Origin of the sequence: Streptomyces sp. NBC_00057 (genome assembly GCF_045041165.1) — a bacterium.
Classification (GTDB): Bacteria; Actinomycetota; Actinomycetes; order Streptomycetales; family Streptomycetaceae; genus Streptomyces.
In genome coordinates this window covers 5,491,116-5,606,458 of record NZ_CP108256.1, presented here as the reverse complement: position 1 = coordinate 5,606,458, position 115,343 = coordinate 5,491,116, and the positions used below count along the sequence as shown (strand labels likewise).

Below are 115,343 nucleotides of genomic sequence, written 5' to 3'. Positions count from 1 at the left end.
TCCTCAACCCGCACACCGGCGATTACGAACTGCGACTGAATAATTCCGGAGCGGATTCGGCCGGCGCTTCCCAGGCGTCGGGCCCGCGCATCCCCCGTCGCAGAGAACCGGTCCGCGACGGTGGCGGCGAGCGCAGAGCCACGACTCGTGACGGCGGTGGTGAGCGCCGGGGTCCGGCCCGTGACAGGCACGGGTCCGCTCCGCGCCGCGAGGTGCCGGGGCAGCGAAGCCGCCGTTCGGCCAATGGCCCGCGCGGCCAGGAGGGTTCGGGCCCCGGCGAGAGCACGGGCCGCCGCAGCCGCAAGGCCCCCAAGGCGCGCCGCAAGAAGGCGCTGTTGTGGACGGTCGGCACGATGGCCTTCGTGCTCGTCGGCCTGTCGGTGGGCGGGTACTCGCTCTACCAGCACTTCAACGGCAATCTGGGCACCGTCGACATCGGCGGCGCCGGCAACAAGAACGTCGTCGATGCCGATGCCCCGGTCGACATATTGATCATCGGGACCGACAAGCGCACCGGTAAGGGCAACGAGGGATACGGCGACAAGGGCAGCGTGGGCCACGCCGACACCAACATCCTCTTCCATGTCTCCAAGGACCGCACCAACGCGACGGCGCTCAGCATCCCCCGCGACATGATCACCGACATCCCGGACTGCACCGCCAAGCAGCCGGACGGCTCGGAGAAGGTCATTCCGGGGACACAGAACGTCCGCTTCAACCAAAGCCTCGGCCAGGACGGCCGCAACCCGGGCTGCACCATGCGCACGGTCGAGGAGATCACCGGCCTGAAGCCCGACCACGTCATGATGGTCGACTTCAACGCGGTGAAGGAACTGTCCACCGCGGTCGGCGGCGTCAAGGTCTGTCTGGCCAAGCCGGTCAAGGACCCGGACTCGCATCTGGACCTGCCGGAGGGTGAGCACCGGATCCAGGGCGAGGAAGCTCTGGCGTTCGTACGGACCCGGCACAGCTTCGGCAACGAGAGCGACCTGGACCGGATCAAGGTCCAGCAGCAGTTCCTCGCCTCGATGATGCGGGAGATGCAGTCGAACGACACCCTGACCAGCCCGACCAAGCTGTACAGCCTGGCGGACGCGGCGACCAAGGCGCTCACCGTGGACCCCGGCATCGGCTCGGTGACGAAGCTGGCCACGCTGGCCCAGGAACTCGGCAAGGTCGACACCAAGAACATCACCTTCACGACGGTGCCGGTCATGGACAACCCGGCCGAGAAGGTGAAGGCCACGGTCGTGCTGGACACGGCCAAGGCCGAACCGCTGTTCGCCATGATGCGTGAGGACACCTCGCTGACCGAGGTGAAGGCGCAGAAGAAGGCCGCGAAGAGCAAGCAGGACGCGCTCCTCAAGGGTCCCAAGGCCGCCGCGGCCGAGATACGTGTCGATGTGTTCAACGGCGGCAAGGTCGCCGGTGCCGCGCAGACGACCGTGGCCTGGCTGCAGAACAACCAGGGCGTGCTCAAGTCCACGAACAAGGCCAACGCCCCGGCGAAGATCGACAAGACGACGCTGGAGTACGCGCCGAACCAGGCGGACCAGGCCCGTGCGCTGGCCGCCATGATGGGCCTGCCCGGCTCCGCCATGAAGAAGGGCACCACGGACGCCGAGGGGCTCCAGGCGATGGTGCTGACGCTGGGCGCCGACTTCAAGGGCGCGGGCATTCCCATCACGGGACCGGCGAAGGTGCCGGACGGTATTCAGCAGGCAAACGCCGACAAGGCAGAGTGCGCCAAGTGACACCGGGTCACTGCGCCAATCCACGAGTCTGAGCAGCAGGGGGGTCCTGGTGGGACGGAGCAGTACACCCGGGGAGGGGACGCGACCACGCGTCCGGCACACCGGCCAACTCGGCCGGGACGACGGGGTCTACGAGGACGCCCCGGAGAAGGGTCCGGACTCCGGCGGACGGTCCGCCCCGGCGGACAGCGGCCATCGGCGCGGCGGCCCCAAGCGGCACGGCAAGAAGGGCAAGCGCCGGGCGCTGCGCTGGGGCGCTGCGGTTCTCGCGCTGCTCATAGTCGGCGGCGCGGGCGCCGGATATCTCTATTACGAGCACCTCAACGGGAACCTCAAGAAGGAGGACCTGACGCTCGGCGACAAGAAGATGGCCGACCACAAGGCCAATGCCGCCGGTCAGACCCCGATGAACATCCTGCTCATCGGCTCGGACGCGCGGAACTCCAAGGAGAACCAGAAGCTCGGCGGGGGCAAGAACACCTTCGGGGCGCCGCCGCTGGCCGATGTGCAGATGCTGCTCCATCTCTCCGCCGACCGCAGCAACATGTCGGTGATCAGCATGCCGCGCGACACGCTGCTGAAGATCCCGAAGTGCACCGACCCGAAGACGAAGCACGTCTACCCCGCGACCACGGGCCTGGCGATGACCAACGAGACGCTCGGCCGCGGCGGTCCCGGATGCACCGTGGCCACCTGGTACGAGCTCACCGGCATCACCATCGACCACTTCATGATGATCGACTTCGCCGGTGTGGTCTCGATGGCCGACGCGATCGGCGGTGTCCCGGTCTGTGTCAAGGGCAACGTCTACTCCCACACGAGCACCGGCAAGGGCTCCGGGCTGAAGCTGGAGGAGGGCACCACCAAGGTCAAGGGCAAGCAGGCCCTCCAGTGGCTGCGGACCCGCTACGGCTTCGAGGACGGCACCGACCTCGGCCGCACCCACGCCCAGCACATGTACATGAACTCGATGGTCCGTGAGCTGCGCAAGGGCACCAAGCTCACCGACCCGGGCAAGCTGATGGGCCTCGCCGAGGCGGCGACCGACGCGCTGACGGTCGACAAGGGCGACAAGGGCCTCGGCAGCGTCACGAAGCTGTACGACCTCGCGGGCGAGCTCAAGAAGGTGCCCACCAAGCGCATCACGATGACGACGATGCCGAACGTCCTCGGAACGGGTCCGAACGAGGGCCGGGTGCTCCCCACCGCCGAGGCCGATCAGCTGTTCCAGATGGTCCGCGACGACATCCCGCTCGACGGCAAGGCGTCCAAGCGCAAGGCCCCGGCCGCCAAGGAGGCCACGGCGCCCATCGCCGAGATCCCGGTCAGCGTCCGTAACGGAACCCGCACCGACACCGAGTACCCGGTCAAGGGCCGGGCCTCGGCGGTCCAGGAGCTGCTGAACGGGAAGGGCTTCACCCAGGCCACGGTCGACGCACAGAACACCGATGCGACGGCGCACACCGGGGTGCTCTTCCCCAGCGTGGACATGGAGGGCAATGCCCAGGCCGTCGCCAAGGCGCTCGGCATCCCGCTCACGGCGGTGAAGAAGTCGACCGACGTCTCGGGCATCACGCTGACCGTGGGGGGCGACTGGCGCGAGAGCGGGGACTATCCCGCGTCCAAGGCCAAGGAGAAGACCCCGGAGAGCGCGCGCGCCCTGAACGGCGACGACGAAACGGCCTGCATGAAAATCCAGCCGGGCTTCGGCTGGTAGCTCCGGACCGGGCACAACGCACTGTGGGGGCCTTCCGGCACATCGGAAGGCCCCCACACCGCGTCGGCGGCTGCCCCTACACCGTGACAGCCGGGCGACGGCTGGCGATGACCTTCTTCGCCAGCGAGCGCGGGCTGGTCAGGAAGCCGTACCCCCACGACATGTGCATGGTCGCGAGGGCCACCGGGATCTGTGCCCGCGCCTTCAGCGACAGGCCCTTGCCGGCCGGGACGGACCCGGCGACGATCGCCGCGACGTACCCGGCGGGGACAACGAAGGCCCACGGGGTGACGGCCGCACCGACCACGATGCCCGCCGCGATCGCGCAGACGGCGGTGGGCGGCGCCAGGTAGCGCAGATTGATCGAGCCGGAGTGGTAGCGGGCGACGACGTGCCGCCAGCGGCCGTAGTCCTTGTACTGCTTGGCGAGCGCCTTGATGGAGGGCCGCGGCCGGTACTGCACCTTCAGCTCGGGCGAGAACCAGATCAGACCGCCCGCCTCGCGGATGCGGAAGTTCAGCTCCCAGTCCTGGGCGCGGATGAACTCCACGTTGTAGCCGTCCGCCTTCTCCAGGGCCTCACGGCGGAACACTCCAAGATATACGGTCTCCGCAGGGCCTGCCTGGCCGCCGGTGTGGAAGGCCGCGTTGCCGACGCCGATCTTCGACGTCATGGCCGCGGCCACGGCGTCCTCCCAGGCGTTCTCGCCCTCGGCGTGCATGATGCCGCCGACGTTCTGCGCACCGGTCTCCTCCAGGAGGCGGACGGCGGTCGCGATGTAGTTCGGCGAGAGCATGCCGTGACCGTCGACCCGCACGACTATGGGGTGGCGGGAGGCCTTGATCGCGGCGTTGAGGGCGGCGGGAGTGCGGCCGGTCGGGTTCGGGACGGTGTGGACCCGGGGGTCCTCGCGTACCAGCTCCGCGGCGATCTCGTCCGTACGGTCCGTGGAGGGGCCCAGCGCGATCACCACCTCCATCTCACCTGCGTACTCCTGCTCCAGGATGTGCCGGACGGAGTTCCTGAGATGGCGTTCCTCGTTGAGCACCGGCATGATCACGGAGACGGCGGGATGCTGCGCGGCAGACATGGTGGTCCTCGGGTGGTCCTCGGGGGCGCCGGGGGTTCGCACCCCACCAGGCGGCGTTATTCGGCCGCCACGTTACCGCGAATGGGGGACACCGGCGCGCGCCACCGGGTTGCTTCGCGGGCTGCAGATCGTATGGGCCTACTGTGCGAACGGTCCCCCTTGCACCGCGGAGGTTCCCCCCGTGCCCACGCCGCACCCCTCCCCCCGTTCGCCGCGCTCCCGCCCGGTTCCGCCGCAGCGCAGGTCCAGAAAGCAGGGCGGACGGCCGCGCTGGGGCATGCGGGTGGTGACCGGCATTTCCGTGCTGGTGCTCGGGGCCGGCGGCATCGGCCATGCGGTGGTGACCAGCCTGGAGACCGGGATCGACCGGATCGACCCGTTCAAGGACATGAAGAACCGGCCCCGGGCCGGCTATGGCACGAATCTGCTGCTCGTGGGCACCGACGGCCGCGACAGGATCACCCGGGAGGAGAAGGAGAAATACCGGCTGGGCGGTGTGCCCTGCAACTGCACCGACACGGTCATGCTGGTGCATCTGTCGGCGGACAAGGAGCGCGCGAGTGTCGTCTCGCTGCCGCGGGACAGCTATGCCGTGATCCCCGAGCACAAGGACCGGAGCACCGGCCGGATCCGCGCCGCCCACCCGGTGAAGCTGAACGCCGCCTACGCCGAGGGCGGGCCCGGTCTGACCGTGCGGACCGTCGAGCACATGACCGGCATCAAGATCGACCACTACCTGGAGGTCGACTTCACCAGCTTCATGAAGACGGTGGACACCCTGGGCGGGGTGCAGATCTGTACGGCCCTGCCGCTGAAGGACTCGTACACCGGTCTCGTTCTCCCCGCGGGCACCCATGATCTGGACGGCGGACAGGCGCTCCAGTACGTGCGCTCCCGGCATATCGACGGGGCCTCCGACCTGGGCCGGATGCAGCGCCAGCAGAAGTTCCTCGCCTCGCTGATCAAGCAGGCGACCCGCAGCGGTGTGCTGCTGAATCCGGTGAAGTTCCGGGACGTCGCCTCGACGATGCTGAGGTCGGTCCGGGCCGACAAGGGGTTCGGTACGGAGCAGATGCTGGAACTCGGCCAGGCGATGCGCGGCTTCTCCCCCGCCTCGTCCGAGTTCGCCTCCGTACCGATGGGGAACGTCGCCTACCCGGTCAAGGGCATCGGCACCACGGTCAAGTGGGACGAGCGGAAGTCGAAGAAGCTCTTCCAGGCACTGCGCGACGACCGGCCGCTCGCCCCGGTGCGGCCCGAGGAGCCGAAGGACGTGACGAAGGTCGGTGTCGCCCCGCGGCAGATCCGGGTCCAGGTCTACAACGGGACCTCGAAGGACGGGCTCGGCAAGACGGTCGACGACGCACTGCACGCCACCGGCTTCAACACCACGCGGGCCCCGCTGAACGGGGAGCCGCAGGATCTCAAGCGCACCCTGATCACCTACGACCCGCGCTGGGACCTGTCCGCGAAGTCCCTGGCCGTGGCATTGCCCGGGGCCGAGCTACGGGCGGTGCGGGGGCAGGGCCCCACGATGAAGGTGACGGCGGGCCCGGACTTCGAGAAGGTGCGGCGGGTGCGGGCCGAGGAGACGAACCGGGGCAAGTTCGGTACGGTCACGGGCGACCAGGTGGTCTGCCCATGACCGCGGGTACGTCGGGGCTCAGTCCTCGATGCCGTCCGCCACGCGCTTCTCGCGCAGTTCCTTGATCGCGCGGCGACGGGCGAGGCGGTGGGTGCGCCGGATCTGCGCCTCCTGGTAGCGCCGCTTGTCGCGCTCCGTCTCCGGTATCACGTGCGGTACGGGGCGGGGCTTGCCGTCCGCGTCGACCGCGGCGAACACCAGATACGCGCTGCCGACCTGCTGGGCGGGGGTGGATTCGTTCCACCGCTCGGCCATGACCCGGACGCCGACCTCCATCGAGGAGCGGCCCGTCCAGTTCACCTGGGCTCGGACGTGAACAAGGTCACCCACGCGGACCGGCTCCAGGAAGACCATCTCGTCCATCGAGGCCGTTACCGCGGGTCCGCCGGAGTGCCGGCCGGCCACGGCGCCCGCCGCGTCGTCGACCAGTTTCATGATCACGCCACCGTGCACCGTACCCAGCAGGTTGGTGTCGTTGCCGGTCATGATGTGGCTGAGGGTGGTCCGGGAAGCGGCGGTCGGCTTGCCCGGAATATCGCACTTGGGACGCGGGGCCTGATCTGTCATACCGTCCACCTTATGCGGGGGCTTCCGCCCGGCAGCAATGCATCAGCTTCGCAACAGCCCCGATGCGATTTCCCGCACCCCCTGTAATAGCAGGGCGCGCGGCCTGCACACTGGATCGCATGAACGATTGGCCCGAGGGCTGGACCGACGACAACCGCAGCGGCAACCGCTACGGACAGGGCAGCGACAGCGACCGGCCCGAGGGCGCCCGTGTGATGCGGCATGTCCAGCGGCGTCCCGCGCCGCCGCAGCAGCGCCCCGCACCGCCCCGGCAGCGGCAGCCGGAGCAGCAGCAGTACTCCGGCGGCTACGACGGCAACGCAGGGTACGACAGCGGTTACAACACGGGCCAGGTCTACGGCGGCGGTGGCAACGGCGGCGGCCGGGGCAACGGTCACGGCGGCGACGGCCGGGGCAACGGCGGTTACGCCCAGGGGCGCCCGGCGGCCGACTGGGGCCGCCGGATAAAGATAGGCGCGCTGTCCCTGGTCGTCGTGGTGCTCACGGTCTCCATCGGCACGTACTTCTGGGCCGACTCCAAGCTCAAGCGCGAGGTGGACCTCTCCAAGGTCATCGAGCGGCCGGAAAGCGGCGACGGCACCAACTACCTGATCGTCGGTTCCGACAGCCGCGCGGGCATGACCGCCGAGGACAAGAAGAAGCTCCACACCGGCTCCGCCGAGGGCAAGCGGACCGACTCCATGATGATCCTGCACGACGGATCGAACGGGCCGACGCTGATCTCCCTGCCGCGTGACTCGAACGTCGAGATCCCCTCGTTCAAGGGCTCCGACTCCGGCAAGCTCTACCCGGCCCGCGGCCAGCACACCAAGCTGAACGCCGCGTACGCCATGGACGGGCCCGAACTCCTCGTCCGTACCGTCGAGTTCAACACCGGACTCCACATCGACCACTACGTCGAGATCGGCTTCGGCGGCTTCGCCAAGATCGTGGACGCGATCGGCGGGGTGGAACTGGACATCCCCAAGGCGTTCAAGGACAAGAAGTCCGGCGCCGACTTCGAGGCGGGCAAGCAGACGCTGAACGGCGAGCAGTCCCTCGCCTTCGTGCGGACCCGGTACGCCTTCGCGGGCAGCGACCTGGACCGTACGAAGAACCAGCAGAAGTTCCTCGCGGCGCTGGCGAGCCAGACGGCGACGGCGTCCACGATCCTCAACCCGTTCAAGCTGTACCCGACGATGAGCGCCGGCCTGGACACCCTGATCGTGGACAAGGACATGTCGCTCTGGTCCCTGGGGCAGATGTTCTTCGCCATGAAGGGCGTCACCGGCGGTGACGGCACGTCGATGAACATGCCGATCTCGGGCTCCACCGGTGGCAATCTGGTCTGGGACAAGGCCAAGGTCAAGCAGCTGGTGGAACAGCTCAACAACGACGAGAAGGTCACCGTCTCCGACAACTGACGACAGACGGACGCAGGGCCCGGACGGTTCGCCGTCCGGGCCCTGCTCCATGCCGGGCGCGGGCCGGGGGATCCGGCCCGGCCGCGCCATCACCCTCCCGGCCTGCTCCCCCGGGCCAGCAACGCCACATGCGGGAGCGCCAACCGGCCGTCGTCCGCCGCGAATTCGGTGCACAGCGCGTCGTACTCCCGCTTGGCCGCGGCCACCCCCGCCGGCCCCCGGCTGTTGACCAGCTGCCCGATCGCGGCCACACCGGCGGCCGGCCCGGCCCACCAGTCCTCCGCCCCGACGCGGTGGTCCCAGGCCAGCGACTCACTCCGTACGTCCCCGAGGCCGACCGTCTCCAGCAGCGTGCCCAGCCCCTCCCGGGTGCGCGGAAAGTTGTGCTCGGGATCGACGGTGGCCATCCACTGGGGCCGGGTCAGCCCCGCCGCCTCTACGGCCCGCCCGATCAGCGCCTGACCGGGGGCGCCCGGCGCCCGCCAGATGGTGACGGAGACCCGGCCGCCGGGACGCGTGATCCGGCGCATCTCGGCCAGGGCGTCCAGCGGTCGGCCGACATGATTGAGCACGAAGTTCGCCACGACGGCATCGAACTCGCCGTCTTCATAAGGGAGTTGCGGAAGCGACCCACACCGGACATCGACCCCTGGCGCGGTACGCCGGGTCATCTCCACCATTCCGGGTTCGGCGTCCACGGCCCGTACGAGCGCACCGCGCCCGACGGCCGCCGCCGTCACGATGCCGCTACCGCACCCCACATCGAGCATCCGCGTGCCCGGCCCGACCGCGGCAGCATCCAGCAGTGCGGGCACCGCATGGGCGCACAGCCGCGCGAAGGTCCGGGCGTAGCTCTCGGCCCGCCCGTCCCAGATCCGCCGCTCGCTCACGTCGAACGCGGTCATCGCAGGCCTCCCGCGGGCCCCTGCGGCTCGACCTCGTCCAGGTCCTCGTACAGCGCGTCCAGAATCCGTCCTGTGGGCTCGCCCTGTGGTGTCAGCTCGGCCAGGCACCAGCCGGGCAGCTGCTGCTCCACCTCGGGCGGAAGGTCGCCGTCGGCCGGGTCAGCCAGTCCGTAAAGAAGGCCGAACGCGGTCTCCTTCGCCACCTCGCGGGCTATCTCCCCCAGGTCGCCGGGGGTCAGACCGAGAGCCAGCGCCCGCTCGACGGCGCCGCCCGCGAGTCCGTCCTTCCGGTAGGCCTCGACCCAGTCGGGGGCCGCCGAACTCCAGCCGTCGATGTCTTGCCAGACCATGCGCAGGAACCGGTAGCGGGCGAGCTGCGGAATGTTCTCCTCGGCCTCGGAGTCGGCCCAGCCCTCGGCGTCGTCGGCACCGGGCGCGGTGAACAGGCCGGTGAGTGCGGTGATGTCGGTCATGGAAGGGGAAGGTACGCCATGGCGCCCGCCACATCGATCAGATGCGGGCCCCCGTCCCGCCGCTGCGCGCTGTGGCTGACGGTGCCTCACCCGTCCGTCGCGGGGCGGTCTTCGTGGGCTCGCGCCCCCGGTCTGGCAACAACCGGGCTCGGGGCACGAATGCGTGTGGGATCAGTGCCCGGCGGCGTACGAGACGAAGTCCGCCCATGCACCGGGCGCGAAGGCGACGCGAGGGCCCTGAGCGTTCTTTGAGTCGCGGACATGGACCGTGCCGGGGGCACTCGCCACCTCAACGCACTCGCTACTGTTACTGCTGTCGCTGTAACTGCTCTTGAACCACTCCAGCGTGGAATCGCCCTCAGCAGATGCCTTGCGGATCATGTTTCTCCCAGCACTTGCTCGATGAAGGCCAGCGACTCCCTTGGCGTGAGAGCCTGGGCCCGGATCATGCCATACCGCAGCTCAAGGATTCGGAGCTGTTTCGGATCGGAGATCGCGCGGCCTGCGAACGCCCCCTCCGAGCGTCCCACCGCCGTTCCGTCCCCGAACTTCAGCACCTGCGTCTCCCCCTGCATTCCGGCGTGCTCCTCGCGTGCGGTCGGCATGACCTGGATCGCGACGTTACGCAACTGCCCAACCTCCAAGAGACGTTCGAGCTGTCGCCGAAGCACCATTCTGCCTCCGAGTGGGCGGCGTAGTGTTACCTCTTCCTGCACAAAGCTCATCGCCGGGGCGGGCACCCGCTCAAAGATGGACCGCCTGGCCCCACGGGCCGCAACCGCCCGTTCGATCTCATCCTGCTCATACGCAGGCTGGCGCATCTCGAAGAGCGCCCGCGCGTAGTCGTCCGTCTGCAACAGCCCATGCAGGTTGTGGTCGCCATACGCCAGCAGTTCGACCGCCCGCTCCTCCATCTTCGCCAGTTCCCGAACCTTCTTCGGGTACCGGACCTCCGCCACATCCCGTTTCATCGCAGCGAGCTTCCCGCCCGCGCCGAGCACTTCGTCCGCCCGGTCCAGGAACTCGGGCCGGGGGATGCGGCGCCCGCTCTCCACCTTGTAGACCAGGTCCTCCCCGTACCCGATCGCAGCCCCGAACTCGCCGGCCCGCAGCCCCGCCGACTCCCGCCACGCCTTGATCTGGCGGCCCACCGCAGCGACCACCGCAACCCCCGACTCGTCGTCGGGATCGACGTCCCAGCCGGGCTCGTCCGCTCCGCCGTCCCCGCACTCCGTACCGGTCCCATCCACGCTCATCCGTGCCCCACTTCCGACGTGCATGCCGTTCTTGCTCAACCCCTGGTGTCCCCAGCACGTCACCCCGGACAGCCGGGACAGCACTGGACAAGCACGGGACAATCGCCGTACATACGGGGCTCGTCGCTATTCACGGTACGCAGGCACGGCCACGCTGAGTGACGTGAACCAACAAATCACCCGAACCGAACGTTCCGCTCCCACCCGGCAGTTCACCGTGCCGCTCTCCCCCACCCGCCGGGGTGCGCGGCTCGCCCGTCTGCTCACCACCGCGTGTCCGTCCCCGCCGACGACGCGGAAACACGGCGCGGCCTGCTGATCGTCGAGGCACTCGCCGACCGCTGGGGCATCGACGTCGGGCCCATCCCTCGCAAGACGATCTGGGCCGAACTCAGCCTCGTACCGTGACCGTCTCCACCGGGTCGCGGAGAACCACGACCCGGTAAGCCACGTTGCCGCGTCCCACGACACATAAAGCTTTGAAGAACCTGGGGAAATCACCCTCCCCACCCAAACCCGACCCCACCCCGGCCCCCGTCACCCGCGCGGGTGACATAGGGCAACTGAGCTGGATTTCACACGGGTTGGCAGGCATATGCTCGCCGCGACAACTGCAGACATGCGACGGCCCCCGACGAGACGCCAATCTCGACCGAGGGCCTGACCACCGAGGAAGTTCGGAGCTTCCCGATGGATACCCAGCAGATTACCGCGCCCCCGTGCGCCCCGTCCCCCGCATCCGGGGGCGACACACCGTCATCCGGTGTCATCCACATCAACTTCCGGCATGCCGCAGGCTTCACGGTCATCGGCAACCACCTCGCCCAGCACCGCGGACTCTCCCTCGTCGCAATCGGCCTTGCCGTGCACATCCAGTCGCTTCCCGCCGGAGCCAAGATCGGCATCAAACACCTCGCCGACCGCTTCCCCGAGAGCGAGACCCGCATCGCTGCCGCCCTGCGCGAACTCGAAGCCACCGGCTACCTCCACCGCAGCCGCGTACGCCTCCCCAACGGCCGCATCGTCACCCGCACCATCTCCTACAACCAGCCCGGCACCGACCCGGCCGCCATCACCACACCTCAGCCACGAACCAGGCCCAGCACACCGGCAGCCCCGCTGCCCCCACCACCGCCACGCGAGCCCACGCCCGAACCGGAGCCCACCCAGGCACCACAACCGCCCGCACCACAACCGGCAGCCGCACCACGACCCGTACCCACACCACGACCCGTGCCCACACCGCAGCCGACACCCGCCCCCGTCCTCGTACCAGCCCCCACCGCACGCAAGGCACCACCCCCGCCGCTTCCCCAGCCGCATTCACCCACCCCGGAACTCCACCGCACCGCAGCCGCACTCCTCGCCGACCTGCGCCGCCACACACCCCAACTCACCCTCTCCGAGGACGACATCCACACCCTCACCCCCGGTGTCGCCACCTGGCTCGAACGCGACGCCCACCCCGACACCATCCGCCACGCCCTCACCACCGACCTCCCGGCTCCCCTCAAACAACCGGCCAAGCTCCTCCGCCACCGGATCACGACACTCCTGCCGCCCCCGCTGCCCGGAGCCCAGGACCTCGCACCCGCACACCGCAGCGTCGTCGCCATCCCCCTCCAGAACTGCGACCACTGCGACCGCGCCTTCCGCTCCCGCCACCCCGGCCACTGCCGCGACTGCCGCACCGAACTGCACACAGCCGCCTGACCGAAACGCCACCCAACCCGAACGGACGTACATGGTCAGCTCGCCCCACGAGGCAATGCACCGCATCTTCCAGGAGTACCCCGGCCTCTTCTCCCGCGTCTCCGAAGTACTCGGAGTCGACATCCCGCCACCCTCCTCAGCGACCGCCCTGCCCACCGACCTCACCGAAACCCGGCCCCTCGAACGCCGGGTAGACACCCTCCTGCGCATCGAAACAGAGCACGACGGGCCCTTCCTCCTCGCCATCGAAGCCCAGGGCAAGAAGGACCCACGCAAAACCGCCAGCTGGCCGTATTACGTCGCCTACCTCAACAACAGATACAGGCTGCCCATCCTGCTGCTGGTCGTCTGCCAGGACCGAGCCACAGCCGAATGGGCCGCACGCCCCATCTCCATCGGCCTCCGCCAATGGCAGACACTCGCGCTGAACCCCCTCGTCGCCGGCCCGCACAACATGCCCGTCATCACCGATGTGGCCGAGGCCCGCAAAGACCTCGCACTCGCCACCCTGGCCGCCATCACACACGCCGACAATCCGGACGTCGGTGCCATACTGAAAACACTGTCCGCCGCACTGCGGGACACACCGGAAACCATCGCCGACCCCATCGTCGAACTCATCGCACAGGGCCTGGGCGACCGCCCGGCCGCACAACAGTGGAGGAACCTGGTGGCCGTGGACCTTTCTTTCTACAAGTCGCCCCTCTCGGAAGAAATCCGGGACGAAGGCCGCGCAGAAGGCCGAGCCCAAGGCCGAGCCGAAGGACTCCTACTCATCCTCGACGTGCGCGGTATCGCCATCACCGACGAGACCCGCGAGAAGATCACCAGCTGCGACGACCCTCAGCTCCTGCACCAGTGGCTCAACCGCGCCGCCACCGCCGCTACCGCCGAGGAACTCTTCGCCGAGGAGTAGCCCCGCCCCGGTGGCTCACGGTGGCTTCGCCCCTCCTGCCCGCAGGCCCGCATACCGTTCACGGCTCCCCGCACGTCCGAGGGCCGGAGCAGGACGCGGGCCGGCACCGACTCCAACCGCTGCCAGGCCACCGAAGCAGAAACGTCAGGCCAGGACATCTGAGCGATAGCAAAGCCAATCACGCAGGGCGAACTGACCTGCCCGCCCTGACCGGCGCCCACTGGTGGTGGCTTCCGAGCAGAGCCCACTCAATACACGATCGCGTCCCACCGATACCGTGTTGCGTTTGAAGTGCAGGGGTGACAGCGCCTGCACTCGATCGAAGGGGTGGGAGCCATGAGGGACATGTGGACTGGTGGGAAGCTACGTCTGCGGGGTGTCGAGCCGGAAGACTGGGAAGGCTTTCGAGACCTGGCCCAGAATACGGTCGATGTCCGCAACACCGACCTGGTTGAGCCTCCACGTTCTGACGAGAGTTTTCGTTCCTGGACTGCAGAGCGTGCTGGGCGTCCGCCGGGCGGTGAAGCATTCCGCCTGGTCATCGAGGGGCTGGCTGATCGTGTGTTCGCGGGTTCTGTGACCGTCGCAGAGACCGACAGCCGTGCAGGACGGTTCAGGATGGGCATCGTGATCACCCGCGATCACCGCCGCAAGGGATACGCGGCCGAGGCCACTGAACTGGTCCTCACCTACATGTTCGCCGAGCAGCGCTACAACAAGTGCGAAGTGGAGGTCCACGCATTCAACGACGCCTCCCTCGCCCTCTACCGCAAGCTGGGCTTCGTCGAGGAGGGGCGGCTCCGCCAGCACGAATTCTTCGCCGGTAGCCACCACGACGTCGTGCTGCTCGGCATCACCGCCGGCGAATACTGGGCCAGTCACCAGCAGCCATCGGTGCGGTAAGGCCTTGGGCGTCCTGCTTCTCCTCGCTCAGACCGGCCTCCACGTACCCGACGAGGCCCGCGACCGCATCACGGACTGCGACGACATGGACATCTGACCCGCTGGCTCCTCCATGCCCCCACTGCCTCATGCGTCGATGAGCTCTTCGAGGAGCAACGCTCGACGCTGTAACTCCGCTCCGGGTTTGTGCCCGTCCGGAAGCCCCGGGCCCAGGTAAAGAGACCCGGCAGCCACTGATCGCTCAGCTCGTCAAAGTGCCCTGGTGGAAGTACATGCGCCAGCCCGCTTCCGTCAGACGCCACACGGAGCTCCGCCATGCTCGGCGCCCGCTGTGGTCGGCGAAGTACGTCAGATGAACGATGCCGGGAGCGAGTACGGCCCCCGACATATCGCTGACCTTGACCGGAGCTTCCGGGGCCACCGAACCGTCACTCGTCACCGTGAGAATCGACGTCGCGTCCCAGCGCCGCCCCGACGCTCCGATCTCGAGGAACTCCGGGTCCAGGAGCTCCGAGACCAGGGCCGACGAAGCACGCACGTCAGGGTCGAGAAGCCGCATCTCTGCCTCAATGGCCGCTTGAACGGCCCGCTCACTCTCGTCTGCCATGCACGAACCCTACGGACGTTCCTCGTCACGTCACAGCGAATAGTTCACGCAACGCAAGCAGCGACACCGGCGATGACGTCGTCTCCCGTCAACATTTATGGCTGGGTTGAGCGCGACACAAGGACAGTCGGCCGGCTGGTCGACCACCTGCACTGGCTCACGGGCCCGGAAGCCCGCTGTCTGCGGCCCGGCTGACTCATCTCGCGCGGTCTCTTGGCTGCCTGCACACGTCTGGCCCCCGGTGTGCCACCGGGGGCCAGAACGTGTGCAGGCAATAACCGTTACGGCAGGTTCCGCGCCATGACGATGCGCTGGACCTGGTTCGTGCCCTCGTAGATCTGCGTGATCTTCGCGTCGCGCATCATCCGCTCCACCGGGTAGTCCCGCGTGTAGCCGTAGCCGCCGAGCAGCTGGACCGCGTCCGTGGTGATCTCCATCGCGGCGTCGGAGGCGAAGCACTTGGCCGCGGCGCCGAAGAAGGTGAGGTCGCCGTCGAGGCGCTCGGACTTGGCCGCGGCCGAGTAGGTGAGCTGGCGGGCCGCCTCCAGCTTCATGGCCATGTCGGCGAGCATGAACTGGACGCCCTGGAAGTCGCCGATCGGCTTGCCGAACTGCTTGCGCTCCTGGACGTAGCCCTTGGCGTAGTCGAGGGCGCCCTGGGCGATACCGAGGGCCTGGGCCGCGATCGTGATGCGGGTGTGGTCCAGGGTCTTCATCGCGGTGGCGAAGCCGGTGCCCTCCTCGCCGATGATGCGGTCGGCGGGGATACGGACGTTGTCGAAGTAGACCTCGCGGGTCGGGGAGCCCTTGATGCCGAGCTTCTTCTCCGGGGCGCCGAAGGAGACACCCTCGTCCGACTTCTCGACGACGAAGGCGGAGATGCCCTTGGAGCGCTTGGTCGGGTCGGTGACGGCCATGACCGTGTAGTACTCGGAGACGCCCGCGTTGGTGATCCAGCGCTTCACACCGTTGAGCACCCAGAAGTCGCCGTCGCGCACGGCCCTGGTCTTCATGCCTGCCGCGTCGGAACCCGCGTCGGGCTCGGAGAGGCAGTACGAGAACATGCCGTCGCCCTTGGCGAGCGGGCCCAGGTACTTCTTCTTCAGGTCCTCGGAGCCGGAGAGGACGACGGGGAGCGAGCCGAGCTTGTTCACGGCAGGGATCAGGGAGGAGGAGGCGCAGACGCGGGCCACCTCCTCGATCACAATGACCGTGGCGAGGGCGTCGGCGCCCGCGCCGCCGTACTCCTCGGGTACGTGCACCGCGTGCAGGTCCGCGGCAGTCAGGGCGTCCAGCGCCTCCTGCGGGAAGCGCGCCTCCTCGTCGACCGCTGCCGCGTACGGGGCGATCTTCGCCTCGGCGAGCGCGCGCACCGTCTCGCGGAGCATCTCGTGCTCCTCGGCCGGACGGTACAGGTCGAAATCGGTGGAACCCGCCAAGACGCTCACTCCCCAAAGACGCTAACTACCGTTAAGTAACCCGATTTTAGAGCTCCGCTCCCGCGATGGCCTATGCAATGCGTGCGTGAGCTTCGCGACAGGGGTGGGAGAAGCTGCGCAGGCAGCCTCAAACCGGGCCTCCACAGGCACGACTATGCTCGTTCACCGCACGTCCGTCCGCATCTCCCAGGAGCACTACATGGCCCTCAGGATCACTGTGATCGGCACCGGCTATCTCGGCGCCACCCACGCCGCGGCCATGGCGGAACTGGGCTTCGAAGTGCTCGGCCTCGATGTCGTGCCCGAGAAGATCGAGATGCTGAGCGCCGGCAAGGTCCCGATGTACGAGCCGGGCCTCGAAGAACTGCTCCGCAAGCATGTGGAGGGCATCGAGGGAGCCACCGGACGGCTGCGGTTCACCACCTCGTGGGAAGAGGTGGCGGCCTTCGGCGATGTGCACTTCGTCTGCGTGAACACTCCGCAGAAGCACGGCGAGTACGCCTGCGACATGAGCTACGTCGACAGCGCCTTCGAGTCACTGGCACCGCATCTGACCCGGCCCGCCCTGGTCGTCGGGAAGTCGACCGTGCCGGTGGGTTCGGCGGCCCGGCTCGCGGCGAGGCTGGCGGAGCTGGCGCCGGTGGGTGCGGAAGCGGAGCTTGCCTGGAACCCGGAGTTCCTGCGCGAGGGCTTCGCCGTGAAGGACACCCTGCACCCGGACCGGATCGTCGTCGGCGTGGCGAGCGAGCGGGCCGAGAAGCTGCTGCGCGAGGTGTACGCGGTGCCGGTCGCCGAGGGGTCGCCGTTCGTGGTGACGGACTTCCCGACCGCCGAGCTGGTGAAGACCGCGGCCAATTCCTTCCTGGCCACGAAGATCTCGTTCATCAACGCCATGGCCGAGGTCTGCGAGGCCGCCGACGGCGATGTGAAGAAGCTGGCCGAGGCGATCGGGCACGACGAGCGGATCGGGTCCAAGTTCCTGCGGGCCGGGATCGGCTTCGGCGGCGGCTGTCTGCCGAAGGACATCCGGGCCTTCATGGCGCGCGCCGGTGAGCTGGGCGCGGACCAGGCGCTGACCTTCCTCCGCGAGGTCGACTCGATCAACATGCGGCGCCGCGGCCACATGGTGGAGCTGGCCCGGGAGGCCGTGGGCGGCGATTCGTTCCTCGGCAAGCGGGTGGCGGTCCTGGGTGCGACGTTCAAGCCGGACTCGGACGACGTACGGGACTCGCCGGCGCTGAACGTGGCCGGGCAGATACATCTGCAGGGCGGCCAGGTCACGGTCTTCGACCCGAAGGGCATGGACAACGCCCGGCGACTCTTCCCGACCCTCGGTTACGCGGACTCGGCGCTGGACGCGGTGCGCGGCGCGGATGTGGTGCTGCATCTGACGGAGTGGCGCGAGTTCCGTGAGCTGGACCCGGCGGCGCTCGGCGAGGTCGCGTCCCGCCGGATCATCCTGGACGGCCGCAACGCGCTCGACAGCGAACTGTGGCGCGAGGCCGGCTGGACGTACCGGGCGATGGGGCGCCCGAAGGCCTGACGTATCCGGTCTTCGGACCGGTCTCAGCCGCGCTTCGCGCGGTAGGTGCGCATTTTGGCGCGGGCGCCGCACACCGACATGGAGCACCAGCGGCGGCGTCCCGCCGGGCTGCGGGGCACCCGTTCTGTCTGTGCGCGGGTTAGAAAACGTGCGGGGCACCCCTGGGGGTGCCCCGCACGCGACAGCTCCGGCTCAGCCGGCCCGGTCGTCCAGCTGCCCGATCGTGGCGTGGGACGGGGCCCGGTGCGTGCTCAGCTCGCGTGCGACGTCCTCGGCGTCGCGCAGCACCCGTACCGCGTTCTGCCAGGTGAGCTTGGCGAGATCGGCGGTGGACCAGCTCCGGCCGAGCAGCTCCGCGATCAGGTTCGGGTAGCCCGCGACGTCCCTGAGGCCCTCCGGGAGGAAGGCGGTGCCGTCGTAGTCGCCGCCGATGCCGATGTGGTCGATCCCGGCGACCTCGCGCATGTGGTCGAGGTGGTCGGCGATCGTCGCCACGGTGGCCATCGGGCGCGGGTTGGCCGCTTCGAAGGCTGCGTGGATCTTCATGGCCTGCGCGGTGGTGTCGAGGTGGTGCAGGCCGTGGGCGCGCATGTTCTCGTCCGCGGCATGGGTCCAGGCGACGGCTGCCGGGAGGACGAACTTCGGCACGAAGGTCGCCATGGCGATGCCGCCGTTGGCCGGGAGCCGGCCGAGGACGTCGTCGGGGATGTTGCGCGGGTGGTCGCAGATCGCGCGCGACGAGGAGTGCGAGAAGATCACCGGCGCGGTGGAGGTGTCGAGCGCGTCGCGCATCGTGGTGGCCGCCACGTGGGAGAGGTCGACCAGCATGCCGGTGCGGTTCATCTCCCGTACGACCTCGTGGCCGAAGGGCGAGAGACCACCGACGCCCGGCTCGTCGGTCGCCGAGTCCGCCCACGCGATGTTGTCGTTGTGGGTGAGCGTCATGTAGCGGACGCCCAGGGCGTGCAGCGCGCGCAGGGTGCCCAGCGAGTTGTTGATGGAGTGGCCGCCCTCGGCGCCCATCAGGGAGGCGATACGGCCCTCGGCGCGGGCCGTCTCCATGTCGTCGGCGGTCAGGGCGCGCCGCAGGTCCGCGGGGTGGCGCTCCAGCAGCTCGGTGACCACGTCGATCTGTTCGAGGGTGGCGCTGACGGCTTCGTCGCCCGCCATGTCGGACCGTACGTAGACGGACCAGAACTGGGCGCCGACGCCGCCCGCGCGCAGCCGCGGGATGTCGGTGTGCAGATGGGCCGACTGGTCGGTGGCGATGTCGCGGGCGTCCAGGTCGTAGCCGACCTGTTCGCGCAGCGCCCACGGCAGATCGTTGTGACCGTCGACGACGGGGTACTCGGCGAGGAGTTCCGCGGCCCGCTTCAGCTGGTCCACGGGGCCTACTTCCCGAAGCCGAAGGAGTCGCTGCCCTCGACCTTGCTGCGCAGCCGCTTGCCCTTCTCCGTCGCCTGGTCGTTCAGCTCCTGCAGGAACTCGGCCATGCGGGCCTGCAGCTCACTGTCGTGGGCGGCGAGGATACGCGCGGCGAGCAGGCCCGCGTTGCGTGCGCCGCCGACCGAGACGGTGGCGACGGGGACACCGGCGGGCATCTGCACGATGGAGAGCAGGCTGTCCATGCCGTCCAGGTACTTCAGCGGGACCGGGACGCCGATGACGGGCAGGGGGGTGACGGAGGCGAGCATGCCGGGCAGGTGGGCGGCGCCGCCCGCGCCCGCGATGATCGCCTTGAGGCCGCGGTCCGCCGCCTGCTCGCCGTACGCGATCATTTCGCGCGGCATGCGGTGGGCGGAGACGACGTCGACCTCGTAGGGGATCTCGAACTCGTCGAGGGCCTTGGCCGCTGCTTCCATGACGGGCCAGTCGGAGTCCGAGCCCATGACGATGCCGACGACCGGCGCGGCGGAGGCGGGGGAAGTCATTCGGTGATCGTTCCTCTGAGGTAGTCAGCTGCATGACGGGCTCGGTCTCGCACGTCCGCCAGGTCGTCGCCGTAGGTGTTGACGTGTCCGACCTTGCGGCCGGGCTTCACGTCCTTGCCGTACATGTGGATCTTGAGCTGCGGGTCGCGGGCCATGCAGTGCAGATACGCCTGGTACATGTCCGGGTAGTCGCCGCCGAGCACATTGGACATGACCGTCCAGGTGGCGCGTGGGCGCGGGTCGCCGAGCGGGAGGTCGAGGACGGCCCGGACGTGGTTGGCGAACTGCGAGGTGATCGCGCCGTCCTGGGTCCAGTGCCCGGAGTTGTGCGGGCGCATCGCGAGCTCGTTGACCAGGATGCCGGGCTTCCCGTCGGGTCCACGGGTCTCGAAGAGTTCGACGGCGAGATGGCCGACGACGCCGAGCTCGGAGGCGATACGGAGAGCGAGCTGCTGAGCCTCGCCCGCGAGCCGCTCGTCCAGCTCCGGGGCCGGGGCTATGACCGTGTCGCAGACCCCGTCGACCTGGATCGACTCGACGACCGGGTACGCGACGGCCTGGCCGTGCGGCGAGCGGACGATATTGGCCGCCAGCTCCCGTACGAAGTCGACCTTTTCCTCGGCGAGGACCGCGACACCGGCCCGGAAGGGGTCGGCCGCGTCCGCCTCGGAGCGGACCACCCAGACGCCCTTGCCGTCGTAGCCGCCGCGGACCGTCTTGAGGATGACGGGGAAGCCCCCGACCTCTTCCGCGAACGCCGCGACGTCGGCCGGGTCCTTCACGATGCGGTGGCGGGGGCAGGGTGCGCCGACCTCGGTGAGCTTCGCGCGCATCACCCCCTTGTCCTGGGCGTGCACCAGCGCATCGGGTCCGGGGCGTACGGGAATGCCGTCCGCCTCCAGGGCCCGCAGGTGTTCGGTCGGTACATGCTCGTGATCGAAGGTGATCACGTCACAGCCGCGCGCGAAGGCACGCAGCGTGTCCAGGTCGCGATAGTCGCCGACGACGACTTCGCTCACCACCTGGGCCGCCGAGTCCTGGGGGGTGTCACTGAGGAGCTTGAACTTGATGCCGAGGGGGATACCCGCCTCGTGGGTCATACGGGCGAGCTGACCGCCGCCGACCATACCGACTACCGGGAACGTCACTCCTCCAGGGTATCCGCCGCTCCGGGGGCCGCCCGACGATGCCCTCCGCCCGCCCCGCCGGGTCGGGCACGTCACAGCATCGCCACGCCTGACAGGACATCCACAGGCAACTCATAGACGGGCTGGATAGCATGACTGGGTTGACGTATCCGACAGACGGGCTGAGCGATCACGATGAGCGAACGGGGCGCACTGCGAACCCGGCTGGATCTGCTGGCCCGGGAAGTCGCCAAGTTCGGCGCGGTCGGCGCACTCGGCCTGGTCGTCAATATCGCGGTATCCAACGTCCTCTGGCGCACCACGGACCTTCAGGTGGTGCGGGCAGGTCTGCTGGGCACGTTCGTCGCCGTCCTCTTCAACTACGTCGGCTTCCGCTACTGGACGTACCGGGACCGTGACAAGACCGGGCGGACCCGGGAGCTGACGCTGTTCCTGCTGTTCAGCGCGGTGGGTGCGGTCATCGAGACCGGTGTGCTGTACGTGGCGACGTACGGGTTCGGGTGGAACAGCCCGTTCCAGAGCAATGTCTTCAAGATCCTCGGGATCGGCATCGCGACGATGTTCCGTTTCTGGTCCTACCGGACGTGGGTATTCAAGGCGCTGCCCGCGAAGGAGACCGTGCTGAGCGCGGAGGGGTTCCTGAAGCAGGGACGTACGGAGCAGATGCCGCAGGTCGAGGCGGATTCGGTGCGGCGGTAGCCACCCACCGCACACGCTCACCGCACCGGGCGTTCCGGTTCCTGTCTGTTCAGGGCCACCCGGCTGAGGAACAGGGCGAAGACCGGTGGCTGCTGCTGGAGCAGTTCGAGGCGGCCGCCGTCCGCCTCCGCGAGGTCCCTGGCGACCGCGAGGCCGATGCCGGTGGAGTTGCGGCCGCTGATCGTCCGCTCGAAGATCCTGGCGCCGAGGTCGGGCGGCACGCCCGGGCCCTCGTCCGTGACCTCGATCACCGCCTGATTGCCGGTGACCCGGGTGCGCAGCGCGACCGTACCGCCGCCGTGCATCAGTGAGTTCTCGATCAGTGCAGCCAGCACCTGGGCGACCGCGCCCGGCGTACCGACGGCCCGCAGCCCCTGCTTCCCGGAGCAGACGATGGCGCGGCCCTCGCCCCGGTAGGCCGGGCGCCACTCCTCGATCTGCTGCTTGACGACCTCGTCGAGATCGAAGACGACGGCGGAGCCGGTACGCGGATCGCGGGCGTTGGTCAGCAGCCGCTCCACCACATCGGTGAGCCGCTCGACCTGGGTGAGGGCGATGTTCGCCTCCTCCTTCACCGTGTCCGGGTCGTCGGTGACCGAGATCTCCTCGATCCGCATGGAGAGCGCGGTCAGCGGCGTACGGAGCTGGTGCGAGGCGTCGGCGGCCAGCCGGCGTTCCGCGGTCAGCATCCGGGCGATCCGCTCGGCGGAGGAGTCCAGGACGTCGGCGACCCGGTCCAGCTCCGGCACTCCGTACCGCTTGTGGCGCGGGCGCGGATCGCCGGAGCCCAGGCGTTCGGCGGTCTCGGCGAGGTCCGTCAGCGGCGAGGCAAGTTTGTTGGCCTGGCGTACGGCGAGGAGCACGGCCGAGACGATGGCCAGCAGCGCCACCGCGCCGATGATCATCAGGGTGTGGCCGACCTCACTGGTGACGGCGGAGCTGGACTCCTCGACGGTGACGCGCTCACCGTGCTCCCCCTCGGCCGTGCCGCTGATCACCCTGCCGGTGGGGCGCGTACCGACTTCGAGGGGGGCGCGTCCGGGGATCTCGACCAGTGCGTAGCGCTTGGTGGAGATCTGTTCGGCCAGCAGCGCGGGATTGATCCGCTCCGCCTCCAGGAGCCTGCTCTCGACGACGCTGATCAGCCGCAGCGCCTCGGAGTCGACGCTCTCCTGGGCGCTGTTGCTGATGGTGCGGCTCTCGACGATGACGAGGGAGACGCCGAAGACGGCGATCACCACGAGCACCACGGCGAGCGTGGAGTTGATCAGTCTGCGGCGCATGAGTGCTTCTGTACGTCAGCTCTTCTCGAAGCGGAAGCCGACGCCCCGTACGGTCGCGATGTAGCGGGGGTTGGCCGCGTCGTCCCCGAGCTTCTTGCGGAGCCAGGAGATGTGCATGTCGAGGGTCTTGGTCGACGACCACCAGGTGGTGTCCCAGACCTCGCGCATCAGCTGGTCACGGGTGACGACCCGGCCGGCGTCGCGGACCAGGACCCGCAGCAGGTCGAACTCCTTGGCGGTGAGCTGGAGTTCCTCGTCGCCCATCCAGGCCCGGTGCGACTCGACGTCGATCCTGACGCCGTGGGTGGCGGGCTGCGGGGCGGGCTCGGTGGCGCCGCGGCGCAGCAGGGCCCGGACGCGGGCGAGCAGTTCGGCCAGGCGGAAGGGCTTGGTGACGTAGTCGTCGGCGCCCGCGTCCAGGCCGACGACCGTGTCCACCTCGTCGGCGCGGGCGGTCAGCACCAGGATCGGCGCGGTGTGGCCTTCGGCACGGAGCCTGCGGGCAACTTCGAGGCCGTCCATCCCGGGCAGGCCCAGGTCGAGTACGACCAGGTCGATTCCGCCCTGGAGGCCGGCGTCGAGAGCGGTCGGACCGTCTTCGCGGACCTCGACCTCGTAACCCTCCCGACGCAGGGCGCGGGCCAGCGGCTCCGAGATGGATGCGTCGTCCTCGGCGAGCAGTACACGGGTCATGGAGTGATGGTAGTCCGCGCGGAGCGGATGCTGTGAGGTGATCAAAAAGCCCTGCGGGTCCACGAGGAAAGCGGAGAGGGGCCTTCGAATATGGGAGTGCGGCTCCACCGCGACCTGTGATCCATCTCTCAAGTCCATTCATATCCGGCAGTGTCGTGTCGTATGGTTGCTCGACGCCTGTTGCACTACTCAAGGACCCTTGGGCAGCTTTTAGCGCCGAGGGTCTTTTTGTTCTGCCGGCTGGTGCCCGCCAGTCGTGAATTCAGTGAATGACCTGTGGCCGGGCCCGGAGCGCTGAGGATGCGCACCGGGCGTGGATCCCGATGCGGTCGGTCCCCGTCTTCTTCGGTCGGCTCCTCGATGAGTCCGGCGGTCAGGACGAATCCCCTGTGAGGCGTTGGGGTGGGGCATGGCCGTGCCGGTGCCGGCCTCCCCCCACCGGGCGCGAAACGCTCACGAGGCGTCGCGTCCCGAGCAAGCAAGGATCGACCATGGCGTCCAGCCTGACGAAGGACCCGGCCAGTACTTCTGGATCCGAGAAGACCTTCTTCGGCCACCCCCGCGGCCTGGCCACTCTCTTCATGACCGAGATGTGGGAGCGTTTCAGCTACTACGGCATGAGGGCTCTGCTCCCCCTCTACTTGATAGCCCCCAACGGGCTTCACATGAATCCGGCCACGGCCACGGCGATCTACTCGGTCTACGTGTCGCTGGTCTACCTGCTCGCCATGCCCGGCGGCTGGTTCGGCGACCGTGTCTGGGGTCCCCGCAAGACCGTCGCCATCGCCGGTGCGGTCATCATGACCGGCCACCTGGCGCTGGCACTGCCCTCACAGGGCACCTTCTTCGCCGGTCTCGGGCTGGTGGCCATCGGCTCCGGTCTGCTGAAGTCCAACATCTCGACGATGGTCGGCCACCTCTACGACGGCCCGGACGACCCGCGCCGCGACGGTGGCTTCACGGTCTTCTACATGGGCATCAACGTGGGTGCCTTCGCGGCGCCGCTGATCATCGGCACCATCGGTGAGAGCGTCAACTGGCACCTGGGCTTCGCGCTCGCCGCGGTCGGCATGGGGCTGGGCCTCGCCCAGTTCCTGATGGGCACCCGCCACCTGAACGAGCGCAGCCTCGTCGTCCCGAAGCCGCTGTCCGCCGCCGAGCGGGCGAGCACGCTGCGCAAGGGCCTGATCTGGCTGGCCGTCGCGGCCGTCTTCTACACCATCACGGTCGTCACCGGCGTCTACACGCTCAAGTGGATCCTGGTCCCCATCACCATCGCGGGCCTGGCCATCCCGGTCGTCGTCCTGGCGCGCATCAAGCGCGACAAGGAGCTCAGCGCCACCGAGCAGTCGAAGATGTCCGGCTACATCTGGTTCTTCGTCGCCGCCGCCGTCTTCTGGATGATCTACGACCAGGGCGGTTCGACGGTCGCGATCTTCGCCAAGACCTCGGCCGACAACAGTGTCTTCGGCTGGGACTTCCCGGTCTCCTGGTACCAGTCGGTCAACCCGGTCCTGATCATGGCGCTGGCCCCGCTCTTCGCCGCCTTCTGGCTGGCGCTGAACCGCCGCGGCAAGGAGCCCAGCACCATCGTGAAGTTCAGCTCCGGCCTGGTGCTGGTCGGCGCGTCGTTCTTCCTCTTCCTGATGCCGCTGACGATCGCGACCGACGGCCACAAGGCTGCCGCGATGTGGCTGGTCGCGATCTACTTCGTCCAGACGGTCGCCGAGCTGACCCTGTCCCCGGTGGGTCTCTCCGTCACCACGAAGATGGCTCCGGCCAAGTACGCCAGCCAGATGATGGGTGTCTGGTTCCTGGCCGTCACTGCCGGTGACTGCGTCACGGGTCTGCTCTCCATCGCGGGTGTGGAGCTCAACGGCACCGGCGTGGTCACACTTGAGGCCGTCCTCGCCGTTGCCGCGGGTGCCGCGGTCTTCATGTACCGCGGCAAGGTCAAGCAGCTCATGGGCGACGTGCGCTGACGCACCCAACCCGGCTGTACGAAGGGCGGCTGCACCGACACGTCGGTGCAGCCGCCCTTCGCGTGCATCCGTACGGAACTCAGCTCACCTGGTGCCGCGCAGCCTGCGCCACGGGGTGAAGGTGAACACGGCGCCGCCCAGCAGGATCGCAGTCCCCGCGACCAGGCCGAGTGCGCGCAGGGTGCCGTTGTCCTCGGCCCCGGTGGCGGCCAGTCCGCCGCCGGAGTCCGTGCCGCCTGCCGTGGAGCCCGTGGAGCCCGTGGAGCCCTTGGTGGTTCCTCCGGAGGCGCCGCCCTGCTGGGCTGTGGTGTCGAGTTCGAGCGACGGGGTCACCGAACCCTTGACCTTGCAGGGGATGTTGATCTTCGAGGAGCCCAGGGTGACATCGATCGTCAGGGCGCCGGGGCTGAGCGTGGATTTCCCGGACGCGCCCGGCTTGTAGGTGCCGGTCATGTCGGACAGATCGACCGGCTTGCCCTGCTCCAGCGGTTCGGCGTTGGCGGGTCCGGTGACCTTCACCGAGCCCTTGTCGGCGCCGCCGATGACGACGTCCATGGACGGCTTGAGCGCACCGGCGGGCAGCGCGGCGGGGCTGTCCATCACGCCCTTGGCCGTCTTGACCGTGAGCGCGTAACTCCCGCCGCTCTTCTTCGCGTTGATCGTCACCTTGGAGGCGATGCCGGGCGGTCCCGGGGACGTACAGGCGAAGTTGACCGAGACCTCCTTGCCGGGGAAGTCGGTCTGGCCGCCGCCGGAGCCCGAGGTGGTGCCGCCCGTGGTCGTCGTGCCGCCCGCGGTGGTGGAACCGGTGGTCGTACCGCCCGTGGTCGTCGTGCCACCCGCGGTCGTGGAACCGGTGGTCGTACCGCCCGCGGTCGTCGTACCGCCCGCGGTGGTCGAACCGGTGGTCGTGCCGGTGGTCGTGCCGCCCGCGGTCGTGGATCCGCCGCCGTCCGTGACCTTGATGGTCGCGCCCGGCTGCACCGTCTCCTTCGGGGTGCACTTGGTGTCCGTGGAGATCGGCTTGGAGACGTTGATGTTGTAGGCGTCCGGTGTCAGCGTGATCTCACCGGCCTTCTCCAGCTTCAGTGTGCCCTTCATGTCGGGCAGCACCATGGCGCTGTTCTTGGGGATCGGCGGGTTCTGCCGCGGCCCTTCCATCTGCAGGGTGCCCGTGGCCGCGCCGCCCACCTTGATGGTGCCGGTCGGCTTGACCGTGTCCTTCTCCAGGTCGAGGACGTCGGGGTTCTTGGAAGCGGCCTCGACCGTCTTCCACACCACCTCGACGGTGTCCCCGACCTTCGCCTCGGCCGGCGCGGTCAGCTGCGCCTTGGTGGTGCCCTGCACGGGCGGCAGCCCGGAGATGGGCGGGGGAATGCACTCCGTCTTGTACGAGATGTCGGCGGCCTGGGCCGGGCTCGCGGCCAGCAGCATGCCCGCGCCGCCGAGCATCATCGCGACTCCCGCCGCGACCGTCCTGCGTTGCGTACTCACGAATGTCCCTTCGTCGTCGGTCTGTTCTCTGACGGTGCGGAATCGGGTGTGAACCATGGCAGCGCTGCCGTGGTGGTGGGCGCTGCCGCGGGGCTCTCAGCGGGCGCCGGTGCGCGGCGCAGCTTCGGGAGCCTGGCGGTCACATCGGCCAGTTGTGGATGGTGGTGGCGCCCGGCGCGGACCGGGGTGCGCGAGGTGCGAGGACGCACTTTGTCGACGATCGCCATGCCGATCCGGAACACGGCGGCCGGTACGACGACGCACAGCAGGATCCAGAAGAGCGTGACTCCCCAGGGGCGTCCGACCCCCCACGGCTGCTCGGCCAGCACCTTGCTGCCGTACTTCAGCGAGACCTGGTAGTCACCGTGGGCGCCCGCCGTCAGTTCGACCGGCAGCTTGATCTGCGCCTTGCGGCCGGACTCGATGGTGCCGCGCCACTGCCGCTCCTCCCACTGCGGGGCGAAGACGCCGTGCGAGGTGCCGATCCGGAAGACCGGGTCCTTGACGGGAGCGGAGCCGAGGTTGCCCACGGTGAAGACCAGTTGCCGGGAGGGCGGGGCGCCGAACCAGGTGAGGATTCCGCTGTCGCCCTCGAGCCGGGTGGTGGCCAGCACCGCGAGCCTGCCCCCCTCGCTCTCCTTCGGCAGCGCGGCGACCGGGTGGCCGGCGACGACGAACACGGCGTCGGCGGTGGCCTGTTCCCCGGTGACGGTGGCGACATGCACCACGCAGGGGCAGGGTGCGGGCGGCTCGGCGATCGGCATCTTCTTGCTGAAGTCGCCCTCGGTTCCGGTGGTGACGGCACGGCCCTCTGCATTGGCGCAGGAGTTGGTGCCGCCGATCACGCCCCGGTCCGGCGTGGACTGTCCGCAGATCAGCATCATCAGCAGCGTGTTCGGGCGCCAGCCGCTGCCCTTGACGGTGATGTCACCCCCCTTGCCCGCCTGCTGCTTGGAGAGGGTGACCACGGGCTTCGCGTCCGCGGCCCTCGCACCCGCCGCGTCGGCGCCGGTCGCGGAGAGCATCAGCAGGGCGGGCAGCAGGGCGCCGAGCAGCGCGGCCGCCCACCGGTGGCTGCCGCTCCGGAGTGATGCCGGTCCGGCCTGTCCAGTCACGATTCCGCTCCCGCCTTCACCAAGTGCCTTCTCTCCGCATGCCGTTGATCGCCCGAGGACTGTCCGGGCCTGTCGTCGTCCGGTGGCCGTCTGCGTGAGCGCCGGACCCGGTACGCGTACGCGCCCGCGGCAACGGCGGCCAGGAACAGCAGTGCGCCGCCGGTCACCGACGCCCACGGGACGAAGGCCGCACGGGCCGTCGCCTCGCTGTGCGCGCCGCCCGCCGCCGTGACGCGCAGCCGTACGGTCACCGAGTCGAGGGCCGGGGCATCCCGCCACGGTTCGCTGAGCCTGACGCGCTGTCCGGGCAGCAGCTCCACCGGCAGCGTGCGCGCCTCGCGCCGCAGCAGTGTCCCGAACACTCCGTCGGCGCCGACGGCGATCCGCGGGGCCAGCGCCGTATTGCCGCGGTTGACCAGCGTGTAGTGGATGGTCTGCCCGGACACGGTGACGTCCTCGACGGTGAGCGCGGCCAGCGTCGGCCCGCCGACCCGCAGTTGGACCCGTACGCCCACCGAGCGGTCGCCGCTCTGCACGACGATCGCACCGGGGTGGTCGCCGGGCGTCGCGCCCGTCGGCACCGTGACGGAGAACGGCACATCGGCGCGGGTTCGGGCCGGCACGGTCACCTCGGCGGCGGTCCGCAGCCAGGCGCCGGTCCCGGTGAAGCCCTTGCCACCGCGTACCGCGAAGTCGCCGTCCTCGGCGTTGTACGCGTCGGCGCCGCGCAGCCGCACGGTGACCGGGGCCGTACTGGAGTTGGTGACGGAGAGCCGGTCCTGGAGAACGGTGCCGGGCGGGCCCTCCAGATAGAAGTACGGTCTGCCGCCGGCTGTGCCGGGACCGCTCACCGCGGGCTGCGCCGTCCATGACGCGGTGCTCGCGGGCGTCGGCGTCCGGACCGCGGCGCCGGCCACCGGAGTCATGGCGAAGGTGAACAGCAGTACGGCGAGGGCGAGTCGGGCGGCGTGACCGGTCGGCGACGGCATGGGCAGCTCCCTGGTGCGTGACGGCGGCGGGATCGTGGGGCCGGGGCCTTCCTTCCGGATCCGGCCCGATCCGGAGGAAACGCCCTATCGGCGCACGGCCCCCTGCCCGCGCCTGGTCAGCCAGAGCACCCCGGCCGCACCGGTCAGCAGCACCGTGCCGCCGAGCGTGCCGAGCGCCACGGCCGAGTCGAGCGGACCGGTCTTCGGCAGCTGCCCGCCGTTGTCCGGGGTGCTCTGCGCGTTGCCCGCGGCCGTCACATCGAGCTGGAGCGCCGGCCCCGGATTGTTGGAGGGGGTGCAGGTCGTGGTCGTACCCAGCGCCTTGATGGTCAGCACACCGGCGGTGAAGTCGACCTTGCCGCTCTTCTTCGGGGTGTACGTACCCGACAAGTCACTGATCTTGATGGGGGTGTTGGCGGGGATGGCGGCGGAGTTCGGCGCACCGGAGACCTGGACCTGGCCCGAGTCCGCGCCCCCCACCTTGATGACCGCGCTGGGGCTCATCGCACCCTTGCCCAGCTCGACGGGGCTGGACGAGACGCCCTTCTGGAAGGACATCGTGAGCTTGTAGCCGCCGCCGCTCTTGACGCTCTTGATGTCGATGGGAGACACGGCGCTCTTGTCCCCGATCGGGGTCTTGCACTGGTAGTCGACGTCCACGACCGTTGCGTGGGCGGCGGGCGCGGCCATCAGCACCACCGTGCCCGCCAGCGCGGACGCCAGCGCGAGAGCTGTTCGCTTCTGGTAGGACACCTCGAGTTCCCCTCATGCCGGAAGTCGCCGCGCGCCGTCTCTCACCGACGCAAGTTACTGACGACACATCAGATCGGCGCTCAAGGTACGCCCGGGGCCTTGTGGAGGGAAGACAAAGAGCGCGCCGATCCGGCGCGCTCCTCAAAGGTGCAAATGCGGGGCCATGCGCCCCCATGTCCCGAACCAGCAACTACGCGGGGGCGGCCAGCTCCGCCCAGACGGTTTTGCCTGCTCTGCCCGCCACTCGCAGGACACCCCAGTCCAGGCAGAGCCGCTGCACGATGAACATGCCGTGCCCGCCGGGCCGGCCGGCCCGGTGCGGGGTGCGCGGCGCGGGCTGTCCCGCACCCCCGTCGACGACCTCCACCCGCAGCACCTTCGCCGTGCAGGCGATACGCAGTTCCTCGGGACCGTCCGCGTGCAGACAGGCGTTGGTGACCAACTCGGAGACGACCAGCAGGACGTCCTCGGCGGCGGCCCGTCCGTCGGCGCTCGTCGCAGGGAGCCAGCCCCAGTCGTGAAGCGCCTGGCGGGCGAAGTCGCGGGCCGTCGGCACGATGCCGCCGACTCCCCGCAGCGACAACGTGCGCCACTGCCGCTCGACCGTCTCGGGGGAGGCCGCGCCGGCGCCCGCGTCCGCGCGTGCGCCCACGCCGGCGTCCTCCGGCTCGCGGCCGAGGTCGCCCGGCGGATGCTGCCGGGTGGTGCTCATCAGCGCTTCACCTCACCGATTCACCATGTCGCCATTGAACAGTTACAAGTACAGATACAGAGTGCGCGGGCCGCCCACGACTCCACCGGATGTCTCCTGCCCGGCCGAATCGTGACAACACCCGCTTCGTCTACGCGGATCGCGTGACACGGGCAACACATGAGGTACCCGGGGCCGCGAAACGCGCCACGATCATGCGTCCAGGGCCGCTTCCAGGGAGTCGTGGACGGTGAAGACCGCCTCGGCCCCGGTGATCTCGAAGACCCGCGCCACCACCGGCAGCATTCCGGCCAAATGGACCCCTCCCCCGGCCGCCTCCGCCTTGAGGCGGGCACCGAGCAGCACATTGAGCCCGGTGGAATCACAGAATTCGAGCCGCGAGCAGTCGACCACCAGGCGTACTCGCCCTTGCTCGACCGCGCTCTCCAGGGGTTCCCGCAGCAGATCCGCCGTGTGGTGATCCAGCTCACCCACCGGCGTCACGACCTCGCTGCGCCCCTCGGTACGGGCCTCGACCTGAAGCCGACCCCGGTTCGCACTGCCGACCGTCCCGCGGTCCATGCCCGTCCCTCTTCGTCGTCGTCACTGCCTGCGTCTCAGCGTGCGCAGATTCGTTGTAGCCGTCGCTGACGTTCTTGAAACAGTACGCGTTCCGTACGCCACGTGGTACCCGAAGACCCCAACGAACCGGACATATGCGCCTATTTAGAGCTTGTAAGTGCCCGTCCGAACCGGGTAAGGGTAGGGGGACACCCAAAACACGGCCGGCTTTGGAGGCGCCGCTTCACCGCAGGAAACACGTATGGGCATCGGCAGCCATATGCCGAGAACGATGGAGGCGATCATGTCACCCCGGCTCGACGGACCGCGTACCCACGACGCGACGTCAGCATGTCCTCAGGGACCGACCCACTCGGACTCCCCTGCCGCGAACGCCGGAGACGGCACGCACAGCAACACCAGCAGCACCGCCGTCGACAGCGTCGACAACTACGGCGTCACCGACGGTCTCGAAGGACTTCCCGAGATCCCGCCCTACGACGAAGTGGGGCCGCTGGACGCCAGGGCCCTGTCGAAGACGCTCTTTGCGCGGCTCGAATCCCTCGAAGAGGGCACCCACCAGTACTCGTACGTCCGCAATACGCTCGTCGAACTGAACCTGGCCCTGGTCAAGTTCGCCGCCTCCCGGTTCCGCTCCCGCAGCGAACCGATGGAGGACATCATCCAGGTCGGCACCATCGGCCTGATCAAGGCGATCGACCGCTTCGAGCTCAGCCGGGGCGTGGAGTTCCCGACGTTCGCGATGCCGACCATCGTCGGCGAGATCAAGCGCTTCTTCCGCGACACCAGTTGGTCCGTGCGCGTACCGCGCCGACTGCAGGAGCTGCGGCTCGACCTGGCCAAGGCGGGCGACGAGCTCGCCCAGAAGCTGGATCGTTCACCCACTGTGGGCGAGCTCGCCGACCGCCTCGGCATCACCAACGACGAGGTCGTCGAGGGCATGGCCGCGAGCAACGCGTACACCGCGAGTTCGCTGGACGCCAAGCCCGAGGAGGACGAGCACGAAAGCGCGCTGGCGGACCGTATCGGTTACGAGGACCACGGACTCGAAGGCATCGAGTACGTCGAGTCCCTGAAGCCTCTGATCGCCTCGCTGCCGGGCCGCGACCGCACCATCCTCTCGCTCCGGTTCGTCGCCAATATGACGCAGTCGGAGATCGGTGAGGAACTGGGCATCTCCCAGATGCATGTGTCGCGACTGCTCTCCCGCACGCTGGTCAAGCTCCGCAAGGGCCTGACGCTGGAGGAGTGAGCGGGCATATCGCGCGCCCGCGGAACACCCGCACGGCGCACCGCGAGCCCCTTGCGGAAGGACCTGCCCGGCAAAGGGCGGGTCCTTCCGCATATTTGACGCCATGTCATGGACGTCTTGCCGCAGACGCCGTGCTGTGTCGGCCGGCGCTCAGACGACGCGCTCGCCGTGCTGCCAGACCGCGTGGACCAGCGGGACGCCCGGCCGGTAGGCGAGGTGGACATGGCTGGGTGCGTCGAGGAGGACCAGGTCGGCGCGGGCGCCGGGGGTGATGCGGCCGATGTCCGTACGGCGCAGGGCCGCCGCGCCGCCCGCGGTGGCGGACCAGAGGGCTTCGTCCGGGGTCATGCCCATGTCGCGTACGGCGAGGGCGATGCAGAAGGGCATGGAGGACGTGAACGACGAGCCCGGGTTGCAGTCGGTGGAGAGCGCGACAGTGGCGCCCGCGTCGAGGATGCGGCGGGCGTCCGGCCACTTGGCGCGGGTGGAGAACTCGGCACCGGGAAGCAGGGTGGCGACGGTGTTGCCCTGCGCCAGGGCGTCGACGTCCGCATCGGTGAGGTGGGTGCAGTGGTCGGCGGACGCGGCGTCGAGTTCGACGGCGAGCTGGACCCCGGGGCCGTGGCCCAGCTGGTTGGCGTGGACACGGGGGTGCAGGCCCTTGGCGCGGCCGGCGGTGAGGATGGCGCGGGCCTGGTCGCCGTCGAAGGCGCCCTTCTCGCAGAAGACGTCGACCCAACGCGCGTACGGGGCACAGGCGTCGAGCATCGCTCCGGTGACCAGGTCGACGTAGCCGGCCGGGTCGTCGGCGTAGTCCGGGGAGACGATGTGGGCACCGAGGTAGGTGACCTCTTCGGTGTGCTGAGCCGCGATGCGCAGGGCGCGGGCCTCGTCCTCGACGGTGAGGCCGTAGCCGGACTTGGTCTCGAAGGTGGTGGTGCCCTGGCGCAGCGCCTCGGCGAGGTAGCGGGCGACGTTGGCGGAGAGTTCGTCGTCGGTGGCGGCGCGGGTGGCGGCGACCGTGGTCCTGATACCGCCCGCGCTGTAGGGGCGGCCGGACATCCGGGCGTTGAACTCCTCGGTGCGGTCGCCCGCGAACAGGAGGTGGGAGTGGGAGTCGACGAAGCCGGGGATCGCCGCCCGGCCGCCCGCGTCGACGGCGTTGTCAGTGGCGGGTGCTTTGCTTGACTCACCGGTCCAGACGACCCGGTCGCCCTCGATGACGACGGCCGCGTCCCGGATCAGACCCAGGGGGGAATCCACGCGGAGGGAGGGGTCGTTGGTGACCAGACTGGCGATGTTGGTGATGGCGGTCGTCGTCATCGGGAGACTGCTCTCCTTGTGTATCGGTTTGCGGGGCGGCCCGTCGGTGGGCCTGCGGGGCGCCGGTCAGCGCGCCCCGCACGGCGGTCTCCGGATCGACGGTATCCGGGGCGGTGCGCTCAGCGGTGCAGTGCGCCGATGGCCGAGGCGAGCGCCGCGGGGACGTCCTCGACCAGCGTGTGCTGCCCGTCACGGACGATGTGCCGGCCTGCCACAACCGTGTGCCGCACATCAGCTGCGGAGGCGGCGAATACGGCTGCTTCGGCAGCAAGCCGGGGCACCGGCCCCGCAGTTCTGACGGAGTCCAGGGCAACGGTCGCCAGATCGGCGGGGGCACCGGGTTCGATGATGCCCGCCCGGGGCCGGCCGAGCGCGGCATGTCCGTCGACGGTCGCGGCGCGCAGCAGGGCGGCCGCCGTCCAGTGGCCGCGCGCCCGGGTGCGCAGCCGCTCGTTGAGCTCCATCGCCCGGGCCTCTTCGAACAGGTCGATCACGGCATGGCTGTCGCTGCCGAGGGAGAGCGGAGAGCCGGCGCGCTGGAGGGCGGCGGCCGGACCGATTCCGTCGGCGAGGTCGCGTTCCGTGGTGGGGCACATGCAGGTGCCGGTCGCCGAGGAGCCGAGGAGCGTGATGTCCTCGCCGGTGAGGTGGGTGTTGTGGATGCCGGTGGTGCGCGGGCCGAGGACCCCGTGGTCGGCGAGGAGCCGGGTGGGCGTGCAGCCGTGGGCGGCGAGGCAGGCGTCGTTCTCCGCGGTCTGTTCGGAGAGGTGGACATGGAGCGGTGCCTGCCGCGCCTCGGCCCAGGCGGCCACGGTGGCGAGCTGCGCGGCGGGGACGGCGCGTACGGAGTGGATGGCCGCGCCGATCAGTGCGTGGTCACTGCCCTTGAGGAGGGAGGCGCGTTCGGCCCAGGCGTCCGCGGTGGTGTCGGAGAAGCGCAGCTGGTGCTGGTCGGGCTCCTGGTACTGGGTGGGGCGCCGGCCGAATCCGGCGGAGAGATAGGCGGTGTCCAGCAGCGTGATCCGGATACCGGCCTCGCCCGCCGCCGCGATCAGTGCCTCGCCCATCGCGTTCGGGTTGTTGTACGGGGTGCCGCCCGGAGCGTGGTGCAGATAGTGGAATTCGCCGACCGCGGTGATACCGGCCAGAGCCATTTCGGCATACACGGCACGGGCGAGGTCGTAGTACGAATCGGGGGTGAGCCGGGAGGCGATCTGGTACATGGTCTCGCGCCACGTCCAGAAGGTGCCGGAGCCGACCTGGACGGTGGAGCGCAGGGCGCGGTGAAAGGCGTGCGAGTGGGTGTTGGCGAGCCCGGGAAGGGTGAGCCCGCGCAGCACGATGGCGCCCGGCGGCGGGGTGGCGACGCCGGTGCGGACGCCCGCGACGATCCCGCCGGACACGTCCAGGGCGACGCCCGGCTCGACATGGGTGCCGAGCCAGGCGTGGGACAACCAGTACGTCACGGTGACGGGCCTGCCCGTCGGTTCCGTTGTCAGCTGCACGCGAGACCTTCCAGTACATCGGCGAGAGCGATCACCCCGGCCACGCAGTCGTCCTCGGCGGCGTGCTCGGCCGGCGAGTGCGAGATCCCGGTGGGGTTCCGTACGAACAGCATGGCGGTAGGGACTGAAGCGGACAAAATACCCGCGTCGTGTCCGGCGCCGGTGCCGAGGACGGGTACGGCGCGATCGGCGTCGGCCCGGCCCGTCAGGATCTTTCCGAGCTCGTCACGCAGGGCGTGCTCGAACTCCACTACGGGCGTGAAGGACTCCCGCACGACATCGAGGTCGATCCCGGCCCGCTCGGCGTGTTCCCGGGCGGCCCGCTCGATGCCGCCGACCACGGCGTCGAGGCGGTCCTGGTCGGCGGCGCGGGAGTCGAGCCAGCCGCGGACGAGGGAGGGGATGGCGTTGACACCGTTCGGCTCGACGCTGATCTTGCCGAAGGTGGCGACGGCTCCGGCGAGCTCCGCCTCGCGGCGGGCGGCCAGCACCGTCTCGGCGTACGTGAGCATCGGGTCGCGCCGGTCGACCAGCCGGGTGGTGCCCGCGTGGTTGGCCTCGCCCCGGAAGTCGAACCTCCAGCGCCCGTGCGGCCAGATCGCGGAAGCGATGCCGACCGGGTCACCGGTGAGGTCGAGGGCGCGCCCCTGCTCGACATGGAGCTCGACGAACGCACCGATTCGGGCGAGCCGTTCGGGGTCGGGGCCGATGGCGTCGGGGTCGTATCCGGCCGCCTCCATGGCCTGCGGCAGGGTGATGCCGTCACCGTCGCGGAGCCGGTGTGCCGCCTCGACGGTCAGCTGTCCGGCGGCGAGCCGGGAGCCCACACAGGCGAGCCCGAAGCGGGCCCCCTCCTCGTCACCGAAGTTGCTGATGGCCAGCGGCCGGGTGAACTCCGCTCCCCTGCGGCGAAGTTCATCGAGTGCGGCGAAGGAGGAGACCACACCGAGCGGCCCGTCGAAGGCGCCGCCGTCCGGTACGGAGTCGAGATGCGATCCGGTGACTACGGCATCCCCCGCGAGGGGGTCACCGAGCCAGGCCCACTGATTGCCGTTCCGGTCGACCTCGTAGGTGAGCCCGCGCGCCTCGGCCTGCGCCCGGAACCAGGCACGGCAGTCGGCATCGGCCCCGGTCCAGGCGTAGCGGCGGTAGCCCCCGCTGTCCTGATGCCGGCCGACCGGCAGGAGCTCCCGCCACATGGCCTGGAACGACGGTGCGTCGCCCCCGCCCCCGTCCCTCTCCCGGGTCACTGCCCCACCGCCGTTCTCCCGGGTCACTGCCCCTCCGTCATCGGTACGCGCACGCCCTTGTCCGCGGCGACGGACTCCGCGATGTCGTACCCGGCGTCGACGTGCCGGATGACGCCCATGCCCGGGTCGTTGGTGAGCACCCGGCGGATCTTCTCGCCCGCCAGCTTCGTACCGTCGGCGACGGTCACCTGCCCGGCGTGGATGGAGCGCCCCATCCCGACGCCGCCGCCGTGGTGGATGGAGACCCAGGAGGCCCCCGACGCCACATTGACCATGGCGTTCAGCAGCGGCCAGTCGGCGATCGCGTCGGACCCGTCGAGCATGGCCTCGGTCTCCCGGTACGGGGAGGCCACGGAGCCGCAGTCCAGGTGGTCGCGCCCGATGGCCAGCGGAGCGGCCAGCTCGCCGGAGGCCACCATGTCGTTGAACCGCTCGCCGGCCCGGTCGCGCTCGCCGTAACCGAGCCAGCAGATCCGGGCGGGCAGTCCCTGGAAGTGGACGCGTTCACCGGCCATCTTGATCCAGCGGTGCAGGGACTCGTTCTCCGGGAAGAGTTCGAGCATCGCCTTGTCGGTCTTGTGGATGTCGGACGCCTCACCGGAGAGCGCCGCCCAGCGGAACGGGCCCTTGCCCTCGCAGAAGAGCGGCCTGATGTAGGCGGGAACGAAGCCCGGGAAGTCGAAGGCCCTTGCATACCCGGCGAGTTGAGCCTCGCCACGGATCGAGTTTCCGTAGTCGAAGACCTCGGCCCCGGCGTCCATGAAGCCGACCATCGCCTCGACGTGCTTGGCCATCGACTCCCGCGCGCGCTGGGTGAAGTCGGCGGGCTTCTCGGCGGCGTACGAGGCCATGTCATCGAAGTCGACACCGAGCGGAAGGTACGAGAGCGGGTCGTGCGCGCTGGTCTGGTCGGTGACGATGTCGATCGGTGCACCCTCGGCGAGCATCCGCGGCAGCAGCTCCGCCGCGTTGCCCAGCAGACCGATGGAGAGCGGCTTGCGGGCGTCCCGGGCCTCGGTGGCCAGCTGGAGCGCGTGCTCCAGGGAGTCGGCGCGCACGTCCAGGTAGCGGTGCTCGATCCGGCGCTCGATGGCGCGCGGGTCGCAGTCGATACAGATCGCGACACCGTCGTTCATGGTCACGGCGAGCGGCTGGGCGCCGCCCATGCCGCCGAGTCCGGCGGTCAGGGTGATCGTGCCGGCCAGCGTCCCGTTGAACTTCTTCGCCGCGACGGCGGCGAACGTCTCGTACGTGCCCTGCAGGATGCCCTGCGTGCCGATGTAGATCCACGATCCGGCGGTCATCTGGCCGTACATGGTGAGCCCGAGCGCCTCCAGGCGACGGAACTCCTCCCAGTTCGCCCAGTCACCCACCAGGTTGGAGTTGGCGATCAGTACGCGCGGCGCCCACTCGTGCGTCTGCATGACGCCGACCGGACGCCCGGACTGGACGAGCATCGTCTCGTCCTGCTTGAGCGTCCGCAGCGTGCGCACCATCGCGTCGAACGAGCGCCAGTCGCGGGCCGCCTTGCCGGTGCCGCCGTAGACGACGAGCTTGTCGGGGTGCTCGGCGACCTCGGGGTCGAGGTTGTTCTGCAGCATGCGCAGGGCGGCCTCCTGCTGCCATCCCAGGGCGCTCAGTTCCGTACCGCGCGGTGCCCGTACGGGGCGGGGTCCTGACATGGCGATGCCTCCTCGCAACTTGTAAATCTTCTATTCACATCCTGATGGCCTGAATACTCGCAGTCAACAGCTCCGCGCCGACGGCTGGACGAACAGCCCCCGGGGCGCCCCGCGCGCGGGGCGCCCCGGCACACCTCCAGCACACGCTTTGAAGATCCCTTACGCATGTACCCATGGAAAATGCCAGAACCCCCACCTGGGTCGAGCACGTTGCGTAGCCTCTGGGTCACAGCCGTACGCCACGTCGGGAGGGGAGTGCGCGTGCCCGGAATCGACGAGTGCCTGCTCGAAGTCATGAGGCTGCCCGGCGCCCGCGGCGCCGCGGTGGTCGACTGGACGAGCGGCCTCGCCCTCGGCACCATCGGCGAATCGCCCAACGGCGATCACGAGGCCACCGCTGCGGAGACGGCCGAGGTCGCGAGGATGGCGGCCGAGCAGCCGGCCTTCGCACTGGAGGCCACGGGACCGTCAACCGCGTTACCGGAAAAGGCCGTTGCGGGAGCGCCGCCGCCGGTGGAGGACGTCATCGTCACCACCCGCGCCGGGTACCACATCCTCCGTTTCGTCGAGACGGCCTTCGACAGCAGCGTCTTCGTCCATCTGTGGCTCGACCGCGCGGAGGGCAATCTGGCCCTCGCCCGGATACGGCTGGGCGAGACGGCCGAGCGGCTGGTCCTTGCATGAGAACCGCCCCCGCCCCGGTCACGGCCCTCTCCCCCATGCTGCAGCGCCTCGCCGACGAACGCGCCACCGGCGCCCTGATGCGCGACCGCGGCACCCTCTATCTCGCCGAGGGCCAGGTGGTGCACGCCGAGAGCCCGGCGACGCCCGGTATAGACGTCCTGCTCACCGCCGGCGGCGCCCTGCACCGCGACGGCTGGTGGGAGGCGGTCGCCAGGGCGGGCGCCGGGCAGCGGGTCGGCCGCTACCTGGTGGACAGCGGGCGGGTGCCGGGCGGGGCGCTGGAGCTGTGCCACCTCGGCGCGCTGTACGACGCGGCGTTCTTCGCGCTCGCCCCCACCCGGACCCCGGCCCGCTTCCGCTACGGGGTCTCCCATTGGATCGGCCCCGTCCGCCCCGTCCCCGTCGATGCCGTGCAGCGCGAGACGCTCCGGCGCCGGGAGTTGCTGGAGCGGATCTGGCCCGACGCGGCGGGCGACAGCGCGCCGCTCGTACGGACGGCCCGTCCCGTCGACGCACCCGTTCCGCCGGGCCGGCGCCGCGTGCTCGATCTCGTGGACGGGGTGCGTACCGCATCGGACATCGCCCAGGAGCTGGGCAGGCCGGCGTTCCACGTACTGGTCGATCTGCGGCGCCTGGCCGCGGCCGGACTGGTCGAAGCGGTACGGGAGCTGCAGGCCGCGACCGCCCCCGGCCGGGTCGCGCTTCCCGGGGTCACGGCCGACCCCGACGTCGCCCTGCTGCGCCGGCTCCGAGACGCATTGGAGGCCCTGTGATACGCGCGCTCAGACAGCGTGCCGGGAGGAGACAGCTGATGGTGCCGGAGGCCGAAGTACAGGACGTCCTGGCCGAGCTCCAGCGGTTACGGGCCCGGGTCCCGCTCCTCTCCGGCGCCCTGGCGGCCAGCACCGACGGTCTCGTCCTGGCCCATGACACCCCGGGCGTGGAGGCGGAGGGCGTCGCCGCACTGACCGCGGCCGCGCTCGGCGTCGCGATCCGGATGGCGGACGCGACCGGCCGGGGCGGCTTCCGTGAACTTCTCGTACGGGGCGAGACCGGCTACATCGCGACGTACGCCGCAGGCTCCTCGGCCGTCCTCACACTGCTGGCCGAGGACCGGATCAACGTCGGCAGGCTCCATCTGGAGGGCCGCCGGGCAGGCACCCGCATCGGCGAACTGGTCGACACCGCGCTGGAACGCGCCGCACAGCCGACGCACCCGGCCCACGCCCCCGAGCAGCGCCCCGTACAGCCCGGACCGCTGCCTCACCGCACGTAACACCACATACCCCGGAAACAACCCACGGATCCGGTCGTCCCGGCCGGCCAGGAAAGGAAACGAGCACTCATGGCGAACACCGAAGCGTCACTGAAGGAAGCGATGACGTCCATCGAGGGCACCCTCGGTGTCGCCCTCGTCGACTACACCAGCGGAATGGCGCTGGGCACCCTCGGCGGCGGCAAGGACTTCAACCTGGAGGTCGCGGCCGCGGGCAACACCGATGTCGTACGCGCCAAGCTCCGCACGATGGAGCACCTGGGCCTCCAGGACGAGATCGAGGACATCCTGATCACACTCGGCGGGCAGTACCACCTGATCCGGCTGCTCCAGGCCCGCGGCAGCAACGGCCTTTTCCTGTACCTGGTGCTGGACAAGGGCCGCGCCAACCTGGCGATGGCCCGCCACCAGCTGAAGCGGATCGAGGCCGAGCTGGAGGTCTGACCCGGCGGCCTCAGCGCCGACGCCGCGCCCCGCCGGGCGCGGCGTCACCCGCCATCGGCCCGGTCGTCCGATACCCCTTCACCCGCTTGCCCGCGGGCCGTCCGCGCTCCACCCAGTCGGTCCGCACCCAATACAGGGTGTCGTCCCGGCGCTCACGCTGCCCGATCCTGACGGCCTTGATCCAGAGCCCGGCCCCCGCGCCCGCGAGCACCATCCCGCCGGCCGCGGGCATCAGGAACGCGCTCGCCACCGCCGTGCAGAACGCCCCGAGCAGCCACCACCGGTGCCCGCGTCGCCAGTTGCGTACGGTCACGGCCCGGTCCTGGAGAAAGTCGGACCGCCCGGCGCGGGTGGCGCCCCTGGCCAGTTCCGCGTACCGCCGACCGCGTACGAGCGCCACCGAGGCCGCGGTGACCAGGAACAGCGCCGCTCCGGCCAGCAGCCCGATCCGGCGTCCGGTGAGCCCGGGCACCAGTGCGCCGATCGCTGCGGCAAGCAGCCCCGGCCACCACAGCAGTGCGGCTCCGGCCCGTACGATCACGGCCACCCTCGCCAACGACTGCGCTCCGCGCCCCACGTCCGTACCCCTCTCCGCAGCTCTTTCTGATCCTTCTTGGCCCGGAGATTAATAGCCGTAAATGAGCGATACCTGAGAATCGTCGAGGTCGGTGGGGCCGCGCTCAGTACGTGATCCCCATCAGGCAGTCGCCGCGACCCGTCACTCGACGAACAGCCCCCGCGCCACCGCCCGCGCGTCGAACTCCTCCAACCGCGCCTGCGCATCGGGCAGGTCGTCGCACATCGCCTCCAGCAGCACCCGGCCCAGCAGCATGGGTGCACACGCCGTGTCGAAGGCGAGCCCGGTGCCGACGGCGGCCGGGATCAGCAGGTCACTGTGCTTGGCCACCGGAGCGAACGCCGAATCGGCGACCGACACCACGGTCAGCCCCTGTTCCTGCGCATACGCGAGGGCGTCCACGACCTCCTTCGGATGCCGGGGCAGCGCGAAACAGATCAGCGCTGTGGCACCCGCCCGCCGCGCGGCGTCGATCCGGTCGTGCAGCATGCTGCCGCCCTCGTCGAGCACCCGGACATCGGGATGGACCTTGGCTGCGAAGTACCCGAACCCGCGAGCCTGAGAGGAAGCGGCCCGCAGTCCGAGCACGGGGAGCGGCCGGGAGGCGGCGAGCAGCCGCCCCGCCCGCTCGACGGGGCCGGGGTCGGCGAGCAGCTCGGCGAGGTGCTGCAGATTCTCGATCTCGCCGAGGACAGCCTGCTGGTATTCGTTGTACGCACGTTCACCCGCCCCCCCACCCGGCTCGGCGGGCCCCGGCGCGACATCCCGCAGATACCTCCGCAGCGCCGGATAGCCGTCGAATCCGAGAGCGACGGCGAACCGGGTGACGGACGGCTGACTGACCCCGGCCAGCTCGGCCAGCTCGACGCTCGACAGGAACGGCACCTCGGCGGCCCTGCGCACCATGGAGTGCGCGATGCGCCGTTGCGTCGGTGTCAGCCGGTGCCCCTCGAAGAGCTGCTGCAGTCGTGCGGCAGGGCTGCTCTCGCTCATACCGTCCCCCTCCAAAGTTCTGTGTACTGGTCGAGCAGCTCCCCGGCCGCGACCTCTACATCATCGGTGAGCGGCCGGTCCGCGAGGTCGTCGTTGAGCAGAGAATCGGCGAGCACGAAGGCACGGCCCACCGGAAAATCCGGATCGGGGCGCAGATCCCGCCGGCGCAACGCCCTTACGGCGGCGCTCCAGGAGCGGTCGACGCGCTTCATCGCTTCGTCGGCGGGGACGGGGCGTGCGGTGCCGTGGGCGAGCCGGACGGCATCGGAGACCGGCAGGGTCTGGCCGTCGAGCACGACGACGCCGACGGAGCCGGGAGCTCCGGAAGAGCCGACGGTCCCGGACACGGAGTCCTCGGAGTGCACCAAGTGGGACGACATCATGCGCAAACTCCTCCTGTCCGGACACCTCGTCTCGCCCTTCGGGCCTCTGTAACCAGTGTTTTACCCCGAGACATTGACAACCTATTCAGTAACAGAGAACCCTGCATGACTATATGCAGCCGGGGCAAGGGACGACTGTTGATCAAATTCGACGCAGCGAACAAGCGCCTCCCGAACGGCACGACGGCAGTTCACGACCTCAGCCTCGGCTCGGCTCTCGCCTCCCGGTGGTCCATGGTCTTCGGCGTGCTGGTCGCGGCCGCCGCCGGGGACACCTTCCTGGCGGGCCGGGTCGGCTATGTCGTCGCCCTGGGCGGGACCGGCCTGATCGCCTCGTTCCTGTACTTCGCGATCCTCCCCGCCCAGGTACCAGCAGGCGAGTACGGCGGGGCCGGCACCACACGGCGGAGCCCGCACGCCGCAGCGGCTGCGAGGAAGCCCGCGACGGGCCGTCGTGGCCCACCACCATCGGATCCACCGCGTCCGGCGGAAGAGGGGGGTTAGCCCCACTGCCCGGGGCGCTCCCGATTCGTACCGTAAAGGACATGGAAACCCGTGACCCTGAGCTCAAGAGCGAGCTCGATGCCACCCTGCATGCCCGTAGTGAGCTGGGTTCGGATTACGAGTCCGCGCTCGTCGAATCGTTCCTGGAGAAGGTCGAGCAGCGTCTCGACACCACGCTCGACCGCCGTGTCCGGCGCCATCTCGCCGAGCAGCAGGTGAGCGTCGCCAGGGGTGCGCGCCCGCCGCAGCCCATGGGGAACTTCGGCGAGCGCTACGGCTTCGGGATCATCTCGCTGATCCTGGCCATCCCGCTGTCGGCGATCGGCGCCGCGGCCGCCCATACCGGGGGGCTGGTCGTCGCCTGGCTCGGCATCGTCGCCGTCAATGCCGTGCACGCCGCCCGCAGCCGGCCCTGGATCCGGCACCGTTCCGGGCGCACGGGGTCCGACTGGGAGGACTGAGGGCCGCGGGCCGGACCCGCGGACACGGGGCGCTACGCCTGGCGTAGCTGCGGTCGTCGGCTACTCGCGGATGCCCCCGGCAGAGCTGAACATCCCGCGCCAGGTCTTCCTCGCCCCGGCGACGCGCGAGCTCCATCCGGAGTGGGCCGCGGTGGCGGCGGAGACGGTCGCACATCTGCGACTGGACACGGGACCGCACCCCGATGACAAGCAACTGGCGGGGACCGCCGCACCCCCGGTTTCCCAAGGGGCGGGACGACGGCGGTCCCCGCGAGGGACACGGTCCGGGTCAGGGCCGGTCACCGCGTCCTGGCGACGGTGGAGATCCGGGAGCCGCTCCGTAGTCCGTGTCGCCGTATCGGGTGTCGGCGGGTTTCCCTGCCGACACCCATCAATGTGCCGGACTCGTGTTAAGCCGGTGCTGCGCGTACGTGTCGCGCTCGTACCGTTTTCGCGAAGCCCGGCCTCCCGGCCGGCTACGGCTTGCCGGTCGCCGCGTCCTTGGCGAGGAACGCCAGCAGGTCCTGCCTGCTGACGACGCCCTTCGGCTTGCCCTCCACCAGCACGATCGCCGCGTCCGCCGCGTTCGTGCCGCCGAGCACCGCCATCAGGTCCTCGACCGGTTCGCCGGAGCCGACCTGCGGCAGCGGCGGCGACATGTGCTTCTCCAGCGGGTCGGAGAGCGAGGCGCGCTGAGCGAACAGGGCGTTCAGCAGCTCCCGCTCCACCACCGAACCGATGACCTCGGCGGCCATCACGTCCGGGTGGCCCGCGCCCGGCTTCACGATCGGCATCTGCGAGACGCCGTACTCGCGCAGGACGTCGATCGCCTCGCCGACGGTCTCCTCGGGGTGCATGTGGACGAGCGTCGGGATCGGGCCGTCCTTGTGGTCGAGCACGTCCCCGACGCGTGCGGACGGGCCGGTGCCCTCCAGGAAGCCGTAGTCGGCCATCCACTCGTCGTTGAAGATCTTGCTCAGGTAGCCGCGGCCGCTGTCGGGCAGCAGGACGACGACCACGTCGTCCGGGCCCAGTCGCTTCGCGACCTCCAGGGCGGCGACGACCGCCATGCCGCAGGAGCCGCCCACCAGCAGGCCCTCCTCCTTGGCGAGGCGGCGGGTCATCTGGAAGGAGTCCTTGTCGGACACGGCGACGATCTCGTCCGTGACGGTCCGGTCGTACGCGGTCGGCCAGAAGTCCTCGCCGACGCCCTCGACGAGGTACGGGCGTCCGGAGCCGCCGGAGTAGACCGAGCCCTCCGGGTCCGCGCCGACGATCTCGACCGAGCCGCCGCTGATCTCCTTCAGATAGCGGCCGGTGCCGCTGATCGTGCCGCCGGTGCCGACACCCGCGACGAAATGGGTGATCTTCCCGTCCGTCTGCTCCCACAGCTCCGGACCGGTGGTCTCGTAGTGCGAGCGCGGGTTGTTCGGGTTGGAGTACTGGTCGGGCTTCCAGGCACCCGGCGTTTCCCTGACCAGCCGGTCCGAGACGTTGTAGTAGGAGTCCGGGTGCTCGGGGTCAACGGCCGTCGGGCAGACGACGACCTCCGCACCGTAGGCCCGCAGCACATTGATCTTGTCCGTGGACACCTTGTCCGGGCAGACGAAGATGCACTTGTAGCCCTTCTGCTGCGCGACGATCGCCAGGCCGACGCCGGTGTTGCCGCTCGTCGGCTCGACGATCGTGCCGCCGGGCTGCAGCTCGCCGCTCTGTTCGGCGGCCTCGATCATGCGCAGGGCGATGCGGTCCTTGACCGAACCGCCGGGATTGAAGTACTCGACCTTGGCCAGCACCGTCGCCTGGATGCCGGCCGTGACACTGCGCAGCCTCACCAGCGGGGTATTGCCAACGAGACTGATCATCGAATCGTGAAATTGCACCGTGTACTCCGGGGTCTCCGAGATGGTGCGGCAAGCGTATGCGTACGGGCACGGGATTGGGCGAAGCGATTGAGCGACGGTCGCTGCGGGGCAGTTAGCTGTATGTACGGCGGTACGGCAACGAGGAGGTGGACCGGACTGTGTCGAGGGCAAGGGTGGCACGGCGGATCGCAGCAGGCGCGGCCTACGGCGGCGGCAGCATCGGGCTGCTCGGCGCGGCGGCGGTAGGCGTACTGCTGGCGGAGGTCCAGCTGGCGAAACGACAGGTGGGCGGCGGTATCGCACCGGTTCCGCCGAGCGCGGACGGGCGGTACGGGGTAGCGTTCACCGGCCCTGCGGACCCGTTGCGGCTGGGGTTGCTCGGTGATTCGACGGCGGCCGGGCAGGGGGTGCGCCGGGCCGGGCAGACACCGGGGGCGCTGCTCGCATCGGGGCTCGCGGCGGTGTCCGAGCGGCCGGTGGATCTGCGCACTGTGGCGCAGCCGGGCGCCCGGTCGGACGATCTGGAGCGGCAGGTATCGCTGCTGCTCGCCGACCCGTGCAGTACGCCCGACGTGTGCGTGATCATGATCGGGGCGAACGATGTGACGCATCGGATGCCCGCCACCCAGTCGGTGCGCTGTCTGACCACCGCCGTGCGCAGGCTGCGTACGACGGGTGCGGAGGTGGTGGTCGGCACGTGCCCGGATCTCGGCACGATCGAGCCGGTCTACCAGCCGCTGCGCTGGCTGGCCCGGCGGGTGAGCCGGCAGCTGGCGGCGGCCCAGACGATCGGTTCGGTGGAGCAGGGCGGGCGGACGGTGTCGCTGGGCGACCTGCTGGGGCCGGAGTTCGAGGCGAATCCGCGGGAGCTGTTCGGTCCGGACAACTACCACCCGTCGGCGGAGGGGTACGCCACGGCGGCGATGGCGGTCCTGCCCACGCTCTGTGCGGTGCTCGGGCTGTGGCCGGAGTCCGACCGTCTGGACGGGGCCCGGCGCGAGGACATGCTGCCGGTGGCCAAGGCGGCCTCCCAGGCGGCCAGGGAGGCCGGTACGGAGGTCACGGGGGCCCGGGCACCCTGGGCACTCCTCAAGCACCGCAGGCGGCGGCGTCTGCCCGCGGCCACGGAGCCCCATCCGCACCCGGAGACGCAGGGCGAGGCGCCCCCGGAGACGCTTGGGGAGCCGCACCTGGAGACGCGCGGGGAACCACAGGGGGACTCGCACGAGGAGGCATACAAGGACACACCCAAGGAGCCTTATGGAGAGTCGCACGGGGAGTCGCACAACCTGCCCGCCAATTGATCGACTGAGCGGTCGCTTAGAAAAGAGGTCGGCGTCACATGCGCTGCCCGGTGACCCAGCACCTACGTACAGGTAACTTCCAAGTCAGCACCTGCCAGAACCCGCCTTCCAGCCCTCATGGAGCCGCGTGATGCCCGAAGCCGTGATCGTCTCTGCTGCCCGTTCCCCCATCGGCCGGGCCTTCAAGGGTTCGCTGAAGGACCTGCGCGCGGACGACCTGACCGCCACGATCATCCAGACCGCGCTGGCCAAGGTGCCCGAGCTGGACCCGAAGGACATCGACGACCTGATGCTCGGCTGCGGCCTCCCCGGCGGCGAGCAGGGCAACAACCTGGGCCGCATCATCGCCGTACAGATGGGGATGGACCACCTTCCCGGCTGTACGGTCACCCGCTACTGCTCGTCCTCCCTCCAGACCAGCCGGATGGCGCTGCACGCCATCAAGGCCGGCGAGGGCGACGTCTTCGTCTCGGCCGGTGTCGAGATGGTGTCCCGCTTCGTGAAGGGCAACTCCGACAGCCTCCCGGACACGCACAACCCGCTGTTCGCCGACGCCGAGGCCCGCACCGCGGCCCGCGCCGAGCGGGGCGGCGACGACTGGCACGACCCGCGCGAGGACGGCCTGGCCCCGGACGCGTACATCGCGATGGGGCAGACCGCGGAGAACCTGGCCCGGCTCAAGGGCGTCACCCGCCAGGACATGGACGAGTTCGGCGTCCGCTCGCAGAACCTCGCCGAGGAAGCCATCAAGAACGGCTTCTGGGAGCGCGAGATCACCCCGGTCACCACCCCGGACGGCACGGTCGTCTCGAAGGACGACGGCCCGCGCGCGGGCGTCACCCTGGAGGGCGTGCAGGGCCTGAAGCCGGTCTTCCGCCCCGACGGCCTGGTCACCGCGGGCAACTGCTGCCCGCTCAACGACGGCGCCGCAGCGCTCGTGATCATGTCCGACACCAAGGCGCGCGAGCTGGGCCTGACCCCGCTGGCCCGGATCGTCTCGACCGGTGTCTCCGGCCTCTCCCCCGAGATCATGGGATACGGACCGGTGGAGGCCAGCAAGCAGGCGCTGAGGCGCGCCGGGCTGACCATCGAGGACATCGACCTGGCCGAGATCAACGAGGCGTTCGCCGCCCAGGTGATCCCCTCCTATCGCGACCTCGGCCTGCCGCTGGAGAAGGTCAACGTCAACGGCGGCGCCATCGCCGTCGGCCACCCCTTCGGCATGACCGGCGCCCGGATCACCGGCACGCTGATCAACAGCCTGCAGTTCCACGACAAGCAGTTCGGTCTGGAGACCATGTGCGTGGGCGGCGGCCAGGGCATGGCGATGGTCATCGAGCGGCTGAGCTGAGCTGCAGCGGAGGGTAGGGACCGCCTGAGGTACGAAGGCGGTCCCTACCCGCAGCGGAAGCGAAGCGAACGCGACCACAAGGCCGAGCGGCTGAGCTGAGCTGCAGCGGAGGGTAGGGACCGCCTGAGGTACGAAGGCGGCACCTGCCCGCAGCGGAAGCGAAGCGAACGCGACCACAAGGCCGGCGGCTGAGCCGACCCCGGCATAGCCGCCGACCGGTTCCCGACCGAGGGCATGGCCGGTTCCGAGCCCCGACCGTGACCGAATCTCCCCCAGGATGTGACCTATCTCCTGGGGGAGAGTCATTCCCGCAGGTCACACCCGTAGCAGGGTTAAACCCCAGACTCAAAGACATGTCCAATTCGTGACGTAATGCACTGACACCGGGCGCAGGTAGGGGACAAGCTGAGGTAGGAAGTCGGGGGATCGATTGAAACCGGGAGTATGTCAGTGAGCGCCATGTCTCTTGCCCTGTTGCTGACCACCGCCGCTGCCACGGCCGTCGGCGCCGCTGCTCTGCACGCTGCTCACGGGCTGCGCAAGCAGATCACGGCCCTTCGTACGGAGCTGGCCGTGGCCCGCGTCCACGGTGCCGCCGTGCCCGCGCAGGGCCGCAACGACGTGTCCCTCCCAGCCGCCGAGATACGCGCGGCCGTGGCCGAGGCGCTCGCCGAGGAGCGGGAGCGCGAGCTCGCCGAGGCCCGCGCCTTCTGGGCCACCCAGGAAGCGCGCGATGCCGCCGACGCCCCGTCCCTGCTGGGCGGACTCGCCGGGATCGGCGAGGACGCGCCGTTCTTCATGCCTCGCCAGGCCGACTTCGCGGGCCTTGAGGCGATGGACCTCGACGCCGCCGAGGCGCTCGAAGAGCTGACGGAGCTGGCCGAGCTGGCGGACATGACCGAGCTGCCCGAGACGGCGGAGTTCGCCGAGGACTCCCCCGAGCTGGCCGCGGCCCGGCGCCGTCACCCCTCACACCCCGACTTCATTCCGGTGCAGCCCCCGGTCGTCACCGACCACGAGCGCACCGTGAACCGCCTCGAAGAGCTCGCCGACAGCCGTACGGAACTCGCCGATGTGCGCCCCGGCCCGCTCGGCACCCTCGACGTCTATGTCTTCGCCGACGGCACCACGCTCTGTCTGACCCCCGGCCACCGCGAGACGGCCGAGCGCCTCGCCGAGTCTCTGCTCGCGGGTGAGCACCCGGTACTGCTGGGTGGCTCCGGCGTCTCCGGCGCGTACGCCCTGACCTTCTCCTGCGGCAAGGAGAACGTCTACATCCTCGCCGACCGCGTCATCGCCTCGTCCTAGCCCCCGGCACATCCGGGCAGAGCGGCTCTCGGGGCCCCTGCCCCCGGGCCACCGCCCGCCCGCCGCTACGCGAACGCCCGCGCAGCGGCCTCCGCCGCGAATTGCACGGCCTCGTCCAGCTCAGCCGACGGGGCCGTTTCCAGCGCCACCGCCAAGTCACGCCCCGCTACGGCAAGTTGGTCGCCGATCGCGAAGATCCCGGCGTCCGGCATGATCCGCGGTTCCCGGTCCGGCGCCTCGATGCGCTGGGCCCGCAGAGCCAATTCCCTGGCCGTGGCCAGCCCTTCTGCAGCCGCGCCGCGCTGCAGACGGCTCTGCGGCGCGGCGCGCAGCCGGTCGGCGAATCGGTCCACGGCGGTGATCAGCGGGGTCGTATCGAGCACTCCGCGACCCTACGCGCCCTCCCGGGATGGTTGCCAACGGGCCGTTGCTCGGGCACGGTGTCGGGAAGGACCAGCAACGCGCAATGCGTCAAAGGCGCCGATGTCCCAAGTCTTCTCCGAAGAGACCCATCGCAATCTGCTCTCCCGAATCCCCCGCTGCACCGGTCGTGAAGTCTCCGACTGGCTCCGCACCGTAGAGGAAGGCCCCGCTCTCCGCTTCGAGGAGAAGGTCAGCTGGCTGCGGAGCGAACACGACCTCGCCTACGGACACGCGAAGGCCCTCATCCACGAGTACGACCTGAGAAGGGCCGCGCGCAAGCTGCTCTAGGCACACGTGAGAAAGGGGAACGGCCCGCAGGCAGTGCCTGCGGGCCGTTCCGTTCCCGTTGCGGGGCGGTGCGTCAGTCGTCGCCGCTGAGGATGGAGAACAGACGCAGCATCTCCAGGTAGATCCACACCAGGGTCATGGTGAGGCCGAAGGCCGCCAGCCAGGACTCCTCGCGCGGGGCGCCGAACGCGATGCCGTCCTCGACCTGCTTGAAGTCCAGGGCCAGGAAGCACGCACCGAGGATGATCCCGATGACGCCGAAGAGGATGCCGAGGCCGCCGCTGCGGAGGCCCAGGCCGTCGCCGCCGCCGAAGACGGCGAACAGCATGTTGACCACCATCAGGAGCATGAAGCCCATGGCGGCGGCCATCACGAAGCCGTAGAAGCGGCGGGTGACGCGGATCCAGCGCATCTTGTACGCGAGAAGCACACCGGCGAAGACACACATGGTGCCCATCACCGCCTGCATCACGACGCCCGGCGCGATGTACGTGCTGACCGCGCTGGAGATCACTCCGAGGAAGACACCCTCGAAGGCCGCGTACGCGACGATCAGCGCCGGGACCGGCTTGCGCTTGAAGGACTGGACGAGCGACAGGACGAACGCCACCAGGGCGGCGCCGATCGCGATGCCGTAGGACTTGCCGAGGTTGGCCTCGTCGACCGGCAGCAGGGCCCAGGCGAACACGGCGCCGAGCACCACGGTGCCGAGCGTGAGCGCCGTGCGCGTGACGACGTCGTCGATCGTCATCGCACCGGAACGCGCCGGTGCCTGCGGGACGCCGTACTGGGTGTCCTGCTGGGCGTAGGGGTTAGTGGCGTACGGGTTGGCGGCGGTGCCCTGCGCGTACGGGTTGGCGCCCGCTGCGGGGGCCCCGGCCTGCGGCGCCGCGTTGAAGCCCGCGTATCCGTTGTCGCGGCTGAAGCCCCGTCGCGAGAAGACCGGGTTGCTGCTCCTCATCTCACTCCTCCATGGCCACCCTGCGTGGCCTTCCCACAAGAGTAATGGGTAGGCAAAAGAAACAGGCTCGTGCTTGGGGAGGATCTTTATGGAAGCCGGCGGCCGAGGCGCCGCCCGACCTGCACCCCCACAGGCGACCCGAACGAACCGCCCTGCAGGATCCCACCGGAGCCGGTGGCACACGGCCTGCCCGGGGCTGCGGACCGGCCGGGTGAGGGTGCCCGGTCCCGAAGCGGCTGCATGACGAGGTCCGTTTCAAGCGCCTGACCGTACGGGACCTCGAGGACCGCGTCCGGCACGCGACCGTCACGCCCTCCCGCCCGCTCAGCCTCATGCGCGAAGTGGTGCCCGGAACCGGACTCGAACCGGTACGCCCCCGAGGGGCAGCGAGGTTTAAGCTCGCCGTGTCTGCATTCCACCATCCGGGCCTGGCGCGCGGCTCCGCGTTGGCACATGACCCTATCCGGGGGCTTCCTCCGATCAGCGGGTCAGGGCGCGATGTTGTCTTATTTTATTGACTGTTTGAGGGGTCGTCAGCACTCGCGAGAGGGCATCGTCACATGCCTGGGCGGGGTAGCGGGCACGGCGACCGGTAATCCGGATTGACGTAAAGTCGCCGCACCCGGACGGCGCATTCGCCAGGCGCGGGCCAGTGATCGCCATGGGCATGCCACCCGGCCGGAACGGGGAGGGCCGTGCCGATGTCCTCAGGGTCGATGTCATACCGAAGGAGGACACCGGGGGCCCTCGGTGCGACTCAAGACGGCCACTGAAACGGGCAAAGGGTCTGACGACCTGCGGCAACACGGCCGTGACGATGGAGGAGTTCCGAACACACCCCCGGACGAAGCCCTCGGCCGGAGCCCCGAATCAGGAGATTCCCGTGACCACCACTTCCACCGCACACCGCGTCACCACGGTGGCTGCCCGCGCCACGGATCTGTCGAAGGTCTACGGAGAGGGCGAGACCAGGGTCACGGCCCTGGACCGGGTCTCCGTGGACTTCCCGCGGGGCGAGTTCACCGCGATCATGGGCCCGTCCGGCTCCGGCAAGTCCACGCTGATGCACTGCGTGGCCGGCCTCGACAGCTTCAGCAGCGGTTCGGTACGGATCGGTGAGACGGAGCTGGGCTCCCTGAAGGACAAGCAGCTCACCCAGCTCCGCCGGGACAAGATCGGCTTCATCTTCCAGGCGTTCAACCTGCTGCCGACCCTGACTGCGCAGGAGAACATCACGCTTCCCATGGACATCGCGGGCCGCAAGCCCGACGCCGAATGGATGCGCAAGGTCATCGACATGGTGGGCCTCTCCGACCGGCTGACCCACCGGCCGACCGAACTCTCCGGCGGCCAGCAGCAGCGCGTCGCGGTGGCCCGCGCCCTGGCCTCGCAGCCGGAGATCATCTTCGGTGACGAGCCGACCGGGAACCTGGACTCCCGCTCCGGCGCCGAGGTCCTCGGCTTCCTGCGCAACTCGGTGCGCGAGCTGGGGCAGACCGTGGTGATGGTCACCCACGACCCGGCGGCGGCCTCCTACGCGGACCGGGTCGTCTTCCTCGCGGACGGCCGGATCGTCGACCAGATGATGCACCCCACCGCGGACGGGGTCCTCGACCGGATGAAGGCGTTCGACGCCAAGGGCCGCACCAGCTGAGCCCGCCCGGCCGCCTCCGATCCCGCTTCCGGAACCCATCCCAGGACTGACAGACATGTTCCGTACCGCCCTGCGCAATGTGCTCGCGCACAAGGCCAGACTCCTGATGACCGTGCTCGCCGTCGTACTCGGCGTGGCCTTCGTCTCCGGCACCCTGGTCTTCACCGACACCCTCGGCAACGCCTTCCGCAACCAGTCGGCGAAGAGCTACGACGACGTCGCCGTCGCCGTCACCACCTACGCCGACCAGCGCGACGAGAAGACGCCCGCCATCACCGCCGCCACCCTGAAGAAGATCCAGGGCCTGGACGGCGTGGACACCGCCACCGGCCGGGTCTCCGGCTTCGCCGGGGTCGCCGACCCGGACGGCAAGCTGATCGGCAACGGCTGGTCCAACACCGGAGGGAACTACTCCCCCGGCAAGAACGGCAAGGACTCCGCGTACACCTTCGTCGACGGCAAGGGCCCGGACGCGGCCGACCGGATCGCACTCGACGAGCAGACCGCGAAAAAGGGCGAGTACCAGGTCGGTGACCGGGTGCGGGTCGCCACGAACGGACCGGTGAAGGAGTACACCCTCTCCGGTGTCTTCACCACCGAGGACGGCGCGGTCAACGCGGGCGGCAGCCTGGTCCTCTTCGACACCCCGGTCGCCCAGAAGCTCTACCTCAGGGCCGGTGAGTTCCAGGACGTCACCATCGCCGCAGCGGCCGGCGCCTCGGACCAGAAGCTGCTCGCCGAGGTGAAGCCGCTGCTACCCAAGGACGCCGAGGCCAGGACCGGCAAGGCCCTCGCCGATGAGCAGGCCAAGCAGATCGAGAGCGGTCTGAGCAACCTCAACGGGATGCTGCTCGCCTTCGCGGCGATCGCCCTCTTCGTCGGCATCTTCCTGATCGCCAACACCTTCACCATGCTGGTCGCCCAGCGCACCAAGGAGCTGGCCCTGATGCGCGCCGTCGGCGCCTCCCGTCGCCAGGTCAAGCGCTCCGTGCTCCTGGAGGCGGCGGTGGTCGGCGCGATCGCGTCGGTCGTCGGGTTCGTGCTCGGCCTCGGTCTCGCCACCGGACTGCGCTCCGCGATGAGCCTGTTCGGCGGGAACATCCCGGCCGGACCGCTGGTCATCTCGCCCACCCCGGTCGTTGCCGCGTTCGGCGTCGGCGTCCTGATCACCGTGCTGGCCGCCTGGCTGCCCGCCCGCCGGGCCGCGAAGATCCCGCCGGTAGCCGCGATGAGCAGCGTCCACGCGGTGGCGACCGTCAAGTCCCTGGTGCTGCGCAACTCGATCGGTGCGGTGCTCACCCTGCTCGGCGGCGTGGCGATCGTCGCAGGCGCGGCCAAGGCCGGATCGACCGGCCGGTACGTCGTCGGCTTCGGCGCGTTCCTCGCGCTGGTCGGTGTCATCGTGCTCATCCCGCTGCTGTCGCGGCCGGTGATCGCACTGGTCCGCCCGCTGCTGCAGCGTCTGTTCGGAGTCTCCGGCAAGCTGGCTGCGCAGAACGCGGTCCGTAACCCGCGGCGTACCGGAGCCACCGCCTCGGCGCTGGCGATCGGCCTCACCCTGGTCACCGGTATCTCGGTGCTGGGTGTCACCCTCGGCCAGGCGATCGACCGGGCCACGACGGACAACATCAAGGCCGACTACATGGTCTCGATGGCGAGCGGCAGGCCGCTCGACGAGTCGGCACTCACCGCCCTGGAAAAGGCCGACGGCGTCGTCGCGGTCTCGCCCCAGCAGGCCGCCTCCATAACGGTCAAGGACACGTATCACTCGGCCTCCGGAGTCACGCCGGGCGATGTCCAGAAGGTCTTCTCCGTGAAGACGGTCTCCGGTTCGCTGGACTCGCTGGGCAACGGCGAGATCGCCGTCGACGACAAGACCGCGAAGTCGAACGGCTGGAAGACCGGCGACACTCTGCCGGTGACGTACGAGGACGACAAGAAGGGCACCCTGAAGGTCGGCGCAATCTACGAGGAGAGCGAATTCCTCGCGTCGATCCTGATGCCCAAGAACATCGTGAACGCGCACCAGAGCTACCCGGAGATCCGCGAGATCTGGCTGAAGATGGACGGCGGCGCGTCGAAGGCCAATGAGCAGGCCGTGGTCGACGCCCTGGGAGACAACCCGGCGATGTCCGTCATGGACCAAAAGGACATCAGGAACACGTTCGGCGGCTTCATCAACCAGGCCCTGAACATCATGTACGGACTGCTGGCGATGGCCCTGATCATCGCGGTGCTCGGGGTCGTCAACACCCTGGCCATGTCGGTCTTCGAGCGTCAGCAGGAGATCGGCATGCTGCGGGCGATCGGCCTGGACCGGCGCAGGGTGAAGCGCATGATCCGGCTGGAGGCCGTGGTCATCTCGCTCTTCGGTGCGCTGGTCGGTGTCGGGCTCGGCATGTTCCTCGGCTGGGCGGTCGGCGAGACCATCGCGTCGTCGATCCCGGACTACACGCTGGTCATCCCGTGGGACCGGATCGCGCTCTTCCTGGCGCTGGCAGGACTGGTGGGTGTGCTGGCCGCGCTCTGGCCGGCCCGCAGCGCCGCGAAGCTGAACATGCTGACGGCGATCAAGACCGAGTAGCGGTCGGCACCGGGACACAACGGCAGAGGGCCGGTACGCGCAGTCTGGAGCTGCGGGTACCGGCCCTCGGTCCGTCCCGGTGTCAGCCGGTCGCCGATGCCTTCCAGTCGCGCGCCCGCAGCGGCATGCGGGCGGCCCCGCCCTGTGCCGGGCGCACCACGAGGATCTGGTTGACGCCGATCTTGTTGTGTTCGAAGGAGAGGGCGGAGGCGGCCATGTAGAGGCGCCAGACCCTGGCCCGTCCCGGCGAGGTCATCCGGACCGCCCGGTCCCAGTTCTTCTCCAGGTTGGTGACCCAACTGCGCAGGGTCAGTGCGTAGTGTTCGCGGATCGACTCGACGTCACGTGCCTCGAAGCCGGCTTCCTCGAGGGTGGCCACGGTCCGTCCCACCGGGGCCAGTTCGCCGTCCGGGAAGACATAGGCGTCGATGAACTCGTCCACGTGGTATGCGGACTCGTCCTTCTCGGGGCGGCGGGCGATCTGGTGGTTGAGCAGCCGGCCGCCGGGCTTGAGGAGTGCGTAGAGGTCGTCGGCGTATTCGCGGAAGCGGACCGAGCCGACATGTTCCGCCATGCCGATGGACGAGATGGCGTCGTACGGGCCGTCCCTGACGTCCCGGTAGTCCTGGACCCGGATCTCGATCCGGTCGGTCAGGCCCTCTTCCGCGATGCGCTTCCTGGCGTAGGCGGCCTGTGCGACGGAGAGGGTCACTCCGGTGACCCGGGCACCGTACTCGCGGGCCGCGTGGATGGCCATGGAGCCCCAGCCGCAGCCGACGTCGAGAAGGCGGTCGCCCTCCTTCAGCGCGAGCTTGCGGCAGACCAGGTCGAGCTTGTCGCACTGGGCGTCCTCGAGATTCCCGTCGTCCTCCCAGTAGGCGCAGGAGTAGACCATGGACGGGCCGAGGACCAGTTCGTAGAAGTCATTGCCCACGTCGTAGTGGTGGCTGATGGCCTCCTTGTCGCGGCGCTTGGTGTGGAGGGTGCCGGTGCGGCGGCGTACCTCCTCGGGTGGCGGGGTCGGCGGGAGCCAGGGGCCGGCGAGCTGCAACAGCCCTTTGGCGAAGGCCCGCACCTTCGGGTCGCGGACCGGGTGGACGCTGTCCTTGGCCTCCACGCCCCGGTCCCAGATCAGCGAGGCCATCAGATCCAGGGCCTCGTACAGATCACCTTCGATGTCGAGTTCGCCCGCCACCCAGGCGCGGGCCAGGCCCAGCTCACCCGGTTTCCAGAGCAGTCGGCGCAGCGCGCGGCGGCTGTGGACGACGAGGACGGGGGCACCGGGCGGTCCGGATTCGCTGCCGTCCCAGGCCCGGATACGGACCGACAGCTTTTCTCCTAGCAACTCCTCGGCGAGAGCGGTCAGCCGCAATGCGGCGTCTGCCATGGCGCACACCTCCGTGATGGTGTTCCCAATGTGCCCAAACATGTCCAAACATGCCTGCAACCACGCCGAGCACCCGCGGCGCCACGGCGAGGTACTACACCGTCAACAGTCTGCGGAGCGCACACCATCCCGCTACAGCGCAACGGAACGACAAAATATCTGCACGACACACGTATCTGTTGATGCGCCGTCATCGGCGCCCCGTCACGCGGCGGCCGGACACGCCGAAGGGGCCGCCCGCACCACGGATGGCGGACGGCCCCTTCGGGCGTTGTGCACGTACTGCGCGGGCGAGTGGACCCGCGGGCGGACTAGGAGGCCTTGGCCTTCTCGCCCTCGGCCTTGGCGGCGGCCGGTGCCGGGGCCGGCTTGGCGGCCTCGTAGAACTCCTCGCGCGGCGTCTCCATGGCGCCGAGAGAGACGACCTCGCGCTTGAGGAACATCGCAAGGGTCCAGTCGGCGAAGATCCGGATCTTACGGTTCCAGGTCGGCATCGCCAGACCGTGGTAGCCACGGTGCATGTACCAGGCGAGACGGCCCTTGAGCTTGATCTTCATCTTGCCCATGACGATCATCGCAACGCCCTTGTGCAGCCCCAGACCGGCGACCGCACCCTTGTTGGCGTGGCTGTATTCCTTCTGCGGGAAGCCGCGCATCCCGGAGATGACGTTGTCACCGAGGACCTTGGCCTGACGCAGCGCGTGCTGGGCGTTCGGCGGGCACCAGGCGTTCGGGTTGCCGGCCCTGCGGCCGACCATGTCCGGGACCTGGGCGTTGTCGCCCGCGGCCCAGATGTAGTCGGTGCCCTGCACCTGGAGCTTCTCGGAGGTGTCCACGTGACCGCGCGGACCGAGCGGCAGACCGAAGCGGGCCAGCGCCGGGTTCGGCTTCACGCCGGCCGTCCACACGATCGTGTTGGAGTCGACCTCGAGGCCGTTCTTCAGCACGACATGACCGTCGACGCAGGAGTCCATGGAGGTCGAGAGGAAGACCTCGACGCCCCGGGACTCCAGGTGCTCCCGGCCCCAGGTGCCCAACTTCGGGCCGACCTCGGGAAGGATCTTGTCGGCGGCGTCGACGAGGATGAAGCGCATGTCCTCGCGCTTCACGTTCGTGTAGTACTTCGCCGCGTCGCGGGCCATGTCCTCGACCTCGCCGATGGTCTCCGCACCGGCGAACCCGCCGCCCACGAAGACGAACGTCAACGCCCGGCGACGGACGTCCTCATCGGTCGTCGAGTCGGCCTTGTCCAACTGCTCGAGGACGTGGTTGCGCAGGCCGATGGCCTCCTCGATGCCCTTCATACCGATGCCCTGTTCGGCGAGGCCGGGGATCGGGAAGGTGCGGGAGACCGCGCCCATCGCGATGACCAGGTAGTCGAAGGGCAGCTCGTAGGCCTCGCCGACGAGCGGCGCGACCGTGGCGACCTTGCGGTCCTGATCGATGGTCGTGACGCGGCCGGTGAGAACCTCGGCCTTCGGCAGTACGCGTCGCAGCGGGACGACGACATGCCGAGGCGAGATGCTGCCGGCGGCGGCTTCGGGGAGGAAGGGCTGGTAGGTCATGTACGACCGGGGGTCGACGACCGTGACGGTCGCCTCGCCGTAGCGCATCTTCTTGAGAATGCGCCGAGCTGCGTACAGGCCTACGTACCCACCGCCTACTACGAGGATCCTGGGACGCTCCGTGGTGCTCATGCCATCGAGTATCCACCCCCCTCCGAGGGCATGCTCGTGAGCCCCTTCACAAGGTTTGGCCCACCCTCTGCTACACTTCGCCGCCCGCGTGACCGAGGTCATGACACCGGAGGGGAACCACGGTGTGGCGGCGAACGTTACTCACCGCCTGTGAGCTGGCCCTTGGGCCTCCGAGCCGGGTGAACCACCGCTCCGATTCACACGCCGGCAACGCATCCGGAACAGTCCCGTATCGACGCGGAACGCCCCCGCGAGCGACCCTGGATGCCCATACGGACCAGAACTGCCCCCCGCGGGGCCGAATTCCTTGTGAAGAAGTTCACGAACTTCGTTGCGACGTGTCCCTCGAGGCACCCCCCGAGTGGCCCACGAAGGCTCAAAAGTGCAGGCCGGAGTGCGCATGAGCACCGTTCTCGCACCCTGGGGGAGGCCCCCTGCGCGCCTCCTCCGCACGAGCGGACCTACGCGATCGACCAGCCGATTCCGTCGAGGATGTCGTGCTCGCTGACGACGATCTCCTGGGCCCCGGTCCGCTTCATCACGGCGAGCAGGATCAGCGCTCCCGAGGTGATCACATCGACCCGTCCCGGATGCATCGCACCGATCGCGGCACGCTCGGCGTGGGTGGAGGTGAGGAGCCGTCCGGTGATCTCCTGGACCTGGTCGAGGGAGATCCGGGAGTGGTGGATCGCCTCGGAGTCGTACACGTCCAGCCCCAGGGCGATCGCGGCGACCGTGGTGACCGTCCCGGCGAGGCCGACGAGGGTGGCGGCCCCGGTGAGCGGGACGCTCTCCTCGGCGAGATCGAGGGCGGCGTCGATGTCGGCGCGGATCGCGGTGATCTGACCGGGGGTCGGCGGATCGCTCACGACACCGTCGTGCACGAGATGCCGCTCGGTCATCCGTACGCAGCCGATGTCCACGGACCGCGCGGCCCGCACATGGTCGTCGCCGACGACGAACTCGGTGGAGCCGCCGCCGATGTCCACGACGAGATACGGCTTCGCGAGGTGATCTCGGCCCGCGAGCTCCTTGGTGGCGCCGGTGAAGGAGAACTCCGCCTCCTGGTCGCCGCTGATCACCTCGGGCTCGACGCCCAGGATGTCCAGCACGCCGCGGACGAACTCGTCCCTGTTCTCCGCGTCGCGGGAGGCGGAGGTGGCGACGAAGCGTATCTTCTGCGCCCCGTGCTCCTTGATCACCTCCGCGTACTGGCGGCATGCGGCGAACGTCCGCTCCAGGGCCTCGGGCGCGAGCCGGCCGGTGCGGTCGACGCCCTGGCCGAGGCGGACGATCTCCATCCGGCGGTCGAGCTCGACGAGCTCACCGGTGGACGGGTCCGCGTCGGCGACGAGCAGACGGATGGAGTTGGTACCGCAGTCGATGGCGGCCACGCGAGTCATGAATGCTCCTGTGGAATCAAGCCCCTCCGGCGATCGAGGAGCGGGGTCCGGGGACGGAGCCCCCGGGAACGGTCAGGCCTCGTCGCCCGCGTCCTCGGACTGGCAGGGCGTCACGCACGGCCCCTTGCGCCACCACTCCGGCAGCATCGCGATCGCCTCGTCGCCGAGCGGGTTCACCCCGGGCCCCGCGGCCAGCGAGTGCCCGACCAGCACGTGCAGGCACTTCACCCGGTCCGGCATGCCCCCCGCACTCGGGAAGCCCTCAAGGACCTCGATGGCATCGCGCCGGGCGATGTAGTCCTCGTGCGCGGCCCGGTACGCGGCGGCCAGCTCGGGGTCCGTACCGAGGCGCTCGGTCATCTCCTTCATGACGCCGTTCGCCTCCAGCGTGCCGATCGCGGACGCGGCACGCGGGCACGTCAGGTAGTACGTCGTCGGGAACGGCGTACCGTCCTCCAGCCGGGGCTGCGTCTCGACCACGTCCGGGTTGCCGCACGGGCAGCGGTGCGCGATCGCGCGCAGCCCGCGCGGCGGGCGGCCCAGCTGCTGCTGGAACGCGGCGATGTCCGCCTCGGTGGGCGCGGTGGACTCGGTCTGCGGAGGGGGGGTTTCCATGCCTGCCTAGGTTCTGATCGGGCTGCTCGAACTGCGGTTCTGCAGATGGATGAAGAGAGTCAGTCGCGGTCGGCGCTGTCGACGCCGTCCCAGAGGTTGGAGTGCCACGGCCGGCCGGACTCGTCCGTCTCGCCGTTGCGCTCCTTGACCGCGTCGGGGTCGATCACCGTGTAACCGGTCTCCCCGGGGAGAAGGTAGTGCAGGTGCGTGCGGGCCAGCTGCCTGATGTACGCATCGTCCTGGAGGCGCGCCTTCTCGTCGCGCAGCTCCTCGGTGCGGGCCGCGGCCTCCTGCGCCATACGCTCCTGGTCGGCGATCTCGTCCCGCTGCGACACGTACTGCCGCATCGGGTACGCCAGCGCGACCACCAGGGAGCAGACGACGAGGGCGAGGAAGGCCGCCCGGCCGGTGAGCCGGGAGCGGCGGGCCTGACGCCGGTTCTGCGACCGGTAGACGCGGGCGGCGGTCTGCTCGCCGAGCAGCCGCAGCCGGGTCGCGGTGGAGAACCGGTCCCGGTCCTTCGCGGCCATGTCTCCGCCTCCCCATTACGCACGTCCGTCCCCGCACACGGTACGGGACCGAGTGCGGGGACGGACGGAGGCCGGGGCCTTCGGCCCTCGAAGGGCCGGTGCTCAGCCCTTGAAACGCGGGAACGCCGAGCGGCCCGCGTACACCGCGGCGTCGTCGAGGATCTCCTCGATGCGCAGCAGCTGGTTGTACTTGGCGACGCGGTCCGAGCGGGCCGGGGCGCCGGTCTTGATCTGACCGCAGTTCACCGCGACGGCGAGGTCGGCGATGGTGACGTCCTCGGTCTCGCCGGAGCGGTGGGACATCATGCACTTGAAGCCGTTGCGCTGGGCCAGCTCGACGGCGTCCAGGGTCTCGGTCAGCGAACCGATCTGGTTGACCTTGACGAGCAGGGCGTTGGCGGAGCCCTCCTCGATGCCGCGGGCCAGACGCTCCGGGTTGGTGACGAACAGGTCGTCGCCGACGATCTGCACCTTGGCGCCGAGCTTCTGGGTGATGACGTTCCAGCCGGCCCAGTCGTCCTCGTACAGCGGGTCCTCGATGGAGACCAGCGGGTACGCGGAGACGAGCTCCTCGTAGTACTCGGTCATCTCGGCGGCCGAGCGGGACTTGCCCTCGAACTCGTACTTGCCGTCCTTGTAGAACTCGGACGCGGCGACGTCGAGCGCGAGCGCGATGTCCTTGCCCGGGGCGTAGCCGGCTTCCTTGATGGCCTCGAGGATGAGGTCGAGGGCGGCGCGGTTCGACTCCAGGTTCGGCGCGAAGCCGCCCTCGTCGCCGAGACCGGTCGAAAGACCCTTGGTCTTCAGGACCTTCTTCAGCGTGTGGTAGACCTCGGCGCCCCAGCGCAGGGCCTCGGAGAAGGACTCCGCGCCGATCGGGGCGATCATGAACTCCTGGATGTCCACGTTGGAGTCGGCGTGCGACCCACCGTTGAGGATGTTCATCATCGGGACGGGCAGCAGGTGCGCGTTCGGGCCACCGAGGTAGCGGAACAGCGGCAGGTCCGAGGCCTCGGAGGCGGCGTGGGCGACGGCCAGCGAGACGCCGAGGATGGCGTTGGCGCCGAGCGAACCCTTGTTCTCGGTGGCGTCCAGGTCGAACATCGCCTGGTCGATCAGTCGCTGCTCCGTCGCGTCGTAGCCGACGAGCTCCGGGCCGATCTGCTCGATCACGGCGAGGACGGCCTTCTCGACGCCCTTGCCCTGGTAACGGTTGGGGTCACCGTCGCGAAGCTCAATGGCCTCGAACGCACCGGTGGAGGCGCCGGACGGCACGGCAGCACGACCCGTGCTGCCGTCGTCGAGGCCAACCTCGACCTCGACCGTGGGGTTCCCCCGGGAGTCGAGGATTTCCCGGGCTACGACGACGTCGATGGACGGCACGAGGCATCTCCTTCTGGGATATGACACTGGTTGTGCAGGGTCACTTTGGCCTTGCGACAAGAGCCTAACCGGCCCGGCCCGCTCAGTCGGACGACCGCCCGCCCCCTGGGACGAAAAAGGGCCCAAGAGCGCGCATCGCCGGGCAAACGGTCAGAATTTTACTGGCCAGTAACTACAACAGTTGAACGATCACCCATAGTCGGCACTCCCAGTGCGACAGACGGCGCTCCCCCTATATAGGGATGACGCACATATAGGGGCGACGCACCACACATGGAGGTGGCGCGTCGCACAGAGGTGAACGCGTCACGCAGAAACCCCAGCCCGGCGCGTATGGGGGATTGCGCGCCGGGCCGGGGGGCTCGGGGAGGAGAGACCCTGGACTACTTCGTCAGGTGGAGCTGCTGACCCGGGTAGATCAGGTCGGCGTCCTCGACGATGTCCTTGTTCAGCTCGAACAGCTGCTGCCAGCCGCCCTTGACCTTGTGGTCGGCGGCGATCTTGCTCAGGGAGTCGCCGGAGGCGACCTTGTACTCGCCGTCGCCCTTCTTGACCTTCTCGCCGGTCGGGGTGGTGACGGTCTTCTTCGACTCGGCCTGCGGGGCGGCGGAGCGGTCCGAGCGGGAGGCGGCCGGGGCCTCGGTGCGCTCGGCCTTCTCCGACTGGGCCTGCTGCTTCGGCGCGACCGGGGTGCTCTTCTGCTCGGTTGCGTTGGAGCTGGAGGTGGAGTTCGAGGAGGAGCCGGTGTCGACGCCCGGGTCGACACCGTCATTGGTCAGGTTGCCGGCGCCGGCACAGCCCCAGGCACCCGGACCCTGCATGTCGAGGAGCTTCTCGGCGGCGGCGATCTGCTGAGCCTTGGTGGCCAGGTCGGCACGCGGGGCGTACTGCGTACCACCGGCGGCGGCCCAGCTGGACTGCGAGAACTGCAGACCGCCGTAGTAGCCGTTACCGGTGTTGATGGACCAGTTGCCACCGGACTCGCACTGGGCGACTGCGTCCCAGGTGGCGACGGAGGCGGCGGAGGCGCTGGTCGCGCCCATCAGCGGTACGGCGACAGCGGTACCGGCAACACCGGCGAGCGTGGCGATGCGGACGGCCTTGGACGGGCGGCGGTGCTTGCCCTTGCTGGAAAACAGCATGGAACTTCTCCTCACCGACGCCTACGAGGTGAGCTGTCGGGTTCGGGCCAAGTGAGTTGCCCGGTCGCACGTCCTAGCACGCGACTTCACCCCAAGCCGGTCCTGATGCGTCTTTCGACGATCGGGCCCGGCGGCTTACCTGGGTCCCCCGCTCCTGCCAACGGCGCTTTACGCGTCTGTTTCCCTTCGACCGACGGCAGGATTCGGCGTGACGGTCGACGGGGCCCGCGGTGCGAGCGGCTCCGACCGTAAACATACGCAACCCCCACATTCAAAGACGGACACATCGGACAATCTTCCTCTACTTGCATCTGAGGAACCGTCGTTTTCGCAGGTGGGGGCGGTGCAGAAGGGTTACCCGGGCGCGACACGCCAGTTGACGCAAAGAGACCCATGTCTCACTTACACATAAGCGGACATAGGTCTCTGAACTACCCCAGTTTTTGAGGCACTTTTAACCGATTTTCAGACTGCCCTCACTCGGCCTTCACGTCGAGATCGAGGCTCCGGCCGGGGAGGATGAGGTCCGGGTCGGAGCCGACGGCCTCCTTGTTGGCCTCATAGAGTGCGGGCCAGCCACCGGAAACCTTCTGTGCGTCAGCAATCGCCCAGAGGCTGTCGCCGGGGTGCACGGTGTACGTACCGTCGGCGACCGAAGCGCCCGCGTCGCGCGCGTCGGCGTCACCGCGGGAGGCATGGCGGCCCGACTCACGGTCACCGCCGTTCGCGCCCCGACTCCCTTCGGGGGCCGGCGCACCGCGGTGCTTGCCACCGACATCGCCGGACGAATCGGATGAGCCGGGCGAGCCGGATGAATCGGGCGCCCCGGAGGACGGATTGGCCGACGCGGTGGCCGAAGGCTTCGCGGACGTCTTGGCCTTGTCGGCCGACTTGTCGGCACCGCTCGAGCCCTTCGAGCCGCCCGTAACGTCCGAGGCCCTGTCCGACGGCGTGGCGTCATCGGACGGGGCCGCCGACGCACCGCCAGCCGGCTCCGCGCCCCGCGTCGGCTCGGAGGAGGGCGCGGACCCCGGGTCGACACCCGGCAGCGTCCCGTCCACCGCGAGGCCGGAGATGACCGCACAACTGGGCCACGCCTTCGGGCCCTTGTCGTCCAGGACCTTCTGGGCCACGGCTATCTGCTGCGCGCGGCTGGCGAGGTCGGCACGCGGGGCGTACGTCTCGCCGCCGTACGCCTTCCAGGTCTCCTGCGAGAACTGCAGACCGCCGTAGAAGCCGTTGCCGAGGTCGGCGCTCCACATGCCGCCGCTCTCGCACTCGGCCACCCGGTCCCAGGTCGTGGCGTCGGCCGCGTGCGCACCGGTCGCGCCGAGCAGCGGGATGGCGATGGCCGATCCGGTCACGCCCGCGGCGACGACGATGGCGGGTGCCTGACGAGGGCGGCGGTGCTTGCCGTTCGCGGAGCCCATGGGGTTGCCTTCCGTGTGACTGACGAGTGACTGGTGAGTCGAACGGTGAACCTAGCGGGACTCGAACGTGTGTCACAAGTCGATGCAGCACAGATCACGTGAAAGTCACGGAGTTGACGGAGCGTCACCTTGCGCCGTGACGGCCCCCGGTGCGAACTCCACGGGCAGAGTGCGCAGTCCACGCATGATGAGCCCGCCACGCCACCGCAAATCAGTAGGTTCTACCGCAAGTCGCAGATCCGGAAGGCGACTCAGAAGCGTCGCGAGCGCGGTCTGTCCCTCCAGTCGGGCGAGCGGTGCTCCCAGGCAGTAGTGGATGCCGTGCCCGTATCCGAGGTGCTGATTGTCACGCCGTGCGAGGTCGAGCGTGTCGGGGTCCTCGAAGCGCTCCGGGTCGCGGTCGGCTGCGGCGAGTACGACGAGTACAGGGTCGCCGGCCGCGATGTCCTGTCCGCCGAGCGTCAGCGGCTCGGTGGCGAACCGCCAGGTCGCCAGCTCCACCGGGCCGTCGTACCGCAGCAGTTCCTCGATCCCGGTCTCCAGCAGATCGCTCTCCCCCGCGTCGAGGGAGCGCTGCAGCCGCTCGCGCTGCGCGGGGTCGCGCAGCAGTGCGTACACCCCGTTGCCGATGAGGTTGACCGTCGTCTCGAACCCGGCGAAGAGAAGGATGAAGGCCATGGCCGCGGCCTCGTTCTCGGTGAGGTGCTCGCCGTGGTCGCTGGCCCGGATCAGCCCCGAGATCAGGTCGTCCCCCGGGTTCTCCCGCTTGCGGTGGATCAGTTCGGCGAGATAGCCGCGCATCTTCTTCACCGACCTGGCCACCCCGCCGCGCGGGCCGCCGCCGTGGCGGATCATCATGCCCGCCCAGTCCCGGAAGTCGTCCTGGTCCTCGCGCGGGACGCCGAGCAGATCGCAGATCGCGTAGATGGGCAGCGGGAACGCGAAGTCGTGGATGAGGTCCGCCTTCCCCTCCGCGATGAAGCGGTCGATGAGGCGGTCCGTCAGTTCCTGCACCCGCGGCGCGAACTCGGCAACTCGGCGCGGAGTGAACGCCTTGGAGACGAGGCGGCGCAGCCGGGTGTGGTCGGGCGGGTCGATGTTCAGCAGATGCGTCATCAGCTCCGCCTTGCGCTCGCCCGGGATGCCCGTCTTCCCCTTGGCGTGCGCCGGCTCGGCGTGGTGCGCCGGGTTCTTGGAGAGCCGGGTGTCGGCGAGCGCCTGCCGGGCGTCGGCGTACCGGGTCACGAGCCAGGCCTCGACACCGCTGGGCAGCGCGGTCCGGTGCACGGGACTGTGCTCGCGCAGCCAGGCGTAGGCCGGGTACGGGTCGGTGGCGAACTCCCAGGTGAAGAGTTCGGGGGCGCCTGCGGGGCAGGCGGCGGGATGATCGGCTGGGCGGTCGGCGGGGCTGTGGTTCACCCCCCGACGTTACCCGTTGCCCTCCGCCGCCCTGATGGCGTCCCGGTAGGCGCGGCCCGCGGCCCGCAGTGCGGCTTCGGGGTCGACGCCGTCCTGTTCGGCGCGTACGGCGAGGGCGAGGAGCTCGTAACCGATGCCATCGCCCGTGGGGAGCGCCACATCGAGTCCTGCGGTTCGGACCCGGCCGGCCAGCTTCGCCGCGAGCGCCAGTCCGGGCTGGCCGAGCGGGACTCCGTCGGTGACCGAGTCGCGCTGCTTCTCGATGGCCTTGGTCCGCAGCCAGTGGGCGTGCACGTCCTCCGGGGTCTCGGCACTCTCGTCGCCGAAGACGTGCGGGTGGCGGTGGATCAGCTTCTCGACGAGGGTCGCGGCCACGTCGTCGACGGAGAACGGCTCTGCTCCGTCCTCGGGGCGGCCCTCCTCGGCGATCCGGGCGTGGAAGACGACCTGGAGGAGTACGTCCCCGAGCTCCTCGCGCAGCTCGTCGCGGTCGCCGTCCTCGATCGCCTCGACGAGTTCGTACGCCTCCTCGATGGCGTACTTGGCGAGGCCCTTGTGGGTCTTCTGTGAGGTCCAGGGGCATTCGACCCGGATCCGGTCCATGACCTGGACCAGATCGAGGAGCCGGGCGCCCGGCAGATCGTACGAACCGGGCAGCAGCTCCAGGTCCGGCATCTGTACCCGGCCCGAACCGGCGAGCCGGGCCAGCCCGTCGGTCAGCGGCTGGCTGCCCTCGCCGCCCGTGAGAACGACGACGCTCCGGCCGCCCGCGCAGGCGTCGACGAGCTCCTGCGCGGTGGGCGCGGAATGCTCGACGCTGACGCCCGCCTCGCGCAGATACGGCAGCTGCGGGTGGTCCTGCTCGGCGCAGAGCACCCGGTCGGCGGCGTGCAGCGTCTGCCAGGCGGGCCAGGACAGAAGTCCGGGCGCGACGCGGTGGCTGGCGGTGAGCAGGACGATACGGCCGGGGTCTTCAGCGTTCACCGTTCGAATCTACCGCGGTCGGTCCGGTCGCCGTTTTCCACGGTCTTCTAGGCGCCGGCCCCGTCGCCCGTCCCTGCGGGCTTGGTGACCTGGGTGATCCAGGGGGCCTTGTAGTTGGCGAGCTGGGTCTGCTTGTCGTCCCAGGCGCCGTAACGCGGATTGACGTCGACCTTCAGTGCTTTCGACGCCTTGCTGAGGGCATCGCCGACGGCCTTCTGCCCCTCGGGCTGCTGCAGGTCGGCGCCGAGCGCCTGGGCCAGCTTCGTCAGCTGGACCTGCTCACGCAGGACGGCATCGATCTGGTCGGGGGCGACCCAGCTCTGCTGGAGCATCGCCGTCCGCAGCTGCGTCTCTCCGCCGGACTGGGCGGCCGCCGCCTTCCGCATCTGCTGGATCTCGTTGCGGCTGACGGTCACGCCCGCGTCCTGCGCGGCCCGGTCCAGGACCCGGTCGAAGATCATGCCGTGCAGCTTGGCCCGGCTGAGCTGCCCGGACTTGTCGATGAGCTGGGACGCGTCCTTCGAATCACGCTGGGCCTCGCGTACGGCCGCCACCTGGCCCTGCAGCGTGGACACCTCGATCCGGTCCCCGCCGACGAGGGCCGCGGCGCCCGGGTGGGCCTGGCCGCCGCAGGCGGTCAGGAGTGGGGCGCCGGCGAGCAGGGCGGCGGAGACGGTGAGCGCGGTGCGACGGCGGCGGTGCAAAGGAACCTCCCGGGGAGAGTTTGTGCATCAGTGCACAAGACCTTGCGTTGATCGATGTTAGGCAGTGGATGTGGTTGGGGCCACTGGTTCGACCAACGATTCGGAAGGAGTTGGGGATGTGGGCCCGCTCGGGGGTGCCCGGCGGCGCTCAGGACAGGCGTTCGGCTGCCGGAACCTTGCTGTCCGGGCGCAGCATGATCGTGCGCGACACGACGAATGTGATCGGGATGGCCGCCGCGGCCGCGACCAGCGGCGCGTACCGGCTGCTGAAACCGGCGAGATCGACCAGCAGATAGACACCGCCCGTCGTGATGACGAAGTTGGCGGCGTTGGTGAGCGGGAAGAGCAGGAACTTCCGCCAGGTCGGACGGGTCCGGTAGGTGAAGTAGGAGTTCAGGAAGAAGGAGCCGGTCATGCTCAGCGCGAAGGCGACCACATGGGCGGCGATGTACGGCAGCCAGGTCAGCAGGACGAGGTAGCAGCCGTAGTACGTGCCGGTGTTCACGACTCCCACGAGGGCGAATCGGGCCATCTGTGCCTTGACCGTCATCGGCGTACGAACTCCCGGGGCTCCCGTATCGGCTGCGGCGCCGCTTGGGTGTTCGTGGCCTTCACCAGGAAGTGCGGGCGCCGCTTCACCTCGTAGTAAATACGGCCGACGTACTCGCCGACCACCCCGACCATCACCATCTGGACCCCGGCAAGGGCGGTGACCACGACGAGCAGGGTGACATAGCCGGGGGTGTCGACCCCTCTCACCAGCGCGACGCCGACGATCCACGCCGCATAGGCGAAGGCGACGGACAGCAGCAGCATGCCCAGATAGAGCGCGGCTCGCAGCGGTTTGTTGTTGAAGGAGAGAAGTCCGTCGAGACCGTAATTGAGTAGTTTTCCGAAGGTCCAGGCGGAACGGCCCTGCTCGCGGACGGCATTCTCGTAACTGAAGGTCGTGGTACGGAATCCCACCCAGGCGAAAAGGCCTTTGGAGAACCGGTTGTATTCGGTGAGTTCCAGTACGGCGTCGACCGTGCGGCGGGACAGCAGCCTGAAGTCACCGACGCCGTCGACCAGTTCCACGTCCACCAGGCGGTTGATCAGCCAGTAGTAGGCGCGGGCGCTGACGGTGCGGGTGACGCGGTCACCCTTGCGGGTGCGGCGGGCGATCACCTGGTCGTAGCCGTCCGCGTGCTCCTGGAGCATCCGGCCCACGAGCTCCGGCGGGTGCTGGAGATCGGCGTCCATGATGACGACCGCGTCGCCCTCGGCGTGCTGGAGGCCGGCCAGCATGGCGGCCTCCTTGCCGAAGTTCCGGCTGAAGGAGACATAGCGGGCCCGCGGGTCGGCGGCGGCCAGCTTCTGGAGGATCACCAGGGTCCGGTCCGCGCTGCCGTCGTCGACGTACACCAGCTGGAATTCATGTCCCAGCCTGGTCATTTCGTCCGTGACGCGTTCATGGAAGCGTTCGAGGATCTCTTCCTCGTTGAAACAAGGCACCACCAGCGAGATCAGCACGGATGTACATCACCCCGTCCACGTGTCGGAATCCGATGCTTCATATGACCGATGGGCGTCCATCACGTGAACTGACCCATTTCGACAGGGGTTTATGCGTTCGAGGCTGGCATATTCCTGCGCATGCCGACTTTCCGTCCCCGCCTGCGTGCGGGCTCGCTCGCCGCGCTGCTCACCGTCGCCGCCGTCTGTGCGGGTGATGCCTGGGCGCGCAGCTTTCCGTTCGGGCCGCACACCCGGAGTGTCAACGACCTGGGCAATCAGTTCGTGCCGTTCCACGCCCGGCTGTGGGACCTGCTGCACGGGAGCGCCGACGGCGGAGTACTGCTCAACTGGTCGTCCGGGTACGGGACAAGCTTTCTGCCGGATCTCGGCACCTATCTGACCAGCCCGTTCGCCCTGCTCGTCGGGGTCTTCCCACGTGACCGGATGGATCTCGCGGTCTATGTGGTGACGGTGCTGAAAATGGCGTCGGCCGCGGCGCTCATGGCCCTGTTGCTACTGACGCTGCGCGGCGGTCGCTGGTGGGTGGCGGGCGTGCTCGGTGGTTCGTACGCGCTGTGCGGCTGGTCGGTCGTCGAGGCGTCGTACAACCCGATGTGGCTGGACGGTCTGGTCGCCCTGCCGCTGCTCTGCCTGGCCGCCGAGTGGGCCCGGACGGGACGGCACCGCATCGCCGCGCCGTTGCTCGTCGCGGTGGTGTGGGCGGCCAACTTCTACACGGCCTACATGGCGACGCTCGGGGCCGCTCTGGTCCTTGTGGTCCGGCTCTTCACGGAGCGGGAGGACCGGCGGGCGGCGGTCCGGGGGCTGGTGCGGGCGGTCTGCACGGTCGGGGTGGGTGTCGGTCTCGCGGCGCCCGTCCTGATTCCCGTCTACTTGGGGACGAAGCATGCCTACCCGGGCTGGGACCGGACGTTCGCGCCCGCCGCCTGGCCCGATGTGCTCGCCCGGCTGCTGCCCAACACGTACAGCTTCTTCACCCCGGCTCTCTTCCTCGGCACGGGCACCCTGCTCCTGGCCTGTGCGCTGGCCTTCCAGCGGTCCGTGCCGCGGCGCGAGCGGTGGGCGTGGGCGGGGCTGGTGGCGGGGGTCGCGCTGTCGTTGCAGTGGGGGCCGACGCATCTGCTCTGGCATGCGTTCGCCACACCCAACGGCAGTCCGTACCGGCAGACGTTCGTGCTGGCCGGGCTGGTGGTGATCGCCGCCTGGATCTCGGTCTCGTACGACTGGCCACAGTGGCGGGCAGTGCTCGGCGGCGGCGCGGTGCTGGTGCTGATCGCGGTCGGGGCCGGCTTCAGCGGTCTGGTCACGCGGTGGACGTATCCGCTGTTCGCGGCCGGTCTGGTGGCTGCGGTGGGCGCTCTGCTGCTGGTCGGGCGCGGCCGGAGGTTCGCGGTGCTCGCCGCCGTGCTGCTGATCGGCGCGCAGGCGGGGCAGGCCGCCGCGACCACCGCGTTCGCCGACCGGCAGAAGCTGAACCGGCTGGACCACTACGCGCCCTGGGGCGAGCGGCAACGGATACAGGCGGCGGCGGTCGCGGGCGCCGACGGCTGGCCGCGCTATCGCACCGACCCCGGCCGGGAGCAGACCACCGCGAACGATCCGCTGCTGGTGGGCGGGCAGGGCGCCGCGTACTACAGCAGCCATACGCCCGCCGTGCTGACCCGCACGCTGCGTGCGCTGGGCGGCGGGTGGACGTCGAACGGCCGGGCCGTGCAGAGCCTCGACAACCCGGTCACGGACGCGATCTTCTCGGTCGGTGCGCGGGTGCGGGGGCCGCGCGACCCGTATCAGGTGTGGAACGCCCCGGACGACCGGCCGGTGACGGTGAGCCGTGAGGAGGCGCCGCCGCTGGTGACGGTACGGCCGCCGGGCGGCCCCGTGCCGTACGGCCGGTCGCCGTACCGCAACCAGGAGGAACTGCTGGGTTCGCGGGTCTATACGGTGCCGACGACGGTGCTGCGCGCGCGGGACGGTGGCGCGGTGGCGGACCGGGGTGCGTACGACTACCGGGTGGGACGCGGTACGTACACGCTGACCGCCCACTGTCCGGCCGCCTCGGAGGCGTATCTGTGGACGCCCGACCTGTTCGGCTCCGCGCGGCTCGGCAAGGGCCCGGAGGTCGAACTCAAGGGGCAGCTCCCGGCCCGCCGCGCCCCGATGGAGCGCCTGGGAACGGCGGGCGGGAGTGCGCCGGTGGTGGTCACGCTGACCTCCGTACGCGAGGGGACCGTGCCGCACGAGGCGATCGGCTGCCTGGACCGGTCCCGGCTGGCCTCGGCGGTCGCCGGTCTGAAGCGCACAGGTGCGACCGCCGTCCATGTCACCGCCAACGGCATACGGGCCGAACTGCCGCCCGGCAGCACCGGAACGGTCGTGATCGCAGCGCCCCGCATCGCGGGCTGGAGCTGCCAGGGCCGGCCCGCCGACAGCTATCTGGGCCTGGTCGCCACCCCGGCCCCCGCCCACGGCACCGCCGTCGACTGCACCTTCCGCCCGCCGGGCCTGCGGGCGGGTGCGGCGGTGGGCGGGGGCGCGGTGCTCGCCCTGCTGGTGGCGGGGGTGTGGGGGGCGCGGCGACGACGGCGGGACCCCGCCTCCGGGAACTAGCCCACGATCGCGACCGGGGCGTCCCAGGCGTTCCGGTCGATCGTGAGCGTGCCGCCGGTGTGCGTCACCTTCTTGTTGACGGCGTACTGGTGACCGCGGCGGTGCCCGGTGTACAGCGTCGAGGCGTACGGGAAGCCCGTGGTGGTGGAGTACACATCGTCGTAACGGGCGTACCAGAGGATCTCCGGCAGGTCCGTACGGTTCGTGGCGTTGGCCACGACGGCGGCGCTGGAGTTGCTGAAGCCGTAGAAGCCGGACCAGTACCCCTTGGCCTTGACCGTCTTGTCGAACGACCGGATGTAGGTGAGCACCGTGTTCACGCAGGAGGTGTTCTTCGGGTCGAAGTACTCCATGTCGAGGTAGACGGGGCTGCCCGGCTTCATACCGAGCGCGGCCTCCTTCGCCACGGCGTCGTTGGCGTCGGTGACGGCCAGTGAGGCGGCGTTGGCGGCGGTCATCTTCTCCGGGTTGGCGCTCGTCTGGCACGGCGGCTGCGCACCGACGTACAGCGGGACCAGCTTCCAGCCGATGGCGCTGACGGACTTCACCCAGGAGGCGGTGAGGTTGGGCTGAGCGCAGCCGCGGTTCTTCCCGCCGACGTACACGGCGGCACCGTGGTAGACGGAGGAGCTGTACCAGCCCTTCATGGTGGTCAGCGACGGTGCGGTGCAGGTGTCGAAGACATGCCCGGTGTAGATCTTCGGCGCGGGCCTGGAGACGGTGGTGGCGATGGCGGCCTCGGCGGCGAACGCGCCACCGGCGAGTACGGCCACGCCTGCCACGGCCAGGGAGATGCGGCGACGCTTCTTGGATATGCGGTGAGAAGGCACAGAGACCTCGACAGTGCTCGAAAGAAGTGTGAGGCCGACGGGGCAGGCGAGTCGTCAGCCGCCCCGGCGGCAGATCACGGTCTCACGCCGGAGTCGGCCTTTGCCCCCGGCTGCGGTCTCCGTGACAATCCATTGCGGAAGCTTGGTGTGTCCATTACTCGCCCTCGTCGGGACCGTCACCGGCTCCGCCGCCCTGTCAGCCGCCGTGCACCTCCACCTGGCGGTCGAGGCGGCGGCGCAGCTCCACCGGCAGCGGATGGTGCGGCCCGTACGCCCGCTCCGTGTCGTACAGCAGCCCCTGCAGCTGTACGCGCGCCGCCACATGGTCGCCGACCGCGAGCAGCAGGTGCCCGATGCGGTTGCGGATCTCGAAGGAGCGGGCCGGGTCGTTGCCCATGGCGTGGTGGTTCTCGTAGTACGGGAGAACCGCGCGGTACTCCGCGAGCGCGGCGGCCGGTTCGCCGAGCTGCTCCAGGCACTGGGCCGCGTCGTAGCGGAACTGGAGGGTCTGGGCGTCGGCCGGGCCGGCCTGCGCCGCGCGGTCGTCGGCGAGGCGGCGCAGTTCGGGCAGGGCGCGGCGGTACTGGCCGTCGTCCATCAGCGTCGCCGCGTACTGCTTGCGCAGGATGCGGACCACGGCGGAGTCCTCACCGTGCTGTTCGGCCGCGACCGGGAGGATGGAGCCGAGGATGTCCACGGCCTGGGTGATGCGGCCTTCGCCGAGCAGCTTCTTGACGTCATCGACGGCGGCGGCGACATCGGGCCGGGCTGCGGCCGGGGCGGGCGGGGCCGGAGACGGGGGCGGGGTGGTCGCGCGGTCGGGCCACGGGGCGTGCGGGCGCAGGAAGGGGCGGGTCGGGTCGAGCGGCCCTGTCGGGTGACCGGTGCCCCGGGTGGGGAGCAGCGGGGCAAGGTGTTCGTACACCTCCTGAGCGCCGGACGGGCGGTGCTGCGGGTCCTTGGCCAGCAGCCGCAGCACCAGCGCTTCGAGCGGTTCGGGGATGTCGGGCCGGATCCGGCGGACCGGGAGCGGTGGCTCGTAGAGGTGGCGGTGCAGCACACCGAGGGCGGTCGACCCCGCGAACGGCACGTCGCCACTGAGCAGTTCATGAAGGAGCACACCGAGTGCGTACAGATCGGTATACGGGCCGACAGCACCACCCATCGCCTGCTCGGGAGCCATGTATGCCGGGGAGCCGATCGGTGAACCGGTGTGGGTGAGACGGGTGGTGTCGGTGTCCAGGACGGAGGCGACGCCCAGGTCGAGGACGGTGACGGTGCCGTCCGGACGCACCATCACATTGCGGGGCTTGAGGTCGCGGTGGACGATCGGCACCGCGTGCACGGCACAGAGGACGGCGCAGAGCTGGGCGGCGACCGCGACGGACCACTGCCAGGGGTACGGGTCGTGCTCGGCGAGATGGTCGGCGAGGTCGGCGCCCTCTACGTACTGCATGACGAGGTACAGGTCGTCGCCGTCGCTGCCCGCGTCGTGGACGGTGACCAGGCCCGGGTGGTCGACCTGGGCGGTGACCCGGCACTCGCGGACGAAGCGGCGGCGCAGCTCGCCCGCGGCCTCGCTGCCGATGGGGCCGGTGACCCGGTCGGGGCGGAGCAGCTTCACCGCGACCCGGCGGTCCAGTCGCTGGTCGTAGGCCGTCCAGACCTGGCCCATGCCGCCCTGGCCGAGGATGGTCGCCAGCTGGTACCGCCCGCCGATGAGGCGTCCGCTCACCGTCCCTCCTCCTTGCGGAGGTAGTCGCTCAGCTCGTCGAGCTCGGCACGGACCTGGTCGATGCGCTGGGGCTGGGGGTGCGGTTGAGGGTGCGGCCGGGGGCTCGGTTGAGGGGGAGCCGAAGGGTGAGGCTGGGGCTGCTGGTACTGCTGCGGTGGTGCGGCGGGCGGCTGCATCGGCTGCCCTGCCTGCATCGGCTGACGCAGCGGCGGCTGTTGTACGGGCATGGGCGCGGGGGCGGGCACACGCATCGGCACCGTGGGCGCGTATCCGTACCCCGGCGCCGAGGGCGCGTAACCGCCCATGAGGTTCCGCTTCGTGAGCTGTTCGTAGTGGCGGATGTCCCCGACCAGGTAGTAGGCGGAAGCGGCCGCCATCGCCAGCAACAGCAGCGGTATGAGGACGTTGTCGATGCCTGTGGGCTCGTCATTGCCGTCCCTGCCGAGGATCGGCAGGAGCACACAGACGAACACGAACCCGGCCCCGGTCAGCCACCAGTCGGACGTCCGGCGGCGCACGATCGCGAGGCGGAGCAGCGGGCTCCACAGCAGCAGTCCGAGCGAGCACACCGAGAGCACGACGAACAGCACACGCATCGAGACGATCCAGGCCCGGCTGGGAACCCGGCGCGGCGGCGTCGGCGGATGACCCGGGGCGTACATGGCTGCTCCTGGAGACCTGGTCGTTGAACGTCCACGCACACGCTCGATGCACGCAGATCAGAGCGTAAAGGGCGACACCGACAACCGGCCCCGGGTTGTACGGAACCGTTGTGGTTCACCTCACTTCGGCGCGACCGTGCCGTCCGTCAGTCCGTCGTACATCCCCTGGACCAGTTGTCCGCCGAGCCGGCCGGCCAGCCGGAGCGCGTCCTCGAAATCGGCCAGGGCGCGGAACCGTTCCCCGTACCTCTGCTGCTCCGCGAGCGGCAGCCGGGGCAGTTGGAGGCGGCGGGCGTCCAGCCGGGTGGCGGTGGAGGCGTAACTGCTGGCCTGGCGGTTGTTGGCGGTGCCGCGCAGGAAACCGGCGAGGAACCAGGGGTCGAGGGCGGCCGGATCGGGGCGCAGCAACTGGAGGTTGCGGCCCAGTGCGGCGCCCGCGGTGGCGTCGTCGATGACACGGGCGACGGAGCCGCCGCCGAGCACGGGGACGACGACATCGCCCGGTTCGACGAGGACCGGCTCCTCGGGGGGCCCGTCGACGGGGAGACTTCCCGAAGGGGCGGTGGAGCCGAGGACGTCGTGTTCCGTGAGGACGGGGACCGGGCCGGTGCCGGGGCCGCCGGTGCGGAGCTGGAGGGCGCCGGCGCGGGCGAGTTCACCGACGGTGGTGAGCGGCCAGTGGGCCGGGTCGGAGAGGGTCACGGCCGGGGGGGTGAGGGTGCCGGTGAGACCGAGCGTCTCGGTGAGCCGTTCCCGTACGCGAATCAGTTCGGCCGGTCCGCCCGCGGCTGCCGGGGGCGGCAGATGGCGGGCGGGGGCCAGGTCCACGTCGTCGTCGAGGAGTTCGATGACGGGGACGGCGCGGCTGACGCCCGGGCGGGTCCCGAGCGGGTGGCAGGGACCGGTCCGGTCCGCCCGGCCGGGCCTGCCCGTGCCTGCGCCCTCGACCTCGCCCTCGCCCTCGCCCTCGAACGACTGCCAGGCGTCGAGTACGGCGCTGCGCACCGCCTGCCAGTCGAGCCGGTCGCGTCCGCCTGACGGGGCGGCGGCTGCCGGGCCCGCCGAGGGGGATTCGGCGGGTTCGGCGGTGTCGACGAGCAGCAGTTCGGGCGAGGGATGCAGGCCGCTGCCCGGCTTGCGCAGCACCCAGAGATGGAGCGGGATGCCGTACGGGGGTGCGGCGCCGGCGGGGAGTGCGATGACGGCGCGCAGGGCGCCGCGGCGCAGCAGATCGGCGCGGATCCGGCGGCCGGAACGGCGCGACGCGGCGGCCGGGGGCATCAGGAGTACGGCGGTGCCGCCCTCGCGCAGATGGGCCAGGGCGTGCTGGACCCAGGCGAGTTCGGACTCGGTGCGGGCCGGGAAGCCGTACTCCCAGCGCGGGTCGTAGGCGAGCTCGTCGTGGCCCCAGTTGCGTTCGTTGAACGGCGGGTGGCAGAGCACGGCGTCGGCGGCGAGGTGCGGGAAGGCGTCGGCGCGCAGGGTGTCGCCGGTCCGTACCGCAAGGGCGCAGCTGTTGTCGGGGTCGGTGAGCAGGGCGAGCCTCAGTGCGGTGAGCGCGGCGAGGTCGGGGTCGGTCTCCTGCGCGTACAGGGCGGTCGGGCGGCCGACGGCGCGCAGCAGGGCGCCGGTGCCCGCGGCGGGGTCGAGGACCGTGCGGGCGGGCTGTTTCCCGGTCTCCACCAGGGCGGCCATCAGTTCGGCGAGTCCGGTCGGGGTGAGTGTGTACTGGCGCGGGTTGGCGTCCAGTTGGCGGCCGAGCAGGAACTCGAAGGTCTGCCGGGCCCCGGTCTCGGCAGCGAGTTCCGCGGCGCCGCGGAGCAGCGGAATGGACGGCAGCAGTTCCGCGCGGCTGGGGGTGTGAACAGCCCGTCCGGCTTCCGCGGCCGGTCCGAAGCGGGCGGCGAGCACGTCGTTGAGGGCGAGGGACAGCACACCGGCCATCCGCTCGTCCGACACGGCGGTGATCTCGGGCCAGACGGTGGGGCTGTTCCGCAGGAGCAGCAGGGCGCAGCCCGCGTGGACCAGGGCGGGGACCGCGCCGGCCGGGTGTCCCGCGAGTTGCTGCCAGACCCGTTCACGGAGTGGGACCTCGGCGAGTTTCCCCTGGTCGCGCAGCCACTGCTCGACCTCGGGCAGCGCGAAGGACGGGCTCGTCTCAGTGCCGCCGACGGGCTTGGGGAAGTCGGCATGGCGACGGCGCCAGTTGCTGACGGCGGCGCGCCCCACACCCGCGAGCCGGGCGATCCCGGCCGCGGTCACCTCTGTCGAGTTCTCCGGCACTGACTGTCTCCCTGGTCCTGATCCTGGCGGTCCTGGCGGTCCTGGCGGTCCTGGCGGTCCTGGCGGTCCTGGCGGTCCTGGCGCTCGTCCCCGTACTGGTTTGTCGGCGAGCATACCGACCGCGTTCACGCGACATTGATTCACGGCGTGCATCAACCCATCAAGCGTGAACAGTGTTGACTCGGTTCACAAGCTCTGCTGTTATTGACCCGTCGCTACACGAAAGCGATGCACGGAACCGCTCACCACCCATCTCTGCATTTGCCGGAGGGCACAGCCATGTCCCAGTTCACGCAGCCGCCGCAGTCCCCGCAGCCCCAGCAGCCGTACGCCCCCGCCCAGACGCCGGGCGTGCGCCCGGCCCGTAACGGACTGGGCATCGCCGCTCTCGTCCTGGGTGTCATCGGCGCCGTCTCGGGCCTGATCCCGTTCCTGTTCTGGCTGGCGGGCATCCTCGGCGTCATCGCCCTGATCCTGGGCCTGGCGGGCCGGGGCCGGGCCAAGCGCGGCGAGGCCACCAACAAGGGAATGACGACCTTCGGCGCCGTCCTCGGCCTCATCTCGCTGATCCTCGCGGTGGTGGGTGCGGTGATCACGTTCAAGGCCGTGGACGATGCGGTGAACGACCTCAACAAGGCGGTGTCCGACACCACGGCCTCCGCGAAGCCGAAGCCCGGCAGCGACTCCGCGAAGGACGGGGACGCGGCGAAGAAGAAGGACACCGGCAAGGCGCTGGAGGCCGGGGACTCGGCCGTGTACGACGACGATCTGACGGTCACGGTCGGCGACGCCACCTCGTACACCCCGGACACGTACGCCGCCGGGCACACCAAGGGCAACAAGGCCTATCGGGTCGCCGTCGTCATCGAGAACGCGGGCAAGGAGAAGTTCGACTCCGCGCTCGTCAGCGTCACGGCCCGCGCCGGCCAGGACGGTGTGGACGCCGATCAGATCTTCGACGGCAAGGTCGGCGAGGGCTTCAGCGGCACGGTACTGCCGGGCAAGAAGGTCACGGTCCAGTTCGCCTTCGACGCCCCCTCGGACGCCAAGAACCTGACCGTCGAGGTCAACCCCGGGTTTACGTACGACGCCACCCAGTGGGACCTGAAGCTCTGACCTTCCCCCTCGACCGGAGCCGACCACCATGCGCCCACTCGCCCGCACCGCGGCAGCCGCTCTCTGCACCGTGACAGCCCTCGGCCCCACGGCGGCCTGTGACACGCTCTTCGACGATGCACGAAGCGCCGCTCCCTATGCACGGCTGACCGGCCCCGAGATCGTCAACAAGGCCCTCGCGGCGACCCGGGGCGCCAAGTCGGTACGTATGACGGTGGAGACGACCTCCCCCGAGGGCCCGGTCGAGGCGTTCGTCGCCACGGACGTCAGGGGCGAGTGCATGGTCACGCTGTCCATGGGCGCGGCGGGCACGATGGAGCTGGTGCGGACGGGCGGCACGGTCTACACCCTGTCCGACGCCGCGATGCTGCGAGCGGCCGCCGCCGCCGACATCAAGAAGCTCACGGGCCGCTGGGTGAAGCCTTCCACCGGCGACCGGCACGCAGAACTCGCCGAGCGCCTCTGCGACCGGGAGTCGTTCCTCGGCCTCCTCGCAGCGAAGAGCGCAACGGCCCGCAAGGGAAGAACGGCGACGGTCGGCTCCTACGTACCCACCCTGACCGTCACCGGTACGACGGACGGCGGAAAGTGGACAGCGAACGTCGCGACCGAAGGCAGGCCCTGTCTGATGAAGCTGCACTTCCCGCACAGCGGAACAGGACACGCCGCCGGCCCCATAACGGTCGAGTTCTCCGAGTTCGACAAGCCGTTCACGGCGAAGAGACCGAAGACCTGACGCACCCGGACCGCCTGACCGGACAACGGAACCCGCCCCACCCCGGGGCGGGTTCCGTCCGCGCGTTCACTGCACACGGCGCAGAATCAGCCGCCGCACTGCTCGGATCACCTCAACGAGTTATTCAGCACGCCGGACGGGCTCTACGTTCCCTTGGCGACGGCGACTCCGTACGACGCAGTCCCGGACACAGATGACGACGCGGAGACCACCGCCCTCCCCTGGGCTTTCGACACCCGGCAGTTCCGGCGGACCCTCGTACTACAGGTCCCCTGTCGCAAGGGTCATCAGCTCGCCTGACGCCCGGCGTCCCGAAACAGACGAACTCAGGCAGGAGATCACTTCGCTGAAGCAGTCCGAGGCCCAGCTCCGCCGGGAGAAGGCAGCCGAAATTCGGGAGCTGTGCGCGACTGTGGCGGCGTACGCGAATCGGATTCAAGTACTGGCTCTCAGGAACGCCGAGTTGGAAGCGGACGTCCGCCGACTGCACACCCAGCTCGACGGGCGGCAAGGAGGAGTGATCAAGCAGCTCAAACGCTCGGGGACAGCGGGTGTGAGTAGTTGAGGTGCAGCAAATCCCGGTGAGATTGTGCTTGATGTTCGGTCCGGCCGTGTTGGGCCCGTTGTCAACGCATCGAAGTGCGATCCGGATCACTCTGTTGCCTTCTTGCATGCTGAAGACGGTAGAGAGGTGGTTGTCGTTGGGCGAGAGGACGAGAAGACGTGGATGTATATGAAGCCGTGGACAGTCGCCGGGCCGTGCGAGCGTTCAGCGATGAGCCGGTACCCAAAGAGGTACTCGAACGAGTGCTGGCCGCAGCGACGCGGGCTCCGTCGAGTGGGAACCTCCAGCCGTGGCATGTGTATGTCGTGACCGGCGAACCCTTGGCCGAACTGAAGAAGCGCGCGACGGCCAGGGCACTGGCGGGAGACCCTGGTGATGAGCGGGAATATCCGATGTACCCGGCCGAACTGACCTCGCCGTATCTGGACCGCTTTTCCGCCGCGGCCGCCCAGCGGTACAAAGCGCTGGGGATCGAGCGCGACGACCTCGACAGACCCACAAAGATCGCCGCCTTGAACTCGGAGGCCTTCGGGGCGCCGGTCGTGCTGTTCTGCTACCTCGACCGGACGATGGGGCCTGGGCAGTGGGGGGACGCAGGGATGTACTTGCAGACGGTCATGCTGTTACTGAGGGCGGAAGGCCTGCACAGCTGCCCCCAGGTGATGTGGACGATGTATCGCAAGACCGTCAGCCAGATAGTCGGGGCTGATGACGGGCTCGTGCTGTTCTGTGGTGTCGCGGCGGGATTCGAGAGGGAAGGCGCCCCACGGCTGCGTACCGGGCGGGCGGACATGACAGAAACAGTGAGTTTCATCGGGGTGTGACAGCTTGGCGGTCAGGATCCACAGGAGACCCCAGCCAAGCAGTCGGTGACCCATACGGTCACCATCCCATCGAAGGCTGGCACAGGTCGCGGAACTGGGCGGCGTGGCCTGACAACAGGCAGCAGGGCGAAGGGCCGAAGGCAACAGAGCGGTGGATGTGCCGGGGCGGCCACCCTCGCTACGACCAGGACCACCACGCCCGCACCCGGGCCGAAGCCCGCCGCGCCGCGCCGCGCTCGAAGCCGCAGGCCGGATGACGTTCGAGCCGTAACACCTGCGGCTCAAGCACCGCACTGGCGAAGCATCATGCTCTTGTCCGCCGCCGTCACAGGAAGCTCGTACTTCTCCGCCACCTGCGCGAACCGCACCGAGTACGAGCACCGAATCGCCCTACTCGGCGGCAGCCAAGACGCGGGTCCTGAGTCCCCCTTGGCCGAATTCGTGGAGCCCGACACCGGCAGCAGATTGAGGACGTCATTCGCCAGTCGCTGCCGCTTCTGCTTGTCCCAGCGTGCGGCACCCATCTGCCAGGCGTACGACAACGGCACCACGTGGTCTATCTGTACCTCCGTGGCCTTCGCTTTCTTCCAGGAGATGTCCTTGCCCGTGTACGGGTCGTACAGGTTCATCGACACGACCACGCAGTCCGAACCGGAGCGGAACTTCACGTCCTTGCCGTCCCTGGCGAGGAGATCGTTACGGGTGTCGCAGCCGTTCCTCGCGAGCGGTATCCCGTCGACCGAGTCCTTCCACGCGTAGCCGAACTTGTCGCGCGCGTACCCGGTCTTCGGCCCCCGCCCCTTCGTCGCCACCTTTTCGATGATCTTCCGGCCGGCTGCCCTGTCCGCCTCGGACGTGAGCGGCGCGAGCCCCGGCTTCGTACCGTCGGCATTGTCGAGCGGACTGGCCCCGAATCCGGTGACGGCCTGACCGCCGCCCTGCCGCCCGGCCCCGGAGGACGTCTGCTCGGGGTCACAGCCGACCAGAGCCAGCACCGCCGCCGCGCTGAGGGCGGGCAGCATCACTCGGTACGTGCGGGGAGGTATCACTCGAAGCCGTCCTGACGGGGAGAAAGCCGAACCCGGGAATCCTACGGAGGCCTATCCCTGGGAGGCATGCACATGGCTACGGTTCGGGCCGGATGCGGCCTGAATCACACTCCCGTCGAACCACCGAACCACGGCAGGTTCACCACCGGGGGCTACAGCCTGTTCACCGATACCCGCGATCACAGCTCCGGTTAACATGCATCTATGTATGTTTCCTCGACGTATGATTCATCCATGCATGTTTCGCCGAGGTCCGGGAGGTAGACGCATGGGCTTCTACGGCCGTCAACGCACACTCGCCGATCTGGAACGCCGCATGCTGCGCATCCGGGAGTCCGGAACCGGGCAGCTGCTCGCCGTGCGCGGGCGTCGGCAGGTGGGAAAATCCCGGCTCTTCACACGCTTCGTCGAGCAGTCGGGGCTGCCCTACCTCTACTTCTCCGCCGTGAAGAACGCACCGCCCGCCCTCCAGCTCCAGACCCTCACAGCCGAGCTGCACACCTCGACGACCCCGCTCGCCGATGCCGGTTCGCTCTTCTCCGCTCCTCCCGGCGACTGGCGGGACGCACTGGGCCGGATCGCCGTCGCCTGCCGCAGCACCCCCTCCGTCGTCGTCATCGACGAGTTCCCGTGGGCTGCCGCGGCGGATCCGACCCTGGAGGGACAGCTCCAGAACGCCTGGGACCGACAGCTGGAGAACACTCCCGTTCTCTTCGTACTGATCGGCTCCGACGTCGGGATGATGGAGCGGCTGACCGAACACGACGGGCCGCTCTACGGCCGGGCCAGGAGCAGCACTGTCGCTCCCTTCGATCCCGCCGAGTGCGCCGAGGCCCTGGGCGGCGGCGGGAACCCTCTGGCCGCTTTCGATACCGCACTCATCACCGGGGGCTACCCACGCCTGGTGCTGGACCGAGCACGCGCGCGCAGCACTCGGGCGTTCGTGCACGAACAGCTCGGTGACGAGAACAGCGATCTGGCGGTCATGGGACAGCGGTCTCTCGACGCCGAATTCCCCGACGCGCAGCAGGCGCGGCGCGTCCTGTCCGCGATGGGGGGTGCCGATATCGGAGTCAGCACGTTCACCCAGGTCGTCGGAAGGCTTCCCGAGGAAGGAAGCACCGCGCACACAGCGGTCACCAGGGCCATAAAGGTGCTCGCCGGCAAGGGAGCGGTCAGCGTCGACGTACCGGTGGGCGCGCCCGCGAACAGCAGGCTGCGGCGCTACCGCATCGACGACCCGTACCTGCGCTTCTGGTTCCGCTTCGTCGAGGAACAGCAGGCCCACATCGCCCGCGGCCGGGCGGACATCGCCCGCGGCGCCTTCGACCGGGGCTGGCCGAGCTGGCGGGGCCGCGCCATCGAGCCACTCGTCCAGGAGGCGGTGTACCGGCTCGCCCCGGAGCTACCGGGGCTGGAGGACACCGGACAGGTGGGGAGCTGGTGGAACCGTGACAACAGCCAGGAGTACGACATCGTCGTCCCCGCCGCCTCGGGGAAGCGCACGCTCCTCCTCGGCTCGGTCAAGTGGCGCGAGACCAAGCGCTTCAGCGACCGTGAGCTCTCCCGCCTCACCGAGGCCCGGTCCGCCGTACCGGGCGCGTCGGCGGCCCCTCTGCTTGCGGTGTGCCCGGCGGGGGTTGAGGACGGCGTACACCCGGATCTGACACTCACCCCTGCGGATCTGCTGGCCGCCTGGCGCGCGTGAAAAGCCCTTCCCCCGAGGTGGCGCAGTCACGTTCCGCACACTCGTGGACTGCCGTGGGTAGCCGTCCCTCTGGCGCGGCAGACCACAGCATCGATCTCAATCCGGAAACGTTGCTCGGTTCCGCTCCGCACGAGTTGCCCCGCCCGAACGGCCATGCATGGAATGGAACCGAGTCAACCCCTGCCACAGAGAACGCCTTTGAAAGGGAAAATCGCTAACCACCCTTGGAATAAAAGACCTTGACCGCGCCCGCTCTGCGGGGCACGAGCGACCGCATTCGCCGCACTCCTTGGATGCATGTGCGAACCGGTAGATCCGTCGGAGCGGGATGTCAGTGCCGGGTGGAAGACTGCCGGCATGATCGAGCCGAACCCGAAAGCGGACCTTCTCCACTACCTGCAACAGGGGCGTGACGCCCTCGTATGGAAGCTCGAAGGGCTCTCCGAGTACGACGTACGCCGTCCTCTGACGCCCACGGGCACGAACCTGCTCGGTCTGCTCAAGCACCTCGCCGGTGTAGAGCTGGGCTACTTCGGCGACACGTTCGGGCGGCCGTACTTCACCGGGGAGCCGCCGTCCTGGTGGTACACGCGGGATGCGGAGCCCAATGCGGACATGTGGGCCGCCGCGGACGAGTCCCGCGAGGACATCGTCGGGCTGTACCGCCGCGCCTGGGCGCACTCCGACAGCACGATCGAGGCCCTCGACCTCGACGCCACCGGCCACGTCCCGTGGTGGCCCGAGGAGCGCCGGGAGGCGACGCTGCAGCACATCCTGCTCCGCGTGATCTCCGATACCCAGCGCCACGCCGGCCACGCCGACGTGGTGCGGGAACTCATCGACGGAGCCACCGGCTATACCCCAACCCAGGACAGCCTGCCGTCCAGCGACCTGACCTGGTGGAAGGACCACCACGCCCGCCTGGAACGGGTGGCCCGGGAGGCCGGCGACTGACCGCCCCGCCTCTTCCTGTCTCCTGGGGTGCTCACTCGGGGACGAACGCGTACTGCACCTCGTACAGATGGCCCGCCTTGACCATCACCGTCGCTTCGATGGGCCGGTCGTCATCGCTATGGACGATGCGCAAGGTGCGCAGTACGGGCAGGTCGCCGGGGAGTCGGAGCAATCGGTACTGATCCTGGGTGGCGACACGCGCGGACACTCGGTCCACGCTGATCCGAGGTGGATAGCCCAGTGACGTGAGGAGGGTAGGCGTACCACCGGCGATTCTGCGGCGTTCGGTGAGGGCGGTGCCGCGGGCGATGTCCAACGGGTAGTAGGAGGCGACGAGTTCCGCCGGTTCATCGTCGATCGACAGCACCTGGCGCCGGAGGACCGCAGTGCCACCCGACTGGAGACCCAGCGCCACAGCGACGTCTGCCGGAGGCTTCTCCTCGGCCACCTCGATCAAGGTGCTGTGGGCGCGCGCACCCGAGTTCACCGCTTCGCTCAGCCAACGGTAAGGCTCGCCGGAGGCCGCCGGGGCCATGTATGCGGCCGGACGTATCGTCCGCTGCCGGTGCTCGCGAACCGTCACCGACGCGCCCGGACGTCCGATGACCAATCGTTCGCCCTTGAGGAGTTGCAACGCCTTCTGCACGGTGGCATTCGAAGCGGAGAACCGTTCCTTGAGTTGCGCGGTGGAGGGAAGACCGGCTCCCGGGGCCAGATCCCCGGACATGATCTCGTCGCGCAGATCCGCCGCGATCCGCTCATGCAGGGAGCGGCGGTCCAATGTCTCGTCGTCCACTCTGGGCACAGTCATCCGATCCTGATCTCGTACCGCAGGTTCTGGCCTCGTGGAGACATGACCATCACATCGGCCTGGATGGGGCGGTCATCCCCGCTCAGCGTGAGCCGCGTCAGCTCGAGCACCGGCTCACCCGCCTCCAGCGACAAGGACGCCCTCTCGCCTTCGGACGGCATACGGGCCACCACATCCTCTCGCGCCCGGACACCTGCATAGCCGAGATCGGCAAGCAGCCGGATGGCCCCTCCCCGGATTTTGCCCGCTGCGGCCAGCCCGGTTCCCCGAGCGATCTCCAACGGGTAGTAGGTGTCGGTCAACTCGCACGGCTCACCATCGAGGTACATGATCCGCCGTCGCTCGACGACACGACCGCCACGCTCCACCAGGAGGAGGTCGGCCACTCTGTCCGGTGCGACCACCTCCCCCGCGCACACGATCCGCTGGGTACCTCGTCGCCCTTCGGCCGCCGACTCGGTCCCCCAGGCATCGCTTTCACCCCGGGCGGGTGGCGCCAGGTACCGAGCGGATGTACCGGCCCTCTCTTCACCCACGACCTTCTCCTTCGCAGTCGACGCCCGAGACACCCTGCCGCTGCACACGGTAGGCGAAGCATTCGATCCCCCCAAAGGATACCTTGCCGCCTTTCGCGAATAGCAGTACGGTGTGCGCGTCATGCCCCACGAGCAAGGCGGTGGACCACCGCGTCTCTGTCGCAGCAACGGCGCTTTCCCCGACGACGCACCTCTGTCGGTGCCTCACGCGACTTCGTCGTCGATGTCCTCACGGAGTGGCAGCTCACACCCTTGATCGAGGACATAAAGCTCTGCGTCTCGGAACTGGCGACCAATGCCCTCCTGCACGGCGTCCCGCCGGGAAGGGAGTTCGCCGTCGGCCTCCGCGCAACAGAGGATCTTGTGCGCCTGGAGGTGCGGGACAGCGGCGGCGGACGACCGGCGGTCCAGCACGCGGAAGATGACTGCTGCTCGGGACGCGGCTTATTCCTGGCCGGTGAACTGGCCGCGGAGTTCGGCATCGATCACCACATCGTCGGCAAGACCGTCTGGCTCACATTCAAGAGGCCTGCCGCTCCATTCGTCCCGTGAAAAGGATCGGCCCCGCCGGACATCCGACGGGGCCGAGACAGGAGGCGTTCCGGGGCTACGACCCCAGGATCGTCGTGAGGAACTCCCCCGTCCACGCCAGCAGTTCGCGGCCGACGACCGGCTTGCCGCCGATCCTGCCGGTGGTGGGGCGCGGGACCAGGACCTGGTGGACGGCCGGCTTGATGATCGTCTTCGGGTAGAGGCGCTTCAGGCGGAGCTCCTGCGATTCACGAAGCTCGACCGGGGCGAACCGGATGTTCGAGCCCTGGAGCACGATCTCGCCGACGCCGCAGGCGCGGGCCAGCATGCGCAGGCCCGCGACCAGGAGCAGGTTCTCGACCGGCTCGGGGAGCTTGCCGTAGCGGTCGGTGAGTTCCTCCCGGACCGCCCTGATGTCGTCCTCCGTGTTGGCGGAGGCGATGGCGCGGTACGCCTGGAGGCGCAGCCGCTCGCCCGGGGCGTAGTCGTGGGGGACGTGTGCGTCGACCGGGAGCTCGATCTTGACCTCCAGGGGCGGCTCCTCCTCCACGCCGCCTTCGAGGGAGGCCCGGTAGTCGGCCACCGCCTCGCCGACCATGCGTACGTACAGGTCGAAGCCGACGCCCGCGATGTGGCCGGACTGCTCGCCGCCCAGGAGGTTTCCGGCGCCCCGGATTTCGAGGTCCTTCATCGCCACGTACATGCCCGCGCCCATCTCGGTGTGCTGGGCGATCGTGGCCAGGCGCTCGTGGGCCGTCTCGGTGAGCGGCTTCTCCGGGGGGTAGAGGAAGTAGGCGTAACCGCGCTCGCGGCCACGGCCCACGCGGCCGCGCAACTGGTGGAGCTGGGAGAGGCCGAAGTTGTCTCCGCGCTCCACGATCAGGGTGTTGGCGTTGGAGATGTCGATGCCGGACTCGACGATCGTCGTGGAGACCAGGACGTCGAACTTCTTCTCCCAGAAGTCCACCACCACCTGTTCCAGGGCCTGTTCGGACATCTGGCCGTGGGCGGTCGCGATCCTGGCCTCGGGGACGATCTCGCGCAGGCGGGCGGCGGCCCGGTCGATCGACTCGACGCGGTTGTGGATGTAGAACGCCTGGCCCTCGCGGAGCAGTTCACGGCGGATCGCCGCCCCGATCTGCTTCTCCTCGTACGGGCCGACGAAGGTGAGGACCGGGTGGCGCTCCTCGGGGGGCGTGGTGATCGTCGACATCTCGCGGATGCCCGTCACGGCCATTTCGAGCGTACGGGGGATGGGCGTCGCGGACATGGTGAGGACGTCCACGTTGGCGCGGAGCTTCTTCAGCTGCTCCTTGTGCTCGACGCCGAAGCGCTGCTCCTCGTCGACGATGACCAGGCCCAGGTCCTTGAACTTCGTCTCGGAGGAGAAGAGGCGGTGGGTGCCGATGACCAGGTCGACGGAGCCCTCGCGGAGTCCTTCCAGGGTCGACTTGGACTCGGACTCGGACTGGAATCGGCTCAGTGCCCGTACGTTGACCGGGAATTGGGAGTAGCGCTCGGTGAACGTGCCGTGGTGCTGCTGGACCAGGAGGGTGGTGGGTACGAGGACGGCGACCTGCTTGCCGTCCTGGACCGCCTTGAAGGCCGCCCGTACCGCGATCTCCGTCTTGCCGTAGCCGACGTCGCCGCAGATCAGCCGGTCCATCGGGACGGACTTCTCCATGTCCTCCTTGACCTCGGCGATGGTGGTGAGCTGGTCGGGCGTCTCCGCGTACGGGAAGGCGTCCTCCAGTTCGCGCTGCCACGGGGTGTCGGGGCCGAAGACATGGCCGGGCGCCGCCATCCGCGCCGAGTACAGCTTGATCAGGTCGGCGGCGATCTCCTTGACGGCCTTCTTGGCGCGCGCCTTGGTCTTCGTCCAGTCGGCGCCGCCGAGCCGGTGCAGGGTGGGTGCCTCGCCGCCGACGTACTTGGTGACCTGTTCCAGCTGGTCGGTCGGAATGTAGAGGCGGTCGCCGGGCTGGCCACGCTTGGCGGGGGCGTACTCGACGAGGAGGTACTCGCGGGTGGCGCCCTGCACCGTACGCTGCACCATTTCGATGTAGCGGCCCACACCGTGCTGTTCGTGGACGATGTAGTCGCCCGTCTCCAGCGTCAGCGGGTCGATCGTCTTGCGGCGGCGGGCCGGCATCCGGCCCAGGTCCTTGGTGGCGGTGCGCTGGCCGGTCAGATCCGTCTCGGTCAGTACGGCGAGCTTGAGCGCCGGGTCGACGAAGCCTTGGTCGATCGCGCCGCAGGAGACGTGGACCAGCGACGGGGAGATCTCCGCCAGGTCGGGGTCCAGGCGGGCCGCGATGCCCTCGCCGCTCAGCACCTCGACGGTACGGGAGGCGAGCCCCTGGCCCTCGGTGACGTACACCGTGCGCCAGCCGTCGGCGATCCAGCCCTTGGTGTCGGCGAGCGCGCGGGCGGTGTCGCCGCGGTACGACTCCGGGGCGTGCATCGTGAGCTTGAGGGTGTCCTCGTCGAGCTCGTCGTCCGCGGCGAACGGGGAGACCGACCACCACATCATCTCCAGCTCGCGGGCCCGGTCACGGACGTCCGCGATGCCCCACAGGGAGGCCGCGCCGACATCGATCGGGGCCTCGCCGCCGCCCGCGGTGGCCGCCCAGGACGCCTGGAGGAACTCCTGGCTGGTGGCGACCAGGTCGGCCGCCCTGGTGCGGACCCGCTCCGGGTCGCAGACCAGCGCCATCGAGCCCTTGGGCAGCACGTCGAGCAGCAGCTCCATGTCGTCGACGAGGACCGGGGCGAGGGACTCCATGCCCTCCACCGCGATCCCCTCGGCGATCTTGCCGAGCAGTTCGCCCAGCTCCGGGTGGAGTTCGGCGAGGGCGGCGGCCCGCTCGCGCACCTCGTCGGTCAGCAGCAGCTCGCGGCAGGGCGGCGCCCACAGCCCGTGCTGGGCGATCTCCAGCGACCGCTGGTCGGCGATCTTGAAGTAGCGGATCTCCTCGACGTCGTCACCCCAGAACTCCACTCGAAGGGGGTGCTCCTCGGTCGGCGGGAAGACGTCCAGGATGCCGCCGCGCACGGCGAACTCGCCGCGCTTCTCGACCAGTTCGACCCTGGAGTACGCGGCTGCCGCGAGCGCGTCGACCGTCTTGCCGAGGTCGGCGCTCTGTCCGATGCGCAGCGCTACGGGTTCCAGGTCGCCGAGCCCCTTGACCTGCGGCTGGAGCACGGAGCGGACCGGCGCGACGACGACCTTGACCGGGCCGGTCTCCGGGTCGTCCTTCCTCGGGTGTGCCAGGCGCCGCAGCACGGCGAGGCGGCGGCCCACGGTGTCGGAGCGGGGCGAGAGCCGCTCGTGCGGCAGGGTCTCCCAGGACGGGAACTCGGCGATCGTGTCCGGCGGCAGCAGGGTACGCAGCGCGGCCGCCAGGTCCTCGGCCTCCCGACCGGTCGCGGTGACGGCGAGCACGGTCCGCCCGGCCTCACGGGCCAGCGCGGCCACGGCGAAGGGGCGGGCGGCGGGCGGACCGACGAGGTCGACGTGCATCCGGTGACCGTCGGTGGCGGCCTTCACCGCTTCGGAGAGTGCCGGGTCACGTACGACGACATCCAGCAGGCCGTGCAGGCTCATGAAGGGCTTCCGTCCGGGTAACGAGGGCGAGGTCTGACAGCCGGCTGCTGCCAGGGGGCAACACGAAGGACCCGACACGTCTCACGGGCCGGGGGTTCCAGCGTACGACTCCGCTGTGACAGCCGCGCCCGCAATCCGGCTCCGCAGGTCGGATCCGGCCCGGTCCGTGCGCCGGGCACACACCGGGACCGCAGCCCTGCCCCGCGCGCCCGCGGTCCGCGCCCCACGCCGTACGGACACGAATCCGGCCCCGGAGTGTTTGGAGGAACACCCGGGGCCGGATCAGTCATCCTACGTCGGTCGTCACCCTCGCTATTCCGTGGCGATCGCGTTCAGGACGTTCATCCTGCCCGCCCGGAACGCCGGGACCAGGGCCGCGAACAGGCCGACGAATGCCGAGGCGACGAAGACCGTGAGGATCGTCGGCCACGGGATCTCCAGGACGCCGAGGCCCTCCAGGGCCAGCAGCTTCTGGGCCGCCGTGCCCCAGCCCATGCCGAGGCCGAGCCCGAGCAGGGCGCCGAAGACCGCGATGACCACCGACTCCAGGCGGATCATCCGGCGCAGCTGGCGGCGGGAGAGGCCGATGGCGCGCATCAGGCCGATCTCACGGGTCCGCTCGACCACCGACAGGGCCAGGGTGTTCACCACACCGAGCACCGCGACGATGATCGCGAGCGCCAGCAGGCCGTAGACGATGTTCAGCAGCTGGCCGATCTGGTCCTTCAGCTGCTGCTTGAAGTCGGCCTGGTTCTTCACCTCGTACTGCGGGTACTTGACGAGGGCGGCCTTGAGCGCGGCGTACGCCTCCTTCTCCTTGCCGTCCTCGGCCTTCGCGAACATCATCATGTTCTTAGGCAGGCTGTCGGCGGGGACGTACCGCGCGGCGGTCGCGATGTTCGTGTACATCGCGCCCTTGTCGATGTTCACGTCGTCCGAGGTGATCGCGGCAAGCCTCAGCTTCGCGGTCTCGCCGCCCTTGAACGCGACGGTGAGCCGGTCGCCGACCTTGAGGTGGTGCTTGGTGGCGTACGTGTCGCCGACGGACATGGCGTCCTTGCCGTACGCGTCGGCCAGCTTCCCGGCGACCGTCTCGCGCCGGACGTCCTCCTGGTATGTGGGATCGACGGCGGCCAGGACCTTGCTCTCGGTGGTGCCGTCGGGGGCCGTGAGCCCGGCGCCGACGACTTTGTAGCCGGTGAGGTGCTCGATGTCCGGCACGGACTCCAGGGACTTCACCGCCTGGTCCACGAGGGGCGTCGGGTTGCCGCCGGACGGCTGGACGATGAAGTCGGCGCCGACCGACTTGTCGAGCTCCTCGGTGGCCGAGGCGACCATGGAGGAGCCGACGACCGAGAGGCAGGCGACCAGGGCGAGGCCGATCATCAGGGCGGCGCCGGTCGCTCCGGTGCGGCGCGGGTTGCGCAGGGCGTTGCGCTCCGCGAGCCGTCCCACGGGGCCGAACATCCGCAGCATGACCGCGCTCAGCACCCGGACCACGACGCCGGCCAGCAGCGGGCCGATCACGATGAAGCCGATCAGGGTGAGGACCACGCCCGCACCGAGGAAGAGCGAACCTTCGCTCGACTTGTCGGCCCGGGTCGCGGCGAGGAGCGCTGCGCCACCGGCGAGCGTGAGGACCAGGCCGATCGCGGCCCTGACCCGGCCGGCCCGGCCGTCCGCCGGGGTTCCGGCGTCGCGCAGGGCGGCCATCGGGGAGATCTTCCCGGCCCGGCGGGCCGGGATGTACGCGGCGACGACGGTCACGATGATGCCGAGCCCGAGGCCGACGACCGGGGTCGTCCAGGCGACCGTGAGGTCGTCGGTGGACAGCTCCATGCCCATGGCGCCCATGAGCTTCATCAGGCCGACGGCGAGGCCGATGCCCGCGCCGACGCCGAGGACGGAGCCGAGGATGCCGAGGAACAGTGCCTCGATGAGCACGGAACGGTTGACCTGCTTGCGGCTGGAGCCGATGGCGCGCATCAGGCCGATCTCACGGGTGCGCTGGGCGACCAGCATCGAGAAGGTGTTGACGATCAGGAAGATGCCGACGAGGAAGGCGATCCCGGCGAAGCCGAGCATCGCGTACTTCATGACGTCGAGGAAGGAACCCATCGAGTTCTTGTTGGCGTCCGCGGCCTCCTTCTGCGTCTGGAGCTTGTACGCGGAGGTGTCACCGAGCGCCGTGGCGACGTGTCGCTTCAACTGCGTGTCGCTGACGCCCTGTTCTGCGGTGACGGAGATGAGGCTGAAGACGTCCGGCTTGCCGAGCAGCTTCGTCTGCGCGGTGACGGTGTCGAAGTAGACGATCGCCGCACCGGGGTTGGTGACCTTGAAGGTGGCGATGCCGCTGATCTTCGCGTTGATGTCGCCGGTGGCGGCGATGGTGCGCAGCTCGTCACCGATCTTCAGGTCGTGCTTGTCGGCGGTGTCGGCGTCGACCATCACCTCGGTCGGGCCGCGCGGTGCGTGGCCGGAGGTGATCTCCATCGAACGCAGTTCGTTCTTCGTCCAGTTGCCCGCGATCGTCGGGGCGCCCGTCGTCGAGCCCATGTTCTTGTTGTGGCTGTCGACGACGGTGACGGACATGCTGGTGACCGCGCCCTCGGCGTCCTTGACACCGGTGGCCTTGCCGACCTGCTCGACGGCGGAGGCGGGGAGCGTGACGGGCTTGCCGTTCCCCGGGAGCCGGTCGTCGTCCTCGGGCGTCTTCGGGCTGACGGTGACATCGGCCGACGTCGCGGCGAAGAGCTTGTCGAACGTGGTGTTCATGGTGTCGGTGAAGACGAGCGTGCCGCACACGAACGCCACCGACAGCAGGACCGCGACGGCGGAGAGCGCCATGCGTCCCTTGTGCGCGAAGAAGTTGCGCCTCGATGTCTTCCAGACGGTCATGACGTCCGCCCGCGCGAGTCGAAGTCCTTCATGCGGTCGAGGACCTGGTCGGCCGTCGGGCCCAGCATCTCGTCGACGATGCGTCCGTCGGCGAGGTACAGCACCCGGTCCGCGTAGGAGGCGGCGACCGGGTCGTGGGTGACCATGACGATGGTCTGGCCCAGCTCGTCGACCGACCTGCGCAGGAAGCTCAGCACCTCGGCGCCGGCCCGCGAGTCCAGGTTCCCGGTGGGCTCGTCACCGAAGATGATCTCCGGCCGGGCGGCGAGCGCCCTGGCCACCGCGACGCGCTGCTGCTGGCCGCCGGAGAGCTCGGTGGGCCGGTGCTTCAGCCGCTCGGCGAGACCGACCGTCTCCACGACCTGCCGCAGCCAGGCCGCGTCGGGCTTGCGGCCCGCGATGTCCATCGGCAGCGTGATGTTCTCCAGGGCGTTGAGCGTCGGGAGCAGGTTGAACGCCTGGAAGATGAAGCCGATCCGGTCCCGGCGGAGCTGGGTGAGCTTCTTGTCCTTGAGCCCGGTGATCTCGGTCTCGTCGAGGTGGATCTGACCCGAGGTCACGGTGTCCAGGCCGGCCAGGCAGTGCATCAGGGTCGACTTGCCGGAGCCGGACGGTCCCATGATCGCCGTGAACTGCCCGCGGGCGATGTCCACATCGACATGGTCGAGCGCGACGACCCGGGTCTCCCCCGCCCCGTACGCCTTGACGACCTGCCGCGCTCGCGCGGCGACGGCCGTACGCCCTCCAGTGCCCCCGTGCCTGGGAATGGTTACAGCCGTTGTCACGGTTTTTCTCCTATGTCGGTCAGCGTTTGAGATGTCGCGGTGTACGCGTGAAGTCTGGTGTTCCGAGGGGGTCCGGCGCGCTGGTGCCCGGCACAGTCTTCGGGTGGGGCTTTCCCCACCCCGCCCCCTGCGGTCAGCCGCACTCGCGGTGGGAATCAGCCGCTTTCTGCGGTGTAGGAACACGCTAAGGAACGGGCCCCCGCCGTCACGTCCTCCGCCGGGAGGAACCACCCCTGGGCAGAACTGAGGAGCGTCCCCTAGGGGTCTCGGCCCGCGGGTGGAGACCCGTCTCGGGGACTGGACCCATGGGTGCACGCGCCGGGGTCCGCGGAGGTCTTCGGACACATCCCCGAGCAGCGACACTCTCCCCGCCGGGATCCGCGGGTGAGACAGTGTCACGAGAAAATACGTGCAGGGGGAAGGAATCTTGGTGAGCGGCGCGGGCGGCAATACCGAAGCGATGTCCGGGACCGGGGCCGGCCCGTCCCCCGCCCCCGCGGCGCCGCGCGGACGCGGCCCGGTGGTCGCCGCCCTGATGCTCGGCATGGCCCTGTCGGCCATCGACGGCACCATCGTCTCGACCGCCGTTCCGCAGATCGTCGGCGACCTCGGCGGCTTCTCCGTCTTCTCGTGGCTGTTCTCCGGCTACCTGCTGGCCGTGACGGTCTCCCTGCCGGTGTACGGGAAGCTCTCCGACACCTTCGGCCGCAAGCCGGTCCTGATCGCCGGCATCGCCCTCTTCCTGTTCGGTTCGGTACTCTGCGCCGCCGCCTGGAACATGGCCGCGCTGATCGCCTTCCGGGTCGTCCAGGGCCTGGGCGGCGGCGCCCTGCAAGGCACCGTGCAGACCATCGCCGCGGACCTGTATCCGCTCAAGGAACGTCCGAAGATCCAGGCCAAGCTGTCGACCGTATGGGCCACGTCGGCGGTCGCGGGGCCGGTGATCGGCGGGCTGTTCGCGGTGTACGCCGACTGGCGCTGGATCTTCCTGATCAATCTACCGGTCGGGGCCCTCGCGCTCTGGCTCGTCGTACGCCACCTCCACGAGCCGTCCCGCACCCGCCGGGCGGCCGGCACGCCCCGCCCCCGCACCGACTGGGCGGGCGCCCTCGCCGTCTTCGCCACCGGCACCCTGCTGCTGACCGCGCTCGTCCAGGGCGGGGTCGCCTGGCCCTGGCTCTCCGCCCCGTCCCTCGGACTGCTGGCCGGCAGCGTCGTGCTCGGCGCGCTGACCGTCGTCATCGAGCGGCGGGCCGCCGAGCCGATCATTCCCGGCTGGATCTGGCGGCGGCGGACCATCGCCTCGGTCAATCTGGCGCTGGGCGCGATGGGGCTGCTGATGGTCGCCCCCACGGTCTTCCTGCCGACGTACGCCCAGTCGGTGCTGGGTCTCGGCCCGATCGCCGCCGGTTTCGTACTGTCCGTGATGACCCTGAGCTGGCCGGTGTCGGCGGCCTTCTCCAACCGCGTCTACAACCGCATCGGCTTCCGCCGCACCGCGATCATCGGCATGAGCTGCGCCCTGCTGATACTGCTCGCCTTCCCGTTGCTGCCGTATCCGGGCGAGCCCTGGCAGCCCGCCCTGATCATGCTGCTGCTCGGTGCGGCGCTCGGGCTGTTCCAGCTGCCGCTGATCGTCGGGGTCCAGTCGACGGTCGGCTGGGCCGAGCGCGGCACGACGACCGCCTCCGTACTCTTCTGCCGCCAGGTCGGCCAGAGCGTCGGCGCCGCGCTCTTCGGGGCCGTCGCCAACGGGGTCCTCGCCTCCCGGCTGGCCGCCGCCCCGGTCCCCGGGCTGCCGGGCGACCTGGACGCGATCTCGCACGCCCTGGACGACCCGGGCAGGCTCTCGGCCGCGGCGACGGACTATCTGCGGCGGGCCGTCGACGCCGCCGTCGACCACGTCTACCTGGGTGCCGCCGGGGCTGCGGCGCTCGCCCTGCTGGTGCTGGTCTTCGTGGCCCCGCGCCGTTTCCCGGTCCTCACCGAGGAGTCCGGGAACGACGCCCCGGCGCCGTAGACGTCCGCATCGCGCAGCGGGGCAAAGAGACTCCGTTCCGCAAGATCTCATGCAACTGAGCCATTACCGTGGGTAGTTCAGGCCAACCACTCCCCAACCGCCATACCCACGAGTAATGTTCGCGCTTCCGACAGCACACCCGCACTCCTGCCTTGCCGTCCAGCCCAGGACCCGAGCCATGCAAGGAGCAGCACCCAGATGTCGTACGGAAGCCCGCCCCCGTCCCCGCACTCCTCCTGGCCCGGACGGCTGCCGAAGCCGTCCCGGCGGCATCAGCCCCCGCCTCCGCATGACCCCGAACACCTGCTGCCCTGGCAGAGTCCGGAGCCCTCACCACCCCCAAAACGGCCGGGCGCTCCCACCGCTCCCGTGCCCGTCCCGGGCCGTCACGGCGATCTGCGCCGGCTGCGCACCGCGTACCGGCTGCTGCGGCGCATCACGATCCTGATCGCACTCGGCTACTTCGTCGTCTTCCTGCTGCTCTCCGGATTCGCCAAGGACCTGACGGACCGCCCCCTGTTCGGCGGTCTCAACATCGGCCTGGTACTGGGGCTCTTTCAGCTCCCCGTGACACTGCTCGCCATCGTCCTGTACGAGCGGACCGCCCGGAGCACGGTCGATCCGCTCGCCGCACGGCTCCGAAGAACAGGAGCGGCCCAGTGAACGGATTCGACAATTCCGCGCAGTCGATGTCCCTGGTGGCCTTCCTCGCCGTGGCCACCGTGGCCCTGCTGCTCTGTGTGATGACCGGTCCGGACCGCGACGACCTCGACGAGTTCTACACCGGCCCCCGCTCGCTCTCGCCCCTGCAGAACGGCCTCGCACTCGCCGGCGACTATCTCTCCGCGGCCACGGTTCTCGGCACCACCGGCATCATCGCCCTCACCGGCTACGACGGGATGATCCTCGCCCTGAGCATCACCCTCTCGCTCGTCCTGCTGATGTTCCTGCTGGCCGAACCGCTGCGCAACGCGGGCGGGTTCACCATGGGCGACCTGCTCGTGCGCCGCGCCCCCGGCCGCGCGGTCCGTATCACCGCCTGCGCGGCCACCATCGCCGCGCTCGTTCCGATGATGGTTGTCCAGCTCGCGAGCAGCGGCGACCTGCTCTCCTTCATCCTGGGGTTCGACAGCTCCGGGTTCCGCACCGGCGCCATCATCGGGCTCGGGATCCTGATGATCGGTTACTCGGCGATCGGCGGCATGAAGGGCACCGCGCTGATCCAGATCGTGAAGACCGTGGTCCTCTTCGTCGCCGCGTTCACCATCTCCGTACTGATCATGAACCGCTTCGACTGGGACACCGGCGCCCTGCTCTCGGCCGCCCGGCAGGGCAGCGGCGAGGGGGCCGCGTATCTGCGCTCGGGGCTCCAGTTCGACGGCAGCGGACTCGACATGGTCAGCTCCGAACTGACCGTGGTCCTCGGCGCCGCCTGTCTGCCACACGTCACCATGCGCATGACGAGCGCCCGCTCCACGCAGGCCGTCCGCCGCTCGCTGTCCTGGGCGGTCGCCGTGGTCGCCGGGCTCTGTCTGCTGCTCGTCGTGATCGGTTTCGGCGCGGGGGCGCTCGTCGGCCACGACCGCATCACCGCCGCCGGGGCGTCCGGAAACAGCTCGATCCTGCAGATCAGCGGTGTGGTGGCGGGCGGCGGCCAGCTGGGCGCGCTGGTCGTCACGACGATGACGACGGCGATCTTCCTGACTCTGCTCGCCTCGGTCGCCGGAATGATCCTGGCCTGCGCGAACTCCCTCGCGCACGATCTCTTCGCCCACGGCCTGCACGGGGTGCGCGACCCGGACAGGAAGCCGCTGCCGGGCCTGTCCGAAATGCGTACGGCACAGGCCGCGGCGGTCGTCGTCGGGCTGCTCGCCACCACGCTCGCCGTCGTGGCCAGGCACTGGAACGTACAGGCGCTGGCGACGCTCTCGTTCTGTGTCGGCGCGTCGGCGCTGGCCCCGGCGCTCATCTACAGCATGTTCTGGCGGCGCTTCACCCGTACCGGACTGCTCAGCACCCTGATCGTCGGCACCGTCACCGTCATGGTCCTGATCACCGGCACCAATCTCGTCTCGGGCTCACCGTCTTCGGTCTTCCCAAAGTACGACTTCAACTGGTTCCCGTTCACCACGACCGGGCTCGTCTCCATCCCGGCCGGCTTCCTGGCGGGATGGCTGGGAACAGTGCTCGAGCGGCGCACGGCGGCCGAAGAACGCCGACTGTACGAGGCCGAGGAACCGCGAATCCTGGCGGGCGCACCGCAGAATACGGCGGCACGCCCCTGAGCAACCGTGTCCGAAGGCGAAGATCCCGGCAGTCGGTCTCAGTCCTCCGCCGGGGCCACCCGCCCGGTGAGCGCCGCAAGTGAGTTCCGCACATGCGCCATGTGCGCCTGGACCTCCTCGCGGCCCTCCTCGTGCTCCCTCAGGATCCGCTCCGTCTCCCGGACCACCCGCTCCTCACGGACCCTGGCCGCCGCGATCAGCTCCGCACCCTGTGCCTCGGCATCCTCCTGGCCGTGCCGTGCGGCCTCCTCGGTCTGAGCGAGCGCCCGCCGCGCCTCGGCCAGGCGGGCCTCCGCCTGCTCGGTCAGCTCGTCGTGGTACGCGGCCTGCGCGGCCTCGGCCTCCGCCAGCTCGCGTTCGGCCGTCTTCCACCGCTCGGAGTGCTCCTGCTCCTGGTGCGCGAGGACGCTCGCGGTACGGCGACACGTCTCGGCCATCGCGGACTCCGCCTGCTCCCGCACCTCCGCGGCCTCCTTGCGGGCCTCGGCGACAGTCTCCTCGGCGGTGCCCCCGGCCGTGATCAGCGTGGTGTCGGCGTACTTCTCGGCCGCTGCCCGCATCGCCTCGGAGTCCGCGCGCGCCGACTCGCGGAGCCTGCGGCCCGCCTCGTCCGCCGCGTCCCGCAGCGCCTGCGCCTCCTCCTGGGCGGCGCCCCATACGTCCCGGGCCTCGCTCTCGGCGAGCGCCAGGATCTGCCGGGCGCGCTCACCGAGCGATTCGTAGTTCTGCGGGGCGAGCTTGGCGACGGCCTCGCTCAGCCGGACCGACTCGGCCGAAAGCTCCTCCACCAGCGCGGTCAGCCGGGACACCTGCTCCCACGCCTCGTTCCGCTCGGTCGACAGCCCGGCCACGGTGCGGTCCACCTGCTCCGGACGGTAGCCACGTCCTCGTACGCCGACGAAGCCATGCGTGGACACCGGTGCAGAACTCATCCTTGAAGCCTCTTTCCGATTCTCCAACCACCAGCAATACGTCAAGGATGCGGCAATTGCCACAGAAGTCGGAATCGTTTCGCTGCTTTCCGGACGGAAGCGACGGGCATCACAGGCCGCACATGGCGCGGCGCCCGGCCCCCCTTCTCGGGGAGCCGGGCGCCGTCCGCAGAGCCTGCCGGGTCAGATCAGCCCGTCCCACATCTGCTCAAGAAGTACCGACCACCAGCTCTCCGGCGACGCCAGCGCCGCCGCGTCCAGCGCCACCAGCTGGGCCTGGAAGTCGACCGTCCAGCGGCCCGCCTGCTCCGGGTTGAGCCCGAAGCGCAGCCGCCACATCCGGCCGAGCAGCGCCATCGAGCGCTGGAACTCCGGCAGCCCGGTGTTCACGAACTGCGGCGGCACCGACTGCCCGCCAGGTCCTGCCTCGACCGGCACGGCCACGATGTTCGCCGTGCCGTACTGCACACAGATCGCCCGCCCGAAGTCGGACCCCATGACGAGGTACGACCCCGCGTCGGGGGCTGCCTGCACCTGCCGCTGTGCGGCCAGCTCGGCCAGCGTCGGCACCACCGGCTGTCCCGGCTGCGCCCAGAAGAACGGCCCGAAGTCGGCGGGCAGCCCCGCCCACACCAGCGTCCGCGCCACGGCGTCGGGCACACCCTGGCGGGACACCGCGCGCTGATCGAAGCGGAGGATGCCCTGCGGACCGAAGGTCTGCAGCAGCTCCTGGGCGATGGCCTCCGGCGGCACCGGCGGCGCGGGCGGCATCTGCGGCAGCGGAGCCCGAACCGGCGCGGGACGAGCCGGCCCGTCCGCGACCTGGTGCAGCTCCCCCTGATGGGTGAGCAGATGCTGCATGCCCTGCTGGCGACTGGCGTGATCGGTGCCGTACGGGGCAACGCTGGTGATCCGCACCTGCGGCCAGGTCTCACGGATCATCCGCGCGCAGTAGCCACCGGGCAGCTCGCACGACTCCAGCTCGGTGTGCAGCTCGATGACCTGCTGCGGCGGCACGTTCATGGCCCGCAGCTCGTGCAGCATCTGCCACTCGGGGTGCGGGGTGCCGGGCGCCGAGCGGCGGATCAGCTGCTGTTCACTGCCGTCGGGCGCGCGGTAGCGCAGCACGGCCTGGTAGCCGGGGCCGACGGCCGGCTGACCGGTCGGCGCCTGCGGATATCCGTTCGCCGGGGGCGGCGGGGTGTGCGGATTCGGCGGTACGGGGCCCGGGGCGCCGCCCTGCGGCATTCCCGGCGGACCGGGCGGACCGGGAGGCTGTGGCGCGGACGGCCCGACCCGGCCGGGGCCCGCCAGCATCGTCGCGGCATGGTGAACACCGCCACCGGGCGGCGGAGGCGTCGAACCAGGAGGAACGGGGGGCGCCGGGGGCCCGGGAGGGCCGGGCGGCTGCGGGGCGCCGGGGACTCCGGGCGGACCCGGAGGCTGCGGCACACCCGGACCGCCCATGCTCGGGTCCGCGAGCATCGTCGCGGCATGGTGAACACCGCCACCGGGCGGAGGCGTCGAACCAGGAGGAACGGGGGGCGCCGGGGGCCCGGGAGGGCCGGGCGGCTGCGGGGCGCCGGGCGGGCCCTGCTGGGGAACGAGCTGCGTCGGCAGGTACCCGCCCGCCGGAGCACCGGGCGCACCCGGTCCCGAGGGCGGTGGCACGGGCGCGCCCGGCCTGGCGCCCGGGGTGCCGGGGGCACCGGGCGGCGGCGGGGTCGTCGAACCACCCCCGCGCGCACCGCGCGGCGGCACGACGGCCTTGCTGGTGGCCGCATCCGCGATGTCACCGGCGCCGGGGCCGAGAGCACTCGGGGCACTCGGGGCAGGTGTTCCGGGTGCGGGGGGTGTGCCGATTCCCTGCTGGTCCAGGCCGGGGACGACCGCCGTCCGGGGCAGCCGGCTGCCACCGGACATCAGGGCGGTCGGCGCATCGGCCGGTACGACCGGTGGCGGGGTTCCGTCGTCGTCGGCGCCCGAGAGCGGAGGTGCGAACACCGTGGCCGGCAGGGGCACCGCACCGTCGTCGGAGCCCGCGTTGGTGTCGGTCCCGGCCCAGGGGGTCGACCCGACGGGCACGTTGGGCGGGGATGCCGGAACGCCGTCGTTGGCGGTGGGCTCGTACGCGACCGGCCCGCCCGGCGAACCCTGCGCAGCCGCGGGCGCGGGAGCAGCAGGGGCGACGGGGGGCGGAGTGGTCGAAGGGGCTGAAGGGGCTGAAGGGGCCGCGTCCCGCTCCGCCCGACGGTCCGGGATGCCCAGCTTGTCAGCCGCTTCCTGGAGCCACTCCGGGGGGCTCAACAGGAAGGACGTCTGATTCAGATCGATGCGCTGCGGCGGCTCCGGAGCGGCCGGTGCCGCATCATGTGCGCCGTACTCCTCCTCGTACCGCCGGATCACCTCGCCCACCGGCAGCCCCGGCCACAGGGTGGCCTCACCGCTGTCCCTGGCGATCACGAGCCGCTGACGACCGCCGTCCGAGACGGGACCCTCGGCACGGTCCTCGCCCCACACCACGAAGCCCAGCTCGAACTCCCGTACCCGCACCTCGCGGTGCTGGTACGCGGGCACGTCGCCGTTGATCCACTCGTCCGCGCGCTCCTGCGCCTGCGCAAAGGTCACCATCGCGCTCACCCCTCCACCGGGACGGCCCGCGCGAAGCCGCCGTCCACCATCAGGTTCGCCACGGTCTCCAGCTCCGGCGGATTGCCCGCCAGACGCTGCAGGAAGGCGTCGAAGTCACCGCCGCACGGCAGCAGCAGCCGGTCCACCCGCTCCTGCACGTTCCAGCCGTCCTGGTCCCGGGCGTCGTCGTACGCGCAGAACCAGACCGAGCCGACACCGTTGCCCTTCACCTTCACCGCGAGGATGCCGCCCTGGACGAAGCCGACGCCCAGGTAGTCCTTGGTGAGGTGGTCCCGCAGGCACTTGTTGACGTACACCAGGTCGTTCACGGCGGCCTCCTCACGCACCGTGAAGAACGGCTGGTCGACCAGGAGACCGAGCTCCGCGTCGAGCGCCGCACCGACCGGGGCCGAGCCGCCCGCCGCCTTGAGGAAGGAGCGGTAGGCACCGGGCAGCCGGTAGCCGAGGTCCTCCTCGACGCCCAGGATCTGCTGCTCGTTCACCGCGACGGCGCCCTTGGGCAACCGGAAGTGCGGGGGCCGGGTCTCCTGCAGCGGGCGGGTGCCGCGCTTGTTCTGGTCGACCGCGGTGGCGGCGAGGCCGCCGTGGTGCCTGAGCAGCGCCTTGACCTCGACCGGGATCAGCTCCATGCGCCGGCCGCCGGGTACGTGGTGCCAGGTCCAGCCGTGCGGGGTGGCGACGGCGGGAATCGTGTCCCACAGCTCATGGCCGCTCGCCGCCAGCGCCGCGTTGGCCGAGACATAGTCGGTGAGCCGCAGTTCGTCGACGCCGAAGCCCTGCGGGGGCTCGGCGATCTCGGCGGCGGCGCGCGCATACGGCGCGAAGTCCGGGCTGCCGTTCTCGTCCATGCGCACACCTCTGGGGTGGCGGGACGCCCGGACCGGGTCCGGGAAATGCACGAGCTGCCCGGCGTAGGCCGCGTTCGGTGGCGCGGCTTGCTGCCCGAGCCGACCTGTCGTCATGGCGGTTGCCCCCTGCTGCGTCTGACTGGTGAGGACCGACCTGCCCAAGGGGGCGGTCCGGGCACAGCCTATGCGGTGGCGCAAGAGCGGGTCTCGCCCCTACGCCACCCCTCTCCTCTTCCGTCACGAACCGTCACAGCGACGTGACTGACGAGCGATGCTCCTGCCGCTGCCGGGCGACACGGAGGCGCGTTTCCCCGCCCCAGCTTCCCCACCAGCCGGGACATTTGGCAGGCTGTCACCGCAACTCGGGGGCGTGCACATCGCGCAGCTACCGCTGCGGGCACGGGAGGGAAAAGCACCATGCACAGCGCACAAACAGTCACATCCGGGGATCCACGCCTCAGCTGGAGCGCCACCGGAGCCAGCCTCACACCCCGGCTGCACCACCGCCGCGACGGCATCCTGCCCGCGGTGGCCGCAGCGCTGTCCGTACGCGGTGAGACGCTCACCTGCACGGCGGGCAAGGGCGACCAGCCGCCCGTACTGCACCCGCTGGTCCAGGACTTCCTCGACACCCTCACCAGCGGCCAGCGTGAACGCTTCACCGGACGCTGCCCCGAGGCGATACTGCTCTCCCGGCAGCTCACCGCGGCCGAAGCCGGCCGTTCCAAGCGGGCCCAGCGCAAGCCGCTGACCAACGGCGAGGCCCGCCGCGCCCTGAAGCACTCGCGGCTCACCACACGGCGCATCCGTGAGGACGGCGACCCGATGCACGGCAGTTACGCGCCGCCGTGCCGCTCCTGCGAGGCGATGCTCGCCCACTTCGGCGTACGTCCCATCGACCTCACGACCACCGGGGCGGCGACCACCGCCGAGAAGGGCTGACCGCGCGCCGATGCACGACCGAACCGACCTACCCGAACAGGCGGGCCCCGCGGGCCGCGACCGCCTCGCCTCGACCCGCTTCCCCGTCGCCGTCGACGCCGCCTTGCGCGCCGCGGGCTGGCAGCCCGGCCGCTGGGACATCCGGCAGGCCGAGGCGTGGGCCGACGCACTGCGCTCGCACGCGTCGCCCGCCGGTCATCAGCACGCGGTCTTCCCGGCGGCCGTCGAGGCATGGGCGGAGTTCGGCGGACTGCACATCACGGCGTCCGCGCCGGGCCGGCAGATCGCACCGGCCTCGGTGCGCATCGATCCGCTGAGCGGACTGCATCTCGCCCGCACTCTCGGCGACCTCGGCCGGGCGCTGGAGACCGAGGTCAGCCCGCTGGGCGAGGAGGGGGACGGACAGGCTGTCCTCGCGATCGACACGCAGGGGCGCGTGTACAGCATCGATCACACCGGGGACTGGTACCTCGGCCCGGACATCGACCAGGCGCTGGCAACGCTGGTCGTCGGCATCCAGCCGGAGCGCCTCGTCCTGGGCTGAGCGGCCCGATATTCCGGCCTGTCCGGCGATCGAGGACAAGACGGCTCCCGGCCGTGCCCGGTCACGATTCCGCCCCGGCAACCCACCGTCCCGGTTCCGTCCTCAGACGCCGGACGGGCTGGAATCGCCCGCCTGGCGATCCAGGACGAAGCGAGGCCGCAGGGCGGGTCAGGCCGCCCCCCGGTCCGGCAGTACCGCCGACACCCGGAAGCCGCCCGCATCCGTCGGGCCGGAGACGAAGACGCCGCCGAGGCCCAGCACCCGCTCCCGCATGCCGACCAGCCCGTTGCCCCCGCTCGGCAGCCCCGCGTCCGCCGTGGCCGCGTCCGACGGGCCGTTCTCCACCTGCATCGCGACTTCCGAGCCCCGGTGCGCAAGCCTCACCCATGTCTTCGCCCCCGCCGCGTGCTTGTGCACGTTCGTCAGGGCCTCCTGCACCACCCGGTACGCGGTCTGCTCGACCTCGGGCGCGTACGGGCGGGCCTCGCCGTCCACCGAGAGTTCCACCGTCATGCCGGCCGCCCTGGATTCCCCGACCAGGGTCTCCACCTCGTGCAGCCGGGGCCCGTCCTCCGTGGCGGCGGCCGCCGCGGCTGCCGCCGCCCGGCCGACCGAGGCGAGGGGCGGCTTCGCGGACCGGGCCGCCGCGGGCTCCCCGCTCCGCAGCACCCCGAGCATCTCGCGGAGTTCGGTCAGCGCCTGACGGCCCATGTCGCCGACCAGGGCGGCGTTCCGCACCGCTTTCGCCGGGTCCTTCGGCGCGACGGCCTGGAGCGCGGCGGCGTGCACGACCATCAGGCTGACCCGGTGGGCGACCACGTCGTGCATCTCGCGGGCGATCCGGTGGCGCTCCTCCGTACGCGCCCACTCGGCCCGCTCCTCGGCCCGGTCGGCGAGCAGCGACAGCTCCCGCTCCAGCGAGTCCGCCCGCTCCCGAAGGCTCTCCATCAGCCGCCGCCTGGCCCCTATGTAGAGGCCGAACAGCACGGGCGGTGCGGTGAGCCCGAGCGACATGAAGAGGGACAGCAGCGGTACGTACCAGTCGTCGCGCCCGAAGTCGGTCTGCTGGGAGACGCTCTGCCGCAGCCGTACGTACGTGACGATGAACGTCCCCATGAAGGACATCCCCATCAGCACCGCGGTGATTCTGCGCGGTACGTCGGAGGCGGCCAGCGTGTAGAGGCCGACCAGGCCCATCAGGAAGCCCATCTCGGCGGGCGTCGTCGCGATCGACACCAGCACCACGGCGATCGGCCAGCGCCGCCGCACCACCAGCACGGACCCTGCGAGCAGCCCGAACACGACGCCGACCGGCACCGGCAGCCCCGTGCCCCCGGCGAACTCCACCCCTTCCAGTGCGCATTCCAGCGCCGACAGGAGCGCGAGCCCCACGTCCAGGGCGACACTGCGCCGTCGTTCCCACCACCAATAGCCGCGGGTGGTCGTACCCGCGGCTTCCCGGTATGCCCCCGTTGCGGTCATGCCGTCCACCCTACGGGCGGGCGCACCTCATTTTCGGGCGACCTGGACAGCACGCGCATCCGCCGAACAGAGACAGAACAACCACTTATCGCTTGAAATGGTGAATCGATCAGGCTTTCGCACCGGACGTCCGCATTCCGGACGACGCTCGTCGCATGACGGAAATCACGAGCAAGTACGCCGACTTCGAAGGCCTGCGCGAGCAGGCGATCGCCCTGCGCCGGGAGGGCCTCAGCCGCCGCCAGATCCGCGACCGGCTGTTCGTGGACAACAACGACATCCTGAACCGCCTCCTGGAGGGCGAGCCCGCCCCGGAGTGGACGAAGCGCCCGAACGCCAAGGACGACCTTCGCGACAAGGCGCGGGAACTGCGACTCCAGGGCATGACGTACGACCAGATCCAGGTGGAGCTGGGGTGCTCGAAGAGCTCGATCTCGCTGTGGGTGCGGGACCTGCCGAAACCGGAGCCGCGATACACGGACGAGGAACGCCGCGCACTCATGAACGCCGGCCTCTCGCGCCTGCGCGCCACCCAGGACGAAGAACGACGGGAGGCCAAGGCTCGCGCACGCGCCGCGGTCGGCCAGTTGTCGGACCGGGAACTATTCCTCGCCGGAGTAACGCTCTACTGGGCCGAAGGCGCCAAAGACAAGACGTACAGCCGCCGAGAAAGCCTCCAGTTCATCAACAGCGACCCCAACGTGATCGCGCTGTACCTGCACTGGCTCGAACTACTCGGGGTCTCACGCGAGCGCATGCACTTCCGGGTCAGCATCCACGAGTCGGGGGACGTCGCCAAGGCCGAGCGGTTCTGGGCCGAGCTAGCAGGCGTTCCCGCCTCCGTATTCCAGAGGGCGACCCTGAAAAAGCACAACCCCAAGACCATCCGCAAGAACACCACCGAGGCGTACCACGGCTGTCTGGTCATCTACGTCACCAAGAGCGCCGACCTCTACCGTCGCGTAGAAGGCGCTTGGTACGGCATAGTGTTGGGTGCTGGCCCAGCGACCTGACGCAATGTCCGGTTCGGTCCGGTTTTATCCCCCATGGTGTAATCAGGCAGCACTACGGTTTTTGGTACCGTCTGTTCAGGTTCAAATCCTGATGGGGGAGCTTTCGTCCGCGGGCCCCGACCTCACAGGTCGGGGCCCGCACGCATGTCCGCCCCATACCCCCCCGGTATCCTTCGGGTGTCCACCACCCGAAGCCGAAGGGCATTTCCGTGAGCTCCGAACGCCCGGCAGCCGTCGTCGTCCTCGCAGCGGGTGAGGGCACCCGCATGAAGTCGAAGACCCCCAAGGTTCTGCACGAGATCTCCGGGCGCTCGCTCGTCGGACATGTCGTCGCCTCCTCCCGTGAACTGGACCCAGAGCACCTCGTCGTGGTCGTCGGCCACGGGAGTGAGCAGGTCAGCGCGCATCTCACCGCCGTCGACGACCGGCTGCGGACCGCCTACCAGGCCCAGCAGAAGGGCACCGGAAACGCGGTGCGCGTCGGTCTCGACGAGCTCGGCGGGACCGTCGAGGGCACCGTGATCGTCGTCTGCGGCGACACCCCGCTGCTCTCCGGCGAGACGCTCACCGCGCTCGCCGCCACCCACACGGCCGACTCCAACGCCGTCACCGTGCTGACCGCCGAGGTCCCGGACTCCACCGGCTACGGCCGGATCGTCCGCGACCCGGCCAGCGGCGCGGTCACCGAGATCGTCGAGCACAAGGACGCGACCGACGCCCAGCGTGCGATCCGGGAGATCAACTCCGGGGTCTTCGCCTTCGACGGCCGGCTGCTCACGGACGCCCTCGGCAAGGTCCGTACCGACAACAGCCAGGGCGAGGAGTACCTCACCGATGTGCTCTCCATCCTGCGCGAGGCCGGACACCGGGTCGGCGCCTGTGTCGCCGACGACCACCGTGAGATCCTCGGCATCAACAACCGGGTCCAGCTGGCCGAGGCCCGGCGGCTGCTGAACCAGCGGCTGCTGGAGCGGGCCATGCTCGCCGGTGTGACCGTCGTGGACCCGGCGTCCACACTGATCGACGCCACCGTCACCTACGAGCGGGACGCGATCGTGCACCCGGGCACCCAGCTGCTCGGCAGCACGCATCTCGCCGAGGACGCCGAGGTCGGCCCCAACTCCCGGCTCGCGGACACCGTTGTGCACGCGGGCGCCCGCGTGGACAACACGGTCGCGGACCGGGCCGAGGTCGGCGAGGGCGCGACGGTCGGCCCGTACGCCTATCTGCGGCCCGGCACCAAGCTCGGCCCGAAGGCCAAGGCCGGCACTTATGTGGAGATGAAGAACGCCACGATCGGCGAGGGCACCAAGGTCCCGCACCTGAGCTATGTCGGCGACGCGACGATCGGCGATCACACCAACATCGGTGCCGCCAGTGTCTTCGTGAACTACGACGGTGTGGCCAAGCACCACACGACGATCGGCTCACACTGCCGTACCGGGTCGGACAATATGTTTGTGGCGCCCGTCACGGTCGGGGACGGCGTCTACACCGCGGCCGGCTCGGTCATCACCAAGGACGTACCGTCCGGTTCGCTGGCTGTCGCCCGCGGCCAGCAAAGGAATATCGAGGGCTGGGTGGCCCGCAAGCGTCCGGGAAGTGCCGCCGCGCAGGCAGCTCAGGCCGCCTCCCCGGAGCACGACGGCGAAAGCTGACCGGAAACAGGTACGCCACGTACGGCGTACCGTGATAGATGCTCACCCCATTTCGGCTGGCTCGTTGCACATCGGGACGCATGCGTGCAGCGCCAGGAACACGTCTGAGGAGACTGTGCTGTGACCGGGATCAAGACGACCGGCGAGAAGAAACTGATGCTCTTCTCCGGCCGCGCCCACCCCGAGCTGGCCGAGGAGGTTGCACACCAACTGGGTGTCGGCCTCGTGCCGACGAAGGCCTTCGATTTCGCCAACGGTGAGATCTACGTCCGCTTCCAGGAGTCCGCCCGCGGCGCCGACTGCTTCCTGATCCAGAGCCACACCGCTCCGATCAACAAGTGGATCATGGAGCAGCTCATCATGCTGGACGCGCTGAAGCGCGCCTCGGCCCGCTCCATCACGGTGATCGTGCCGTTCTACGGCTACGCCCGCCAGGACAAGAAGCACCGCGGCCGCGAGCCGATCTCGGCCCGTCTGGTCGCCGACCTGATGAAGACGGCGGGTGCGGACCGCATCCTCACCGTCGACCTGCACACCGACCAGATCCAGGGCTTCTTCGACGGCCCGGTCGACCACCTCTTCGCGCTGCCGATCCTGGCCGACTACGTCGGCGCCAAGGTCGACCGCTCGAAGCTGACGATCGTCTCGCCGGACGCCGGCCGCGTGCGCGTCGCCGACCGCTGGTGCGACCGCCTGGACGCCCCGCTGGCGATCGTCCACAAGCGCCGTGACAAGGACGTCGCCAACCAGGTGACGGTCCACGAGGTCGTCGGCAACGTCAAGGGCCGGGTCTGTGTCCTGGTCGACGACATGATCGACACCGGTGGCACGATCTGCGCCGCCGCCGACGCCCTGTTCGCGCACGGTGCCGAGGACGTCATAGTGACGGCCACGCACGGCGTGCTCTCCGGTCCGGCCGCGGACCGTCTGAAGAACTCCAAGGTCAGCGAGTTCGTCTTCACGGACACCCTGCCGACCCCGGGCGAGCTGGAGCTCGACAAGCTCACGGTGCTCTCGATCGCCCCGACGATCGCCCGCGCGGTGCGCGAGGTCTTCGAGGACGGCTCGGTAACCAGCCTCTTCGAAGAGCAGTAGGCAGCACCGCTCGGAAGATCCACTTTGGGCACGGCCTCCCCGCCGGGTAGACTCACTGAGTTGCTCGGCGAGGGAGGCCGTACTCATGTGTACGGCGGTCCGTTATCGACGCGCTCTTCGTAGCAGGCCTGTCGTGGGCCGGGTGACCGTCCAAGTTCCGTCACCCTACGAGGAGTGCAGTCATGGCTGAGGTCAAGCTCGCCGCCCAGGTCCGTACCGAGTTCGGCAAGGGCGCCGCCCGCCGCACCCGCCGCGCCAACCTGGTTCCCGCGGTCGTCTACGGCCACGGTGCCGAGCCGGTTCACATCAACCTGCCGGGCCACGACCTGATGATGGCGCTCAAGACCGCCAACGTCCTGATCGGTCTGGAGATCGACGGCAAGGACGCCCTGGTCATCCCCAAGGCCGTGCAGCGCAACGCGCTCAAGGGCAACATCGAGCACGTCGACCTGCTGACCGTCAAGCGCGGCGAGAAGGTCAACGTCGAGGTCGCCGTGCACGTCGAGGGCGAGCTGGCCCCGGGCGGCAACCTCCTGGAGTACGTGCAGAACACCCTGCTCGTCGAGGCCGAGGCCACCCACATCCCCGAGTCCGTCACGGTCTCCGTCGCGGGCCTGGACGCCGGCGACTCGATCCTCGCCAAGGACGTCCCGCTGCCCAAGGGCTCCGTGCTGGCCGGTGACGAGGACGCCATCGTGCTCCAGGTCGTCGCCGCGCAGGCCGAGGAGCCGGCCGCCGAGGCCGCCGAGGGCACCGAGGGCTGAGCCTCGCCTTCCCTGCTTCACTGACGGGGCGGCGGTTCCTTCTTCGAGGGCCCGCCGCCCCGTTTCCCTGTAACCGGGCCATCCGGAACCATCCGTACGCGAGGAGACCGAGCGCAGATGTCCGACGCCACCGAACCCTGGCTCATCGTGGGCCTCGGCAACCCCGGTCCCGAGTACGCGGCGAACCGGCACAACGTCGGTTTCATGGTCGCCGACCTCCTCGCCGAGCGGATCGGCGGGAAGTTCAAGCGTGCGCAGAAGGCCCAGGCTCAGGTCGTCGAGGGCCGCATGGGACCGCCGGGACCGGAGAACCGCCGGGTGATCCTGGCCAAGCCGATGTCGTACATGAACCTCTCCGGCGGCCCCGTCACCGTGCTGCGCGACTTCTACAAGGTGCCGACCGACCACATCGTGGCGATCCACGACGAGCTGGACATCGACTACGGGGCACTCCGGCTGAAGCTGGGCGGCGGCGACAACGGACACAACGGGCTCAAGTCGATGACCAAGTCGATGGGCGCCGACTACCACCGGGTCCGGTTCGGGATCGGCCGGCCGCCGGGCCGGATGCAGGTCGCGGACTTCGTGCTGAAGGACTTCTCGTCCACCGAGCGCAAGGAGCTCGCCTACCTCGTGGACCGGGCCGCCGACTCGGTGGAGTGCCTGCTCGCGGAGGGTCTGGAGCGCGCGCAGAGCGCATACAACTCCTGAACACCCGCAGCAACGGTCGCAGCACGCACAACTCTGACATTCCCGCCGGTACCCCGGCGAATTTCGGCCACAAGTTGACCAAGTGTGCCGCTCTGCCCAAGGATCGCTCCCCATGAAGCGGAGTTCCCCCCACCGCGCCCTGGTCCATGCCCGCAGCGCCGCCATGGGCTGTGTCGTCCTGCTGCTGCTCGTCGCGGGCGTGCTGTCCTCCTGGGACTCGGCGCACCACATCGTTCTGGCCAAGGGCCGTGAGCACGGCACGATGACCGTCACGGGCTGCGGCGCCGATGTCTGCACCGGGCCGTTCGCGCCGTCCGGTCAGGCCGCCGCGCGCCCCCGGGTGACGATCGAGAAGTCCGTCGCGGCGCGGAGGGGCGATCGCTTCCCCGTCGTCGTGAAGCCCGGCACGGACGATGTCGTACGCACCGGAACACCCGGCTTCCTGCATGCCTGGGTGCCGCTGGGCGGTGCGCTGTTGCTGGCCGCCCTGGTCATCGGCGGCGGTATGCGGCTGCCCCGGATCGCCTGGGGCACCGGGGTCGCGGGCGCGACCCTGCTGGTGGCGACGTTCTTCGCCCTCTGAGCAGGGCCGCACCCGCGTCCGGGGACTCAGCCGGTGTTGCGCAGACCCGCGGCGACACCGTTCACGGTGAGCAGCAGGGCCCTGGCGAGCAGCGGGTCCGCTTCCGCGCCGCGTGCCGCCGCCTCGCGCTGGCGGGCCAGCAGCGAGACCTGGAGATAGGAGATCGGGTCCAGGTAGGCGTCCCGGATGGAGAAGGTCTGCTGGAGCACCGGGCTGGTGCCGAGCAGTTCGGAACTGCCGGTGACCCTCAGGACCTCCTGGACCGTGAGCGCGTGCTCGGCCTCGATGTCGGCGAAGACATGCTTCAGCTCGTCCGGGACGAGTGTGTCGACATAGTGGCGGGCGATCCGCAGATCGGTCTTGGCGAGCGTCATCTCCACGTTCGAGATGAAGTTCCGGAAGAAGTGCCACTGCTCGTGCATCTCGTCCAGAACGGTGTCCAGACCGGCCTCGCGCAGCGCCTTGAGCCCGGAGCCGACGCCGTACCAGCCGGGCACGATCTGCCGTGACTGGGTCCAGCCGAAGACCCACGGGATGGCCCGCAGCCCGTCCAGACCGGCGCCGGAGTCCGGACGCCGCGACGGACGCGACCCGAGGTGCAGCTCGGCGAGCTGGTCGACCGGGGTGGAGGCGAAGAAGTACGCGGGCAGGTCCGGGTCCTCGACCAGCCTGCGGTACGCGGCGTGCGCGGCGTCGGAGACGGTGTCCATCGCCGCGTCCCAGCGGGCCAGGGCCTCGTCGGACTGGCGGGGCGCGGTGTGCAGCGCGGAGGCCTGGAGGGTGGCCGCGACGGTCAGCTCCAGGTTCTCCCTGGCGAGCGCCGGGATGAGGTACTTGTCGGAGATGACCTCGCCCTGCTCGGTCACCTTGATCTCGCCTTCGAGGGTGCCCCACGGCTGCGCGAGGATCGCGTCGTGCGAGGGGCCGCCGCCGCGGCCGACGGTGCCGCCGCGGCCGTGGAAGAGCCGCAGCCGTACGCCGTAGCGGTGCGCGACGTCACGCAGTCGGCGCTGCGCCCGGTGGATCTCCCACTGCGAGGTGGTGATGCCGCCGAACTTGGAGGAGTCGGAGTACCCGAGCATGACCTCCTGCACATCGCCGCGCAGCGAGACGAGGCGGCGGTACGACGGGTCGGCGAGCATCTCGTCGAGGATGACGTCTGCGGCGCGCAGTTCGTCGGTGGTCTCCAGGAGCGGCACGATGCCGATCTTGGCCCAGCCGCCGTGCAGGTCGAGCAGTCCGGCCTCGCGGGCCAGGACGGCGGCCGCGAAGACGTCGTCGGCGCCCTGGCACATCGAGATGATGTACGACTCGATGACCTCGGGGCCGAACCGCTCGAAGGCTTCCTTGATGGTGTGGAAGACGCCGAGGGTCTTCTCGCCCGCGGCGTCCAGCGGGGCCGGGGTCGGGGCGAGCGGGCGGCGCGAGCGCAGCTCCTTGGCGAGCAGCTTCTGCCGGTAGTCGCGCGGCATGTCGGCGTAGCGCCAGGACTCCTCGCCGAGCCGGTCGAAGAGCTGGCCGAGGGCGTGGTGGTGGGCGTCCGCGTGCTCGCGTACGTCCATGGTGGCGAGCTGCAGGCCGAACGCGGCGAGCGTGCGGATCGTGCGGTCCATCCGCCCGTCGGCGAACAGGCCGCCGCGGTGCTCGCGCAGCGAGGTCTGGATGAGTTCCAGGTCGGCGATGAGCTCGGCGGTGCCGAGGTAGTCGCAGCCGGGGCGGTGCGGGGTGCCGCCGGCGAGGCGCTCGCGGGTGTTGACGAGCTTCTGCCGGATGCAGGTGGCCTTGAGGCGGTACGGCTCCTCGGCGTTCAGCCGCTTGTAGCGCGGGCTGATCTCGGGGAGGCGCTCCAGGTCGGCCTGGAGCGAGGTCAGCAGCTCGTCGGTGGCGCCGGTGTAGCGGATGGAATTGGACAGCTGCCCGCGCAGGTGGTCGATGAGCTCCAGCGCGTCGGTGATGCCGTGCTCGTGCTGGAGGATCAGCACTTCCCGGGTGACGGCGGGCGTCACGTTGGGGTTGCCGTCGCGGTCGCCGCCGATCCACGTACCGAAGGTGAGGGGGCGGGTGCCCGCGGGCAGCTCGACGCCGACTCGCTCCAGCTCGGCCGCCAGGTCTTCGAGTACGTCCCCGACGGCGCCCGTGTGCAGCTCGTCGAGGTAGTAGATGGCGTTACGGGCCTCGTCGGCCGGCTCGGGCCGGACCACGCGCAGCTCGTCGGTCTGCCAGATGAGGTCGATGTTCTCGGCGAGCCGAAGATCCTGGCGGCGCCGGTCGGCGTCGATGACGGGCGTCTCCAGCAGCTCGGCGATGCGGCGGAGCTTGTTCAGCACGGAGCGCCGCGCGGCCTCGGTCGGGTGCGCGGTGAAGACGGGCCGTACGTTGAGGTTCTTGACGGTCTCGCGCAGGTGGACCGGGTCCGCGTCCTTCAGCCGGTCGGCGGTACGGGCGAGGAGACCGCCCTCGGCGGCGCGCCGGTCACGCATCTCGTGGGCGCGGTGCACCTGCTCGGTGACGTTGGCGAGGTGGAAGTAGGTGGAGAAGGCGCGCACGAGCTGCGCGGCGGTCTCCAGGTCCGTGTCGCCGAGGAGCTCGGCCGCGGCCTCACCGTCGGTGCGGGTCAGGGCGCGGACCCGCTCGACGAGGTCGAGGAGCTCCTGGCCCTCCTGGCGTACGAGGGTCTCGCCCAGCAGATCACCGAGGCGGCGGATGTCGGCGCGCAGCTCGGGGCTGGCGGCGGGGGTCTGGTCGGCACTGCTCACGGTGTGCGGCTCCTTGCAGTGGTTGAGCACGGGGATCTCCGGGGCCTGGTGCTGACGACACCCCGGGAAGCAGAGTGCGGACCGCGCTGTCCGACCCCACCAGGATAGGTGTCCACGCCGTCGGCACCGCTCGCGCCCCGATCGGGTTTCCCCTTCACGGGCGGCCCGTCGCGCTCTCGTACAGCGGGCCTCCGCGCTGCCATACTTACGTAGCCGTAGGTTACGGATGCGTAGCCAGAGCTGTCCGTCGTATTCCTCATCCCCAGGGGACTCCCCATGAACACCCGCCCCGCTGTGATCGACGACACCCAGCCATCGGCGGCCGACGGTCAGGTCCTTCCCTCGGCCACGCTCGGCGGGGACAACAAGCGGTCGGTCGAACAGATCGCCCTTCTGCTGTTCATCGTGGTGCCGTTCGTGGCGCTGGTCGCCGCGGTGCCGCTGGCCTGGGGCCGAGGCGTGAGCCGGCTCGATCTGGGTCTGCTCGTGGCGATGTACTTCATCGGCTGCCACGGCATCACGATCGGCTTCCACCGCTACTTCACCCATGGCTCCTTCAAGGCGAAGCGCCCGCTCCGCATCGCCCTGGCCGTCGCGGGTTCGCTGGCCGTGGAGGGCCCGCTGGTGCGCTGGGTGGCCGACCACCGCAAGCACCACCACTTCTCCGACGCCGAGGGCGATCCGCACTCGCCGTGGCGTTTCGGCGAGACCCTCCCCGCCCTGATGAAGGGCCTGTGGTGGGCGCACATCGGCTGGATGTTCGACGAGGAGCAGACCCCGCAGCAGAAGTACGCCCCCGATCTGATCAAGGACCCGGCGATCCGCGGGATCTCCCGCCACTTCCCCACCTTCACGATCGTGTCGCTGGCGTTCCCGCCGCTGGTCGGCGGTCTGGTGACGATGTCGTGGTGGGGCGCGGCGACCGCCTTCTTCTGGGGTTCTCTCGTACGGGTGGCCCTGCTGCACCACGTCACCTGGTCGATCAACTCCATCTGCCACGCGGTCGGCAAGCGCCCCTTCAAGTCCCGTGACCGGTCCGGCAACGTGTGGTGGCTCGCGGTCCTGTCCTGCGGCGAGTCCTGGCACAACCTGCACCACGCGGACCCGACGAGCGCGCGCCACGGCGTGATGAAGGGCCAGACCGATTCGAGCGCCCGGCTGATCCGCTGGTTCGAGAAACTGGGCTGGGCGCACGACGTGCGCTGGCCGGACTCCGCCCGGATCG

100 protein-coding genes, 1 tRNA gene, 2 pseudogenes and 1 riboswitch (2 of these 104 cut by a window edge) are annotated in these 115,343 nt (G+C 69.8%); of the genes and pseudogenes, 44 read left to right on the top strand and 59 right to left on the bottom strand.

Annotated features, from left to right (window positions below):
• Both OG953_RS26430 and OG953_RS26425 read left to right on the top strand, forming a co-directional pair.
• On the top strand, positions 1–1,754 hold the 3' portion of the coding sequence (locus tag OG953_RS26430; protein WP_405687342.1) for an LCP family protein. The gene continues 55 nt to the left of window position 1, outside the view; only the last 1,754 of its 1,809 coding nucleotides appear in the window; its start codon lies beyond the left edge, outside the window; its stop codon occupies positions 1,752–1,754.
• Positions 1,755–1,803: 49 nt separating this feature from the next.
• Positions 1,804–3,471, top strand: coding sequence for an LCP family protein (locus OG953_RS26425; RefSeq protein ID WP_405687341.1), 1,668 nt, complete (start codon positions 1,804–1,806; stop codon positions 3,469–3,471).
• A 76-nt stretch (positions 3,472–3,547) separates the two neighbouring features.
• Here the strand turns inward: OG953_RS26425 and OG953_RS26420 are convergent, their stop codons facing one another.
• Positions 3,548–4,561 (bottom strand): glycosyltransferase family 2 protein, encoded by a 1,014-nt coding sequence (locus tag OG953_RS26420; RefSeq protein ID WP_405687340.1) that lies wholly within the window; start codon positions 4,559–4,561, stop codon positions 3,548–3,550.
• 277 nt (positions 4,562–4,838) lie between these two features.
• Between OG953_RS26420 and OG953_RS26415 the strand changes: the two genes are divergently transcribed.
• Positions 4,839–6,206, top strand: coding sequence for an LCP family protein (locus OG953_RS26415; RefSeq protein WP_405692082.1), 1,368 nt, complete (start codon positions 4,839–4,841; stop codon positions 6,204–6,206).
• Positions 6,207–6,224: 18 nt separating this feature from the next.
• Here OG953_RS26415 and OG953_RS26410 read toward each other — a convergent pair whose 3' ends face one another.
• Positions 6,225–6,773, bottom strand: a complete 549-nt coding sequence (locus OG953_RS26410) for an acyl-CoA thioesterase (protein WP_405687338.1) — start codon at positions 6,771–6,773, stop codon at positions 6,225–6,227.
• 119 nt (positions 6,774–6,892) lie between these two features.
• Here OG953_RS26410 and OG953_RS26405 point away from each other — a divergent pair, with 119 nt between their 5' ends.
• Positions 6,893–8,197 carry an LCP family protein gene (locus OG953_RS26405; RefSeq protein WP_405687337.1) on the top strand — a complete coding sequence of 435 codons (1,305 nt, stop codon included), beginning with the start codon at positions 6,893–6,895 and terminating at the stop codon, positions 8,195–8,197.
• A gap of 89 nt (positions 8,198–8,286) precedes the next feature.
• On the opposite strand, the gene OG953_RS26400 is transcribed toward OG953_RS26405, so the two are convergent.
• The 4 genes from OG953_RS26400 to OG953_RS26385 form a co-directional block, all read right to left on the bottom strand.
• Positions 8,287–9,102: a class I SAM-dependent methyltransferase gene (locus OG953_RS26400; RefSeq protein WP_405687336.1), complete on the bottom strand. Its 816-nt coding sequence runs from the start codon at positions 9,100–9,102 to the stop codon at positions 8,287–8,289.
• On the bottom strand, positions 9,099–9,575 hold the full coding sequence (locus OG953_RS26395; protein ID WP_405687335.1) for a hypothetical protein: 477 nt from the start codon (positions 9,573–9,575) through the stop codon (positions 9,099–9,101). Before OG953_RS26395 ends, OG953_RS26400 begins: the two co-directional genes overlap by 4 nt.
• Positions 9,576–9,746: 171 nt before the next feature.
• Complete coding sequence (locus OG953_RS26390; protein WP_405687333.1) at positions 9,747–9,956, bottom strand: DUF397 domain-containing protein; 210 nt, start codon at positions 9,954–9,956, stop codon at positions 9,747–9,749.
• Positions 9,953–10,831 carry a helix-turn-helix domain-containing protein gene (locus tag OG953_RS26385; protein WP_405692078.1) on the bottom strand — a complete coding sequence of 293 codons (879 nt, stop codon included), beginning with the start codon at positions 10,829–10,831 and terminating at the stop codon, positions 9,953–9,955. Before OG953_RS26385 ends, OG953_RS26390 begins: the two co-directional genes overlap by 4 nt.
• 163 nt (positions 10,832–10,994) lie before the next feature.
• Between OG953_RS26385 and OG953_RS26380 the strand changes: the two are divergent.
• The 4 genes and pseudogenes from OG953_RS26380 (at position 10,995) to OG953_RS26365 (ending at position 14,363) form a co-directional block, all read left to right on the top strand.
• A pseudogene (locus OG953_RS26380) lies at positions 10,995–11,239 on the top strand (ATP-binding protein).
• A gap of 282 nt (positions 11,240–11,521) precedes the next feature.
• Positions 11,522–12,544: a helix-turn-helix domain-containing protein gene (locus OG953_RS26375; RefSeq protein WP_405687331.1), complete on the top strand. Its 1,023-nt coding sequence runs from the start codon at positions 11,522–11,524 to the stop codon at positions 12,542–12,544.
• Positions 12,545–12,575: 31 nt separating this feature from the next.
• On the top strand, positions 12,576–13,460 hold the full coding sequence (locus OG953_RS26370; protein ID WP_405687330.1) for a hypothetical protein: 885 nt from the start codon (positions 12,576–12,578) through the stop codon (positions 13,458–13,460).
• A gap of 336 nt (positions 13,461–13,796) precedes the next feature.
• Positions 13,797–14,363, top strand: a complete 567-nt coding sequence (locus OG953_RS26365; RefSeq protein ID WP_405687328.1) for a GNAT family N-acetyltransferase — start codon at positions 13,797–13,799, stop codon at positions 14,361–14,363.
• 241 nt (positions 14,364–14,604) lie between these two features.
• On the opposite strand, the gene OG953_RS26360 is transcribed toward OG953_RS26365, so the two are convergent.
• Positions 14,605–14,970, bottom strand: coding sequence for a DUF4440 domain-containing protein (locus tag OG953_RS26360; RefSeq protein ID WP_405687327.1), 366 nt, complete (start codon positions 14,968–14,970; stop codon positions 14,605–14,607).
• Positions 14,971–15,251: 281 nt separating this feature from the next.
• A complete protein-coding gene (locus OG953_RS26355; protein ID WP_329835172.1) occupies positions 15,252–16,409 on the bottom strand; it encodes an acyl-CoA dehydrogenase family protein in 1,158 nt (385 codons plus the stop codon).
• Between the two features lie 199 nt (positions 16,410–16,608).
• On the opposite strand from OG953_RS26355, the gene OG953_RS26350 reads away from it, so the two are divergent.
• Positions 16,609–17,952: a UDP-glucose dehydrogenase family protein gene (locus tag OG953_RS26350; RefSeq protein WP_405687325.1), complete on the top strand. Its 1,344-nt coding sequence runs from the start codon at positions 16,609–16,611 to the stop codon at positions 17,950–17,952.
• 23 nt (positions 17,953–17,975) lie between these two features.
• Here the strand turns inward: OG953_RS26350 and OG953_RS26345 are convergent.
• From OG953_RS26345 to OG953_RS26330, 4 genes and pseudogenes are all read right to left on the bottom strand, one after another.
• A pseudogene (locus OG953_RS26345) lies at positions 17,976–18,065 on the bottom strand (CGNR zinc finger domain-containing protein); the annotation flags it as partial.
• Positions 18,066–18,144: 79 nt separating this feature from the next.
• On the bottom strand, positions 18,145–19,338 hold the full coding sequence (locus OG953_RS26340; RefSeq protein WP_405687323.1) for a dipeptidase: 1,194 nt from the start codon (positions 19,336–19,338) through the stop codon (positions 18,145–18,147).
• Between the two features lie 5 nt (positions 19,339–19,343).
• Positions 19,344–19,883: a 5-(carboxyamino)imidazole ribonucleotide mutase gene (gene purE / locus OG953_RS26335; protein ID WP_405687321.1), complete on the bottom strand. Its 540-nt coding sequence runs from the start codon at positions 19,881–19,883 to the stop codon at positions 19,344–19,346.
• The gene (locus OG953_RS26330; protein WP_405687320.1) at positions 19,880–21,031 is read right to left on the bottom strand and encodes a 5-(carboxyamino)imidazole ribonucleotide synthase; all 1,152 of its coding nucleotides are present in this window, start codon (positions 21,029–21,031) and stop codon (positions 19,880–19,882) included. Before OG953_RS26330 ends, purE begins: the two co-directional genes overlap by 4 nt.
• 174 nt (positions 21,032–21,205) lie before the next feature.
• Here OG953_RS26330 and OG953_RS26325 point away from each other — a divergent pair, with 174 nt between their 5' ends.
• The gene (locus OG953_RS26325; protein ID WP_405687319.1) at positions 21,206–21,730 is read left to right on the top strand and encodes a GtrA family protein; all 525 of its coding nucleotides are present in this window, start codon (positions 21,206–21,208) and stop codon (positions 21,728–21,730) included.
• A 17-nt stretch (positions 21,731–21,747) separates the two neighbouring features.
• On the opposite strand, the gene OG953_RS26320 is transcribed toward OG953_RS26325, so the two are convergent.
• Both OG953_RS26320 and OG953_RS26315 read right to left on the bottom strand, forming a co-directional pair.
• Positions 21,748–23,013: an ATP-binding protein gene (locus OG953_RS26320; RefSeq protein ID WP_405687318.1), complete on the bottom strand. Its 1,266-nt coding sequence runs from the start codon at positions 23,011–23,013 to the stop codon at positions 21,748–21,750.
• A 15-nt stretch (positions 23,014–23,028) separates the two neighbouring features.
• Positions 23,029–23,706 carry a response regulator transcription factor gene (locus OG953_RS26315; RefSeq protein WP_114244884.1) on the bottom strand — a complete coding sequence of 226 codons (678 nt, stop codon included), beginning with the start codon at positions 23,704–23,706 and terminating at the stop codon, positions 23,029–23,031.
• A gap of 491 nt (positions 23,707–24,197) precedes the next feature.
• Here OG953_RS26315 and OG953_RS26310 point away from each other — a divergent pair, with 491 nt between their 5' ends.
• Complete coding sequence (locus OG953_RS26310; RefSeq protein WP_405687316.1) at positions 24,198–25,688, top strand: oligopeptide:H+ symporter; 1,491 nt, start codon at positions 24,198–24,200, stop codon at positions 25,686–25,688.
• Positions 25,689–25,772: 84 nt separating this feature from the next.
• On the opposite strand, the gene OG953_RS26305 is transcribed toward OG953_RS26310, so the two are convergent.
• The 6 genes from OG953_RS26305 to OG953_RS26280 form a co-directional block, all read right to left on the bottom strand.
• A complete protein-coding gene (locus OG953_RS26305; RefSeq protein ID WP_405692076.1) occupies positions 25,773–27,143 on the bottom strand; it encodes a hypothetical protein in 1,371 nt (456 codons plus the stop codon).
• 35 nt (positions 27,144–27,178) lie between these two features.
• Positions 27,179–28,297 (bottom strand): hypothetical protein, encoded by a 1,119-nt coding sequence (locus OG953_RS26300; RefSeq protein WP_405687314.1) that lies wholly within the window; start codon positions 28,295–28,297, stop codon positions 27,179–27,181.
• A complete protein-coding gene (locus OG953_RS26295; RefSeq protein ID WP_405687312.1) occupies positions 28,294–29,286 on the bottom strand; it encodes a hypothetical protein in 993 nt (330 codons plus the stop codon). Before OG953_RS26295 ends, OG953_RS26300 begins: the two co-directional genes overlap by 4 nt.
• A gap of 84 nt (positions 29,287–29,370) precedes the next feature.
• Entirely contained in the window at positions 29,371–30,039 is a 669-nt protein-coding gene (locus tag OG953_RS26290; protein ID WP_405687311.1) for a peptidase, read from the bottom strand.
• Positions 30,040–30,229: 190 nt separating this feature from the next.
• Positions 30,230–30,751: an ATP-binding protein gene (locus OG953_RS26285; protein ID WP_405687309.1), complete on the bottom strand. Its 522-nt coding sequence runs from the start codon at positions 30,749–30,751 to the stop codon at positions 30,230–30,232.
• A gap of 192 nt (positions 30,752–30,943) precedes the next feature.
• Positions 30,944–31,312 (bottom strand): STAS domain-containing protein, encoded by a 369-nt coding sequence (locus OG953_RS26280; protein WP_383969532.1) that lies wholly within the window; start codon positions 31,310–31,312, stop codon positions 30,944–30,946.
• A 283-nt stretch (positions 31,313–31,595) separates the two neighbouring features.
• Between OG953_RS26280 and OG953_RS26275 the strand changes: the two genes are divergently transcribed.
• The gene (locus OG953_RS26275; RefSeq protein WP_405692075.1) at positions 31,596–32,564 is read left to right on the top strand and encodes an RNA polymerase sigma factor SigF; all 969 of its coding nucleotides are present in this window, start codon (positions 31,596–31,598) and stop codon (positions 32,562–32,564) included.
• 150 nt (positions 32,565–32,714) lie between these two features.
• On the opposite strand, the gene hutI is transcribed toward OG953_RS26275, so the two are convergent.
• From hutI to hutU, 4 genes are all read right to left on the bottom strand, one after another.
• The gene (gene hutI, locus OG953_RS26270; protein ID WP_405687308.1) at positions 32,715–33,887 is read right to left on the bottom strand and encodes an imidazolonepropionase; all 1,173 of its coding nucleotides are present in this window, start codon (positions 33,885–33,887) and stop codon (positions 32,715–32,717) included.
• Positions 33,888–34,006: 119 nt separating this feature from the next.
• A complete protein-coding gene (locus OG953_RS26265) occupies positions 34,007–35,392 on the bottom strand; it encodes a formimidoylglutamate deiminase (protein ID WP_405687307.1) in 1,386 nt (461 codons plus the stop codon).
• Positions 35,383–36,591: an allantoate amidohydrolase gene (locus OG953_RS26260; RefSeq protein WP_405692073.1), complete on the bottom strand. Its 1,209-nt coding sequence runs from the start codon at positions 36,589–36,591 to the stop codon at positions 35,383–35,385. The genes OG953_RS26265 and OG953_RS26260 overlap by 10 nt, the downstream gene beginning before the upstream one ends.
• A 74-nt stretch (positions 36,592–36,665) precedes the next feature.
• Positions 36,666–38,324: a urocanate hydratase gene (gene hutU / locus OG953_RS26255; RefSeq protein WP_093898742.1), complete on the bottom strand. Its 1,659-nt coding sequence runs from the start codon at positions 38,322–38,324 to the stop codon at positions 36,666–36,668.
• 261 nt (positions 38,325–38,585) lie between these two features.
• Between hutU and OG953_RS26250 the strand changes: the two genes are divergently transcribed.
• From OG953_RS26250 to OG953_RS26235, 4 genes are all read left to right on the top strand, one after another.
• A complete protein-coding gene (locus tag OG953_RS26250; RefSeq protein ID WP_405687306.1) occupies positions 38,586–39,008 on the top strand; it encodes a hypothetical protein in 423 nt (140 codons plus the stop codon).
• Positions 39,005–39,781: a transcriptional regulator gene (locus OG953_RS26245; protein WP_405687305.1), complete on the top strand. Its 777-nt coding sequence runs from the start codon at positions 39,005–39,007 to the stop codon at positions 39,779–39,781. The genes OG953_RS26250 and OG953_RS26245 overlap by 4 nt, the downstream gene beginning before the upstream one ends.
• Positions 39,782–39,819: 38 nt before the next feature.
• The gene (locus OG953_RS26240; protein ID WP_405687304.1) at positions 39,820–40,284 is read left to right on the top strand and encodes a roadblock/LC7 domain-containing protein; all 465 of its coding nucleotides are present in this window, start codon (positions 39,820–39,822) and stop codon (positions 40,282–40,284) included.
• A 69-nt stretch (positions 40,285–40,353) separates the two neighbouring features.
• Positions 40,354–40,728, top strand: coding sequence for a hypothetical protein (locus OG953_RS26235; protein ID WP_405687303.1), 375 nt, complete (start codon positions 40,354–40,356; stop codon positions 40,726–40,728).
• Positions 40,729–40,738: 10 nt separating this feature from the next.
• Here the strand turns inward: OG953_RS26235 and OG953_RS26230 are convergent, their stop codons facing one another.
• The 3 genes from OG953_RS26230 to OG953_RS26220 form a co-directional block, all read right to left on the bottom strand.
• Positions 40,739–41,275, bottom strand: a complete 537-nt coding sequence (locus tag OG953_RS26230; RefSeq protein WP_405692072.1) for a hypothetical protein — start codon at positions 41,273–41,275, stop codon at positions 40,739–40,741.
• Positions 41,276–41,446: 171 nt separating this feature from the next.
• Positions 41,447–42,298, bottom strand: a complete 852-nt coding sequence (locus OG953_RS26225) for a MurR/RpiR family transcriptional regulator (RefSeq protein WP_405687302.1) — start codon at positions 42,296–42,298, stop codon at positions 41,447–41,449.
• Positions 42,295–42,681 carry a hypothetical protein gene (locus tag OG953_RS26220; RefSeq protein ID WP_405687301.1) on the bottom strand — a complete coding sequence of 129 codons (387 nt, stop codon included), beginning with the start codon at positions 42,679–42,681 and terminating at the stop codon, positions 42,295–42,297. Before OG953_RS26220 ends, OG953_RS26225 begins: the two co-directional genes overlap by 4 nt.
• 105 nt (positions 42,682–42,786) lie before the next feature.
• On the opposite strand from OG953_RS26220, the gene OG953_RS26215 reads away from it, so the two are divergent.
• The 3 genes from OG953_RS26215 to OG953_RS26205 are packed head-to-tail and all read left to right on the top strand — an operon-like array spanning position 42,787 to position 44,181.
• The gene (locus tag OG953_RS26215; protein ID WP_405687299.1) at positions 42,787–43,185 is read left to right on the top strand and encodes a hypothetical protein; all 399 of its coding nucleotides are present in this window, start codon (positions 42,787–42,789) and stop codon (positions 43,183–43,185) included.
• A gap of 41 nt (positions 43,186–43,226) precedes the next feature.
• A complete protein-coding gene (locus tag OG953_RS26210) occupies positions 43,227–43,646 on the top strand; it encodes a hypothetical protein (protein ID WP_405687298.1) in 420 nt (139 codons plus the stop codon).
• Positions 43,570–44,181: a hypothetical protein gene (locus OG953_RS26205; RefSeq protein WP_405687296.1), complete on the top strand. Its 612-nt coding sequence runs from the start codon at positions 43,570–43,572 to the stop codon at positions 44,179–44,181. Before OG953_RS26210 ends, OG953_RS26205 begins: the two co-directional genes overlap by 77 nt.
• On the opposite strand, the gene OG953_RS26200 is transcribed toward OG953_RS26205, so the two are convergent.
• The gene (locus OG953_RS26200) at positions 44,123–45,529 is read right to left on the bottom strand and encodes a cystathionine beta-synthase (protein ID WP_405687294.1); all 1,407 of its coding nucleotides are present in this window, start codon (positions 45,527–45,529) and stop codon (positions 44,123–44,125) included. The genes OG953_RS26205 and OG953_RS26200 overlap by 59 nt on opposite strands.
• Positions 45,530–45,684: 155 nt before the next feature.
• On the opposite strand from OG953_RS26200, the gene OG953_RS26195 reads away from it, so the two are divergent.
• The 3 genes from OG953_RS26195 (at position 45,685) to OG953_RS26185 (ending at position 49,474) form a co-directional block, all read left to right on the top strand.
• Positions 45,685–46,815, top strand: a complete 1,131-nt coding sequence (locus tag OG953_RS26195; protein ID WP_405692070.1) for an SGNH/GDSL hydrolase family protein — start codon at positions 45,685–45,687, stop codon at positions 46,813–46,815.
• A 130-nt stretch (positions 46,816–46,945) separates the two neighbouring features.
• A complete protein-coding gene (locus OG953_RS26190) occupies positions 46,946–48,166 on the top strand; it encodes an acetyl-CoA C-acetyltransferase (protein WP_405687292.1) in 1,221 nt (406 codons plus the stop codon).
• Between the two features lie 444 nt (positions 48,167–48,610).
• The gene (locus OG953_RS26185; protein ID WP_405687291.1) at positions 48,611–49,474 is read left to right on the top strand and encodes a hypothetical protein; all 864 of its coding nucleotides are present in this window, start codon (positions 48,611–48,613) and stop codon (positions 49,472–49,474) included.
• A 65-nt stretch (positions 49,475–49,539) separates the two neighbouring features.
• Here OG953_RS26185 and OG953_RS26180 read toward each other — a convergent pair whose 3' ends face one another.
• Positions 49,540–49,857, bottom strand: a complete 318-nt coding sequence (locus OG953_RS26180) for a hypothetical protein (protein WP_405687289.1) — start codon at positions 49,855–49,857, stop codon at positions 49,540–49,542.
• A 100-nt stretch (positions 49,858–49,957) separates the two neighbouring features.
• On the opposite strand from OG953_RS26180, the gene OG953_RS26175 reads away from it, so the two are divergent.
• The gene (locus OG953_RS26175; RefSeq protein ID WP_266361054.1) at positions 49,958–50,185 is read left to right on the top strand and encodes a DUF4287 domain-containing protein; all 228 of its coding nucleotides are present in this window, start codon (positions 49,958–49,960) and stop codon (positions 50,183–50,185) included.
• Between the two features lie 73 nt (positions 50,186–50,258).
• On the opposite strand, the gene OG953_RS26170 is transcribed toward OG953_RS26175, so the two are convergent.
• Together OG953_RS26170 and OG953_RS26165 are read right to left on the bottom strand one after the other, a co-directional pair.
• Entirely contained in the window at positions 50,259–51,146 is an 888-nt protein-coding gene (locus OG953_RS26170; RefSeq protein WP_405687287.1) for a Bax inhibitor-1/YccA family protein, read from the bottom strand.
• A gap of 342 nt (positions 51,147–51,488) precedes the next feature.
• Positions 51,489–51,574, bottom strand: a tRNA-Leu gene (locus tag OG953_RS26165).
• A 455-nt stretch (positions 51,575–52,029) separates the two neighbouring features.
• Between OG953_RS26165 and OG953_RS26160 the strand changes: the two genes are divergently transcribed.
• Both OG953_RS26160 and OG953_RS26155 read left to right on the top strand, forming a co-directional pair.
• Positions 52,030–52,800 carry an ABC transporter ATP-binding protein gene (locus OG953_RS26160; protein ID WP_405687286.1) on the top strand — a complete coding sequence of 257 codons (771 nt, stop codon included), beginning with the start codon at positions 52,030–52,032 and terminating at the stop codon, positions 52,798–52,800.
• Between the two features lie 55 nt (positions 52,801–52,855).
• On the top strand, positions 52,856–55,384 hold the full coding sequence (locus OG953_RS26155) for an ABC transporter permease (RefSeq protein WP_405687285.1): 2,529 nt from the start codon (positions 52,856–52,858) through the stop codon (positions 55,382–55,384).
• A gap of 82 nt (positions 55,385–55,466) precedes the next feature.
• Here the strand turns inward: OG953_RS26155 and OG953_RS26150 are convergent, their stop codons facing one another.
• The 13 genes from OG953_RS26150 to OG953_RS26090 form a co-directional block, all read right to left on the bottom strand.
• A complete protein-coding gene (locus tag OG953_RS26150) occupies positions 55,467–56,771 on the bottom strand; it encodes a class I SAM-dependent methyltransferase (RefSeq protein ID WP_405687283.1) in 1,305 nt (434 codons plus the stop codon).
• Between the two features lie 311 nt (positions 56,772–57,082).
• On the bottom strand, positions 57,083–58,468 hold the full coding sequence (locus tag OG953_RS26145; protein ID WP_114244909.1) for an NAD(P)/FAD-dependent oxidoreductase: 1,386 nt from the start codon (positions 58,466–58,468) through the stop codon (positions 57,083–57,085).
• A 461-nt stretch (positions 58,469–58,929) separates the two neighbouring features.
• Positions 58,930–59,871 carry a Ppx/GppA phosphatase family protein gene (locus OG953_RS26140; protein WP_266361037.1) on the bottom strand — a complete coding sequence of 314 codons (942 nt, stop codon included), beginning with the start codon at positions 59,869–59,871 and terminating at the stop codon, positions 58,930–58,932.
• A gap of 72 nt (positions 59,872–59,943) precedes the next feature.
• Positions 59,944–60,486, bottom strand: a complete 543-nt coding sequence (locus OG953_RS26135; protein WP_405687282.1) for a DUF501 domain-containing protein — start codon at positions 60,484–60,486, stop codon at positions 59,944–59,946.
• Positions 60,487–60,545: 59 nt separating this feature from the next.
• Entirely contained in the window at positions 60,546–61,016 is a 471-nt protein-coding gene (locus OG953_RS26130; protein WP_405687281.1) for a septum formation initiator family protein, read from the bottom strand.
• 102 nt (positions 61,017–61,118) lie between these two features.
• Complete coding sequence (eno, locus tag OG953_RS26125; protein WP_030926869.1) at positions 61,119–62,399, bottom strand: phosphopyruvate hydratase; 1,281 nt, start codon at positions 62,397–62,399, stop codon at positions 61,119–61,121.
• A 383-nt stretch (positions 62,400–62,782) separates the two neighbouring features.
• Positions 62,783–63,541 carry a transglycosylase family protein gene (locus tag OG953_RS26120; protein ID WP_405687279.1) on the bottom strand — a complete coding sequence of 253 codons (759 nt, stop codon included), beginning with the start codon at positions 63,539–63,541 and terminating at the stop codon, positions 62,783–62,785.
• 3 nt (positions 63,542–63,544) lie between these two features.
• Positions 63,545–63,717, bottom strand: a riboswitch (cyclic di-AMP (ydaO/yuaA leader).
• 300 nt (positions 63,718–64,017) lie between these two features.
• Positions 64,018–64,971: a transglycosylase family protein gene (locus tag OG953_RS26115; RefSeq protein ID WP_405687278.1), complete on the bottom strand. Its 954-nt coding sequence runs from the start codon at positions 64,969–64,971 to the stop codon at positions 64,018–64,020.
• Between the two features lie 105 nt (positions 64,972–65,076).
• On the bottom strand, positions 65,077–66,390 hold the full coding sequence (locus tag OG953_RS26110; protein WP_405687277.1) for a cytochrome P450: 1,314 nt from the start codon (positions 66,388–66,390) through the stop codon (positions 65,077–65,079).
• A 9-nt stretch (positions 66,391–66,399) separates the two neighbouring features.
• Positions 66,400–67,374, bottom strand: a complete 975-nt coding sequence (locus OG953_RS26105) for a nucleoside triphosphate pyrophosphohydrolase (RefSeq protein WP_405687276.1) — start codon at positions 67,372–67,374, stop codon at positions 66,400–66,402.
• A gap of 47 nt (positions 67,375–67,421) precedes the next feature.
• Positions 67,422–68,078 (bottom strand): SurA N-terminal domain-containing protein, encoded by a 657-nt coding sequence (locus OG953_RS26100; RefSeq protein ID WP_405687274.1) that lies wholly within the window; start codon positions 68,076–68,078, stop codon positions 67,422–67,424.
• A gap of 148 nt (positions 68,079–68,226) precedes the next feature.
• On the bottom strand, positions 68,227–68,628 hold the full coding sequence (locus tag OG953_RS26095) for a GtrA family protein (RefSeq protein ID WP_405687272.1): 402 nt from the start codon (positions 68,626–68,628) through the stop codon (positions 68,227–68,229).
• Entirely contained in the window at positions 68,625–69,590 is a 966-nt protein-coding gene (locus OG953_RS26090) for a glycosyltransferase family 2 protein (protein WP_405687270.1), read from the bottom strand. Before OG953_RS26090 ends, OG953_RS26095 begins: the two co-directional genes overlap by 4 nt.
• 123 nt (positions 69,591–69,713) lie before the next feature.
• Between OG953_RS26090 and OG953_RS26085 the strand changes: the two genes are divergently transcribed.
• Positions 69,714–72,203: a YfhO family protein gene (locus tag OG953_RS26085; RefSeq protein WP_405687269.1), complete on the top strand. Its 2,490-nt coding sequence runs from the start codon at positions 69,714–69,716 to the stop codon at positions 72,201–72,203.
• Here OG953_RS26085 and OG953_RS26080 read toward each other — a convergent pair.
• The 4 genes from OG953_RS26080 to OG953_RS26065 all read right to left on the bottom strand — a co-directional run bounded on the left by OG953_RS26080 (position 72,200) and on the right by OG953_RS26065 (position 77,713).
• A complete protein-coding gene (locus OG953_RS26080; RefSeq protein WP_405687268.1) occupies positions 72,200–73,033 on the bottom strand; it encodes a glycoside hydrolase domain-containing protein in 834 nt (277 codons plus the stop codon). The two genes, OG953_RS26085 and OG953_RS26080, sit on opposite strands and share 4 nt — an antisense overlap.
• A gap of 196 nt (positions 73,034–73,229) precedes the next feature.
• Positions 73,230–74,768 carry a protein kinase domain-containing protein gene (locus OG953_RS26075; protein ID WP_405687266.1) on the bottom strand — a complete coding sequence of 513 codons (1,539 nt, stop codon included), beginning with the start codon at positions 74,766–74,768 and terminating at the stop codon, positions 73,230–73,232.
• A complete protein-coding gene (locus tag OG953_RS26070; protein WP_405687264.1) occupies positions 74,765–75,430 on the bottom strand; it encodes a hypothetical protein in 666 nt (221 codons plus the stop codon). Before OG953_RS26070 ends, OG953_RS26075 begins: the two co-directional genes overlap by 4 nt.
• 120 nt (positions 75,431–75,550) lie before the next feature.
• Positions 75,551–77,713 carry an N-6 DNA methylase gene (locus OG953_RS26065; protein ID WP_405687263.1) on the bottom strand — a complete coding sequence of 721 codons (2,163 nt, stop codon included), beginning with the start codon at positions 77,711–77,713 and terminating at the stop codon, positions 75,551–75,553.
• A gap of 279 nt (positions 77,714–77,992) precedes the next feature.
• Between OG953_RS26065 and OG953_RS26060 the strand changes: the two genes are divergently transcribed.
• From OG953_RS26060 to OG953_RS26050, 3 genes are all read left to right on the top strand, one after another.
• The gene (locus tag OG953_RS26060; protein ID WP_405687262.1) at positions 77,993–78,829 is read left to right on the top strand and encodes a DUF4190 domain-containing protein; all 837 of its coding nucleotides are present in this window, start codon (positions 77,993–77,995) and stop codon (positions 78,827–78,829) included.
• 28 nt (positions 78,830–78,857) lie between these two features.
• Positions 78,858–79,565 (top strand): hypothetical protein, encoded by a 708-nt coding sequence (locus OG953_RS26055; protein ID WP_405687261.1) that lies wholly within the window; start codon positions 78,858–78,860, stop codon positions 79,563–79,565.
• Between the two features lie 723 nt (positions 79,566–80,288).
• The gene (locus OG953_RS26050; RefSeq protein WP_405687259.1) at positions 80,289–80,954 is read left to right on the top strand and encodes a nitroreductase; all 666 of its coding nucleotides are present in this window, start codon (positions 80,289–80,291) and stop codon (positions 80,952–80,954) included.
• 281 nt (positions 80,955–81,235) lie between these two features.
• Here the strand turns inward: OG953_RS26050 and OG953_RS26045 are convergent, their stop codons facing one another.
• Positions 81,236–81,976, bottom strand: a complete 741-nt coding sequence (locus OG953_RS26045) for an HNH endonuclease family protein (RefSeq protein ID WP_405687257.1) — start codon at positions 81,974–81,976, stop codon at positions 81,236–81,238.
• 295 nt (positions 81,977–82,271) lie between these two features.
• On the opposite strand from OG953_RS26045, the gene OG953_RS26040 reads away from it, so the two are divergent.
• Together OG953_RS26040 and OG953_RS26035 are read left to right on the top strand one after the other, a co-directional pair.
• On the top strand, positions 82,272–83,711 hold the full coding sequence (locus OG953_RS26040; RefSeq protein ID WP_405687255.1) for an ATP-binding protein: 1,440 nt from the start codon (positions 82,272–82,274) through the stop codon (positions 83,709–83,711).
• A 357-nt stretch (positions 83,712–84,068) separates the two neighbouring features.
• Entirely contained in the window at positions 84,069–84,665 is a 597-nt protein-coding gene (locus OG953_RS26035; RefSeq protein ID WP_405687254.1) for a DinB family protein, read from the top strand.
• A 31-nt stretch (positions 84,666–84,696) separates the two neighbouring features.
• On the opposite strand, the gene OG953_RS26030 is transcribed toward OG953_RS26035, so the two are convergent.
• Together OG953_RS26030 and OG953_RS26025 are read right to left on the bottom strand one after the other, a co-directional pair.
• The gene (locus OG953_RS26030) at positions 84,697–85,476 is read right to left on the bottom strand and encodes a GntR family transcriptional regulator (protein ID WP_405687253.1); all 780 of its coding nucleotides are present in this window, start codon (positions 85,474–85,476) and stop codon (positions 84,697–84,699) included.
• On the bottom strand, positions 85,473–86,012 hold the full coding sequence (locus OG953_RS26025; RefSeq protein WP_405687252.1) for a UTRA domain-containing protein: 540 nt from the start codon (positions 86,010–86,012) through the stop codon (positions 85,473–85,475). Before OG953_RS26025 ends, OG953_RS26030 begins: the two co-directional genes overlap by 4 nt.
• A gap of 156 nt (positions 86,013–86,168) precedes the next feature.
• Here OG953_RS26025 and OG953_RS26020 point away from each other — a divergent pair, with 156 nt between their 5' ends.
• The gene (locus OG953_RS26020; RefSeq protein ID WP_405692068.1) at positions 86,169–86,564 is read left to right on the top strand and encodes an ATP-binding protein; all 396 of its coding nucleotides are present in this window, start codon (positions 86,169–86,171) and stop codon (positions 86,562–86,564) included.
• Between the two features lie 55 nt (positions 86,565–86,619).
• On the opposite strand, the gene mfd is transcribed toward OG953_RS26020, so the two are convergent.
• The 3 genes from mfd to OG953_RS26005 form a co-directional block, all read right to left on the bottom strand.
• Complete coding sequence (gene mfd, locus OG953_RS26015) at positions 86,620–90,150, bottom strand: transcription-repair coupling factor (protein WP_405687250.1); 3,531 nt, start codon at positions 90,148–90,150, stop codon at positions 86,620–86,622.
• A gap of 312 nt (positions 90,151–90,462) precedes the next feature.
• Positions 90,463–93,048 carry an ABC transporter permease gene (locus OG953_RS26010; protein WP_405687248.1) on the bottom strand — a complete coding sequence of 862 codons (2,586 nt, stop codon included), beginning with the start codon at positions 93,046–93,048 and terminating at the stop codon, positions 90,463–90,465.
• A complete protein-coding gene (locus OG953_RS26005) occupies positions 93,045–93,833 on the bottom strand; it encodes an ABC transporter ATP-binding protein (RefSeq protein WP_266360998.1) in 789 nt (262 codons plus the stop codon). Before OG953_RS26005 ends, OG953_RS26010 begins: the two co-directional genes overlap by 4 nt.
• 460 nt (positions 93,834–94,293) lie before the next feature.
• On the opposite strand from OG953_RS26005, the gene OG953_RS26000 reads away from it, so the two are divergent.
• From OG953_RS26000 to OG953_RS25990, 3 genes are all read left to right on the top strand, one after another.
• On the top strand, positions 94,294–95,853 hold the full coding sequence (locus tag OG953_RS26000; protein WP_405692066.1) for an MFS transporter: 1,560 nt from the start codon (positions 94,294–94,296) through the stop codon (positions 95,851–95,853).
• 198 nt (positions 95,854–96,051) lie between these two features.
• Positions 96,052–96,516 carry a DUF485 domain-containing protein gene (locus OG953_RS25995; RefSeq protein ID WP_405687247.1) on the top strand — a complete coding sequence of 155 codons (465 nt, stop codon included), beginning with the start codon at positions 96,052–96,054 and terminating at the stop codon, positions 96,514–96,516.
• A 26-nt stretch (positions 96,517–96,542) separates the two neighbouring features.
• On the top strand, positions 96,543–98,138 hold the full coding sequence (locus tag OG953_RS25990) for a cation acetate symporter (protein WP_405692065.1): 1,596 nt from the start codon (positions 96,543–96,545) through the stop codon (positions 98,136–98,138).
• 38 nt (positions 98,139–98,176) lie between these two features.
• Here OG953_RS25990 and OG953_RS25985 read toward each other — a convergent pair whose 3' ends face one another.
• The 3 genes from OG953_RS25985 to OG953_RS25975 form a co-directional block, all read right to left on the bottom strand.
• Entirely contained in the window at positions 98,177–99,070 is an 894-nt protein-coding gene (locus OG953_RS25985; protein WP_405687246.1) for a cellulose-binding protein, read from the bottom strand.
• Between the two features lie 183 nt (positions 99,071–99,253).
• Positions 99,254–101,701, bottom strand: coding sequence for an SUKH-4 family immunity protein (locus OG953_RS25980; RefSeq protein WP_405687244.1), 2,448 nt, complete (start codon positions 101,699–101,701; stop codon positions 99,254–99,256).
• 5 nt (positions 101,702–101,706) lie between these two features.
• Positions 101,707–102,684, bottom strand: coding sequence for an SMI1/KNR4 family protein (locus OG953_RS25975; RefSeq protein WP_405687243.1), 978 nt, complete (start codon positions 102,682–102,684; stop codon positions 101,707–101,709).
• 303 nt (positions 102,685–102,987) lie between these two features.
• Between OG953_RS25975 and OG953_RS25970 the strand changes: the two genes are divergently transcribed.
• Positions 102,988–103,512, top strand: coding sequence for a YwqJ-related putative deaminase (locus tag OG953_RS25970; protein WP_405687242.1), 525 nt, complete (start codon positions 102,988–102,990; stop codon positions 103,510–103,512).
• Between the two features lie 10 nt (positions 103,513–103,522).
• Positions 103,523–104,056 carry an SUKH-3 domain-containing protein gene (locus OG953_RS25965; RefSeq protein ID WP_405687241.1) on the top strand — a complete coding sequence of 178 codons (534 nt, stop codon included), beginning with the start codon at positions 103,523–103,525 and terminating at the stop codon, positions 104,054–104,056.
• Positions 104,057–104,224: 168 nt separating this feature from the next.
• On the opposite strand, the gene OG953_RS25960 is transcribed toward OG953_RS25965, so the two are convergent.
• Positions 104,225–105,538 (bottom strand): sensor histidine kinase, encoded by a 1,314-nt coding sequence (locus OG953_RS25960; RefSeq protein ID WP_405687239.1) that lies wholly within the window; start codon positions 105,536–105,538, stop codon positions 104,225–104,227.
• Between the two features lie 155 nt (positions 105,539–105,693).
• On the opposite strand from OG953_RS25960, the gene OG953_RS25955 reads away from it, so the two are divergent.
• The 6 genes from OG953_RS25955 to OG953_RS25930 all read left to right on the top strand — a co-directional run bounded on the left by OG953_RS25955 (position 105,694) and on the right by OG953_RS25930 (position 111,362).
• Positions 105,694–106,551, top strand: coding sequence for a hypothetical protein (locus tag OG953_RS25955; RefSeq protein WP_405687238.1), 858 nt, complete (start codon positions 105,694–105,696; stop codon positions 106,549–106,551).
• A 209-nt stretch (positions 106,552–106,760) separates the two neighbouring features.
• On the top strand, positions 106,761–108,209 hold the full coding sequence (gene glmU / locus OG953_RS25950; protein ID WP_405687236.1) for a bifunctional UDP-N-acetylglucosamine diphosphorylase/glucosamine-1-phosphate N-acetyltransferase GlmU: 1,449 nt from the start codon (positions 106,761–106,763) through the stop codon (positions 108,207–108,209).
• 120 nt (positions 108,210–108,329) lie between these two features.
• A complete protein-coding gene (locus OG953_RS25945) occupies positions 108,330–109,304 on the top strand; it encodes a ribose-phosphate diphosphokinase (protein ID WP_405687235.1) in 975 nt (324 codons plus the stop codon).
• 182 nt (positions 109,305–109,486) lie between these two features.
• Positions 109,487–110,068, top strand: coding sequence for a 50S ribosomal protein L25/general stress protein Ctc (locus OG953_RS25940; protein WP_405687234.1), 582 nt, complete (start codon positions 109,487–109,489; stop codon positions 110,066–110,068).
• A gap of 117 nt (positions 110,069–110,185) precedes the next feature.
• Entirely contained in the window at positions 110,186–110,779 is a 594-nt protein-coding gene (gene pth / locus OG953_RS25935) for an aminoacyl-tRNA hydrolase (RefSeq protein WP_405687233.1), read from the top strand.
• 112 nt (positions 110,780–110,891) lie between these two features.
• A complete protein-coding gene (locus OG953_RS25930; protein ID WP_405687232.1) occupies positions 110,892–111,362 on the top strand; it encodes a hypothetical protein in 471 nt (156 codons plus the stop codon).
• Between the two features lie 26 nt (positions 111,363–111,388).
• Here OG953_RS25930 and ppc read toward each other — a convergent pair whose 3' ends face one another.
• The gene (gene ppc / locus OG953_RS25925) at positions 111,389–114,118 is read right to left on the bottom strand and encodes a phosphoenolpyruvate carboxylase (RefSeq protein WP_405687231.1); all 2,730 of its coding nucleotides are present in this window, start codon (positions 114,116–114,118) and stop codon (positions 111,389–111,391) included.
• A 276-nt stretch (positions 114,119–114,394) separates the two neighbouring features.
• Here ppc and OG953_RS25920 point away from each other — a divergent pair, with 276 nt between their 5' ends.
• Positions 114,395–115,343: the 5' portion of an acyl-CoA desaturase gene (locus OG953_RS25920; protein ID WP_405687230.1), read on the top strand. It continues 53 nt past the right edge of the window; only the first 949 of its 1,002 coding nucleotides appear in the window; the start codon lies at positions 114,395–114,397; its stop codon lies off the right edge, out of view.

Bases quoted from the DNA above. Each gene is read 5' to 3' on its own strand.
- OG953_RS26420 (WP_405687340.1), bottom strand. From the start codon at position 4,561: ATGTCTGCCGCGCAGCATCCCGCCGTCTCCGTGATCATGCCGGTGCTC.
- OG953_RS26415 (WP_405692082.1), top strand. From the start codon at position 4,839: ATGCGGGTGGTGACCGGCATTTCCGTGCTGGTGCTCGGGGCCGGCGGC.
- OG953_RS26410 (WP_405687338.1), bottom strand. From the start codon at position 6,773: ATGACAGATCAGGCCCCGCGTCCCAAGTGCGATATTCCGGGCAAGCCG.
- OG953_RS26405 (WP_405687337.1), top strand. From the start codon at position 6,893: ATGAACGATTGGCCCGAGGGCTGGACCGACGACAACCGCAGCGGCAAC.
- OG953_RS26400 (WP_405687336.1), bottom strand. From the start codon at position 9,102: ATGACCGCGTTCGACGTGAGCGAGCGGCGGATCTGGGACGGGCGGGCC.
- OG953_RS26395 (WP_405687335.1), bottom strand. From the start codon at position 9,575: ATGACCGACATCACCGCACTCACCGGCCTGTTCACCGCGCCCGGTGCC.
- OG953_RS26390 (WP_405687333.1), bottom strand. From the start codon at position 9,956: ATGATCCGCAAGGCATCTGCTGAGGGCGATTCCACGCTGGAGTGGTTC.
- OG953_RS26385 (WP_405692078.1), bottom strand. From the start codon at position 10,831: ATGAGCGTGGATGGGACCGGTACGGAGTGCGGGGACGGCGGAGCGGAC.
- OG953_RS26375 (WP_405687331.1), top strand. From the start codon at position 11,522: ATGGATACCCAGCAGATTACCGCGCCCCCGTGCGCCCCGTCCCCCGCA.
- OG953_RS26370 (WP_405687330.1), top strand. From the start codon at position 12,576: ATGGTCAGCTCGCCCCACGAGGCAATGCACCGCATCTTCCAGGAGTAC.
- OG953_RS26365 (WP_405687328.1), top strand. From the start codon at position 13,797: ATGAGGGACATGTGGACTGGTGGGAAGCTACGTCTGCGGGGTGTCGAG.
- OG953_RS26360 (WP_405687327.1), bottom strand. From the start codon at position 14,970: ATGGCAGACGAGAGTGAGCGGGCCGTTCAAGCGGCCATTGAGGCAGAG.
- OG953_RS26350 (WP_405687325.1), top strand. From the start codon at position 16,609: ATGGCCCTCAGGATCACTGTGATCGGCACCGGCTATCTCGGCGCCACC.
- purE (WP_405687321.1), bottom strand. From the start codon at position 19,883: ATGACTTCCCCCGCCTCCGCCGCGCCGGTCGTCGGCATCGTCATGGGC.
- OG953_RS26325 (WP_405687319.1), top strand. From the start codon at position 21,206: ATGAGCGAACGGGGCGCACTGCGAACCCGGCTGGATCTGCTGGCCCGG.
- OG953_RS26320 (WP_405687318.1), bottom strand. From the start codon at position 23,013: ATGCGCCGCAGACTGATCAACTCCACGCTCGCCGTGGTGCTCGTGGTG.
- OG953_RS26315 (WP_114244884.1), bottom strand. From the start codon at position 23,706: ATGACCCGTGTACTGCTCGCCGAGGACGACGCATCCATCTCGGAGCCG.
- OG953_RS26310 (WP_405687316.1), top strand. From the start codon at position 24,198: ATGGCGTCCAGCCTGACGAAGGACCCGGCCAGTACTTCTGGATCCGAG.
- OG953_RS26305 (WP_405692076.1), bottom strand. From the start codon at position 27,143: ATGATGCTCGGCGGCGCGGGCATGCTGCTGGCCGCGAGCCCGGCCCAG.
- OG953_RS26295 (WP_405687312.1), bottom strand. From the start codon at position 29,286: ATGCCGTCGCCGACCGGTCACGCCGCCCGACTCGCCCTCGCCGTACTG.
- OG953_RS26285 (WP_405687309.1), bottom strand. From the start codon at position 30,751: ATGAGCACCACCCGGCAGCATCCGCCGGGCGACCTCGGCCGCGAGCCG.
- OG953_RS26280 (WP_383969532.1), bottom strand. From the start codon at position 31,312: ATGGACCGCGGGACGGTCGGCAGTGCGAACCGGGGTCGGCTTCAGGTC.
- OG953_RS26275 (WP_405692075.1), top strand. From the start codon at position 31,596: ATGTCACCCCGGCTCGACGGACCGCGTACCCACGACGCGACGTCAGCA.
- hutI (WP_405687308.1), bottom strand. From the start codon at position 33,887: ATGACGACGACCGCCATCACCAACATCGCCAGTCTGGTCACCAACGAC.
- OG953_RS26260 (WP_405692073.1), bottom strand. From the start codon at position 36,591: ATGTGGCGGGAGCTCCTGCCGGTCGGCCGGCATCAGGACAGCGGGGGC.
- hutU (WP_093898742.1), bottom strand. From the start codon at position 38,324: ATGTCAGGACCCCGCCCCGTACGGGCACCGCGCGGTACGGAACTGAGC.
- OG953_RS26245 (WP_405687305.1), top strand. From the start codon at position 39,005: ATGAGAACCGCCCCCGCCCCGGTCACGGCCCTCTCCCCCATGCTGCAG.
- OG953_RS26240 (WP_405687304.1), top strand. From the start codon at position 39,820: ATGGTGCCGGAGGCCGAAGTACAGGACGTCCTGGCCGAGCTCCAGCGG.
- OG953_RS26235 (WP_405687303.1), top strand. From the start codon at position 40,354: ATGGCGAACACCGAAGCGTCACTGAAGGAAGCGATGACGTCCATCGAG.
- OG953_RS26225 (WP_405687302.1), bottom strand. From the start codon at position 42,298: ATGAGCGAGAGCAGCCCTGCCGCACGACTGCAGCAGCTCTTCGAGGGG.
- OG953_RS26220 (WP_405687301.1), bottom strand. From the start codon at position 42,681: ATGATGTCGTCCCACTTGGTGCACTCCGAGGACTCCGTGTCCGGGACC.
- OG953_RS26215 (WP_405687299.1), top strand. From the start codon at position 42,787: ATGACTATATGCAGCCGGGGCAAGGGACGACTGTTGATCAAATTCGAC.
- OG953_RS26210 (WP_405687298.1), top strand. From the start codon at position 43,227: ATGGAAACCCGTGACCCTGAGCTCAAGAGCGAGCTCGATGCCACCCTG.
- OG953_RS26205 (WP_405687296.1), top strand. From the start codon at position 43,570: ATGCCGTGCACGCCGCCCGCAGCCGGCCCTGGATCCGGCACCGTTCCG.
- OG953_RS26190 (WP_405687292.1), top strand. From the start codon at position 46,946: ATGCCCGAAGCCGTGATCGTCTCTGCTGCCCGTTCCCCCATCGGCCGG.
- OG953_RS26185 (WP_405687291.1), top strand. From the start codon at position 48,611: ATGTCAGTGAGCGCCATGTCTCTTGCCCTGTTGCTGACCACCGCCGCT.
- OG953_RS26175 (WP_266361054.1), top strand. From the start codon at position 49,958: ATGTCCCAAGTCTTCTCCGAAGAGACCCATCGCAATCTGCTCTCCCGA.
- OG953_RS26170 (WP_405687287.1), bottom strand. From the start codon at position 51,146: ATGAGGAGCAGCAACCCGGTCTTCTCGCGACGGGGCTTCAGCCGCGAC.
- OG953_RS26155 (WP_405687285.1), top strand. From the start codon at position 52,856: ATGTTCCGTACCGCCCTGCGCAATGTGCTCGCGCACAAGGCCAGACTC.
- OG953_RS26150 (WP_405687283.1), bottom strand. From the start codon at position 56,771: ATGGCAGACGCCGCATTGCGGCTGACCGCTCTCGCCGAGGAGTTGCTA.
- OG953_RS26145 (WP_114244909.1), bottom strand. From the start codon at position 58,468: ATGAGCACCACGGAGCGTCCCAGGATCCTCGTAGTAGGCGGTGGGTAC.
- OG953_RS26140 (WP_266361037.1), bottom strand. From the start codon at position 59,871: ATGACTCGCGTGGCCGCCATCGACTGCGGTACCAACTCCATCCGTCTG.
- OG953_RS26135 (WP_405687282.1), bottom strand. From the start codon at position 60,486: ATGGAAACCCCCCCTCCGCAGACCGAGTCCACCGCGCCCACCGAGGCG.
- OG953_RS26130 (WP_405687281.1), bottom strand. From the start codon at position 61,016: ATGGCCGCGAAGGACCGGGACCGGTTCTCCACCGCGACCCGGCTGCGG.
- OG953_RS26120 (WP_405687279.1), bottom strand. From the start codon at position 63,541: ATGCTGTTTTCCAGCAAGGGCAAGCACCGCCGCCCGTCCAAGGCCGTC.
- OG953_RS26115 (WP_405687278.1), bottom strand. From the start codon at position 64,971: ATGGGCTCCGCGAACGGCAAGCACCGCCGCCCTCGTCAGGCACCCGCC.
- OG953_RS26095 (WP_405687272.1), bottom strand. From the start codon at position 68,628: ATGACGGTCAAGGCACAGATGGCCCGATTCGCCCTCGTGGGAGTCGTG.
- OG953_RS26085 (WP_405687269.1), top strand. From the start codon at position 69,714: ATGCCGACTTTCCGTCCCCGCCTGCGTGCGGGCTCGCTCGCCGCGCTG.
- OG953_RS26070 (WP_405687264.1), bottom strand. From the start codon at position 75,430: ATGTACGCCCCGGGTCATCCGCCGACGCCGCCGCGCCGGGTTCCCAGC.
- OG953_RS26060 (WP_405687262.1), top strand. From the start codon at position 77,993: ATGTCCCAGTTCACGCAGCCGCCGCAGTCCCCGCAGCCCCAGCAGCCG.
- OG953_RS26055 (WP_405687261.1), top strand. From the start codon at position 78,858: ATGCGCCCACTCGCCCGCACCGCGGCAGCCGCTCTCTGCACCGTGACA.
- OG953_RS26045 (WP_405687257.1), bottom strand. From the start codon at position 81,976: ATGCTGCCCGCCCTCAGCGCGGCGGCGGTGCTGGCTCTGGTCGGCTGT.
- OG953_RS26040 (WP_405687255.1), top strand. From the start codon at position 82,272: ATGGGCTTCTACGGCCGTCAACGCACACTCGCCGATCTGGAACGCCGC.
- OG953_RS26035 (WP_405687254.1), top strand. From the start codon at position 84,069: ATGATCGAGCCGAACCCGAAAGCGGACCTTCTCCACTACCTGCAACAG.
- OG953_RS26030 (WP_405687253.1), bottom strand. From the start codon at position 85,476: ATGACTGTGCCCAGAGTGGACGACGAGACATTGGACCGCCGCTCCCTG.
- mfd (WP_405687250.1), bottom strand. From the start codon at position 90,150: ATGAGCCTGCACGGCCTGCTGGATGTCGTCGTACGTGACCCGGCACTC.
- OG953_RS26010 (WP_405687248.1), bottom strand. From the start codon at position 93,048: ATGACCGTCTGGAAGACATCGAGGCGCAACTTCTTCGCGCACAAGGGA.
- OG953_RS26000 (WP_405692066.1), top strand. From the start codon at position 94,294: ATGTCCGGGACCGGGGCCGGCCCGTCCCCCGCCCCCGCGGCGCCGCGC.
- OG953_RS25995 (WP_405687247.1), top strand. From the start codon at position 96,052: ATGTCGTACGGAAGCCCGCCCCCGTCCCCGCACTCCTCCTGGCCCGGA.
- OG953_RS25990 (WP_405692065.1), top strand. From the start codon at position 96,543: ATGTCCCTGGTGGCCTTCCTCGCCGTGGCCACCGTGGCCCTGCTGCTC.
- OG953_RS25985 (WP_405687246.1), bottom strand. From the start codon at position 99,070: ATGAGTTCTGCACCGGTGTCCACGCATGGCTTCGTCGGCGTACGAGGA.
- OG953_RS25980 (WP_405687244.1), bottom strand. From the start codon at position 101,701: ATGGTGACCTTTGCGCAGGCGCAGGAGCGCGCGGACGAGTGGATCAAC.
- OG953_RS25975 (WP_405687243.1), bottom strand. From the start codon at position 102,684: ATGACGACAGGTCGGCTCGGGCAGCAAGCCGCGCCACCGAACGCGGCC.
- OG953_RS25970 (WP_405687242.1), top strand. From the start codon at position 102,988: ATGCACAGCGCACAAACAGTCACATCCGGGGATCCACGCCTCAGCTGG.
- OG953_RS25965 (WP_405687241.1), top strand. From the start codon at position 103,523: ATGCACGACCGAACCGACCTACCCGAACAGGCGGGCCCCGCGGGCCGC.
- OG953_RS25960 (WP_405687239.1), bottom strand. From the start codon at position 105,538: ATGACCGCAACGGGGGCATACCGGGAAGCCGCGGGTACGACCACCCGC.
- OG953_RS25955 (WP_405687238.1), top strand. From the start codon at position 105,694: ATGACGGAAATCACGAGCAAGTACGCCGACTTCGAAGGCCTGCGCGAG.
- OG953_RS25940 (WP_405687234.1), top strand. From the start codon at position 109,487: ATGGCTGAGGTCAAGCTCGCCGCCCAGGTCCGTACCGAGTTCGGCAAG.
- pth (WP_405687233.1), top strand. From the start codon at position 110,186: ATGTCCGACGCCACCGAACCCTGGCTCATCGTGGGCCTCGGCAACCCC.
- OG953_RS25930 (WP_405687232.1), top strand. From the start codon at position 110,892: ATGAAGCGGAGTTCCCCCCACCGCGCCCTGGTCCATGCCCGCAGCGCC.